At 59.4% G+C, this 114,084-nt stretch carries 104 protein-coding genes, 5 pseudogenes and 1 other annotated feature (2 of these 110 running past the window's edge); of the genes and pseudogenes, 49 read left to right on the forward strand and 60 right to left on the reverse strand.

The features are described from left to right. The 11 genes from ACT2BZ_RS03250 to ehuR form a co-directional block, all read right to left on the reverse strand. Positions 1-1,128: the 5' portion of an MFS transporter gene (locus ACT2BZ_RS03250; RefSeq protein WP_457939246.1), read on the reverse strand. It extends 114 nt beyond the left edge of the window; the window shows 1,128 of its 1,242 coding nt (coding positions 1-1,128); the start codon lies at positions 1,126-1,128; its stop codon lies off the left edge, out of view. A gap of 137 nt (positions 1,129-1,265) precedes the next feature. Further along, on the reverse strand, positions 1,266-2,270 hold the full coding sequence (doeB, locus tag ACT2BZ_RS03255) for a N(2)-acetyl-L-2,4-diaminobutanoate deacetylase DoeB (RefSeq protein ID WP_457939247.1): 1,005 nt from the start codon (positions 2,268-2,270) through the stop codon (positions 1,266-1,268). A gap of 4 nt (positions 2,271-2,274) precedes the next feature. Further along, the gene (doeA, locus tag ACT2BZ_RS03260) at positions 2,275-3,456 is read right to left on the reverse strand and encodes an ectoine hydrolase DoeA (protein ID WP_457939248.1); all 1,182 of its coding nucleotides are present in this window, start codon (positions 3,454-3,456) and stop codon (positions 2,275-2,277) included. 40 nt (positions 3,457-3,496) lie between these two features. Continuing rightward, the gene (eutC, locus tag ACT2BZ_RS03265) at positions 3,497-4,489 is read right to left on the reverse strand and encodes an ectoine utilization protein EutC (protein ID WP_457939249.1); all 993 of its coding nucleotides are present in this window, start codon (positions 4,487-4,489) and stop codon (positions 3,497-3,499) included. Next, positions 4,486-5,478 (reverse strand): hydroxyectoine utilization dehydratase EutB, encoded by a 993-nt coding sequence (eutB, locus tag ACT2BZ_RS03270; RefSeq protein WP_457941207.1) that lies wholly within the window; start codon positions 5,476-5,478, stop codon positions 4,486-4,488. The genes eutC and eutB overlap by 4 nt, the downstream gene beginning before the upstream one ends. Positions 5,479-5,483: 5 nt before the next feature. Next, positions 5,484-6,266, reverse strand: a complete 783-nt coding sequence (gene eutA, locus ACT2BZ_RS03275; protein WP_457939250.1) for an ectoine utilization protein EutA — start codon at positions 6,264-6,266, stop codon at positions 5,484-5,486. 2 nt (positions 6,267-6,268) lie between these two features. Continuing rightward, on the reverse strand, positions 6,269-6,928 hold the full coding sequence (gene ehuD, locus ACT2BZ_RS03280; RefSeq protein WP_457939252.1) for an ectoine/hydroxyectoine ABC transporter permease subunit EhuD: 660 nt from the start codon (positions 6,926-6,928) through the stop codon (positions 6,269-6,271). Continuing rightward, positions 6,928-7,587, reverse strand: coding sequence for an ectoine/hydroxyectoine ABC transporter permease subunit EhuC (ehuC, locus tag ACT2BZ_RS03285; RefSeq protein WP_457939254.1), 660 nt, complete (start codon positions 7,585-7,587; stop codon positions 6,928-6,930). Before ehuC ends, ehuD begins: the two co-directional genes overlap by 1 nt. Positions 7,588-7,717: 130 nt before the next feature. Further along, the gene (gene ehuB, locus ACT2BZ_RS03290) at positions 7,718-8,554 is read right to left on the reverse strand and encodes an ectoine/hydroxyectoine ABC transporter substrate-binding protein EhuB (RefSeq protein ID WP_457939256.1); all 837 of its coding nucleotides are present in this window, start codon (positions 8,552-8,554) and stop codon (positions 7,718-7,720) included. A 65-nt stretch (positions 8,555-8,619) separates the two neighbouring features. Continuing rightward, positions 8,620-9,405: an ectoine/hydroxyectoine ABC transporter ATP-binding protein EhuA gene (gene ehuA / locus ACT2BZ_RS03295; RefSeq protein WP_457939258.1), complete on the reverse strand. Its 786-nt coding sequence runs from the start codon at positions 9,403-9,405 to the stop codon at positions 8,620-8,622. A gap of 339 nt (positions 9,406-9,744) precedes the next feature. Continuing rightward, positions 9,745-11,127 carry a MocR-like ectoine utilization transcription factor EhuR gene (gene ehuR, locus ACT2BZ_RS03300; RefSeq protein WP_457939260.1) on the reverse strand — a complete coding sequence of 461 codons (1,383 nt, stop codon included), beginning with the start codon at positions 11,125-11,127 and terminating at the stop codon, positions 9,745-9,747. 85 nt (positions 11,128-11,212) lie between these two features. On the opposite strand from ehuR, the gene ACT2BZ_RS03305 reads away from it, so the two are divergent. The 3 genes from ACT2BZ_RS03305 (at position 11,213) to ACT2BZ_RS03315 (ending at position 14,723) form a co-directional block, all read left to right on the forward strand. After that, the gene (locus ACT2BZ_RS03305; RefSeq protein WP_457939261.1) at positions 11,213-11,707 is read left to right on the forward strand and encodes an Lrp/AsnC family transcriptional regulator; all 495 of its coding nucleotides are present in this window, start codon (positions 11,213-11,215) and stop codon (positions 11,705-11,707) included. A gap of 128 nt (positions 11,708-11,835) precedes the next feature. Continuing rightward, complete coding sequence (locus ACT2BZ_RS03310) at positions 11,836-13,329, forward strand: NAD-dependent succinate-semialdehyde dehydrogenase (protein ID WP_457939262.1); 1,494 nt, start codon at positions 11,836-11,838, stop codon at positions 13,327-13,329. Between the two features lie 20 nt (positions 13,330-13,349). Then, a complete protein-coding gene (locus tag ACT2BZ_RS03315) occupies positions 13,350-14,723 on the forward strand; it encodes an aminotransferase (protein ID WP_457939263.1) in 1,374 nt (457 codons plus the stop codon). 114 nt (positions 14,724-14,837) lie between these two features. Here the strand turns inward: ACT2BZ_RS03315 and ACT2BZ_RS03320 are convergent, their stop codons facing one another. The 6 genes from ACT2BZ_RS03320 to ACT2BZ_RS03345 form a co-directional block, all read right to left on the reverse strand. Then, positions 14,838-15,335 (reverse strand): Dps family protein, encoded by a 498-nt coding sequence (locus tag ACT2BZ_RS03320; protein WP_457939264.1) that lies wholly within the window; start codon positions 15,333-15,335, stop codon positions 14,838-14,840. After that, positions 15,332-15,538 (reverse strand): hypothetical protein, encoded by a 207-nt coding sequence (locus ACT2BZ_RS03325; protein ID WP_457939265.1) that lies wholly within the window; start codon positions 15,536-15,538, stop codon positions 15,332-15,334. Before ACT2BZ_RS03325 ends, ACT2BZ_RS03320 begins: the two co-directional genes overlap by 4 nt. Positions 15,539-15,672: 134 nt before the next feature. Then, positions 15,673-16,329, reverse strand: a complete 657-nt coding sequence (locus tag ACT2BZ_RS03330) for a response regulator transcription factor (protein ID WP_457939266.1) — start codon at positions 16,327-16,329, stop codon at positions 15,673-15,675. Then, positions 16,326-17,771, reverse strand: a complete 1,446-nt coding sequence (locus ACT2BZ_RS03335; RefSeq protein ID WP_457939268.1) for a two-component system sensor histidine kinase NtrB — start codon at positions 17,769-17,771, stop codon at positions 16,326-16,328. Before ACT2BZ_RS03335 ends, ACT2BZ_RS03330 begins: the two co-directional genes overlap by 4 nt. A 209-nt stretch (positions 17,772-17,980) precedes the next feature. Then, positions 17,981-18,874, reverse strand: coding sequence for a helix-turn-helix domain-containing protein (locus tag ACT2BZ_RS03340; protein WP_457939270.1), 894 nt, complete (start codon positions 18,872-18,874; stop codon positions 17,981-17,983). Between the two features lie 301 nt (positions 18,875-19,175). Continuing rightward, complete coding sequence (locus ACT2BZ_RS03345) at positions 19,176-20,450, reverse strand: AGE family epimerase/isomerase (protein ID WP_457939271.1); 1,275 nt, start codon at positions 20,448-20,450, stop codon at positions 19,176-19,178. 318 nt (positions 20,451-20,768) lie between these two features. Here ACT2BZ_RS03345 and ACT2BZ_RS03350 point away from each other — a divergent pair, with 318 nt between their 5' ends. Next, positions 20,769-22,040, forward strand: coding sequence for a phospholipase D-like domain-containing protein (locus ACT2BZ_RS03350; RefSeq protein WP_457939272.1), 1,272 nt, complete (start codon positions 20,769-20,771; stop codon positions 22,038-22,040). Positions 22,041-22,064: 24 nt separating this feature from the next. On the opposite strand, the gene ACT2BZ_RS03355 is transcribed toward ACT2BZ_RS03350, so the two are convergent. Next, a complete protein-coding gene (locus tag ACT2BZ_RS03355) occupies positions 22,065-22,793 on the reverse strand; it encodes an SDR family oxidoreductase (protein ID WP_457939273.1) in 729 nt (242 codons plus the stop codon). 287 nt (positions 22,794-23,080) lie between these two features. Here ACT2BZ_RS03355 and ACT2BZ_RS03360 point away from each other — a divergent pair, with 287 nt between their 5' ends. Next, positions 23,081-23,917, forward strand: coding sequence for an amidohydrolase family protein (locus ACT2BZ_RS03360; RefSeq protein WP_457939274.1), 837 nt, complete (start codon positions 23,081-23,083; stop codon positions 23,915-23,917). 124 nt (positions 23,918-24,041) lie between these two features. On the opposite strand, the gene rbsK is transcribed toward ACT2BZ_RS03360, so the two are convergent. From rbsK to ACT2BZ_RS03375, 3 genes are read right to left on the reverse strand one after another with little or no spacing between them, the layout of a single operon-like run. Further along, a complete protein-coding gene (gene rbsK / locus ACT2BZ_RS03365; protein WP_457939275.1) occupies positions 24,042-24,974 on the reverse strand; it encodes a ribokinase in 933 nt (310 codons plus the stop codon). Between the two features lie 7 nt (positions 24,975-24,981). After that, complete coding sequence (locus tag ACT2BZ_RS03370) at positions 24,982-25,437, reverse strand: RbsD/FucU family protein (RefSeq protein WP_457939276.1); 456 nt, start codon at positions 25,435-25,437, stop codon at positions 24,982-24,984. A gap of 36 nt (positions 25,438-25,473) precedes the next feature. Further along, entirely contained in the window at positions 25,474-26,523 is a 1,050-nt protein-coding gene (locus ACT2BZ_RS03375) for an ABC transporter ATP-binding protein (RefSeq protein ID WP_457939278.1), read from the reverse strand. A 275-nt stretch (positions 26,524-26,798) separates the two neighbouring features. Between ACT2BZ_RS03375 and ACT2BZ_RS03380 the strand changes: the two genes are divergently transcribed. The 3 genes from ACT2BZ_RS03380 (at position 26,799) to ACT2BZ_RS03390 (ending at position 30,580) form a co-directional block, all read left to right on the forward strand. Further along, complete coding sequence (locus ACT2BZ_RS03380; protein ID WP_457939280.1) at positions 26,799-28,457, forward strand: extracellular solute-binding protein; 1,659 nt, start codon at positions 26,799-26,801, stop codon at positions 28,455-28,457. Between the two features lie 105 nt (positions 28,458-28,562). Further along, positions 28,563-29,666, forward strand: coding sequence for a carbohydrate ABC transporter permease (locus ACT2BZ_RS03385; RefSeq protein WP_457939282.1), 1,104 nt, complete (start codon positions 28,563-28,565; stop codon positions 29,664-29,666). Next, positions 29,663-30,580 carry a carbohydrate ABC transporter permease gene (locus ACT2BZ_RS03390; RefSeq protein ID WP_457939284.1) on the forward strand — a complete coding sequence of 306 codons (918 nt, stop codon included), beginning with the start codon at positions 29,663-29,665 and terminating at the stop codon, positions 30,578-30,580. Before ACT2BZ_RS03385 ends, ACT2BZ_RS03390 begins: the two co-directional genes overlap by 4 nt. 126 nt (positions 30,581-30,706) lie before the next feature. Here the strand turns inward: ACT2BZ_RS03390 and ACT2BZ_RS03395 are convergent, their stop codons facing one another. Continuing rightward, complete coding sequence (locus ACT2BZ_RS03395; protein WP_457939286.1) at positions 30,707-31,273, reverse strand: SIS domain-containing protein; 567 nt, start codon at positions 31,271-31,273, stop codon at positions 30,707-30,709. Between the two features lie 498 nt (positions 31,274-31,771). Between ACT2BZ_RS03395 and ACT2BZ_RS03400 the strand changes: the two genes are divergently transcribed. From ACT2BZ_RS03400 to ACT2BZ_RS03420, 5 genes are all read left to right on the forward strand, one after another. Continuing rightward, positions 31,772-31,945, forward strand: a complete 174-nt coding sequence (locus tag ACT2BZ_RS03400) for a Flp family type IVb pilin (protein WP_457939288.1) — start codon at positions 31,772-31,774, stop codon at positions 31,943-31,945. An 822-nt stretch (positions 31,946-32,767) separates the two neighbouring features. Further along, positions 32,768-34,330 carry a DNA methyltransferase gene (locus ACT2BZ_RS03405; RefSeq protein WP_457939290.1) on the forward strand — a complete coding sequence of 521 codons (1,563 nt, stop codon included), beginning with the start codon at positions 32,768-32,770 and terminating at the stop codon, positions 34,328-34,330. Positions 34,331-34,332: 2 nt separating this feature from the next. Further along, complete coding sequence (locus ACT2BZ_RS03410) at positions 34,333-35,058, forward strand: DUF5681 domain-containing protein (protein WP_457939292.1); 726 nt, start codon at positions 34,333-34,335, stop codon at positions 35,056-35,058. Then, positions 35,055-36,518, forward strand: coding sequence for a phage terminase large subunit (gene terL, locus ACT2BZ_RS03415; protein ID WP_457939294.1), 1,464 nt, complete (start codon positions 35,055-35,057; stop codon positions 36,516-36,518). Before ACT2BZ_RS03410 ends, terL begins: the two co-directional genes overlap by 4 nt. A gap of 246 nt (positions 36,519-36,764) precedes the next feature. Next, positions 36,765-37,415, forward strand: coding sequence for a nuclear transport factor 2 family protein (locus tag ACT2BZ_RS03420; RefSeq protein WP_457939296.1), 651 nt, complete (start codon positions 36,765-36,767; stop codon positions 37,413-37,415). A 197-nt stretch (positions 37,416-37,612) separates the two neighbouring features. On the opposite strand, the gene ACT2BZ_RS03425 is transcribed toward ACT2BZ_RS03420, so the two are convergent. After that, on the reverse strand, positions 37,613-38,626 hold the full coding sequence (locus ACT2BZ_RS03425; RefSeq protein WP_457939298.1) for an AraC family transcriptional regulator: 1,014 nt from the start codon (positions 38,624-38,626) through the stop codon (positions 37,613-37,615). A gap of 161 nt (positions 38,627-38,787) precedes the next feature. Between ACT2BZ_RS03425 and ACT2BZ_RS03430 the strand changes: the two genes are divergently transcribed. Further along, positions 38,788-39,582 (forward strand): class I SAM-dependent methyltransferase, encoded by a 795-nt coding sequence (locus ACT2BZ_RS03430; RefSeq protein ID WP_457939300.1) that lies wholly within the window; start codon positions 38,788-38,790, stop codon positions 39,580-39,582. A gap of 148 nt (positions 39,583-39,730) precedes the next feature. On the opposite strand, the pseudogene ACT2BZ_RS03435 reads toward ACT2BZ_RS03430, so the two are convergent. Then, positions 39,731-40,079, reverse strand: a pseudogene (locus tag ACT2BZ_RS03435) (transposase); the annotation flags it as partial. A gap of 11 nt (positions 40,080-40,090) precedes the next feature. Here ACT2BZ_RS03435 and ACT2BZ_RS03440 point away from each other — a divergent pair. Beyond that, positions 40,091-40,886, forward strand: a pseudogene (locus ACT2BZ_RS03440) (transposase); the annotation flags it as partial. A gap of 210 nt (positions 40,887-41,096) precedes the next feature. Here ACT2BZ_RS03440 and ACT2BZ_RS03445 read toward each other — a convergent pair. Then, complete coding sequence (locus ACT2BZ_RS03445; protein ID WP_457939302.1) at positions 41,097-41,495, reverse strand: hypothetical protein; 399 nt, start codon at positions 41,493-41,495, stop codon at positions 41,097-41,099. A gap of 359 nt (positions 41,496-41,854) precedes the next feature. Beyond that, positions 41,855-42,076, reverse strand: a pseudogene (locus ACT2BZ_RS03450) (IS3 family transposase); the annotation flags it as partial. Between the two features lie 167 nt (positions 42,077-42,243). Between ACT2BZ_RS03450 and ACT2BZ_RS03455 the strand changes: the two are divergent. The 3 genes from ACT2BZ_RS03455 (at position 42,244) to ACT2BZ_RS03465 (ending at position 44,686) form a co-directional block, all read left to right on the forward strand. Then, the gene (locus tag ACT2BZ_RS03455; protein WP_457939304.1) at positions 42,244-42,810 is read left to right on the forward strand and encodes a hypothetical protein; all 567 of its coding nucleotides are present in this window, start codon (positions 42,244-42,246) and stop codon (positions 42,808-42,810) included. Positions 42,811-42,950: 140 nt separating this feature from the next. Beyond that, a complete protein-coding gene (locus ACT2BZ_RS03460; protein ID WP_457939305.1) occupies positions 42,951-43,205 on the forward strand; it encodes a hypothetical protein in 255 nt (84 codons plus the stop codon). A 401-nt stretch (positions 43,206-43,606) separates the two neighbouring features. Next, a complete protein-coding gene (locus ACT2BZ_RS03465; RefSeq protein ID WP_457939307.1) occupies positions 43,607-44,686 on the forward strand; it encodes an endonuclease/exonuclease/phosphatase family protein in 1,080 nt (359 codons plus the stop codon). A gap of 304 nt (positions 44,687-44,990) precedes the next feature. Here ACT2BZ_RS03465 and ACT2BZ_RS03470 read toward each other — a convergent pair whose 3' ends face one another. The 4 genes from ACT2BZ_RS03470 to ACT2BZ_RS03485 form a co-directional block, all read right to left on the reverse strand. Then, positions 44,991-46,301 (reverse strand): mechanosensitive ion channel domain-containing protein, encoded by a 1,311-nt coding sequence (locus ACT2BZ_RS03470; RefSeq protein WP_457939308.1) that lies wholly within the window; start codon positions 46,299-46,301, stop codon positions 44,991-44,993. A 911-nt stretch (positions 46,302-47,212) separates the two neighbouring features. Further along, positions 47,213-47,779, reverse strand: coding sequence for a hypothetical protein (locus ACT2BZ_RS03475; RefSeq protein ID WP_457939310.1), 567 nt, complete (start codon positions 47,777-47,779; stop codon positions 47,213-47,215). 462 nt (positions 47,780-48,241) lie between these two features. After that, complete coding sequence (locus ACT2BZ_RS03480) at positions 48,242-49,165, reverse strand: hypothetical protein (protein WP_457939312.1); 924 nt, start codon at positions 49,163-49,165, stop codon at positions 48,242-48,244. An 877-nt stretch (positions 49,166-50,042) separates the two neighbouring features. Beyond that, entirely contained in the window at positions 50,043-50,282 is a 240-nt protein-coding gene (locus tag ACT2BZ_RS03485) for a hypothetical protein (protein ID WP_457939313.1), read from the reverse strand. A 232-nt stretch (positions 50,283-50,514) separates the two neighbouring features. Between ACT2BZ_RS03485 and ACT2BZ_RS03490 the strand changes: the two genes are divergently transcribed. Further along, positions 50,515-50,667 (forward strand): hypothetical protein, encoded by a 153-nt coding sequence (locus ACT2BZ_RS03490; protein WP_457941458.1) that lies wholly within the window; start codon positions 50,515-50,517, stop codon positions 50,665-50,667. A 639-nt stretch (positions 50,668-51,306) separates the two neighbouring features. Here the strand turns inward: ACT2BZ_RS03490 and ACT2BZ_RS03495 are convergent. After that, the gene (locus ACT2BZ_RS03495) at positions 51,307-51,633 is read right to left on the reverse strand and encodes a hypothetical protein (protein WP_457939314.1); all 327 of its coding nucleotides are present in this window, start codon (positions 51,631-51,633) and stop codon (positions 51,307-51,309) included. Positions 51,634-52,071: 438 nt separating this feature from the next. Between ACT2BZ_RS03495 and ACT2BZ_RS03500 the strand changes: the two genes are divergently transcribed. Then, positions 52,072-52,410 (forward strand): Kazal-type serine protease inhibitor family protein, encoded by a 339-nt coding sequence (locus tag ACT2BZ_RS03500; RefSeq protein WP_457941208.1) that lies wholly within the window; start codon positions 52,072-52,074, stop codon positions 52,408-52,410. Beyond that, on the forward strand, positions 52,410-52,892 hold the full coding sequence (locus ACT2BZ_RS03505; RefSeq protein ID WP_457939316.1) for a hypothetical protein: 483 nt from the start codon (positions 52,410-52,412) through the stop codon (positions 52,890-52,892). Before ACT2BZ_RS03500 ends, ACT2BZ_RS03505 begins: the two co-directional genes overlap by 1 nt. A 47-nt stretch (positions 52,893-52,939) precedes the next feature. Here the strand turns inward: ACT2BZ_RS03505 and ACT2BZ_RS03510 are convergent, their stop codons facing one another. Continuing rightward, positions 52,940-53,800 (reverse strand): ATP-dependent DNA ligase, encoded by an 861-nt coding sequence (locus tag ACT2BZ_RS03510; RefSeq protein WP_457939318.1) that lies wholly within the window; start codon positions 53,798-53,800, stop codon positions 52,940-52,942. Between the two features lie 618 nt (positions 53,801-54,418). Here ACT2BZ_RS03510 and ACT2BZ_RS03515 point away from each other — a divergent pair. From ACT2BZ_RS03515 to ACT2BZ_RS03525, 3 genes are read left to right on the forward strand one after another with little or no spacing between them, the layout of a single operon-like run. Further along, positions 54,419-55,819 (forward strand): MBL fold metallo-hydrolase, encoded by a 1,401-nt coding sequence (locus tag ACT2BZ_RS03515; RefSeq protein ID WP_457939320.1) that lies wholly within the window; start codon positions 54,419-54,421, stop codon positions 55,817-55,819. Next, positions 55,816-56,415 (forward strand): YeeE/YedE thiosulfate transporter family protein, encoded by a 600-nt coding sequence (locus ACT2BZ_RS03520; RefSeq protein ID WP_457939322.1) that lies wholly within the window; start codon positions 55,816-55,818, stop codon positions 56,413-56,415. Before ACT2BZ_RS03515 ends, ACT2BZ_RS03520 begins: the two co-directional genes overlap by 4 nt. 2 nt (positions 56,416-56,417) lie before the next feature. Continuing rightward, the gene (locus ACT2BZ_RS03525) at positions 56,418-57,056 is read left to right on the forward strand and encodes a YeeE/YedE thiosulfate transporter family protein (protein ID WP_457939324.1); all 639 of its coding nucleotides are present in this window, start codon (positions 56,418-56,420) and stop codon (positions 57,054-57,056) included. Between the two features lie 222 nt (positions 57,057-57,278). On the opposite strand, the gene ACT2BZ_RS03530 is transcribed toward ACT2BZ_RS03525, so the two are convergent. Next, the gene (locus ACT2BZ_RS03530; RefSeq protein WP_457939325.1) at positions 57,279-57,824 is read right to left on the reverse strand and encodes a hypothetical protein; all 546 of its coding nucleotides are present in this window, start codon (positions 57,822-57,824) and stop codon (positions 57,279-57,281) included. Between the two features lie 509 nt (positions 57,825-58,333). Between ACT2BZ_RS03530 and ACT2BZ_RS03535 the strand changes: the two genes are divergently transcribed. After that, positions 58,334-58,627: a helix-turn-helix domain-containing protein gene (locus ACT2BZ_RS03535; protein WP_457939326.1), complete on the forward strand. Its 294-nt coding sequence runs from the start codon at positions 58,334-58,336 to the stop codon at positions 58,625-58,627. Positions 58,628-58,722: 95 nt separating this feature from the next. Here the strand turns inward: ACT2BZ_RS03535 and ACT2BZ_RS03540 are convergent, their stop codons facing one another. From ACT2BZ_RS03540 to ACT2BZ_RS03550, 3 genes are all read right to left on the reverse strand, one after another. Further along, positions 58,723-58,950 (reverse strand): hypothetical protein, encoded by a 228-nt coding sequence (locus ACT2BZ_RS03540; RefSeq protein WP_457939327.1) that lies wholly within the window; start codon positions 58,948-58,950, stop codon positions 58,723-58,725. A gap of 985 nt (positions 58,951-59,935) precedes the next feature. Further along, positions 59,936-60,148: a MerR family DNA-binding protein gene (locus ACT2BZ_RS03545; protein ID WP_457939329.1), complete on the reverse strand. Its 213-nt coding sequence runs from the start codon at positions 60,146-60,148 to the stop codon at positions 59,936-59,938. Beyond that, the gene (locus ACT2BZ_RS03550; RefSeq protein WP_457939330.1) at positions 60,149-60,265 is read right to left on the reverse strand and encodes a hypothetical protein; all 117 of its coding nucleotides are present in this window, start codon (positions 60,263-60,265) and stop codon (positions 60,149-60,151) included. A gap of 61 nt (positions 60,266-60,326) precedes the next feature. On the opposite strand from ACT2BZ_RS03550, the gene ACT2BZ_RS03555 reads away from it, so the two are divergent. The 3 genes from ACT2BZ_RS03555 to ACT2BZ_RS03565 all read left to right on the forward strand — a co-directional run bounded on the left by ACT2BZ_RS03555 (position 60,327) and on the right by ACT2BZ_RS03565 (position 63,284). Continuing rightward, a complete protein-coding gene (locus tag ACT2BZ_RS03555; RefSeq protein WP_457939332.1) occupies positions 60,327-61,358 on the forward strand; it encodes a DMT family transporter in 1,032 nt (343 codons plus the stop codon). 11 nt (positions 61,359-61,369) lie between these two features. After that, positions 61,370-62,221, forward strand: coding sequence for an SDR family NAD(P)-dependent oxidoreductase (locus tag ACT2BZ_RS03560; RefSeq protein WP_457939333.1), 852 nt, complete (start codon positions 61,370-61,372; stop codon positions 62,219-62,221). A gap of 808 nt (positions 62,222-63,029) precedes the next feature. Next, positions 63,030-63,284: a DUF982 domain-containing protein gene (locus ACT2BZ_RS03565; RefSeq protein ID WP_457939335.1), complete on the forward strand. Its 255-nt coding sequence runs from the start codon at positions 63,030-63,032 to the stop codon at positions 63,282-63,284. A gap of 416 nt (positions 63,285-63,700) precedes the next feature. Here ACT2BZ_RS03565 and ACT2BZ_RS03570 read toward each other — a convergent pair whose 3' ends face one another. From ACT2BZ_RS03570 to ACT2BZ_RS03580, 3 genes are all read right to left on the reverse strand, one after another. After that, complete coding sequence (locus ACT2BZ_RS03570; protein WP_457939337.1) at positions 63,701-64,165, reverse strand: MucR family transcriptional regulator; 465 nt, start codon at positions 64,163-64,165, stop codon at positions 63,701-63,703. Positions 64,166-64,607: 442 nt separating this feature from the next. Further along, positions 64,608-65,312 carry an HAD family hydrolase gene (locus ACT2BZ_RS03575; protein WP_457939339.1) on the reverse strand — a complete coding sequence of 235 codons (705 nt, stop codon included), beginning with the start codon at positions 65,310-65,312 and terminating at the stop codon, positions 64,608-64,610. Positions 65,313-65,399: 87 nt separating this feature from the next. After that, complete coding sequence (locus ACT2BZ_RS03580) at positions 65,400-66,242, reverse strand: class I SAM-dependent methyltransferase (protein WP_457939341.1); 843 nt, start codon at positions 66,240-66,242, stop codon at positions 65,400-65,402. Positions 66,243-66,512: 270 nt separating this feature from the next. Here ACT2BZ_RS03580 and ACT2BZ_RS03585 point away from each other — a divergent pair, with 270 nt between their 5' ends. Together ACT2BZ_RS03585 and ACT2BZ_RS03590 are read left to right on the forward strand one after the other, a co-directional pair. Next, on the forward strand, positions 66,513-68,702 hold the full coding sequence (locus tag ACT2BZ_RS03585) for a putative bifunctional diguanylate cyclase/phosphodiesterase (RefSeq protein WP_457939343.1): 2,190 nt from the start codon (positions 66,513-66,515) through the stop codon (positions 68,700-68,702). A gap of 73 nt (positions 68,703-68,775) precedes the next feature. Then, entirely contained in the window at positions 68,776-69,108 is a 333-nt protein-coding gene (locus tag ACT2BZ_RS03590) for a dATP/dGTP pyrophosphohydrolase domain-containing protein (RefSeq protein WP_457939344.1), read from the forward strand. A 511-nt stretch (positions 69,109-69,619) separates the two neighbouring features. Here ACT2BZ_RS03590 and ACT2BZ_RS03595 read toward each other — a convergent pair. Continuing rightward, positions 69,620-70,513: a LysR family transcriptional regulator gene (locus ACT2BZ_RS03595; RefSeq protein WP_457939346.1), complete on the reverse strand. Its 894-nt coding sequence runs from the start codon at positions 70,511-70,513 to the stop codon at positions 69,620-69,622. Positions 70,514-70,645: 132 nt separating this feature from the next. On the opposite strand from ACT2BZ_RS03595, the gene ACT2BZ_RS03600 reads away from it, so the two are divergent. The 3 genes from ACT2BZ_RS03600 to ACT2BZ_RS03610 all read left to right on the forward strand — a co-directional run bounded on the left by ACT2BZ_RS03600 (position 70,646) and on the right by ACT2BZ_RS03610 (position 74,517). Continuing rightward, a complete protein-coding gene (locus tag ACT2BZ_RS03600; RefSeq protein WP_457939348.1) occupies positions 70,646-71,854 on the forward strand; it encodes an NAD(P)/FAD-dependent oxidoreductase in 1,209 nt (402 codons plus the stop codon). Between the two features lie 96 nt (positions 71,855-71,950). Beyond that, positions 71,951-72,055, forward strand: a complete 105-nt coding sequence (locus ACT2BZ_RS03605; protein WP_457941209.1) for a hypothetical protein — start codon at positions 71,951-71,953, stop codon at positions 72,053-72,055. A gap of 1,349 nt (positions 72,056-73,404) precedes the next feature. Next, positions 73,405-74,517: a sensor histidine kinase gene (locus tag ACT2BZ_RS03610; RefSeq protein WP_457939350.1), complete on the forward strand. Its 1,113-nt coding sequence runs from the start codon at positions 73,405-73,407 to the stop codon at positions 74,515-74,517. A 45-nt stretch (positions 74,518-74,562) separates the two neighbouring features. Here the strand turns inward: ACT2BZ_RS03610 and ACT2BZ_RS03615 are convergent. The 6 genes and pseudogenes from ACT2BZ_RS03615 to ACT2BZ_RS03640 form a co-directional block, all read right to left on the reverse strand. Beyond that, positions 74,563-75,795, reverse strand: a pseudogene (locus ACT2BZ_RS03615) (IS3 family transposase). Further along, positions 75,394-75,510: a sequence feature (AL1L pseudoknot), on the reverse strand. (Overlaps the previous pseudogene by 117 nt.) Positions 75,796-75,955: 160 nt before the next feature. Next, the gene (locus ACT2BZ_RS03620) at positions 75,956-76,375 is read right to left on the reverse strand and encodes a hypothetical protein (RefSeq protein ID WP_457939352.1); all 420 of its coding nucleotides are present in this window, start codon (positions 76,373-76,375) and stop codon (positions 75,956-75,958) included. Further along, positions 76,368-77,897, reverse strand: coding sequence for a trimethylamine methyltransferase family protein (locus ACT2BZ_RS03625; RefSeq protein WP_457939354.1), 1,530 nt, complete (start codon positions 77,895-77,897; stop codon positions 76,368-76,370). The genes ACT2BZ_RS03620 and ACT2BZ_RS03625 overlap by 8 nt, the downstream gene beginning before the upstream one ends. 4 nt (positions 77,898-77,901) lie before the next feature. Then, positions 77,902-79,242, reverse strand: a complete 1,341-nt coding sequence (locus tag ACT2BZ_RS03630; protein ID WP_457939356.1) for an NAD(P)/FAD-dependent oxidoreductase — start codon at positions 79,240-79,242, stop codon at positions 77,902-77,904. An 8-nt stretch (positions 79,243-79,250) separates the two neighbouring features. Next, a complete protein-coding gene (locus ACT2BZ_RS03635; protein WP_457939358.1) occupies positions 79,251-80,060 on the reverse strand; it encodes an acetoacetate decarboxylase family protein in 810 nt (269 codons plus the stop codon). A 155-nt stretch (positions 80,061-80,215) separates the two neighbouring features. After that, positions 80,216-81,862, reverse strand: coding sequence for an ABC transporter substrate-binding protein (locus tag ACT2BZ_RS03640; protein WP_457939360.1), 1,647 nt, complete (start codon positions 81,860-81,862; stop codon positions 80,216-80,218). A gap of 287 nt (positions 81,863-82,149) precedes the next feature. Between ACT2BZ_RS03640 and ACT2BZ_RS03645 the strand changes: the two are divergent. Both ACT2BZ_RS03645 and ACT2BZ_RS03650 read left to right on the forward strand, forming a co-directional pair. After that, positions 82,150-82,224 (forward strand): annotated as a pseudogene (locus ACT2BZ_RS03645) (LysR family transcriptional regulator); the annotation flags it as partial. A gap of 63 nt (positions 82,225-82,287) precedes the next feature. Then, positions 82,288-82,986, forward strand: coding sequence for a LysR family transcriptional regulator substrate-binding protein (locus tag ACT2BZ_RS03650; protein WP_457941210.1), 699 nt, complete (start codon positions 82,288-82,290; stop codon positions 82,984-82,986). Positions 82,987-83,954: 968 nt separating this feature from the next. On the opposite strand, the gene ACT2BZ_RS03655 is transcribed toward ACT2BZ_RS03650, so the two are convergent. Next, complete coding sequence (locus ACT2BZ_RS03655) at positions 83,955-84,566, reverse strand: tyrosine-type recombinase/integrase (protein ID WP_457939362.1); 612 nt, start codon at positions 84,564-84,566, stop codon at positions 83,955-83,957. A gap of 487 nt (positions 84,567-85,053) precedes the next feature. Here ACT2BZ_RS03655 and ACT2BZ_RS03660 point away from each other — a divergent pair, with 487 nt between their 5' ends. Further along, the gene (locus ACT2BZ_RS03660; protein ID WP_457939364.1) at positions 85,054-86,280 is read left to right on the forward strand and encodes an adenylate/guanylate cyclase domain-containing protein; all 1,227 of its coding nucleotides are present in this window, start codon (positions 85,054-85,056) and stop codon (positions 86,278-86,280) included. A gap of 227 nt (positions 86,281-86,507) precedes the next feature. Here ACT2BZ_RS03660 and ACT2BZ_RS03665 read toward each other — a convergent pair whose 3' ends face one another. After that, positions 86,508-86,882, reverse strand: coding sequence for a VOC family protein (locus ACT2BZ_RS03665; protein ID WP_457939365.1), 375 nt, complete (start codon positions 86,880-86,882; stop codon positions 86,508-86,510). Positions 86,883-87,246: 364 nt separating this feature from the next. Between ACT2BZ_RS03665 and ACT2BZ_RS03670 the strand changes: the two genes are divergently transcribed. Together ACT2BZ_RS03670 and ACT2BZ_RS03675 are read left to right on the forward strand one after the other, a co-directional pair. Continuing rightward, a complete protein-coding gene (locus ACT2BZ_RS03670; RefSeq protein WP_457939366.1) occupies positions 87,247-87,951 on the forward strand; it encodes an IS6 family transposase in 705 nt (234 codons plus the stop codon). A 360-nt stretch (positions 87,952-88,311) separates the two neighbouring features. Further along, positions 88,312-91,605: an adenylate/guanylate cyclase domain-containing protein gene (locus ACT2BZ_RS03675; RefSeq protein ID WP_457939367.1), complete on the forward strand. Its 3,294-nt coding sequence runs from the start codon at positions 88,312-88,314 to the stop codon at positions 91,603-91,605. Positions 91,606-91,901: 296 nt separating this feature from the next. Here ACT2BZ_RS03675 and ACT2BZ_RS03680 read toward each other — a convergent pair whose 3' ends face one another. From ACT2BZ_RS03680 to ACT2BZ_RS03700, 5 genes are all read right to left on the reverse strand, one after another. After that, the gene (locus ACT2BZ_RS03680) at positions 91,902-92,375 is read right to left on the reverse strand and encodes a DUF488 domain-containing protein (protein WP_457941211.1); all 474 of its coding nucleotides are present in this window, start codon (positions 92,373-92,375) and stop codon (positions 91,902-91,904) included. Between the two features lie 56 nt (positions 92,376-92,431). Then, positions 92,432-92,644, reverse strand: coding sequence for a DUF2945 domain-containing protein (locus tag ACT2BZ_RS03685; protein WP_457939368.1), 213 nt, complete (start codon positions 92,642-92,644; stop codon positions 92,432-92,434). Positions 92,645-92,732: 88 nt separating this feature from the next. Then, entirely contained in the window at positions 92,733-93,335 is a 603-nt protein-coding gene (locus ACT2BZ_RS03690; protein WP_457939369.1) for an HdeA/HdeB family chaperone, read from the reverse strand. A 126-nt stretch (positions 93,336-93,461) separates the two neighbouring features. Next, positions 93,462-94,928, reverse strand: coding sequence for a pilus assembly protein TadG-related protein (locus ACT2BZ_RS03695; RefSeq protein ID WP_457939370.1), 1,467 nt, complete (start codon positions 94,926-94,928; stop codon positions 93,462-93,464). Between the two features lie 337 nt (positions 94,929-95,265). Then, positions 95,266-95,529 (reverse strand): DUF4242 domain-containing protein, encoded by a 264-nt coding sequence (locus tag ACT2BZ_RS03700; RefSeq protein ID WP_457939371.1) that lies wholly within the window; start codon positions 95,527-95,529, stop codon positions 95,266-95,268. Positions 95,530-95,679: 150 nt separating this feature from the next. Between ACT2BZ_RS03700 and ACT2BZ_RS03705 the strand changes: the two genes are divergently transcribed. Both ACT2BZ_RS03705 and ACT2BZ_RS03710 read left to right on the forward strand, forming a co-directional pair. Continuing rightward, a complete protein-coding gene (locus ACT2BZ_RS03705) occupies positions 95,680-96,558 on the forward strand; it encodes a LysR family transcriptional regulator (RefSeq protein WP_457939372.1) in 879 nt (292 codons plus the stop codon). Between the two features lie 888 nt (positions 96,559-97,446). Continuing rightward, positions 97,447-97,977 carry a glycine cleavage system protein R gene (locus ACT2BZ_RS03710; RefSeq protein WP_457939374.1) on the forward strand — a complete coding sequence of 177 codons (531 nt, stop codon included), beginning with the start codon at positions 97,447-97,449 and terminating at the stop codon, positions 97,975-97,977. A gap of 62 nt (positions 97,978-98,039) precedes the next feature. Here the strand turns inward: ACT2BZ_RS03710 and ACT2BZ_RS03715 are convergent, their stop codons facing one another. After that, positions 98,040-98,990 carry an SOS response-associated peptidase gene (locus ACT2BZ_RS03715; RefSeq protein ID WP_457939376.1) on the reverse strand — a complete coding sequence of 317 codons (951 nt, stop codon included), beginning with the start codon at positions 98,988-98,990 and terminating at the stop codon, positions 98,040-98,042. 361 nt (positions 98,991-99,351) lie between these two features. On the opposite strand from ACT2BZ_RS03715, the gene ACT2BZ_RS03720 reads away from it, so the two are divergent. From ACT2BZ_RS03720 to ACT2BZ_RS03735, 4 genes are all read left to right on the forward strand, one after another. Next, positions 99,352-99,534, forward strand: a complete 183-nt coding sequence (locus tag ACT2BZ_RS03720) for a CsbD family protein (RefSeq protein ID WP_457939378.1) — start codon at positions 99,352-99,354, stop codon at positions 99,532-99,534. Positions 99,535-99,668: 134 nt separating this feature from the next. Next, positions 99,669-100,268 carry a cold-shock protein gene (locus tag ACT2BZ_RS03725; RefSeq protein WP_457939379.1) on the forward strand — a complete coding sequence of 200 codons (600 nt, stop codon included), beginning with the start codon at positions 99,669-99,671 and terminating at the stop codon, positions 100,266-100,268. Between the two features lie 228 nt (positions 100,269-100,496). After that, positions 100,497-101,285: an alpha/beta fold hydrolase gene (locus ACT2BZ_RS03730; RefSeq protein WP_457939381.1), complete on the forward strand. Its 789-nt coding sequence runs from the start codon at positions 100,497-100,499 to the stop codon at positions 101,283-101,285. Continuing rightward, positions 101,286-102,386: a PAS domain-containing sensor histidine kinase gene (locus ACT2BZ_RS03735; RefSeq protein WP_457939383.1), complete on the forward strand. Its 1,101-nt coding sequence runs from the start codon at positions 101,286-101,288 to the stop codon at positions 102,384-102,386. A gap of 87 nt (positions 102,387-102,473) precedes the next feature. On the opposite strand, the gene ACT2BZ_RS03740 is transcribed toward ACT2BZ_RS03735, so the two are convergent. Continuing rightward, a complete protein-coding gene (locus ACT2BZ_RS03740) occupies positions 102,474-102,869 on the reverse strand; it encodes a response regulator (protein ID WP_457939384.1) in 396 nt (131 codons plus the stop codon). Positions 102,870-103,370: 501 nt separating this feature from the next. Here ACT2BZ_RS03740 and ACT2BZ_RS03745 point away from each other — a divergent pair. Further along, positions 103,371-104,372 carry a flagellin N-terminal helical domain-containing protein gene (locus ACT2BZ_RS03745; RefSeq protein ID WP_457939385.1) on the forward strand — a complete coding sequence of 334 codons (1,002 nt, stop codon included), beginning with the start codon at positions 103,371-103,373 and terminating at the stop codon, positions 104,370-104,372. 106 nt (positions 104,373-104,478) lie between these two features. On the opposite strand, the gene ACT2BZ_RS03750 is transcribed toward ACT2BZ_RS03745, so the two are convergent. Beyond that, positions 104,479-105,183: an endonuclease/exonuclease/phosphatase family protein gene (locus ACT2BZ_RS03750; RefSeq protein ID WP_457939387.1), complete on the reverse strand. Its 705-nt coding sequence runs from the start codon at positions 105,181-105,183 to the stop codon at positions 104,479-104,481. A 115-nt stretch (positions 105,184-105,298) separates the two neighbouring features. Here ACT2BZ_RS03750 and ACT2BZ_RS03755 point away from each other — a divergent pair. Continuing rightward, positions 105,299-106,650, forward strand: a protein-coding gene (locus tag ACT2BZ_RS03755; RefSeq protein ID WP_457936118.1) for an IS3 family transposase whose coding sequence is annotated in 2 segments (ribosomal slippage) — positions 105,299-105,635 and positions 105,635-106,650 — 1,353 coding nt in all. Because the reading frame shifts where the segments join, the coding sequence is not laid out codon by codon here. Positions 106,651-106,684: 34 nt separating this feature from the next. Here ACT2BZ_RS03755 and ACT2BZ_RS03760 read toward each other — a convergent pair. Continuing rightward, a complete protein-coding gene (locus ACT2BZ_RS03760; protein ID WP_457939389.1) occupies positions 106,685-107,404 on the reverse strand; it encodes a tyrosine-type recombinase/integrase in 720 nt (239 codons plus the stop codon). A gap of 250 nt (positions 107,405-107,654) precedes the next feature. On the opposite strand from ACT2BZ_RS03760, the gene ACT2BZ_RS03765 reads away from it, so the two are divergent. Beyond that, positions 107,655-108,197, forward strand: a complete 543-nt coding sequence (locus tag ACT2BZ_RS03765; protein WP_457939391.1) for a DUF6538 domain-containing protein — start codon at positions 107,655-107,657, stop codon at positions 108,195-108,197. 706 nt (positions 108,198-108,903) lie between these two features. Beyond that, the gene (locus ACT2BZ_RS03770; protein ID WP_457939393.1) at positions 108,904-109,158 is read left to right on the forward strand and encodes a DUF982 domain-containing protein; all 255 of its coding nucleotides are present in this window, start codon (positions 108,904-108,906) and stop codon (positions 109,156-109,158) included. 522 nt (positions 109,159-109,680) lie between these two features. On the opposite strand, the gene tmpB is transcribed toward ACT2BZ_RS03770, so the two are convergent. Together tmpB and tmpA are read right to left on the reverse strand one after the other, a co-directional pair. Next, positions 109,681-110,280, reverse strand: a complete 600-nt coding sequence (tmpB, locus tag ACT2BZ_RS03775; RefSeq protein WP_457939395.1) for a (R)-1-hydroxy-2-trimethylaminoethylphosphonate oxygenase — start codon at positions 110,278-110,280, stop codon at positions 109,681-109,683. Continuing rightward, the gene (tmpA, locus tag ACT2BZ_RS03780; protein WP_457939396.1) at positions 110,277-111,428 is read right to left on the reverse strand and encodes a 2-trimethylaminoethylphosphonate dioxygenase; all 1,152 of its coding nucleotides are present in this window, start codon (positions 111,426-111,428) and stop codon (positions 110,277-110,279) included. The genes tmpB and tmpA overlap by 4 nt, the downstream gene beginning before the upstream one ends. Before the next feature lie 96 nt (positions 111,429-111,524). Between tmpA and ACT2BZ_RS03785 the strand changes: the two genes are divergently transcribed. Further along, positions 111,525-112,442 (forward strand): LysR family transcriptional regulator, encoded by a 918-nt coding sequence (locus tag ACT2BZ_RS03785; RefSeq protein ID WP_457939397.1) that lies wholly within the window; start codon positions 111,525-111,527, stop codon positions 112,440-112,442. Between the two features lie 793 nt (positions 112,443-113,235). Here ACT2BZ_RS03785 and ACT2BZ_RS03790 read toward each other — a convergent pair. Next, positions 113,236-114,084: the 3' portion of a hypothetical protein gene (locus ACT2BZ_RS03790; RefSeq protein WP_457939398.1), read on the reverse strand. 357 nt of this gene lie beyond the right edge of the window; 849 of the gene's 1,206 nt are visible here — the last part of the coding sequence; the start codon falls outside the window, past its right edge; the stop codon is at positions 113,236-113,238.

Raw genomic sequence — 114,084 nt, forward strand, 5'->3', positions numbered from 1 at the left:
GCCCGTCATGTCGTAGATTGCACCCGACATCCAGCCTCCCAGCGCCATGCCGACGATCGTCGCCATGATCACGATGCCGACGCGCTGACCCGCCTCGTGCGCCGGCATGTATTCACGCACGATGATGGCGTAGCAGGGCACGATGCCGCCCTGCGACAGGCCGAACACCAGCGACACGATGTATAGCGAAGCCAGCCCGTCGAACGGGATGTAGAAGAGCAGTGACAGGCCCTGCAGAACCGAGCCTATCAGCAGCGTCTTGATGCCGCCGATCTTGTCGGCGAGAAAGCCGGAGGCGAGCCGGCTGACAATGCCCGCCGCCAGCATGATCGACAGCATCTCGCCGCCGCGCGCCACGCCGTAGCCGAGATCGATGCAATAGGCGACGATGTGAACCTGGGGCATCGACATGGCGACGCAGCAGCCGATGCCCGCAACCACCAACAGCGACTGAAGCACCCGCGGCGATACTGAAATGCTTTGCACCGGACGGTAGCCCGCGCTGCCGGCAACCGCGGCAACGGGCGCCCCGCGGCGCAGCATCAGCACCAGCGGAACCATGGTCACGAGGCAGGCAACCCCGATCGCCGCATAGGTGAAGCGCCAACCGCCCGCCTCCATGCCGTAGGGCATGACGATCGGCCAGAAGGCACCGGCGATGTAGTTGCCGGAGGCCGCGGCGGCCACGGCAACGCCACGGCGCAGCATGAACCAGCGTGAGATATCCGCGATCTGCGGTCCGAACGTAACCGCGGCCCCCGAACCGATTAGCAGTCCCTGGACGAGCGTGAACTGCACGATGGATCCGGTTACCGAAGCGAGCAGAAATCCTGCGCCGAGCATCAGCGTCGCAATCAGCGCCGGTTTCCAGAAGCCCAACCGGTCGATAAGCCGCCCGACCACCACATTGCCCAGTGCAAAGCCGATCATCGTCGCCGTATAGGGTAACGACGCGTGTCCGCGGTCTACACCGAACTCGGCCTGCACCGAGGGCAGCACCACCACCACCGCCCACATGCCGGCGCCGCCGATCGCCGACAGCAGGATCGACAGGGCAAGGCGCAGCCAGGCATAGGCGCTGTCGATGCCCGGGGCAGGTTTGTCGTGACGTGTGGCGCTGGCGTCCATGCGGTCCTGGTGCCGGTTTCGGGGCGTTCTTGCTCGCCTGCCGGCGCTGCTTGCGCCAGCACCAGTACCGGTCTTTTGTCGCGCCAGCGCTTTCGCGCGGCAAGTCCGGTCGGGTCAGGCGCCGCCGCGCCGGGCTTTCAGTCCACCAGGACGGCAACCACGGAGGCACAGTCGCCCGGCTTGACGAGACCCGGGAAATGCCGCGCCGCCAGCACGCCGGAAAGCTTGGCGCGAATATCCTGCGGCGGCCTGCCGGTACGGGTGATCGAATGCACCCGCGCAATGATGTCGCCCTTTTCGATCGGATCGCCCAGATCGACCATGGCCTCGTAAAGCCCCTCGTCCTCGGCAAAGGAAAAGCAGTCGACCGACGGCATGTCGAGCCACTGCGTCGGTCTCGATTCGACGGCCCCGCCGACGATGCCGGCATGGCGCAGCACATTCATCAGACCAAGCCTGGCGATCCGCGTCGTCCTGGCGGTCGCCGTGCCGCCGCCGCCGAGTTCCGTGGTCACGAAGACCTTGCCCTGCTCCTCGGCCGCGGTGTCGTACATGCCGACCGCATCGATTTCCAGCATGCGCGCTGAATAGGGTGCCGAGAATGCCTCGACCGCAGCCATGGCTTTCGCCTCGAGCGCCTTGTCGTCGAGGACATGCGCCGCGCAGAATGGCAGGAAGTCGAGCGTGCGGCCGCCTGAATGGAAGTCGAGCACAATGTCTGCCCGCGGCAGCAGGTGGCGCTGGAAGTAGTCGGCGATCTTCTGCGTCACCGTGCCGTCGGGCTTGCCGGGAAACAGCCGGTTCATGTTGCCCTTGTCGACCGGCGAGGTTCGGGTGCCCATCTGGAACGCCGGGTAGTTCATCGCCGGCACGATGATCACCGTGCCGGTCACGTCCTTCGGGGCGAGCGTGCGGGCAAGGTCGTAGAGCGCCAGCGGCCCCTCGTATTCGTCGCCGTGATTGCCGCCCGACAAGAGCGCCACCGGCCCGTCGCCGTTCTTGATGACGCAGATCGGGATCATCACCGATCCCCAGGCGGAATCGTCACGGCTGTAGGGCAGCCGCAACATGCCGTGCTGCACGCCGTCCTTGTCATAGTCGACGGTCGGCGAGATCGGCGATGGGCGCAGCGCGTCGCTCATCGGGCTACTCCTTTACGACGAGCATGCGCGGCACGTTGGCCAGGCACTCGACGCCGGTTTCGGTGATCAGGATGCTCTCGGTGATCTCCAGTCCCATCGTTTCCAGCCACAGGCCGGTCATGAAATGGAAGGTCATGCCGGGCTTGAGCTCGGTCTTGTCGCCGGGCCGCAGGCTCATCGTCCGCTCGCCCCAGTCCGGCGGGTAGGAGAGCCCGATCGGGTAGCCGGTGCGGTTGTCCTTGACGATGCCGTGCTTCTTCAGCACGCCGAAGAAGCCGTTGGCGATGTCCTCGCAGGTATTGCCGGGTCTTGCCGCCGCCAGCCCCGCCTCCATGCCCTCCAGCGTCGCCTTCTCGGCGTCGAGGAAGGCCTGCGTCGGCTTGCCGAGGAACACGGTCCGCGACAGCGGGCAATGGTAGCGGTTGTAGCAGCCGGCGATCTCGAAGAACGTGCCCTCGCCCGCCTTCATCGGCAGATCGTCCCAGGTCAGGTGCGGTGCGGAGGCGTCCGCCCCCGACGGCAGGAGCGGCACGATCGCCGGATAGTCGCCGCCCGCGCCCTCGACGCCGCGCGTGCCCGCATCGTAGATTTCGGCCACCAGGTCGCATTTGCGCATGCCGACCTCGATCTTGTCGACGATCCGCTGGTGCATCGCCTCGACGATGCGCGCCGCCTTGCGCATGTAGTCGATCTCGGTCGGGCTCTTCACCGCGCGCTGCCAGTTGACCAGCGCCGTCGCGTCGACGAAGCGCGCATTCGGCAGGTGCTTCTGCAGCGACGCGAAGGCGGCCGCCGAAAAGTAGTAATTGTCCATCTCGACCCCGGTCCGGAGATTGCCCCAGCCCCGGTCGCCGATCACCTTCGACAGGAAATCCATCGGGTGCCGCTCGGTCGACTGCACGTAGTGGTCGGCGTAGCCGACGATGTTGCCGTGATCTAGATAGGCCGTGCGCTTGGCGCCATTGGCGTCCTGGCCGCGCCCGAACCAGACGGGCTCGCCCGTCGGCGGCACGATCACCGCCTGGTGCACGTAGAACGACCAGCCGTCATAGCCGGTCAGCCAGGCCATGTTGGACGGGTCCGACACGATCAGGAGGTCGATGCCCTTCGCCTCCATGGCCCGCCTCGTCTTGGCCAGCCGTTCGGCAAACTCGTCGCGTGAAAACTTCAGTCGGGCCATGGTCATGTCAGGCGTATCCTCATTTTCTTGGGCCTCGCGGCCATACTCAGCTGTCGAATGGCGTGCCGGCGCCCGCGGCCAGCGCGCGGTCGCGCGCCAGCGTGGCGATGGCCGTGTCCTGCACCCCGGTGCCGGTCAGGTCGGCGATCGTCAGGTCGCCCGGCGAGCCGCGTCCCTTGCGTTGGCCGGCGACGATCTGCCCGAGTTCGGCAAGCTCGGCATCGGCCTTCACCAGCCCGGCTTCGATGGCGTGGTGCAGCTCGCCGAGCCGCCTTGTCTGCTTCAGGCTGTCGGCGACATAGAGCCCGGCCCGCGCCACGATTTCCGGCTCGATCTCGTTCTTGTGCTCGGCGTCGGAGCCCATCGCGGTGATGTGCTGGCCGGGCCACAGCCAGGCCGCCTTCAGCACCGGCTCGCTCGCCGGCGTGGTGGTGACGATGATGTCTGCGCCGGCCACCGCGTGGTCGGGCTCCGGCTCGTAGCGCACCAGTATGCCGAGCCGCTCGCGCAGGTCCGCCGCCGCCGCCTTTGCCTTTTCCGCGTCGCGCGCCCAGATGCGTGCCTCCTTGATCGGCCGCACCAGCATCAGCGCCTCGAGCTGCAGCCGCGCCTGGACGCCGGCGCCGAAGATCGCCGCGATGGAAGAATCCTCGCGCGAAAGATGCCTGGCCGCCACCGCGCCGGCAGCGGCGGTGCGCACGTCTGTCAGGTAGCCATTGTCGAGCAGCAGCGCCTCCACCTGCCCGGTCCGGGACGAAAACAGCACCATCATGCCGCTGGTGCTCGGCAGCCCGATTTTCGGATTGTCGAAGAAGCCGGGGCTGATCTTGATGGCAAAGCCGTCTATGCCGGGCACATAGGCGGTCTTCACGTCGACCTCGCCATGGTGCTCGGGAATGTCGAGCCTCAGGATCGGCGGCATCCCCACCGGCAGCGTCGCCAGCGCCTTGAAGGCATTTTCCACGCAGGCCACGGCGTCGAGATCGAGCTTCACCACGCTGCGCAGGTCGGCCTCGGTGAGAATGGTCATCCGGCTCATGCCGCCTGCTCCCCGCTCGCCGCCCAATAGCCGCAGATGATGCTGCGGTGCAGCCCCATGTCGATGTTGCGGCCCGACAGCAGCGCCACCACCGGCCCGTCCGTCCTGATCCTTTCGGCCAGGAGGGCCGCGATGCCCACCGCGCCGCCGCCCTCGATGATCTCGCGCTCCTGTTCGTAGGCATGGCGAATGCCGGCGGCGATTTCGTCCTCCGACAGCAGGATCAACTCGTCCAGCAGGTCGCGGCACATGGCGAAGGTCAGCTGGTTGTCCAGCCCGACGCCGCCGCCGAGCGAATCCGCCAGTGTCGGCAGTTCCTCCACCAGCACTGGTCTGCCCGCATCGAGGCTGGCCTTCATTGCAGCTCCCCGCGCCATCGAGATGCCGATCACCCTGACGTCGGGGTTCAGCGCCTTGACGGCGGCGGCGATCCCCGCCGCCAGCCCGCCGCCCGACAGGGGCACCAGCACGGTCGCCGCATCCGGCACCGCCTCCATGATCTCCAGGCCAACCGTTCCCTGCCCGGCCACGATTGCCGGATGGTCGAAGGGCGGCAGCATGATCAGCCCGTCCTCGGCGACCAGCCGGTCGACCTCCTCCTGGGCGTCGTCCTGGCTGTTGCCGATGATGCGCACTTCGGCGCCGAGATTGCGGATTTCCGAAAGCTTGTTCTCGGGAACCAGCTTCGACATGCAGATCACCGCGCGCATGCCCTCGAGCTTCGCCGCATGAGCCAGCCCGCGGCCATGATTGCCGGTCGAGGCCGCCGTGACGCCGCGGCTTTTCGCCTCGGCCGACAGCGAGGCGATGGCGTTCGACGCGCCGCGCAGCTTGAAGCTGCCCGTCGTCTGGCGGTGTTCGAGTTTCAGGTAGACCGGCACGCCGGCAAGCCGGCTGAGGGACGGCGACGGCACTGTAGGCGTCTCCACGACCTTGCCTTCGATGCGCTTGCGCGCCCGCCTGATGTCCTTGAGGCTGATGAAATCCATCGACATCAAGCCGCTCCCGCCAGCGGCAGTGACATGAGACGTCCGAGTTCGGGACGAGCCGCCGCGTCGCCGCACAGCCGCAGGCAGTTCCACGCGGTTGCGAGGTTGCTGCTCACCACCGGCCTGCCGAGTGCCCGTTCCATGTCCGGCACAGCCACCGCCGCGCGCAGCGCCGTGCAGGAAACGAACAGCCCCTCGGCGTCCGGCGCCATGGCCTCGCGCGCCAGTTCCACGATCGTTTCCGGCGCGATGCGCGCCATCTCCCGGTCGTCCTCGAGCCCGAGGCAGGTGAAGCTGGCGATGTCGAAGCCGTCGCGCTCGAAATAGGCGGCCATCGGCCGGCTGGTCTCGACCGTGTAGGGCGTCAGGATGCTGATCCTCTTGGCGCCCAGCGCCTTGAGCCCGCGCGTCGCCGCCAGCGGCGGCGTCACCACCGGCACCCCGGGCTTGGCCGTGTTGATCGCCGCGGCAACCTCCGCATCGCCGATCACGGCTGATGCGGCGGTGCAGGAATAGCAGATGGCGTCTAGCTCTTCCCCCGGCAGGATCAGTGCGGCGCCATCCGTCAGCGTCGGCTGCATGCGCCGCAGATTTTCGGGCGTCGTCGGGTTGGCATAGGGTACGCGCGCCACATAGACGCCGATCCGCTCGCTCGCCACCATGCGCGAAAAGTCGGGCTCGGTCGTATGGTCGGTGGCCAGGATCAGCAGGCCGATCCGCTTGGCCAGCGGGCGCGCGTCCAGTGCGGGCCGGGCGTCGCGCAGGCGTATCTCTGTCTTGTCGGTCATGATCAGGTTTCGACGCGTCCGTATCGGCGTTCCAGCCAGCGCAGGGCAAACACCGCTACCAGGCTGATCGCGAGGAAGAATGCACCGACCATGGTGATCGGCTCGATGTAGCGGTAGCTCGAATTGGCGACGCTCTTTGCCTGGTTCATCAGTTCGAGCACGGTGATCGCCGAAAGCAGCGGCGTCTCCTTGAACATGGCGATGAAATAATTGGCCAGCGCCGGGATCATCGGCGGCAGCGCCTGCGGAATGATGATGTGCATCCAGGTCTGGCGTGCCGACAGGTTGCACGCCTTGGCGGCTTCCCACTGGCCGCGCGGCACATTGTCGATGCCGGCTCGGTACACTTCGGCGGTATAGGTGCCGTAGTGAAGGCCAAGGCCGATGACGCCGGCAACAAGCGGCGCCAGCAGAATGCCGATGTCGGGCAACACGTAGAAGATGAAATAGAGCTGCACCAGCAGCGGCGTGCCGCGGATGAACTCGGCGGCAAAGCTGACGCTGCGCGACAGGATGCGGTTCGACGAACGCCGGGCGAGCGCAATGCCGAGACCGACGAAGGCTGCCAGCACCGAACCCAGTAGCGTCGCCAGGATCGTGATCTTCACGCCCTCTACAAGGGTCGGAAAGATCTGCCAGACAAAGGCCCAGTCCCATTCCATCAGACGCGCACTCCATCGAGCCCGCGCGCCATGCGGCGCTCAAGGCTTCGCATGCCCCAGCCGATCAGCGAGGCAAGTGCAAAATAGATGATCAGGATCATCGTGAAGGGTATCAGCGTGTTGCCGGTCTGGGCCCGCACCACCTGCGCCTGGAAGGTCAGATCGGTCAGCGAGATGAGCGACACGACCGCGGTTCCCTTGAGCAACTCGATCGAGTTGTTGCCGAAAGTCGGCAGCATCAGCAGCAATGCCTGCGGCAGGATCACGTGGCGCATGCTTTGCCAGCGACCGAGATTGAGCGCCACGCAGGCCTCATACTGCTCCTTGCCGATCGACTTGATGGCGCCGCGCACCACTTCCGCGCCGTAGGCGCCGACATTCAGCCCCAGCGCAAGCACGCCCGCCTGCAGCGGCGTCAGCGTTATGCCGAGGAAGGGCAGCACGAAATAGGCCCAGAAGAGCTGCACGAAGATCGAGGTGCCGCGAAAGAATTCGATATAGGCCGTGGCCAGCGCCCGCACCGCAAAGAAGCGCGACAGCCGCCCGAGGCCGGCAATGAAAGCCATGACCAGGGCAAGCGCCGACCCCATGACGGTCAGCTGGATGGTCACCAGCGCGCCGTCGAGGATAAGGCCGATATAGCCGGTCCAGTCGATCATGGGGTCCGTGTTTCCCGATAAGTGGTTGAGCGCTGATGCTGGCAGGCGGATGAAGGGCAGGGCAAGCCGTGCCCTTCATCCGGATTGTCGGACACCTCTCCCCGCAACCGGAGAGAAGGAAGAGCCGCGATTACTGCGAGCAGAGCTTCTCGCGCGAGGTCGACATGGCGGCTGCGGCCGAGAAGCCGTAGGGCTCGATGATCTTGGCAAACTCGCCGGATTCCTTCATCTTCGCCAGCTCCACGTCATAGGCGTCGCGCAGGGCTTCGTCGCCCTTCTTGAACGCCGCGCCGTCGCAATAGACCGGCGCGCCAACCACCGGCGCCACGACGGCGAGGTTCGGATCGTTGGCCTTCATCATCAGGTCGTTGATCGACAGCACCGGCAGCGAATAGGCGTCGATGCGGCCATCCTGCACCATCTTCAGGCCGCTCTGGCCGTCCGGCACCACGATCACGCGGTCACGCGGCACGCCGGCGTCGAGCGCCAGCTTTTCCTCGGTGCCGCCGCCCGGCGCGCCAACCGTTGCGCCTTCGGAATTGGCGATGTCGGCGTAGCTCTGGAAGCCCTTCGGGTTGCCCTTCTTCACCAGCAGCGCTTCTGCATCGCACAGCACCGGCTCGGAATAGACGACCGCGGCGCAGCGCTCCGGCTTCATGAACAGGCCCGCGGTAACGACGTCGAAGCGGCCGGCCTGCAGGCCGGGGATCATCGCGCCATATTCGGAGATCGATGCGACGATCTCGTCAATGCCGAGGCGCTTGAAGATTTCGCGCGCCACGTCGGGCGCGGCACCGGAAACCTTGCCGTCGGCGGCAACGGCCGTGAAGGGCGGCTCGTTGGCGATGGCAACCCGCGCGAAGCCCTGCGCCTTCAGGTCTTCGAGCTTGTCGGCCATGGCCGGACCCGAAACCGCGAAGGAAGCCAGCATGGCAAGTCCGGCAGCGCCGGCAATTGTTGTCTTCATTTTCATCGTTCCCAACTCCATTGTTGTTCTTCTCATTCTTGCGGCTGCGTGCCGCGGCATGGCGGTCAGACGCGATGTCCGGCCGCGATGATCTTCTTCAGGAAGCTCTGTGTTCGCTCCTGCTTCGGATTGCTGAAAATGTCGTCGGGCTTGCCCTCTTCGACGATCTTGCCGCCGTCGAAGAACAGCACCCGGTCGGCGAATTCATGGGCGAAGCCCATCTCGTGCGTCACCAGAAGCATGGTCATGTCGGTTTCGGCGGCGAGCCGCTTCATCACGTTCATCACCTCCTCGACCAGTTCGGGGTCGAGCGCCGAGGTCACCTCGTCGAACAGCATGATCTTGGGCGACAGCGCCAATGCGCGGGCAATCGCCACGCGCTGCTTCTGGCCGCCGGAAAGCTGAGCCGGCATTGCCTTGGCCTTTTCGGCCAGGCCCACCATGTCGAGCAGTTCCATGGCGCGCTTTTCCGCCTCCGATCGCGGCGTGCCCTTGGTCAGCATCGGCGCCAGCGTCACATTGTCGATCACCGACTTGTGCGGGAACAGGTTGAACAGCTGGAACACCATGCCGATCTTCTGGCGCATCCGCGTCAGGTGTCGTTCGTCGGCCGGCACGAGCCCGCCGTTCTTTTCCATGTGGTAGAGTTGTTCGCCGTCGATCTCGATGTGCCCGCCATCGATCCGCTCCAGGGTCATCAGGATGCGCAGGATCGTCGTCTTGCCGGATCCGGACGGGCCGATCAGCGCCAGCTTCTCGGCCGGCTTCACTTCCATCGACAAGCCGTCCAGCACCTTGAAGCTGCCGAAACTCTTGGCAATGGCGTCGATCTTGATGATAGGCGCGACCATGTGGTTCCCCGTGGCTTTGAAGCCTTCTTCCTCTAACGATGCGGAAGTAATGAAATCATGTCAATTGGCAAAATAAAATCAGTACAATTTGACCGGATGGCAAAGTTCGCCGCGTTTGTCTGGGGCTCGATCGCGTCGCATGTTGTGCTGTCAGGCGCCCCAGCGGGGCGGTTCTGGCCGGATTTTCCCGCTAGACGGTCCGCTGTGTATGGATTTCGGGCCGCCCATTGCGCCCTTTGCCGGCAAGTGGTTGACCAGACTGAATTTTTCCCGGTGAAAATGACGGGAAGCGGCAGATTTATCCCCGCCGTTGCTCGCTCCGGACAGGGCTGTGACCGTCTAGATGGCGAGCAGCAGGTGCTCGGGATCTCCCAGCAGCAGCCTTGCCACCGTGCCAAGCCCGATGCGCAGTTCTTCCCCGGTGGTCGAGCCGAGCGAGATCCGGACGGCCGGGCTCCACGGCGCATCCGACGTCCTGAAGGAAGTGCCGGGCGCAATGGCAACCCCCTGCAGGCGGGCCTGCGCGACGAAGCTCTGTTCGCTGCGGTCGCCGAGGGACAACCACACATGCAGGCTTTCGCTGTGCGAAGAATAGGGAAGTCCGTCGAACACTTCGGCGACGATCTTGTGGCGGCCGCGCAGCGCCTCCCGCTGCCAGTTCACCAGCTCGAGTGCCGTCCCGTCGGCGACCCACTTGGAGGCGATCTCGGCGACCATCGGCGTGGCCATCCAGTTCGAGACGAGATGCCGGTTGGCGACTGCGGCGACATATCTGTCGGGCGCGCTGAGATAGCCGATGCGCAGTCCCGGCACCACGCTCTTGGTAAAGCTGGTGACATAGAGCGTGCGCTCCGGCGCCAGTGCCGCGATCGGCGGCGGCCGGTTCTCGATCAGCGGGCCGAGCACGTCGTTCTCGATGATGGCCAGGTCGTGCTTGCGCGCAACCTCCACGATTGCCTGCCTTCGCGCCTCGCTCATCAAGGTAGCGGTCGGGTTGATCACCGAGGGCTGGACGAACACGGCGCGGATGTCGGAATGCTTGCAGGCTTCGTCCAGCGCCTCCGGCACCAGCCCGTCATCGTCGATCGCCAGGCCCTCGAGCTTGAAGCCTAGATAGGTCGACAGCGGCACCAGCGTGTGATGGCAGATCGCCTCGGCGGCGACCGTCGAGCCCGGCGGTGCGACGCTCATCAGCGCGACCGTCATGCCGGCCGTCGCGCCGTTGGTGACACTGACATTCTGCGGCGCCACCGTGAGCCCGCAGCGTTTCAGCCACTCCACGGCGACTGCCCTGTGGCGCGGAAACACCATGTTCGGTCGGAACGACAGCGCCGAGCTGGCCGGCAGGTTTTCCGACAGCCAGCCGAGCGCCTTCTTCAGCCGGTCGAGATGCATCTTCTCGCTGACCGGCTTGAGGATCGACAGGTCGATCACCTCGCCCGGGCGTTCCGGCAGGTAGGGCGGCGCCGGTTCGCTGCGCTGCGTCTGCACGAAGGAGCCGCGGCCGATCTCGCCCGACACCAGCCCGCGCCGGATCAGTTCCTCGTAGGCGCGGCTGACCGTCTGCACCGACAGGTCGAGATCCTCCGCCATCTTGCGATGCGTCGGCAGCCTCGCGCCGTTTTCCAGCCGTCCGTCATGAATCGCCCGCGCAATCTGCTCCGCCAGCGACAGATACGCAGGTCGACGCACAAGAGCAGGATCGGGACGCCAAAGTGTCATGATTTCATTGAAAGCGAAATCAGTGCAATTGACAATCCAAATCTTGAGACATCATGCTGACCCACCGACAATTTCCGGATATCCAATGGCAGGCATCAAACTCGACCCGACCGATCTCAGGATCCTCGACGCAGTCCAGCGCGACGGGCGGATCACCAAGCTCAGGCTGGCCGAGGAGGTCGGGCTTTCGCCGACGCCCTGCTGGGTGCGGCTGCGTAGACTGGAGAAGGCCGGTGTGGTCAGCGGCTATCACGCGACAATCGACATGCGCACCGTCGCCCCGGTCGCGGTCGTGCTGATGGAGGTGACGCTCAGGAGCCACCGCCAGGCCGACTTCGATCGTTTCGAGCGGGCGGTGCGCGATTGCGAGGAAATCATCACCTGCTGGTCGGTCGGCGGCGGCGTCGACTATCTGCTCAAGGTGATGGCGCGCGACATCGACGCCTACCAGCGGCTTGTCGACGGCCTGCTCGAGCGCGAGATCGGCATCGACCGCTACTTCACCTACATCGTCACCAAGACGGTAAAGGACGAGGCCGCGGTGCCGATCGCCAACCTGCTCCCGGCGTCGACGTCCTGACAGCCCAAACGTACTGCCCAGCCGCCGAAATTAGAGAGACTCTCTCCTGCCGGCCATCCAAACAGCCTCTTTCTCTCCCCCGCCCGCTCTAGATTCTAAGCATCACCCCGCACCGGAGACCTGAAGCGATGTCTGCGCATTTCGCCCGCCCCACACGCCACGATGCACTCGACCGGCTCGTCGACCGCCGGCTCTTCCGCGAGCTTGCCTATGTCGACGGTCAGTGGACCGCGAGCGGCGCGGGAAACAGTTTCGAGGTTGCTGACCCTGGCAGCGGCGTCAGCGTCGCCTGGGTCGCATCGCTCGATGCCGGCCAGACCTCAGTGGCCATCGATGCGGCATCCCGCGCCTTCCCGAAATGGCGCTCGCTGCTGCCGCAGGAGCGCTCGAAAATCCTGCGGAGATGGTTCGATCTGATCGTCGCCGCGAAGCAGGACCTCGCGTTGCTGATGACGCTCGAGCAGGGCAAGCCGCTGCCGGAATCACTCGGCGAGATCGACTACGCCGCCTCCTTCGTCGAATGGTATGCCGAGGAGGCAAAGCGTCTCAACGCCGAGAATGTGACCAGCCACCTGCCCGACGCCGAAATGCTGGTGCGCCGCGAGGCGCTCGGTGTCGTCGGTGTCGTGACACCGTGGAATTTTCCCTGTGCAATGCTGACCCGCAAGGCGGCCGCTGCACTGGCTGCCGGCTGCACCATCGTCGCTCATCCGTCTTCCGAGACGCCGCTGTCGGCGCTGGCGCTGGCCGAGCTCGGCGAGCGGGCCGGCCTGCCTGCCGGCGTCTTCAACGTCGTCACCGGCGACGCCGCAACCATTGTCGGCGCCCTGTGCGACGACGCCCGCGTGCGCGCCATGAGCTTCACCGGTTCGACCGAGATCGGTCGCCTGATCGCCGGCAAATGCGCCGCCACCATGAAGCGCCTGGTCATGGAGCTCGGCGGCCACGCCCCGCTGATCGTCTTCGACGACGCCGACATCGACCGCGCCGTGTCGATCGCTGTCGACGCGAAGTTCGCAACGTCAGGGCAGGACTGCCTGGCGGCTAACCGCATCTACGTGCAGCGTGCCGTCTATGATCGTTTCTGCAGCGCCTTCGCCGAGCGGATCAAAACCCTGACTGTAGCGCACGGACTGACCGAAGGCTCTGACATCGGGCCCCTGATGCACGATCGGGCTGTTGCCAAGGTCGAGGAGCATGTTGCCGACGCAATGAAGCATGGCGCACGCTGCCTTGCCGGCGGTAAGCGACATAAGGCCGGCAAGCTCTTTTTCGAGCCGACCCTGCTTGCCGATGTTTCGGACGATGCGCTGATCATGCGCGAAGAGACCTTCGGTCCGGTGGCGGCGATCACCCCGTTCGATTCCGAGGACGAGGTGGTTGCCCGCGCCAACGACACCGAATACGGACTGGTGGCCTATGTCGTGACGGAAAACGGTGCGCGGCAACTCCGCATGGGGCGCAGGCTCGACTACGGCATGGTCGCCATCAACCGGGTAAAGATCACCGGCGCGCCCGTCCCCTTCGGTGGCGTCAAGCAATCCGGCATCGGCCGCGAGGGCTCGCGCCACGGCATCGAAGCCTTCACCGACCTCAAATATCTATGCCTCGACGCAGCCTGACAAGAACAAGGAAAAGCACCATGCTCGATCAGTCCAACGAACTCGCCGCCTGGGACCGCGACCACTTCTTCCACCCGTCGACCCACATGGGCACGCATGCGCGCGGCGAAAGCCCGACCCGCATCGTCACGGGCGGCGAAGGCGTCTACATCACCGATTCAACCGGCAAGACCAGCCTCGACGCCTTTGCCGGCCTCTACTGCGTCAATGTCGGCTACGGCCGCCAGAAGATTTCGGACGCCATCGCCGAGCAGGCGAAGAACCTCGCCTATTACCATGCCTATGTCGGCCACGGCACCGAGGCCTCGATCACGCTCGCCAAGATGATCATCGACCGCGCGCCGAAGGGCATGAGCCGCGTCTATTTCGGCCTGTCGGGCTCCGACGCCAACGAGACCAACATCAAGCTGATCTGGTACTACAACAACGTGCTTGGCCGGCCCGAGAAGAAGAAGATCATCTCGCGCTGGCGCGGCTATCACGGCTCGGGCGTCATGACCGGCTCTCTGACCGGGCTGGACCTGTTCCACAATGCCTTCGACCTGCCGCGCGCGCCGATCCTGCACACCGAGGCGCCCTATTATTTCCGCCGCGAAGACCGTTCGATGTCCGAGGAGCAGTTCTCGCAGCATTGCGCCGACAAGCTCGAGGAGATGATCCTGGCCGAAGGTCCGGACACCGTCGCCGCCTTCATCGGCGAGCCGATCCTCGGTACCGGTGGCATCGTGCCGCCGCCCGCGGGCTACTGGCAGAAGATCCAGGCGGTACTCAAGAAGTATGACGTCCTTCTCGTCGCCGACGAGGTCGTCACCGGTTTCGGTCGCCTCGGCACCATGTTCGGCTCCGACCACTATGGCATGCAGCCCGACCTGATCACCATCGCCAAGGGGCTGACCTCGGCCTATGCGCCGCTGTCAGGCGTCATCGTCGGCGAAAAGATGTGGGCCGGCCTCGTCGAAGGGTCCGACAAGCTCGGCTCACTGGGTCACGGCTGGACATACTCGGCACATCCGATCTGCGTAGCCGCCGGTGTCGCCAACCTCGAACTCATCGACGAGCTCGACCTGGTGACCAATGCCGGCGATACCGGCGCCTATTTCCGCGCCGAGCTCGCCAAGGCAGTGGGCGGGCACAAGAATGTGGGCGACGTTCGCGGCGACGGGCTGATGGCGGCTGTGGAGTTCGTCAAGGATCGCGACGACCGCGTCTTCTTCGACGCGTCCGAGAAGATCGGCCCTCAGGTCGCGACCGCGCTCGCCGCCAGCGGCGTCATCGGCCGCGCCATGCCGCAGGGCGATATTCTCGGCTTCGCACCGCCACTCTGCCTGACGCGGGAAGAGGCCGACATCGTCGTCGCCCGCACCGCCGAAGCGATCAAGTCCGTGCTTGGCTGATCCGCACTGTCCAGCAGTCATTTCGCTAGCCGGCAAGAAAGAGGCAGCCCCACAGATCGTGGGGCTGCCTCTTTTCACTCCAGGTTCGGATGATTTCCGGCCCGGCACGCACGTCTAGTGCCGGCGCCCAATCTCGAAAAGAAACCAGGCGCGGCGTTCGGTCTCGTCGATCCACACTTCGATGAGGCTGGTCGTGGCGACGTCATTGTGCTCCTCGGCAACGGCATGCGTTGCGCGCAGGTAGCCGGCCATCTGCCGATTGTCGCCTGCAAGTTCCGCGATCATGTCCTCGGGCGTGACGAATTCCGCATCATTGTCGAGCAGCCGCTGGGTGCGGGCAATGTGGCCGACCGAACGCAGCGTGGTTCCGCCGACCTTGCGCGCCCGTTCGGCGATGGCATCGGTCATCGCGAAAATCTGGTCGCCCTGTTCATCGAGCAGCAGGTGATAATCGCGGAAATGCGGCCCCGACATGTGCCAGTGGAAGTTCTTGGTTTTGAGGTAGAGCGCAAATGTGTCGGCCAGGAGCCCGGTCAGGGCGGCCGAGATATCCGTGGTGGCATTCTGCCCGAGGTCGTTGGGAGTTCTAAGGGCAGCGGCGCGGGTGCTCATTGAAGTATCCTTCTGGCGTTGGGGTTGGGAAGCAGGACTCGATCGGACAGGATGGCCTTGTCAGCGGGCAGGAACAGCGCCGGGTCGAATTCGGTCAGGGCCTGGCCGGCCTCAGCGCCTGGGTACTGGCGCCGGCGATAGGCCACGGCCTGTTCCCGCCAGCGCCAGCCCAGTGCACGCGGTGATTTGGGTCTTATGATCATTCGGGCGCTCATCGTTCGGCGTCGACGACCGAACCTATTGCGCCGGCGCTGGCCCCCATATCGGATGCTGGTTTCGTCGACCCATACTTCAGTATGGCCGTGGCCTGGTCGAACGGAACGGCGCCGCGAAACCGTTAGTCCGGCGTGCTTCCGATCTCCAGGCGCTCGGCTGCGCGCACCAGGTCGGCAACCGAGCGAACCGCCATCTTGCGCATGACGTTGCCGCGGTGGATCTTGACGGTGATCTCGCTCAGGCCGAGTTCCCCGGCGATCTGCTTGTTCATCAGCCCCCGTGTCACGAGTTGCATGACCTCGCGCTCGCGCTTGGTCAGGCTGTCGTAGAGTTCGTTGAGACCGGCGACATCCGCATCGGCCTGGCGCCGTTTCCTGTCCACCTCGATGGCGGAATAGACCGCATCCAGCATGTCCTGGTCGCGGAATGGCTTGGTCAGAAAGTCGATGGCGCCGGCCTTCATTGCGCGCACCGACATCGGAACGTCGGCGTGCCCGGTCATGAAGACAATCGGCATCCCGATTCCTGCCCGGATGAGCTGGGTCTGGAAATCGAGGCCGCTCACGCCTGGCAGCCGGATATCCAGAACGAGGCAGCTCGGAACCTCTGCCAGTTGCGATTCCATGAATTCGGTGGCCGAACCGAAGACGCCGACCGGAAGTCCGACAGAGCGGAACAGGTTGCTCAGCGCATCGCGCAGATCAGCGTCGTCATCGACAATATAGACGATCACCTCCGGTGAGGCGCTGTCCTGTGAGGCCTTCGGGTTCCTGATCACGTCTCTGCCTCGTTGCGGATGGGAATGCGGATGGAGAAAGATGCGCCTTGCTCTCTTGCAGGTCCGGCAAAGATCTCGCCGCCGTGCGCCTCCACGATTGAACGGCAGATCGACAGCCCCATGCCCATGCCGTCGTTCTTGGTCGTGAAGAAGGGTTTGAACAACTCGTTTGCGACTTCGACATCGATCCCGACACCGTTGTCCGCCACCTCCAATAGCACGGCTGGCGTACTGTCCGCATCGTCGTTGCGCGTGCGGATCGTCAGGGTGCGTGAACGATCCTCGACATTCGACATCGACTGCACTGCATTCATGACGAGATTGATGAAAACCTGCTGCATCTGCACCCGGTCCCCCAGGCAGGAAAGCGGCCGGAGTTCGAGCTCCAGAACGACCTTCACACAGTGTCGAAACACTTCCCGTTCCAGCAGCGGCAACACGTCTTCGACGATCTCGTTCATGGTGAATTCGGAGCGCGACGGGCGATCCTTTCGCGCCAGTGCCCGCAGCCGCTTGACTACCTCGCTCGCCCGCTGGCCGTTGCCGATCATGCGCTCCACCGAAAGCCTGACCTCCTTGAGGTCGGGAACATCGCGCGCCAGCCACCGAAGGCAGGCGTCGCCATTGGCAACAACCGCGGCAAGCGGCTGGTTGATCTCATGGGCGATCGACGCGGTGAGTTCTCCGAGCGTGCTGACGCGCGCCACATGGGCGAGCTCGGAGCGCAGTTCGCTCAGCGCGTCCTCGGAAGCCTTCTGCTCGGTGATGTCGTTGTTGGTGGAAATCGTCGCCACCGGCCTGCCCTGCTTGTCGCGGTGCAGCGACCAGCGGCTGGCCACCACAACGCGCGTCCCGTCGCGCCTTGTGTGCAGCAATTCGCCCTGCCAGCGACTGGTCTGCTGCAATTGGTCAAGTATGCTCTCAAGACTCGTGGGCAGCGTCGTCTCCAGCAGTTCGGCCATGCGCAGGCCAACCGCTTCCTCGCTCTTCCAGCCATAGAGCTCTTCGGCGCCGGCGTTCCAGTAGGTAATGACGCCATCCATATCCCGGGCAACGATGGCGTCATGAGTCAGGTCAAGCAACGACGCCTGATATGCCAGGTTCTGGGTTGCCTCCTGGTTCTTCAACGCCAGAAAGGTGGTGATGCTGATCGCGCACAGGCTGATCAGGCCGCGTATCAACGGTCCCGAATGCGTGGTGCCACCATGGACGATCAGGTAGCTCATGACCGTCATCAGCATGCAGGCGCCGCTTACGATGAGGATGCCGCGGCGGTTGAGGAAGCTCGCCGAGACCATCACCACGACCGCATAGAGTACTGCTATCGCGGTCTCCAGTGACGTGAACGTATCGACGAGGAAGATCGCAATGGCCGCCAGGAAGGTGATCGACTGGTAGGCCCAGCCGAAGGTCTGCAGCTTGGCCAGCGACTCGGACTGCATTGCAAGTGCTCTCATCTCTGACACTGTGCGGATGCCGGCGACGCCACCTTTGGCCGCCGGCACCACCGAAGTATCGCATGCTGTGACGCACAGACAACAGCCGGGTAGAGGCTGGCCAGAGGTTCAGGCCGAGTGGAGGAAGCTCGGCAACCGCCACTGCGGGTTCGCAAGACGAGATGCACTATGCGGCAGCCCCCATTCGCCGTGATTCAGTTGCGCATCTTCACCGCGCAACGCCAGCGATAGGGAGTCTCGCCAACGAAGCGCTTGAAGACGGTGGTGAAATGCGCCTGGGTCTGGAAGCCGACCGACAGGGCAACCTCGATGATCGAGGTCCGCGTCTCGCTCAGCAGCTGCTGGGCGTATTCGATCCGTCGGCGCAGCACGAATTCGTGCGGGCGCATGCCCGTAGCAAGGCGAAACTGCGCGGCGAAATGCATCTTGCTGAGGCCAGCGGCACTGGCCATGGCGGCGAGGCTGATCTGTTGTCCGAGGTTCTCCGAGACATATTCAAGCACGCGCTTCATGCGCCATTTCGGCAGCTCGTGCCGGACCCGCCTTCTGGTCGTTTGGTTGTCGGCATCGCGGTCGCCGCGCAGGCTGAGCAGCCGCGCAACCATGGCAAACTTCACGGCATCGGCATAAACCCCGGCAAAGTCGCCGCCACTGGCTTCTGTGGCGGCCAAGGCCCGGGAGAGCCGCTCGACGACCGGGTCGCTCGGCAGGGCAACGGAGATGTCGGATACCGCGCCCGCAGTCCGCAGCCTTCCAAGCGAGCCAGCGCTTGCTGCCCCTACCCGCAGCTCGATGACATTGCTGTCGGACGAAGCACGGCCGCGAACGGAGCTGACGGGGCCGATTTCCGCAGCTTCCGATCCAGCCCACCGCGGCGACGCCGGCGAGACCGCAAGGACGGCGCCCATGGCGCTGAGCGGGATCGAGATCGCTGCCTGTCGGCTGTCGTCGCCTGTACCGGCGAGCGTGGCACCGTCGCTGGTTGACCGACCATGGCTGCGAACATCGTTGACAGCCAGCCCCGACCGCGGCGGGTTCGCCAGAGGCCGGACAGGCTGGCGGGAGACCTGTGATGCTTCGAGTGACATCGTCCATACTCCTGAGCAGTTTCTCTGGCTCGGAGCCGGCAGGCTGGACGAAGGAGCGGCCAGACGTCTATTTCGTCCGGTGCCCGTCCGTCCCGACCCAATGGTCGGCTTCGATGGACTGAAGATATCCATCCCACCGCCGCGTTCCATTGAACGAAGGGGTTCGCGACTATAACTTTCGGTGCGTCATCTCATACTTCGGTATGTATGGCACCGAGCGCTTCGGCGTGCCAGCCGGCAGGCAAGACCCGCAATCCGGGTCGATCCAGTCTGCCGGCGTAGGCCCCCGGACTTCGGATGACTAGAGCTTCAGGCCGCCCTGCAGGCCGCGGGTGATGCTGCCGCTCGACGGCAGGAGGGGGATCAGGCAGGCCTGCAGCGCGTGATAGAGATCCGGCTTGCCCGAAAACACGCGGCTCACGGGCTTGAGGTCGGGGCCGAGTTCCGGGAACCATCCACCGTTCGCGTGATCGATCAGGTGATTTTCGGTGAAGCCGAGAATTCGGCGATACCATTCCTCGAAGCGCGGGTCCGGATCCACCGAGCCTATCACCGCGGCGGCCGCGATGCCTTCGGCGCAGGGCCACCAGAAGCGGTCGGCCTGATCGGGCCGATCGTTCCAGTCGAGCGTGTAGTAGAAGCCACCCTGGTCATTGTCCCAGCCGATTTTCACCGTGTTGAGGAACAGCCCCTTGGCGGCCTCCGGCATCCAGTCCTGCCTGCGCCCGCCAAGTTCCCAGAGCTGGATCAGGAGCCGACTCCATTCCAGCGCGTGGCCCGGCGTCGTGCCGGCCGGACGGAACATCGGGTCTCCGGCATAGGCGCGGTCGACCTCCCAGCCGAGCGTGAAGTGTTCCGCCACCCGCCACCCCTGCTGGCGTGCATGGCGGTCTATGATCAACGACGCGATGCTCTCGCCCATCTCGAGATAGGCCCGCTCGCCGGTCGCCTCGAAGGCCGCCATAACGGCCTCTGTCAGGTGCATGTTCGAGTTCTGGCCGCGGTAGTCGCTGATTGTCTGCCAGTCAGCGGTGTATTCCTCGCTGGTCGCGCCGTGCTCCGGCTCCCAGAAGCGCTCCCGCAGGACCCCGCCGACGTCGCCGAGCAGCCGGTCGGCATCGGGGTGGCCGACGAGCTTGGCCGACGAGGCCGCCAAGAGCACGAAGGCGTGGCCATAGGCCTGCTTCCTGGGATCGGTGGCCGTTTCGTCGTCGACGCCCCAGAAATAGCCGCCATTCTGGCTGTCGCGGTGACGCCGCCAGATGAATTCCATGCCGTGGTCGATCATGCGCTCGGCGCCCGGCGTCCCGAGCAGCTGCGCAACCGAGAAGCAGTGCACCATGCGGGTCGTCTCGTGCAGCTGGCGTTCGACGCCGGCCTGACCCGCCTTTGGCGGCACCGGGCGACCGGCTTCGTCCAGCTGGAAAAATCCGCCCGCCGGGTTGAAGGCATTCTGCTGGAACAGCGCAATTAGGCGCTGCGCTTCGCCATGCAGCCAGTGCCGGTGTGCCGTGCGCTCGACGAGACGCGGTCCGGTTGCGCCGATCCAATTCGGGCGGTCCTGAGGGCCTGGCATCGCGTTCTCCTTCGTGCATGTCACCCGTGGCCGGCGATGCATGATGCGGCACACATCCGACCGTTCGTCGATCGGGCCTACAAGGGCACAGGCCGGATTGTCCATCCTGCCGGGATTGGTCGCCAGTCTTTTTCTTGCCGCCCTGGAAGGGCAGCGGAGCACCCGAACCGCAAGCCTCTGAACCAAACGGGCTGTCGTGCGTTTCGTCGAGTGCAGGTGATCCGGGTCATTTCCGGCTACGCCCATTGGGCGGACACCTGATGATTGCCATGTCCGGGCCGCGGCCTAGCGACTTGTGTGGCGAGAGGGGAGATGGTCATGTGGCGTTGGCTGCTAATCTGCGCTGCGGCGGCAGCGGGCGTGGTGCTCGTGCTAGTCATCCAGAATCTCATCCCTGCCAACAAGATGCTGCAACACCCCGTGCCTTCCCAGATGCAATCCTCCGATCCCGCCTTCGCCAGAACCATGAGTGCCCAGTCGAACGGCGCGGCGCTCGGTGCCAACAGCATCGACACGCTGGTCAATGGCGACGAGATTTTCTCCGCCATGCTCGAAGCGATTACGGCCGCGCGCAGCACCATCAATTTCGAGACATACATCTATTGGTCTGGCGAGATCGGGCTGACATTCGCCGAAGCCCTGGCCGAGAGGTCCCGCTCCGGCGTCGAGGTCAGACTGCTTGTCGACTGGGCCGGCAGCATCCCGTTCGACCAGAAGCTGATCGACCTGATGACCGGTGCTGGCGTCTCTTTCCATCGCTACCGGCCGATCCGCTGGTACACGATTGATCGCGTCAACAACCGCACGCACCGCAAGCTGCTGATCGTGGACGGGAAGGTCGGCTTCACCGGCGGCGTCGGCATCGCCGACAAGTGGCGCGGCAATGCGCGCAACACGGACGAATGGCGCGACACGCATTACCGCATCGCCGGTCCGGTTGTCGCCTCCCTGCAGTCGGCCTTCAGCGAGAACTGGCTGGAGACGACAGGCGAGGTGATCCAGGGCCAGAAATTCTTCCCCGACCCCGAGCCTGCAGGCGACGTTCCGGCGCAGGTCGTTCTGTCGTCGCAGCCGGAAGGATCGAGGGCGCTGCACCAGTTGATGCTGCTCGCCATCTCGGCCGCCGAAAGCCACATCCGCATCGGCATGGCCTACTTCGTGCCCGACGATGTCATGCTGCTGCAGCTGATCGAGGCGCGCAAGCGCGGCGTGGAGATCGACATCGTCGTCCCGAACGGCAATACGGACGTACCGATGGTCCGGCACAGCTCCCGCTATTTCTGGGGCGACCTCCTGGCAGCCGGTATCCGTATCCACGAATTCCAGCCAACCATGTACCACCCGAAGCTGCTGATCGTCGATCGCGCCTGGGTGTGCTTCGGTTCGGCCAACATGGACGAGCGGTCGCTACGGCTGAACGACGAGGCAAACCTCAACGTCTATCACGAAGGCTTCGCAGACCGGCAGATCGAGGTCTTCGAGGATGACCTGAAGCGCGCGCGTCAGATCAGCCTGGAGGAATGGCGATCGCGTCCGATCAGCCAGAAACTCGGCGACTGGTTCGCCAGCCTCTTCCGCTCGCAGCTCTGACCCCGGCGTCCCGGGATTCCCGGCTCAGATCGTCCAGCCGCCGTCGATGGCGTAGGCCTGGCCTGTCGTGTAGGTCGCGTTCGCAAGGTGGACCGCCAGGTCGGCGATCTCCTCCGGCGTGCCGAGGCGGCCGAGCGGCTGGCGCGCAATGAAGGCCGCCCTCGCCTTGTCGTAGTCGCCCTGCGCGCGCATCCGGTCCTGCAGCGACGGGCTCTCGACGGTGCCGGGACATATGGCGTTGCAGCGGATGCCCTGGCCGACATAGTCGGCCGCGACGGCCTTGGTGAGGCCGACGACGGCCGCCTTGGTTGTGCCGTAGGCGAAGCGGTTCGGCACGCCCTTTATCGAGCCGGCTACCGACGCCATGTTGACGATCGCGCCACCGCCGCGCTCTAGCATGCCCGGCAGCACTGCGCGGATCGTGCGGATCATCGAACGAACGTTGAGGTCGACCGCGAAATCGAAGTCCCCGTCCTTCATCTCGAGAATCGACCCCGAATGGACGAAGCCCGCGCCGTTGAACAGCACGTCCACGCTTCCGGCTTCCGCCACCGCCCTGCCGACATCGTCGGTATCGAGCACATCGAGCCGCCGCGTCACGATGCCGTCGCCAAGGTCGCCCAGCGCCACCTCGTTGATGTCGGTCGCAAAAACCCGTGCGCCCGCCGCCGAAAAGGCCAGCGCCGTGGCGCGGCCGATTCCCTGCGCCGCCGCCGTAACCAGAACCGTCTTGCCCTTGACCCAGTCTGCCATTCTGTCTCCGTTCATGCCCGCTGAAGCGGACCGTTTTCCTGCATTTGACGCTGTGGCTATCGTCCGCGGACAGCCACATCGCCGCGGGTATGGATTGTATCGCCCATAAAGACCGGCTTCACGAAGCGCAACCTATCGCAGCGACCGGATAAGGCCAGCAGGTTCATGGCGCTGAGGCGTCGTCGTCGCCTCTGGCCCGAGGACAGGCGTCGCAACTTCTTATTTGAACATGCTATTTCCCTGTGGGACTATCGGGCGCCGGCATTCGGCTGCGAGGAGGAAGCTGCATGATCGTGGACACCCACCTGCACGTCATTGACCAGTCGGTTCTGGAGTATCCATGGCTCGCAGGCGTCCCGGCGCTCGATCGCCCCTGGTCCTACGAGACCTACGCGCTGGAAGCCCGCCGCGCCGGCATCTCGCAGACGCTGCATATGGAGGTCGACGTCGCCCCCGCGCTGATCGAAGACGAGACAGCCTTTGTCGGCAGGCTCGCCGACCTGCCCGGCGGTCTGGTGGTCGGCGCCATCGCCTCCTGCCGGCCGGAAGACCAGGGTTTCGCGTCCTACCTGGAACGCCAACGCCAGAACCCGCTCGTCAAAGGCTTTCGCCGCGTGCTGCATGTGATGCCCGACGAGCTGTCCGAACAGCCGCTGTTTCGGGAAAATATCGCCCGCATGGCCGGCAGCGGCCTGACCTTCGATCTCTGCGTCCTGCCGCGCCAGATGAAGCAGGCGATGGCCCTCGTCGATCTCGCGCCCGATGTGCACTTTATCCTCGATCATTGCGGCGTGCCCGACATCAAGGGCGACGCCCGACAGCCCTGGCACGACGGTGTTGCGGAGCTGGCGAAGCGTCCGAACGTGACGGCGAAAATCTCAGGCGTCGTCGCTTATGCCGATCCGGACAGCTGGATTGCCGACACGCTGCGACCGTGGGTCGAGCACACCATCGCCTGCTTCGGCTGGGACCGTGTCGTCTGGGGCAGCGACTGGCCCGTCTGCATGTTGGGCGGCGGCCTCATGCCGTGGATCGCGGCCACGCACGCGCTGCTCGACGGCGCGAGCGAGGACGAGAAGCGCAAGCTGCTGTCGGAAAACGCCATCCGAATCTGGCGCCTTTAGAGGGCCGAAGCCCCCGCGAAAAGGGGAGCCGTGTCGTCAACGACGGACCCTGCCATTCTCGCGCGCGACGAGCCCCTGATCGCGCCGCTGCGGTAGCGTGCAGCGGCTGGACCCGCCGGCACCCTCAGCTGTTGCGACCCAAAAGCGCCTCGACTTCAGCGAGCGTCGGCATCGAAGGCGCGGTGCCGGGTCGCGTCACCGAGATGCCGGCGACGGCACAGGCGAAGCGGACCGCGTCGGCCGGTGCCATGCCCCGCGAAAGGGCCGCGGCAAGTCCGCCATTGAAGGCATCGCCGGCCCCTGTGGTCTCGACCACCGGGCCCGCAGCGACTGGGGGCACATGTTCGGATTGCCCCTTGCCATGCAGTAGCGCACCCTTCTCTCCAAGGGTGATGATTGCCGTGCCCACGCCCATTTCGATCAGCCGGTCGGCCGCGCGACGGGCGTCATCCACAGTCTCCACGGCAATTCCCGTCAGTTCGGCTGCCTCGGTCTCGTTGGGCGTGATGTAATCGCAGAGCGTAAACATCGCATCCGGCAGCTTCGCCGCCGGGGCCGGATTGAGAATCGTCGTCATCCCGGCCTGCCGTGCGATCTCGAGCGCACGTAGGGCGGCATCGATTGGCTGCTCCAGCTGCGTGACGAAGACGCCGGCGGAACGGATCAGCTCCGCACTCTCTTCGATATCGGCCGGCGAAATCTGCGAGGCAGCACCCGGGCACACGATGATCGCGTTGTTGCCGGTCGTCTCCTCGACGAAGATATAGGCAGCACCCGTGTAGCTGTCCGGCGTCTCGATGGCGGCCGCCTTCACGCCGGCTTGCTTCCAGGTTGCGCGCGCCATGTCGGCAAACGGGTCGCGCCCGAGCCGCGTCATGAAAGTGACGTCGGCGCCGAGCCTGCCTGCGGCGACAGCCTGGTTGGAGCCCTTGCCTCCCGGCCCCAGCTTGAAGTCCGACCCGAGGATTGTCTCGCCCATGCGAGGCGCGCGCGCGGCGCGATAAGCCGTGTCGGCAACAAACACGCCGAGGATGACGATTGGCTTCTGTTCCGGCATCGTCGTATCAGCCCGCATCCGGCGGGATCACGCCCTTCCGGAAAGCGAAACACCCGTAGAAGCGCCGCTCGCCGGTCTGGATCACGCAGTAGGCCTGCTTGGCGCGCTCGTAGAAGGCATAGCGTTCGACCGAAATCATCGGCCAGGACTTGCCCTCGGCCTTGTCGATGACCTTCTGCACTTCTTTCTGGACCGGCGGGACTTCCTTCGGCTTGCCGACGATTTCCATGCGTGCGGCGGCGTCGTCGACGAAACTGTCGAGCGGGTAAACCGAAAGGATCGCCGCCGCGGCCTCTGCTGACGTCGTGTTGTCCATCCTGAGCAGCTTGCCGAGCCTCGTTTGCCTCGCGACCGAATCCGATGGGAAGTTGGTGTCGGCGATGATCAGGTCATCGCCATGCCCCATGGCGCGCAGAGCATGCAGCACCTCGGCGTTCAGAAGCGGGTGGATACCTTTCAGCATCAGTGTACTCCTCCGGGAGTTGGGGATGGCGGCGCGTCAGAGCCGCTGACCGTCCTTCGGGTCGAAGAGATGAACCAGTTCCTTGCGGGGCCTCAGGAGAAGCGTCTCGCCAGGCTTGAAATCGTGCCGCTCGCGGAAGAGTGCGACGATCTCGCTGCCGCCGAAGCGCAGCACCACCGTGGTCTCGGAGCCGGTAGGCTCGACGACGGAGATGCGTGCCGGCAGCCCTTCATCGGCGATCTCGAAATGCTCTGGCCGCACGCCATAGACGACCTCCTGCCCCGCCGAAACCTGCTGGTCTCCCGAAAGGGGCAGCAAGGCGCTGCCGACCCGCACGCCGTCGGCCTCGACGCTGCCCTTGAGCATGTTCATCGCCGGCGAGCCGATGAAGCCCGCCACGAAGGTGTTGGCTGGCCGGTCGAAGAGTTCCAACGGTGCGCCGACCTGCTCGATGCGGCCAGCTTGCATCACCACGATCTTGTCCGCCATCGTCATCGCCTCCACCTGGTCGTGGGTGACGTAGATGGTCGTCGTCTTGAGGCGCTGGTGCAGTTCCTTGATCTCGGCCCGCATCTGCACCCGCAGCTTGGCGTCGAGGTTCGAGAGCGGCTCGTCGAACAGGAACACCTTGGGGTTTCGCACGATGGCGCGGCCCATGGCGACGCGCTGGCGCTGTCCGCCCGAGAGCTGGCGCGGGTAGCGGCCCAGATACGGCGTCAGATCGAGGATTTCGGCCGCGGTGCGCACCCGCTCGTCGATCTGCGCCCGCTCGACGCCGCGCATCTTCAGCGCAAAACCCATGTTCTGCGCCACCGTCTTGTGCGGGTAGAGCGCATAGTTCTGGAACACCATGGCGATGTCGCGCTCGCTGGGCGGCAGATGGTTCACGATGCGGTCGCCGATGGCGACCGTGCCGCCCGTGACGGCTTCCAGGCCTGCGATCATCCGCAGCAGGGTGGACTTGCCGCAGCCCGACGGGCCGACCAGCGCCACGAACTCACCATCGGCGATGTCGACATCGATTCCGTGCAGAACCTGCACCGACCCGAATGCCTTCGACACGTTCCGGATTGCGACCTGCGCCATCGTCCCCCCAATGCAATTCGGCACGAAGCTAGCCAAGAGGGGTGGCCAAGTCCACTGCGCGATTGCACCCCGCCACCGACATCGCTGATCGCGTTGACTCCAACGGGTCTTGCTCCATAGTGTCGAGCGCTTTCAGTCGTCTTGGCGTCTCTCGTAAGCCTTCGCAGGCATCGGACGAGACAGCCAAATCGATCAGTCGGGCCGGTTTGAGGGACGGAGGTGAACCGGTTCGTGAGTGCAAGGACAATCCGAGTAACGCTTTGGGAGGAACGTGTATGAAAACCGGTATCTACGAACTATTGGTAAGCGCGGGAGCTACTCGCCGCGAACTGCTCAAGGGCGCCGCAAGCATGGCAGCTGTGGCCGCGGCCTCGACGGGCCCACTTGCCGCGCTGACGCGTCAGGCATCCGCACAGGACGATGTGCGCGCACAGATCCTGCAGATTCCCGGCGTCGGCAAGGGCTCGCCCACCGATGCCGACTGGCAGAAGGTTGGCGAGTTGTGCCTGGGCGCAACCAAGGCCAGCGTCGCTGAGGGCGAATTCGCCGGCGTCGAACTGACCTTCATGGGTCTCAACAACCAGAACCTGCATAACTTCCTGTTCCGCGGCTTCCTGAAGCCGTGGGAGGCCTATACCGGCGCCAAGATCAGCTGGATCGACCTCGCCCAGGCCGACTACAACGCGCGCCTGCAGCAGTCGATTGCAACCGGCACGGTCGATTTCGACATCATCGAGATGGGCGCGCCCTTCGAGGGCGACACGGCGAGCAAGGGTCTGCTCGACGAGATGCCAGACTGGGTTGCCGCCCAGATCGACGCCGATGACCTGGTCGGCTACCTGAAGGCGCCGGTCGGCACCTGGGACGGCAAGACCTACCGCATCACCATCGACGGCGACTGCCACACCTTCTCCTACCGCAAGGACTATTTCGCCGACGCGGCGATCTCCGGCGCGACCGGCATGACCGAGGCTCCGACCACCTGGCAGCAGGTCAACGAGTTCTCCACCAAGGTGAAGGGCCAGAAGGACCCGCTGACCGGGCTCGATGCCTACGGCTTCCTCGACCCGCTCAAGGGCTGGGGCGGCTTCGGCTTCTACTTCCTCGAGGATCGCGCTTCGGCCTACGCCAAGCACCCCGACGACAAGGCCTGGCTGTTCGATGCCGACACGATGAAGCCGCGCGTCAACAACCCGGCATGGGTCCAGGCCATCCAGGACGTCATGGACCTGATCGAGGCCGGCGCCTATCCGACCGACCAGATCAACGCCGACCCCGGCACGACCGCCTTCCAGCAGTTCCTCGCCGGCACCGGCGGTGGCGTCTGCTGGTGGGGCGACGTCGGCTCGAGCGCCCGCACCTCCGACACTTCGGTGGTGGGCGACGTTGTCGGCTTCTCGATCAACCCCGGCTCCGACAAGGTCTACAATTCCGCGACCGGCGAATGGGAGACGCCCGAGGGCGGCAACTTCGCCCCCAACATGGCCTATATCGGCTGGGGCATTTACGTCACCAGCCGCGTCTCCGGCGACGAGAAGAAGCGCAAGGCGGCCTGGTCCGCCGCCGCGCATCTGGGCGGCAAGGACCTCAGCCTGTGGACGTCGGCATATCCGTCGGGCTTCCAGCCATACCGCCAGTCGCACTTCAACTACGAGGAGTGGGAAAAGGCAGGCTACGACCGCGCCTATATCGAGGACTATCTCGGCTCGAACCTCGACAGCTACAACCACCCGAATGCCGCGATCGAGCCGCGCATCCCCGGCATCTTCCAGTACTACTCCGTCGCCGAGGACGAGCTGGCGAAGGGCTTCGCCGGCCAGTACAAGTCGGCGCAGGAGACGGCGGATGCCATCGCCGCCGCCTGGGAGAAGATCACCGACCAGATCGGACGCGAGAGCCAGATCAAGCTCTATAAGGCCTCGCTCGGCATGTGATACTTCGGGGCGCGCGTCATTGCGCGCGCCCCGAACCATTCTACTTCGACCGGACCGGCGCACAGAGCCTCTTCCGGAACTGTATGATCTGAGTGTCGGGGGCGCATGAGCCAGGGAGATCTACTTCACGTCGTTACGGCAGACGACATCTCCGACAGTCGAAAGTTGTTCGGGCGGGCTATCGTTTGGGGTTCGGCCCTCGTCGTCGCTCTCGTCGCGGCCGCCCAGACGGCCCAGCATGCCGGCCTCATGGAATTCGGCTTCAGCAACTGGCGGCCGACCCTCTTCGCCTACATCCTCTGGTCCATCTGCCTCTGCTGGAGCCAGGTCCTGATCCGCGGCGAGCACGGCAAGCGCACGCTGTTCGTGCTGCCTGCGGCCCTCTTTGTCGTGTCGCTGACCGTCTTCCCCATCCTGTTCGGGCTGATCATCGCCTTTTCGAGCTGGAACCTCGCGTCCCCGCTCGGCCGCCAGTTCAACGGGCTCGACAATGTCCGCCAGATGTGGAGCGACCCGTTCTACTGGAACGCGCTGCGCAACATGGTCTGGTACAGCCTCGCCATCCTGGTTGAATACGCGGTCGCCTTCGGACTTGCCCTTCTGCTCAATGCCGAGATCCGAGCCCGGAAGTTCTTCCGGATAGCCTTTCTTCTGCCGCTGATGCTGTCCCCGGTGGCGGTGAGCTGGATGATCGGCAAGTCGATGCTGGAAATCCGCTTCGGCCCGATCGCGCGCTTTGCCCGTTGGATCGGTTGGGACAGTCCCTCCTTCTTCGGTTCGCCGGAGATCGCGCGCGCCACCATCATGCTGCTCGATGCCTGGACCTTCATCCCCTTCATGATGATCATGATCCTTGCCGGCCTGCAGGCCATTCCCAAGGAACTGACCGAGGCTGCACGCGTCGACGGCGCCGGGCCGTGGAAGACCTTCTGGGAGATCACCTTCCCACTGATGCTGCCGGTCTCCATTACCGCGATCCTGATCCGCATCATCTTCAAACTGAAGCTGGCCGACATCGTGATCAACCTCACCGCGGGCGGGCCGGGCGGCGCCACCGACACCGTCACCTCGTTCATCTTCCGAGAGTACCGCGACCGCTCCAACGTCGGCTACGGCACTTTGCTGGCGATGGTCTATCTGGTCATCATCATCATCACGATGACCATATTGATGAAGGTCGCCGACCGCTTTGCGAGGCCACGGACATGAGCGAAGCGATCTTCCGTGACAGCGAGGCCGACCTGGCCTTCCGCACCCGGCGGCTTGCCGGCAAGGCCGTCATCTACATCCTGCTGATTGCCTGGGCGATCGTCTGCCTGTTTCCGATCTACTGGACCGCGACGACCAGCTTCAAGATCGCGCCCAACGTCATGCAGGGCGCCCTGATCCCCTGGGTCGACTACACGCCGGCCTGGCTGGGCTGGCGGTCGCTCGGCATGTCGCCGGACACCATCGGCGCCGAAAGCACGGTGCGCGACGAGTTCGTGAAGCGGTTCTTCAACTCCGCAATCACCGCCGTCGCATCCTCTTCCATCGCCGTGGTACTTGGCTCGCTCGCCGCCTACGGCCTGTCGCGCTTTTCCTACAAGTTCGGCTTCATGCGCAATTCCGACATTTCCTTCTTCTTCCTGTCGCAGCTCATCCTGCCGCCGGTCGTACTCGCCCTGCCCTTCCTCGTCCTCTACAAGCAGCTCGCCCTGCTCGACACGCGGGTCGGCCTGATCCTGCTCTATACGCTGACAGTGCTCCCGATCGTCATCTGGATCATGCGCGACCAGTTCGAGTCGATCCCGACGGAGCTGGAAGAGGCGGCCCTCGTCGACGGACTGTCGATCTGGGGCGCCTTCTTCGCCATCATCCTGCCGATCGCGCTGCCGGGAATGATTGCGGCCTTCATCCTCAGCCTCGTGCTGACCTGGAACGAGTATTTCTTCGCCGCGCTGCTTACTTCCACCCACGCCAATACCCTGCCGGTGATGGTCGCCTCGCAGACCGGCAGCCAGGGCATCAACTGGTGGGCGATGGCCGCTCTTTCCTTCGCCGCCATCCTGCCGCTGATCGTGATCGGCGTGGTGCTGGAGCGCTACCTGATCAAGGGAATGACCGCCGGCGCCGTGAAATAGGCTTTCGACCACTTCTTCAGCAGCAGGCCGCCCAGGCGCTCCGCTACGCCGAGCGGCAGGACGAACGGCCGCTGCTCCCCCTCGCCGTGCGGATATGGCCTGGGAACATGCGTTCGTAGCGCGCAGCTATTCCATGTTCGTGTGTCGGGCCCGCATCGCCTCGGCCGATATGTCGAGCGTGGTCTTGAGCCTGAGCACCATCACTTCAAAGAGCAGGAAGAGCGCGCCTTCGAAGACCGAGCCCATCGGAAGCACGGAGGTCTTGCGGGCGCCCTGGTCGTCAGCCATGGTCTGGGCAGGGATGGTCAGCGTGAAGTCGGCCAGTGCGGCTGCGCTCGCACCGGGCTGCGCGGTGACCAGCAGGTTTTTCGCCCCGGCGGCCTGCGCGACCTTCATCAGCGTAAGCACCGTTCCCGTTTCGCCCGGACCCGAACTGGCAAGGAACACGTCGCCCTGACCGAGCGGCGGCATGGTCATGTCGCCGACGACAGAGACCGGCAGGCCGAGATGGAAGAGCCGCATGGCAAACCCGTTGATTTGCAGGGCTTCACGGCCACAACCATAGACGCCGATCCGCCGGGCAGCGGCGAGCATCCGGCAAGCATCTTCGACCGCCCGCCCATCGACGCGGTCCAGCACGGCACCTAGTTCCCCGAGCGCCTGGCCGAAGAGATCGCCTGTGGTATCCGCCATGCTTCAACTCATCCTTGGGCCTGCGCAATTCCGTCGGGCCACGCGCATGCACTGATCGAAAGGGGCTGCCAATTTCACGATGCTAGCAACCGTCAAATTGCCTGTCCAACGCTCCGCAGGCGCAACGGCAGATTGCCCGTCGCAGCTGATCGCGATGCGTCATCGTGCAGCAACTTCCGGAACGTCGGCAGAACTGCTTGGATCACACGGCAAGGTCAGGTGCGCCGTATCTCGGCACTACAAGCCCTCGAATGTTCTCTCGTTGTCGTTCACTGCCTGCGGCTTCCTAGCGTCCATGCGCGTGATGACTGGCCGCTGCGGCCGGTCCGAGCCGAAACGTGGACAGATATTTTGTGCGAATCTTCCGCAAGTCGAACAGCATTCAGTAAGAGCTTTTGTTAAGTCGAGAGAAAGCGCTTTTTCCTAGATTGCCGGTTCCGATCAACCAGTCACAGAAGTTGACGGAAGTGCTGTAACACGTGGATTAGGAGTTTCCACATGACTGACATTATTGCACATTTCGTTAAGGATGAATCCGGCGCGACAGCTATCGAATACGGTCTGATCGCTGCTCTTATCGCTCTGGCCATCATGGTCGGCGGTGGCGCCGTCGGCAACTCGCTCAACGCCAAATTCAGTTCCATCGCCACAAAGCTGAACGCGACCAACTAACCGCTGTCGGGCATATCCGGCAACGACCAGAATGGGGCCTCTCCAACCGGAGTGGCCCCTATTTTTGTCTGGGGTTCTAAAATGCCCTCCAGGCGGAGTGCGATGTTCCACCGGGTTGATCGACAGAAATCAACTGCCGGCTCATCGTTGTTGCAGCTTCCGCCGTGGCCGAGTACCGACCGCTGCGTTCAGCTTTTCCGTATCCCAGCGAAATGAACTTGGCGCCCATGGATCGTCGGTCCGGATCAGCCAGCGCTGTCCTGGAGGGCAAAGAGCCGTGGCCGAAAAGTCCCCTGGTGGTGGAGCCAGTTTGAAGCGAACCCGTCTCCGGTCCGATTTCCCGGTTAACCCGACAAAAACCGGGAAATCTGCGAAAGATAATCGATATCGAAGGAAGTTGAAGCGAAAATGCCAGTCAATTCATGCCTTTAGCATTCAATTCGCGTTGATGCCTAACCGGGAATTGTCTCAACGAAAACCGGGAAATTTCTTGGGGAAACCGGATAGTGTAAGCTGATTGCAGATCCAACCTGAAGCTCGGACGATAGTTCTGTTGACCGCTCGATATGGCAATCGTCTAGCCCCTAAATGTAGACGTATTGACATCCCACCGCGGCGCAGTTAGTGGCAGAAATGCGGGCGCGAACTGAAGTTCGTTGTAAGTCTGCTTGAAGACCGAAAGTGGTCACTTAGAACCCTGAGTGGTTCGTTTGTCTTACGGCTCACCACTGGTAGTGAGTCCTGCGCCACAGGGGCGGCAAAAATCCTGAGACATAGCCCATCCTTTCGCGGTGGGCGCTTTCTCCGATCTTGAAAAAGTAGATGTACGCATTCGCGAGTCGAATGCCGGGTCTTCTCGTCAAGACCAAACCATCAATGTTCCGCGGCGCTGTGCGCGCGGACAACCGCCGAAGGCATGCCATGAAAGCTCCCGAAAACGACCAGGTCACTCCTCACGTAAGAGTAAGAACGAGGCAAGTGCCGCCGAGAGTCGATACCGCAGAAATGCCGAAGCTGGCCTCCGTGATTGAGCAGATTGCTGTCGGACTTCTCGTTCCCTATGCTGGCAATGCCCGTAAACACGATCAGCGCCAGATCACAAAACTTGCTGGAATAATCCGGAAAGTCGGGATGCAGGTCCCGCTCCTGATTGATGAGAAAAACGAGATCATCTCCGGACACGGGCGATTGCTCGCGGCCAAGCAGATCGGGATGAGCCATGTCCCGGTCATTCGAGTCAGTCATCTCTCGCCAGATCAGATCAAAGCCTTCCGGATAGCGGACAATCGCTTGGCGGAACTGAGCACTTGGGACGACAAAGCGCTTGCACTGGAGTTCCAGCACCTCGTGCTTTCCCTCGACGATCCAGAAATCTTGGAAATGACCAGCTTCGAGATTGGCGAGATCGACGCCCGGCTCGAGATTCTCGACGAGGTTCCCAAACAAGATCCTGCCGATGAGATCATTGGGCCCGCCGAAGGTTCACCGGTCTCGAAATTGGGCGACGTCTGGGTATTGGGAAACCATCGACTGCTGTGCGGTTCATCGCTCGATGAGGCGAGCTACATAGCCTTGCTTCAAGGCGAGAAAGTCCGCGCTGTATGGAGCGACCCTCCCTATAATGTCAAAATCCAAGGTCATGTCAGTGGTCTGGGCAAATCCCAGCACCGTGAATTCGAAATGGCATCTGGCGAGATGAGCCACGCCGACTTCACCGCGTTTCTTGCCCGATACCTCGACCTGACTAAATCCCACTCCGTACCAGGGTCCCTGCACTACTCGTGCATGGACGCCATGCACACCCACGAACTGTTGACTGCGGCGCGGCAGGCTGGCTTGCGTCTCAAAACTACCTGCACCTGGGCCAAGACCAACGCCGGGATGGGTAGCCTGTACCGGCAGCAAACAGAATTCGTGCACGTGTTCAAGAACGGCGAGGATTCCGTTCCCCACATCCACAACATACAGCTTGGCCGCCACGGCCGTTACCGCACGACGCTTTGGACCTATGCGGGCGTAAACTCGTTCCGACGCGGCCGGAACGAAGACCTAAATGACCATCCCACGGTCAAACCCTGGGCGATGGTCGCCGATGCGATCAAGGATTGCACCGGCCATGGCGAAACCGTTCTCGACGCGTTCTGCGGTTCGGGAACCACCATCATTGCCGCTGAAAAGGTTGGACGGAAAGCGTACGGGATCGAGCTTGATCCGCTCTATGTCGACGTCTCCATTCGTCGTTGGGAAAAGCTGACCAAACGCCGGGCAGTCCATGCAGAAACGGGCCTGACTTTCGCTGAAACCGAAGACCGTCTGCATGAAACGAGCGCCTCGAACGGAGCCCCAGAGACGGCAAATACAATCAACGCAACACTGGAGTCGTAGTCATGACTAGTCGTAAAACGTCAATCTTGTCTGCGGTGCTGGCCCCGGAAGTCCGCATCCCCGGGCACGAGCTGCCGGCTCTTATGCAGTCGGCCACACAACTGAAAGACACCGCGAGTCCGTCCGTCGATATGCCGACTGTTCGTGTGCGATACAGGACTCGACCGGCTCCGGTCGGCGAAGCCGGACATCGGCCTGCGTCACCGGTAGAGGATGCAAGGGACGCCAACCAGTCCCCTCGCCCGATAGAAAGCGTCAAGCAAGCTGAATACGTCGTAGGTTACTGCCGGCCGCCCAAGGTCACCCAATTCAAGCCTGGCAACAACGCCAATCCACGCGGACGCCCGAAAGGATCCAAAAATCACCGGACGATCCTGTCCGAGGAGTTAAATGTAAAGGTGTCGGTGCGAGAAAACGGCCGCACGAAAAAGATGTCCCTGTATCAGATCGGAATGCGCAAACGCGCGCGCCACTTTGCCGATTCCGTCGACCCAAAATATCTGTTGGTGTTCGACAAGATACTAGGCTCTACAGCTTCCACCTCCGCAGCATATTCCGATCCTTCACCGTTGGCCCCAGCCAGCAAAGTCGCAATGCTGGATTGGTATTTCGCAAAACGCATGAGCGAAGCGAACGGTCCGGGCACAGATGAGCCCGAAGACGACAGTCATACCGAAGATGAAAACAATGCCATCGATGCTGACGATACCGACGATAACGGCAAATGACCCAAAGCCCCGAACTGTTTCGAGAACTCCAACGCCACGAGTTCTTCGCTTTCTATTGGACAATGTTCGAGTATCTGCATCCCGGACAACGGTTCCTGTCGGCCTGGCATGCCGAAGCAATCTGCTACGCGCTGTCAAACGTCGCTGCAGGTAAGACAAAAAGGCTCGCCATCACCGTCCCTCCTCGTCACGGAAAGTCCCTTTGTACTTCCGTGGCCCTGCCAGCGTGGATGCTAGGACATGACCCTTCGCTCAAGATCATGGTCTCCAGCTATGGCGGCGATCTTGCCTCAAAACACGCACAGGGCTTTCGCGAGGTTCTGACCTCGGACTGGTACAAAGCGCTGTTTCCCAGCACGCGTCTGGCAATTGGTGGAAACAGGATGGAAGAACAGATCACCACGCGGCAGGGTGGTCGAAAGGCAATCTCTCTGGGAGGCGCTGCAACAGGCTTCGGCGCCGATTTGATCATCGTCGATGACCTCATGAAGGCCGACGATGCCAATTCCCCAGCCGAGCTTCAGCGCGTCAGAAATCACTATGAGCAAACACTCGTATCGCGATTGAATGACAAGACGGACGGTCGCATCATCGTCATTCAGCAGCGACTCCATGAAGACGATCTTCCCGGTTATCTCATGGCAACGAACCGCTTTCAGCAACTCAATCTTCCAGCAATCAGCATCCGGGACGAACTGATAGCGATCGGACCCAACCGCAGTAAGAAGCGTCTCAAGGGCGAGCCCCTATGGCCTGAGCGTGAGCCCCTTGAGACGCTCAACGCGATACGCATCGAAATGGGCAACGCCGCCTTTTCGGCGCAGTACCAGCAGGATCCGACACCTCCCGGCGGAAATCGGATCCGCTGGGAGTGGTTTGGTACGCATTCCTTTGGCCATGGCGACCGTGCCGATTTCCAGCACATCGCTCAGAGTTGGGATACTGGCGGAACAGCCGAGCCCAGTAGCGACTTTTCGGTCGGCACCACTTGGGGATACCATGATCAGAAGTGGCATTTGCTCGATCTTGTCCGCCAGCGCTTTGACTTCCCCGAATTGAAGCGTCGCGTGCTCTTGGAAGCTAATCGATGGAGGGCAGACATGATCCTGATTGAACAGGCTGGCTCAGGAATCTCGCTCATTCAGCAACTACGACACGACGATCCTCGGCAAAGATACTCCGGCATCACACCACGCGTCGGCAAAGATGCTCGTGTAGAAGCGGAGACCGCGCGACTTGAAACAGGGAATTATCTCGTCCCAACGGAAGCACCGTGGCTCGATACCCTGCGTCAGGAGCTACAGGCGTTTCCAAACGGCCGTTACGACGATCAGGTGGATAGCGTAATTCAATTCGTAAGCTGGTCTGCCTCTCGACGAGGAGAAGTCTTCGAACGTGATCCACGTACTGGGCGTAGATTGCGTATCAACAGACCAAAGTTCACACATCGCCGAGAATAGGCCCAACAAGATAGCCCTGAGCCGAATAGCCGGACTAATGTTGGTGGCGGGCATCCGACTGGTCGGCCCAATACGTCCAGCAGTGATCACATGGCGCGCCCCGGCAGACCCAGGTCATTGCGAGAACCGAAAGCACAATCGCGTCGCATCAACCTGAGTAGAGCGCGTCAACTCGAATCGAACGGAGAATGTGGAGAACCGATGTGCTTAAGAAGTGACCAGTCGACGGGAAATCTCGACCGGCTGATGGCCATCTTCGTCAACGGTGGAGCCATTTCGCTCATCGGAACGGGCGCTGATGAGCTTTGCTCCGACCGGGCTGCCGTCGCTTCGGTCTTCAAACGCAATTTCCGGGATGCGACGGCTTCTCGCTTCGAATGGGGCTGGAAGGACGTCGCTATTTATGGCGACACGGCGGCTGTCGCGATCGCTCTCGTAATTCATCTGACCGTCGATAACGAGGCCATCAAGGTGCCGGTCCGCTGGACTGTGTCACTCGTCCGAACGAGTGAAGGCTGGCGATGGATCGTCGACATGCGTCTGTCGCCGCCATCTCCCAAGACGAGGGCTATGCCTATCCAGCCTGAGAAAGGTAGCTGGTCGGCCGGATTATCCGCTCAGCTCTTAACCGGCCCATCCTCGCAGATATCACGTCACCGCCAGAAGCCGGACATCGGAATTGTGAGTACACGTCTCAATATGTCGTCAGATCGGTGGGAAGACGACATTCATGAGTGCTTAAGTTTTGCTATACCACTTAGAGAAAGACATAATGCTGGCGGCCTCGTTTTCTGCCGACTATCTAGGGTCGCCCGGGACCTCGGACCCACCTGTTCTCCCATCACCGTGACGATTCTTCGCCGCTCCGGGTCATCGGGCTCATGCGAGCGGCCATAGAGCTGTCTACGACCCCCCCCCAGGCCGGAACTGCGCAGGCCTTCTGGAGGAGATGATGTCAGCAGTGCTCGCCGCCTCTGCGAGATCCTGCTTGCGTCGCTGCCCGACCGCGGCGGACCCGAAGGGTTGTATATAATCAACGAAGTCTGGCCAATATAACTGGTGCCGAGGGATGGTGGATGACTAGGGACAAACCGCTAGTCAGTCCCAACAACAGTGCCGCGCCATACGGCAGGGGGCACACCAACAACCTTCTTAAATGCCCGGCTGAAGGCCGCTTCCGATGCATAGCCGATCTCGCGTCCCACCGCTGCAACCTTAGATGAGCTGTCGGCGAGTAACCGAGCAGCGATCTGCATACGCCAGAGCGTTAGGTACTGGATCGGTGCATAACCGATAAGATGCGTGAAGCGAGCAGCCAACGCCGCGCGCGACATGCCAGCGCGGCTTGCCAGTTCCTTCAGAGTCCACGGATATGCGGGCTGCTCATGGAGCATTACCAGAACCTTACTGATCGACGCGTCTCGCAGTCCCGAGAGCCAACCGGTCGCTTGGGCGGGTAAGGCCTCAATATGGCGGCGCATTACTTCCACGAAGACCAACTCGCTCAGTCGAAGCCGAATGATCTCGCCGCCGACGCGCGGCCTGCGCGCTTCGACAAGGGTGAGATCGATGAGGTGGCTGAGCAGGTCGTCATTTCCGGTCTCCGATCGCCTGATGAGAAGAAGGTGCGGCAAGGTCGAAAGTACGGGATTGAAAGGCTGCATGTCGCAACCGAGAAAGCCGCATACGAATTCGCTGCGCGGCTCTCCGCCACCGCCTTCTTTGTTCACAAAGGGTAGCCTGCCTGCCGCCATCTCGCGGAAATAGGCCATGGTTGCATCGGCATCGAACTCGGGCAGCTGGTTTGGCTCACTGAGCATTAGATAGGGGTCGCCGTGCGGAAAGACCAGAACGTCGCCCGCTTCGAACCAGGTAGAAGCGACACCGGGCACGGTAGCCCATCCCGCTCCCGTAAGAATGATATGATAGGAAACCACATGCTGCGCACGCGGCAGGATAACGGGGGCGAAGGCCCGGGCGCGTGGCACCTCCATGCCCCAAGGAAACGACGCGTCGACTAAAAAGAACAGCGCTCCGGTCAGTTTTACCGTGCGTAGCACGTCCGAGAGCGGGTCGGTGCCCCGGCATGAAGCCGGTTCTTCCGCCATAGATGCGTCGCCTGAACCCGCCGCATCCGGTGCTATGGACGATGCGGCAAGCAAGAAAGACTTATAGTCATGGGCCTGCGGCATGCCGCAAGGATAACCTGCGCGCACCGCCGTATCCAGCGGTTATGTCCGTTGACCGTACTGCGCGGAGGAAAGAATACATGGCTCCACTCGATGAAGTACGCGATCCTGCCGAAATTTACGATACCCGTTTCGTACCGGCGCTGTTCGCCCAGTGGGCACCGGTCGTCGCCGCCGAAGCGGACGTGCGCAAGGGCGACCGCGTGCTCGATGTGGCCTGCGGCACCGGCGCGCTGACGCTCGCAGTGGCCAAGATCGTCGGCACGAACGGTCATGTCGTCGGGCTGGACGCCAATCCGCAGATGCTGGCGGTAGCGCGGCGCAAGTCCATAAAGATCGAATGGTTGGAAGGCATGGCCGAAGCCTTGCCACTGCCGGACAAGAGCTTCGACGTTGTTGTCAGCCAATTCGGGTTGATGTTCTTCGACAACAAGTCGCAGGCGCTCCGTGAAATGATGCGGGTACTGAAACCGAGTGGGAGGCTATCGGTTGCCGTGTGCGATTCCGTCGAGAACTCTCCAGGCTACGGCACATTCGCGCTGTTGCTCGACCGGCTGTTCGGACGTCAGGTGGGTGACGCCTTCCGCGCCCCGTTTAGCCTCGGCGATACAGGGCGGTTGCATGAAATCTGCCGCGAAGCCGGTATCGAGGATGCCGAGATCGTACAGCGGAACGAAAAGGTACGCTTTGAGTCAGTTGACGCGATGGTATCGACTGAGCGAGCTTGCGTGTGGACGCTCGGGGGTGTGCTCACGGACGATCAGTTCGAGCGACTTCTTTTGGAGTCGGAAAGGGCCCTCGGACCATTCACCACCGATAGTCGCGCCATCGAATTCGACATGCCGTCGCTTATCATCAGAGTAAAGAAGCGCTAGGGTCAAGACCTATAAAGGGATTCCTTGAATTGGCCTGATGTGATTCACCTTCTCCGAAAGGAGGCGAGTAATGGATCGGGCCCATTTCTGGCTGACAGACATGCAGTTCGCGAAGCTAAGTGTCTGAATCAGAATGACCGCCGCTTTTTCAGGTCCTTGCGAGCCTTCGGGTGAGCATGCGGATGTTCGCGATGAAGACCCAGGCCTGTGCGGATTCGGTGGATCCTCGAAGTCCTTTGCAAGCCTTCGGCATCTGCCGAGCCATGCGAAGGTCCGCTCAACGATCCAGCGGCGCGGCAGGACCTCGAAGCCCTTTGCGCTGTCCGACCGCTTGATGATTTCCATCGTGAACATGCCGACCCTTTGTAAGGCGCCCCGCAGTTCGGCCCGGCATAGCCGCCATCGGCGAAGACGTGGCGCAGCCACGGCCAGCGCTTGAGGATGGCCTTCAGGACGGCTGGCGCGCCGTCACGGTCCTGGATGTCGGCGGCGTGAACGTACACCCACCATTCCCGACGAGGTGCGGGAGCGGATTGTCGAACTCGCCCTGAACAGGCCCGAGCTCAGCCCACGGGAACTGGCGACCACGTTCACCGACACGCAAGGCTATTTTGTCTCGGAACCGTCCGTCTATCGCCTGCTCAAGGCGAATGACCCGATCACCAGCCCGGCCTTCATTGTGATCAAGGCCGCAGATGAGTTCCAGGACAAGACGACGGCGCCCAACCAGCTCTGGCAGACCGACTTCACCTATCTGAAGGTCATCGGCTGGGGCGTGCTGACGCACCCACCTGTCGACCATCCTTGACGACTTTTCCCGCTACGTCATCGCCTGGAAGCTGTGCACCACCATGAAGGCCGAGGACGTCACCGACACTCTGAACCTTGCGCTTGTCGCATCAGGCTGCGATCGGGCAACGGTGCGTCAGAGGCCACGCCTGCTATCGGACAATGGACCTTGCTACATCGCCGGCGAACTGGCCGACTGGCTGCAGGATCGGGACATCGATCACACCCGTGGGGCTCCCAACCATCCCCAGACCCAAGGCAAGATCGAACGTTGGCACCAGACGCTAAAGAACCGCATCCTGCTCGAGAACTACTTCCTGCCAGGGGACCTCGAATCGCAGATTGGCAGCTTCATCGAGAACTACAATCACCGGCGCTACCACGAGAGCCTCGACAATCTTACCCCGGCCGACGTCTACTTTGGACGCGGCCAGAGCATCCTGTTGCAACGAGAAAGGATCAAGCGAAAGACACTCGAACTGCGGCGCTTGCAGCATCGCAAAGCCGCTGCCTAAAATGCCAACCCAGATGAGCCAGAGCCTCCACTAAGTCAGGCCGCCAGACGTCTCAATTCATCTGATGACGGACACCATTCTTGTCTGCCGACACGCCTTTCTCCGCGGCGCCTTGCCACTTAACCCCCTATCGGCGGCTCTCGACACCGTCTTCTTCTCGACATCGCTGGCCTCTGCCAGATACTCGTCCTGAAGACGAGGGGGTGTCGCTCAACCGTCGAGCCAATATGCGCGAAAGCAGCCGAACTTGCGCGGTAACGCGAGCCGCCGCGCGGCATCAAAAGCGATTTGCGAATGCGTAGCGATGACGTGCGGCAAAGAGTCCTCTGCGCTGACGGTCGGGATGAAAGTGTACCCACTGCTGTGGGCACTCAGCCGCAATTCCTCGTAATGTCTCTCGAAGCCATTCGAGATACCGCTCCTGGTGTAACGCCATCCGTTTAGGCATGAGCTGCGCAGAATCTTCGAATACATCTGGGCGCTGGCGGTTCTCATGGTCGCTTCGGAAATCGGCTTGTACGGCATCGGCATATGTTCCGACATGCAGCGCCCTACTGATAGGCCCGACATCAGCACCGCGGCCAACAGGCCTGTCAAAAACTTCCTCATCTGTGCCCCCTATGGACGATGATACGCACAGAGCGACACATTAGCCACAGCCAAAGCCGCCATGAAGCGCGCATACGCGAGGCGACCGTCGACTTTGCGCTTCAAGGCGGTCGTTCACCACCCTGCGGACGTCCTGTTTTCGCGGTTTGACACCTTGCGGCAGCACATGTGATCGAAACCATCGGAGATGCCTATATGGTCGCGACAGGTCTGCAGGGCAGCGTCGCGGACCACGCGAGAAATTAACCGACCTTGCGTTGCGGAGGTAGCACGCGTTCGGCGAATCCCGGCAGGTCACAAATGCGGATCTAAAGATGCGGATAGGCGTGCATGTCGGCTGGGCGCCCCTTCCGCCAGAAGATCTTGCCCTGGGTCTGCGGATGAGGCGGAGCGCCGCGGACATGGCTCATGCCGTTGGCGTCGATCCATTCGGCGAGCTAACTGGCAATGTAGGATGGCCCGTTGTCGCTGAGCAGTTTTGGCTTGTGCAGCATCCTGGCGCTGTGACAGTCTGAAGCCGTAAGCGCCAGTTCCAGCGTATCGGTGACGTCCCCTGCGCGCATGGTCGTGCACAGCCTCCAGGTTCCCCTCAAGACGGCGAAGCGCATGCAAGCGATGATCGCCTGCCTTGGAGCAATCCGAGGCGACGCTGATGTGGCTGCCCCGCCTCGGTCAATGGATCGTGACCTCTTTGTGGATCGTCAGATGCTATAGTCGGGCATTCAGCAAACGATCCTGGGAGGATACCATGGCCTATAGGCGTAACTTGGTTCGAATCGGGCAAGGGCTGTCCGTAGCCGGTGCAATTTTGTTGGCGGTCGCACAGGCGGCGTTCGCCCAGGACGCTCCCTTTGGCAACCCGCAAGACACAGATGACGCCAAGGCGCTGTGGGCCGCATTGGAAGAAGCGCGCCTTGTCGGCGATGAGGCCATTCGGGTCGTACCGTTTGAAGGCAACGAGCCGCACGGTGCCGTTCAGGAAGTGCTCGCCACGACTGCGACAGTCGGTGGCCATACGGGCAGACTTCTCCTCAAGCGCAACCACGGAGGCAAGGAAGAGCTGACCGTCCAGGAGGTTTACGACAACCCCACGCAATACCTCGCTGCAATCACCGTGATGTTCAAGAGGGAAGCAGGCTACGATCCGGAGAACAAGGACTGGTTCTGGGCCAAGTATCTGCCTGACGGAGTTCTCGACAAGAATCCAAACGGCGTCGAGCTTGCCGGTCGAGTGGCAAAAGGGATGGATCAAGGCTGTATCGCTTGCCACACGAGCGTCGGTGGTGAGGATCTCGAGACCCTGACATCGCAATAGCTGCTATAAACTCGTCGTCTCAAGAAAGGCGGGGGCACATAGGCGGTCGCGGCTGCTCCTCAACCTGACGGTCGAGACTACGCTGACCTGTGTCAACGAAAGAGCAAATCGAATCCAGCCGGAGTACATGGGAGGTAAGAATGACCTGGCGCGAAGAAGCCATCGCTCAATACAGACATATGATAACGAGACTTTCGCATCGCGTCGAATGGATGCGACCCGGCACATTCAATATCCTCGAGGATGACCACGGCAGGCAGGTTGTCACAAATCATGGTGACATCCTTCAGGGAGAGAAGACGATCGCAAATGTAGACGAGATCATGGCTCGCGCCGAGGCCGAGACGCCAAAGCGGACGCATCCTGACGAGCGTTCTGCCTTGACCAAACACTGAGCAACAGCACAGTCCCCGAAGCGGTACGCGTTAGGATGCGTGATCGAAGTCGCCGACCTTGGCTGGCGTTCGGTAAAGGCGGTCTCAAGCAAACTTGACTGGCTCGCGACCGTCGAAAGCCCCACGATGCGGGATGAGTATTCGGTTCGTCATAATCGCCTGGCTTCTCGCGCTAGGGATGGCCGCGCCGGCCAGCGCCGAACCTGCCTTCTGGCGGGCAGCCGGTTGGAAGAATCCCTTATGGGTCTGGACCCTAACGGTTGCTCCGGTTGACGCCGGCTGACACTGATTGCAAGTCATACCCAAACGGCGGAAAATTTCGGGCCTGACACCGGTCCTTCGACGTGGAGCCCAGATGGGATGATCGCGCCGATCGCGCACTGATGAACGGAGAGCGGACTATGCTGACGATAGCCTACTCCATCATGGTCACTGTGCTGACGATCGCATTGGCAACTGTCACGATCCTACCGGCTTCTGACCTGCAGGAATGGTGGGTCCGAGCAATGGATTTCCCGCGCATCCATTTTCTCATAGCGGCTGCAGTCGTTGCAGTCCTTTGCCTGTTCCTGCCTGGTAGGCTTCAGGCGCCTACATTGGCAGTTGCACTCGCCTGTACGGGTGTCCAAGCGTGGAAGGTCTTTCCCTATACGCCGCTTGCTTCAAAAGAAATCAGACTTGCGCCTGAGGGTGACGATCAGATGCGATTCTTGGCTGCCAATGTCCTGATGGAGAACCGGGAGCATCAAGCCGTCCTCGACTTAATCCGGCGAGAGATGCCTGAAACGATTTTCCTGATGGAGACAGATCAAACCTGGGTTGACGCACTTGAGCCCGTGCTTGACGGTTACAGTACCGTGATCGCGCGGCCGCAAGGCAACCACTACGGGCTAGTCTTCGCCACCAATCTCGAGGTGATCGAGTCGCATTTGCTTGATTTAGGTGACGCCGACAAGCCCACCCTTTTTGCCGAGCTTAAGGACGGTCGAGGTCGAGTATTTCGGTTCCTCGGCCTCCACCCGCCACCCCCATTGCCGGGGCAGGATACCCACGTCCGAGACGCCAAGATCGCTTATACGGCACGTTTCGCCCGGAAAGCCGAGGTTCCTCTATTGATCATGGGCGACTTCAACCAACCAGCATGGTCACACATGGCGCAGCGGTTCAAACGAATAGGCGGCTATCTCGACCCGCGAATTGGACGTGGACCCCTACCAAGCTTTGACGCCACGCAGCCCCTCCTGCGCTTTCCAATCGACCAACTCTATATCACGCCCAACTTAGCTCTCGTCGATTTCGCGCGCGGCAGACGGGTTGGTTCGGACCATTTCCCAATGCTTGCGACCGTCCGCATTGCCCCTGAGCTTGGCAAGCAGTTCAACGCCGCTCCAAATGTTCTGGACCCCGACGAGGAGGCCGGAGTGCAGCAGTTGGTAGACGGGTACGGCGCGACGCTTGAAGTGGATATCCGCAGTCAGTAGCCACCACGGCCCAGGCTCGTAGTGCTTGAACCTAAACGCTTGGGTGGCCTGACCGACGGGAGCTCTGATCCAGTCGGCAAGAAACGGCCACTCGCGCAGAACAGTCACTGCGGCTACCTCTGGCAAACTTTGCGGACAAATAGCGGTCCGCGGCGCCGGCATTTAGGAGATCGGTGAACTCGGCCGATACTAATCCGGACATTGGATAAACAATCTAAACGATAGCTTCACACCGCCATTTCGACGACATGCTATGTTCTGGTCGACAGCAGCATTGGTCGTGGTCCAAGCCCGAAATCGGGAGTCAGCTTTGCGTTGCATTCCGCTTTTCTGTGGAGAGCAAGTTTTCGCCTGTCTCGGATAGATCAGCAGCGTCGGCTTGACGCTCCAGTTCTTCCCTTTCAGAAACAAGTTCACCTTCTCCCGTCGTTGCAATTGCTTCATCCGGCCCTTTGAATGAGGGGCGTTGGGGCTCAAGCTCATTGTCGAGTTCACCGACCAAGGCCTGGCGGACCGGTACACCGTTAGGGAATATGATCTCGCGAGCCGAGTCGGGCATCGAAATGCCAGCATCCTGAAGCGATCGCTTGACCTGGCGCATGAGTGCCGAACGGACCTTGAATATAGAGTATGACCTGCCGTCGAACCAAAACTGCACTCGAATGCCGACTGTCGAAGAACCGAGTTCGTCCACCAGCGCGGCTGGCTCCGGATCATTGAGCACAGCTGGATGCGCACGGAGCGATTTCATAATAACTTCCTGTGCTTCCAGCACTGAATCGTCATACCCGATGCCGACTGTGAACTCTGTCCGCCGATTTGGATTGGTGGAGAAGTTTTTGATGATGCTTTTGAAAATCAACGCATTCGGAATCTGCACGTGATTTCCGTCAAGCGTAAGTAAGACGGTGGTTCGCATGTTGAGGTTTTGGACAATCCCTTGGTGATCGCCAACTTGAATCCAGTCGCCTGCCCGAAAAGGGTTTCGGACGCTGAGAAGGATACTGGCGAGGGAGTTTTCGGCGATCTCTCGAAAGGCTAGGCCTAGCACGATGCCGAGGAGTCCTGTGCCACCCAAGACTGTCAAAGCGAGCCGAGTGAGGCCTGCGACCTGAAGCACAAGATATACGCCGATCAAGACCACGGGGATCGAAAATGAACGCGCCACAATTCCCAGGAGCAGCGGCGACTCAATTCGTCGGCGCAGCCAATAGCGCGCCAGGCCAGCAACTCCGCGCGAAATAATCCACGCGAACAGAAGTATGAGCAATGAGATAACTGAGAGCGGTGCAATCCGCTGAGCGTGATCGACCAACCTCTGTATTTCGCGCCAGGTTGGTGTCAGGTCCCAGCTTATTTGTGGCTTGACTTCAATTCGATTGACGACTGCCACCACATCCTCAGTTCTAAGCGCCAACTGGCGCGCCCACTCCTTTCGCTCTTCGGTTTCGGTTTGACCGTTAAGAAAGACGATCCCCTCGCGAACCGAGACATTCAGGGGGCTAAACCACTCGCTGGCGACCAGAATGCGGCCCAAACGATCGGCGATCTCGAAGTCCCGAGCATCGGGCGCAACAGCGACGTCCTTCTGCGTATCGTCTGCGGCTGAATCCAAGATATTCGGCGACGTCTGCGCTGGGACAGGGCAACTTGAAAGCATGAGAGCAAGCGCACACAGAGTTGTCCGGTTGCTGACAAAACTCAGAAGAGAGCTATCGCGTAGGGCGTCGTTTGGCGTCACCTGTTCGCCTTGCCTTTAGTAAGCACTCCACAAGCTCCTGTTTAAACGCCAGCTCATCATCGAAGCAGCCCATATGCACATGTTGTAATCAGATCCTGAGAGCGGCTGCCATCGCTGGTCGACTCTAAGCGTCGGCGAGCGAGACACAAGACACTCCGCGGCGTTGAACGACATCTGATCAGAGAGTCGCAACTCTGCGCTAAGAGGAGTGACACCGGACCCTCCCCCGCGCATGCCGTTCGCCTATCCGCACCTTTCGGCCGCGGCGCAGCTAAGAAGGTACGGGACCTTCCCCCCTTTAGCCCAGCCGGTTCGGGTGCAGTGACTTTCTAACGCCGTTACACCGCGAGCGGCTGCAGCCATCGTGAGCCACTAGATGTTCAAAATGGGCACGCATACCGCTCGCCGCCTGGCGGTGCGCACGCACGCGTCCGTGACATTCCACGCAGCGCATTATTGAAAGACGATGAAACTGCAGCGCTTCCCCAATCTCGATTTCCTCCCATCGCTTGCCACGCTTGACTTGGCATGTTGTCGCCTTGAGCATCCCGACCCTCCACCCCTGACTGAGTGGGCCAATATGTATGATGAAAGCCTAACGCGCATCCCATCAGACGAGATGGACTTTTGGGGGTCCGGCGCGGGCAACTTGAAATCTTCAGCCACGTCTTGGCTCGGCGTTCAGCGGGCGAGGCGTGCCTCGCCTGCCGCTGCAATCATCGGTCGGACCAGGCAGAAGCCGGCGCCCAACACGCCGGCTTTCGCGCCTGGCTGACCTTGCCGGATCAGTTCGGGTTTTCCACGATGACGGGAGGTTCCTCAAGGAACGTATACGGTCCGTCAGGGCACCTTACGTCGGGGTTGACCGGGCTGAACATACCTTTTGGGTTGTCCTTAAATATCCAGGCATGCAGATCATAATGGTGAAGGCTTGCCGGTAGCAGCGGCTCATGGCCTTCCATCGGTCCATCAAACGGATGCCCAAATAGCGAGGGCTTTTCCTTGATCCCCGTCGCCAGCGGTATCAGCCATTCCACCGCCACCAACTCCAGCTTGTCCCCAGTGGGCTCGTAAACGAGCAGAACGGGTTTCAAAGGGTCGGGTACCGGGCTAATCAGATCCTTGTTGAGGAAATGCACGCCCATGGTGCCGGACTCGTACGTCACGCATCCAAGCGTCGAGTGATAACCGTCTCGAACCGCGACCACCGGGTCCTTGTACTTTTCCATCGCGGCCCGGAGCTCATTGATACCTGCTGGCACCTCGTCGCTGGCACTTGCCTCAGTATGGGATAGCAGCGAAACACCCGCAGTCAGTATTGCAGTCGTTATCACAGTCAAAAGCGAAGTCATGACATTCTCCTATGACTGCCCAAGAGGGGCACGGACCTCAGACTACGTCTGGAACAGGCCTTTCGCCATCCCAATCAGCGATCCCATGTGAATGCACGCTGTAGTCCTCAACCCGGACGTGATCGAAGCGACTGGGCGACGACACGACTGAAGGACAACCATACTATCGATCGAGCGCGGTCATGGTCGAAAACAGTCAGCTGGAACCTCCTCCGCGCCGCATCGGGCCGCCCTTGTCTAAGTTCCGCCAAGACCGCTCGACGTAACGCCGATCATTGAAACACCGATATGGGCCGAAACGGAGATCGGCGGCTCCTAGGCCGGAATCATCAGAAGCGGATCTTCAGACCGACGTGAAGCAGAGCTGACCTTTTGCTAATCGGGACTAGCGACCCGTCGGAAATGACGGTCCGGCCGCAGGATATGCGGCCGGACCGATACCTCGTCATACTTAGAGACTGGTCAACAGCGACCTGCCGCCTTGTCCTCTTCCGAGCACTGGTCGGCTTTTGGCTGCTGTTCCTTTCCGGCTGACGCATCCGGTTCTGCGGGCACCTGGTCGGTCGCCTCACCGGTTTCCGGTGCTTGGTCAGCTGGCTGCTCTGTCGGGGCCGTTGCAGCAGGAGCCTGCCCTGCCGCATCGGGCGCCTCCTCTGCTGGTTTGGCTGCCTCGGCCGGCTCCGTGGTTTCGGCCTCGCTCGGGGTAGGATCCACCGGCTGCGTGCTGTCGCTGCCTTCAGTCGTGTCAGAGGTCTCGCCTTCGGTTGGGGCCTGGTCTGTAGGCTGCGAACCTTCCGTAGCTTCCGCGGGCTGATCCGTTGCACTGCCGGACGACTCCTCCGCCGGCTTGGCCGCGTCAGTAGCGGTGGCCGGATTCTCCTCGGTTGGCTCGGCCTGAGGCTTCTGGCCTGTTTCACCCGATGTGTCGGAAGGAGCGTCGCTCGCTTCGCCCGCCGGAGGTTCGGTAGTCTCTCCGTCCGCCGTAGCTTCAACCTCTTGCTCGGCAGTGGGGGATTTTACCTCAGTCCGCTCTTTGCCCTCAGGCGGAGCCTCGGACGCGGATGGCTCACCAACCTGCCCCTCAACCGCGACTACGGCGCTGCCGTCTGCCGTCTTCGCATCACGGGGGTCGTTGACCACCTTGGCTTCGACCACTTCGACTTCCTCGTCGCTGTTGTCACGCACGAAATTGATGTTGATGACATTGTTGATGACGATGTTGTTCTCGATGGTCACCGGTCCGTAATACTCGGTGTGCTCGTAGACGCTGTTGTCGTTCACAACCACGACGCTGAGATCGCGGGAAGCAAACTTTCGAACCGGCACGAAATGATCAATTTCCGGCAGGAATTGCTCCTGACACTGCGCCGTTTCTCGTTTCGGCATACGAAAAGGGCGGCAAGATTGCCGCCCTTTCCGCTACGCCGTCCCTTCCCTACTGCATATCGAAAATCGCCTCCTAACAGTCTCCAGATTTCTTAAGCTGGCCAGGGGCGGTTGCCTTCGCCTCACCCTGCTGCTGTCCTGGAGCTGCCGCCTTTGCATCTCCCGTCTGGCCGGGAGCGCAATTTTTTGCGGAATTTGGATTGCCCGTGGAACTGGTTGTCGTCTCGTCGTTGTTGGCTGACCACCGTCGGCGGTCTCTTCCGTCGGAGTGCCGTTGTCAGCGCCTGCAGTTTCGTCGGTAGCGGCTCCACCGTCCGTGCCCGCGGTCTCGTCCGTCGGGTTGTCGTTGCCGCCACCCGCCGTATCGTCTGTTCCTCCTGCCGATCCACCAGCTGACATCTCCTGCTGGACGACCTGGGTCAGTTCCTGCGAGCCCGTTACTGCCGTGCAATTCGCATCCCCAGTGTCAAGCTGGGCAGAGAGGACATTGACGTCAACGCCACATACGTTTGCAGCCACCGATATCGGCACCTGCAGGGTTATCGGAATATTGGTATCTTCGATGTTGAGATCGAGGGCAATGTCCTTCAAAACGTCCTGAATGTTAACGTTGACAAGCCCGTCGAGGTCGGGAGCAGTCTGAACCGATGCTAGCCCAGCAGTTAAAGTCAGTGCGGCGCAAGGCCAAATCAGCGACGAAAAAAGGGCGCTGAAGGGAGCAAGAAGGTTCCCCGAAGTACGAAAGTCGAAGCGTCAGATTTTCCGGCGGTCGCTCCGACTTTCGCTCTCTCTCGCGGTGACGATTAGCCTGGCCATGGGCAGCAGTCCGGCCCTAGCCGAGATCCTCGACTTACTATTTCTTACGTTCGGACTTCCATCACAGCAACGTCATCGCCGCACTCATCGGAGTGAGTAGCTGACCTTTGATCAGATCTTCATACGCGTCTGCCACATGAAGCAGGGCTACGAAGATCGCGAGCGGCACATCGTTCGCGAGTTCGGCAACCGTGGCGTTTCTGTCCACTTCTAACTTGACCACGATATTCCCGATCTGGACCCGGTAGAGGTTGCGGCCGCCCCGATGAGGCCAGGCGAGTATTCCATCGCCCAGAAGCATATCGGCGTCTGGAGGACCTTCCTTGCTCAGACAAGTCCTATTGCTTGGTATTCGATCGCTTAGGGCCCGGCATCACGGTAGAACTGATCCGAAAGACTCCGATGACTGAAAAAGGGTATCGGCCGTATCGCTTGCACCAGTGGCTCTCGGAAGACATCGGTGACCCCATGTTGGCCACCCATATGCACTCCATCTTGATGTTTCAGAGGCTTGCCATAGCCAATGGCTACGGGTGGAAGCCCGCTTCCTTCACAAGGTCGACCAGGTGTTGCCGTACGAGCAAGGCGCCCACCACCTCAGCCAAGAGGAAATCGAGGAGGTAAGCCAGGTCGTGCGTCGCTGGGAGGAGGCCGAACAGGCTGTCATCGCCGACATATTCGATTGATTACTCGTGGTCGCGCCTTGGGCATCGAAGTCGCTGCTAGTCCGCCACGCGACGAGCACAATTGCCGCACCCGCGGCTTGCCGTCAGCCATGATCACGTGATGCCGCATGGGGCGATGCAGACGTAATCCCCGGAGCGGGCAATTCTTGTTGATCGAATGCATCGCACTATGTGCGAGCACCCTACCTAAGGCTAGGTTCTGGTCGTGGTGGCCTTGATGGGGAAAGACCGCCAGGGTCGTCGCCCCATGTTCCCTCCCAAGCGGGGTACCAGTAAATCGCTGAGCTGAATTTCTTGATACTCTGACCTAGAATATTACCGGGTGCTGCTGTCTGATCCGCGGAAGCCCTCACTGAAATGGATCAAGGGCTGCACATGGACTGTTCGCCCCACCTCATTGCTGCGGCGGGCCTCTTTCTGACCCACACCATGGGCCAGCCCCTGGCTGAAATTCCGCAGGCAGCCATTCCTTCGGGAAGTGGTGAAGGTCGGCACCGTCCCGCAGCTATTCCCGAAGAGCGAAAGGACGTGCGCGTCGTGGGGACGCGCAATGTTCGTGGTCGACCATGGACTTGGCGATGCGATCGTACGCCACCATGTCAGCGCGGGTGAGGGCCTTGGGCTCCCCTGGAAGGAGGTTCAATTCTCTGGATTCTTATGATTTCCTCGGAGTTCGCAGTAAAAATCGCATATCAGATCGGCAATTTTTTCCGCCTCAAAATCAGTCATATGCGCGGCTGTCTCTTCCGCTACCGTCTCCATATCATCCGCATCGATCGCCAAAAGATCAAGGATTCTTGCAAATTTGATCTTGAGCTCCCTGTCACCTTCAAACTCGTCGATCGTGACCTCAAGGAGGCTCCCCATCGCGGAGATCAGGCGGGTCTGAATGGGATCAGCCGATGTGGCAAGTGCCCGAATCGCTGTGAAGAATTGTTCGCGTATGCTGATATATTTTTCGTCCATGTGGGTACTTTCTTCGCTGCCATGCACTTCTCGGACGTGAGGCGTGAGGCGACATAACGAGTTCAAGAATTACAGACGGTAAGCCCGGTAAGTCGGCGAATGCTATTTCTTGGTTTAGACCATGGAGTCAAAGGCCACCACTCGTTTATTGCGAACGGGCTCAGATGCATGACCTCCAATATTGCGTGGGGCGCCGCAAATTCCCTGCTTGGAGAGACACGAACGGAGCCTCTCAGCAGGTCCGGGTCATAGTCTAGAAAAGCGGAACAGTCAGCCGAGGTCCGACGTTCACTGCTCTGCAGTAGACGGGGGTGCCCATGCGCGGTGCGCCCAAACCTATCGGAAGGAGCGACCATGTTCGCGAACATTGCCCTGAGTAGGATCAACATCGGCGTGGGCCCCTGCTTGGCATCCTTTGTCAGCCTAGGGTTAATTCTGATGCCTGAGGTGGCTACGGCCCAGGAACCGTGCGGTGGACTCCAGGGCCTCCAGTGTCCTAGCAGCGCCTATTGCAAGTATGAACCCGATGCGCAGTGCGGCGCCGCGGATCAGACTGGCGTATGCCAACCCCGACCTGAGGTCTGTACCGACCAGTATGATCCTGTGTGTGGATGCGACGGGCAAACCTATTCAAACGCCTGCTATGCAGCCCGGGAGGGCGTCTCTGTGGCATCGACCGGCGAGTGCGCACCCGCGCAACCTCCTGTCGAGAAACCCAAGAAAGACAAGAAAGAGAAGAAGCAAAAGGGGAAGCCTGCCAAGGAAGATCCTGCTTGATGTCGTGGCGGTGGACCATCCTCTCAACTGCAATAGCGCTGTTCTTTGCACCAATCCAAGCAGGTTCGCAGGAGTGGCAACGGTTCGGTGTTCGCGCTTTGGGATTCACCTTCGAGGTGCCGCCTGGTTTCATATTGAAAGAGACAACAGACAACGGAACGAGGGCCACATTCGAGGCAGCAAACGAGGCGCTCCTGACTGTGTGGGGAGGAGTTTATGATGGTCTCCCTTTCGAGGCGATGGTCCGGGATAGACTAGAAGCCGACAAGCGCGCCGGCTGGGACGTAACCTACCGGCGGATCACATCCACTTGGGCAAGTTATTCGGGAATCAAAGGCGGCAGGATTGCGTACGTACGGGCAATTAAGCTCTGCGACGATCAGTTTGCGATCTTCAAATTGTCGTACGCCACGGAAGAAAAGCTTCCATACGATCCGATCGTTGTGAGAATGGTGAAGTCACTGACTGCGGATCGCTGCTGACCAAGTTATCCAGTTTAGAGCCGCTTCGATCGTCGACAAATCAGACGTTATCCCTTCCGAAAGTCCTTCAGCGTCGCGTGCCGTAGTTTGTCTTCTCCTTTGAGATGGCGAACCCGCCCCACAAGTCCGGGGGTCAACCACTCGGCAGCATTTTTCTTTACGCCTTTCGGAGCCGGCCCCGACCCTTCCTTGACCCGCTTCCAGAGTTGCTCACGCATCTTGCTATTCAGAGCAACAATGGCGCTGCCGACGTAGGTCGGGTTACCGTCCAGCGTCGTCATTATGGCCAGCGGAGCGCTGCCGCGCTGCCGCAGGACACCAGCAATCTCATAGTCGGTCTCAGTGTAACATTTGACCTTGAACCAGTTCCGGCTCCGCCCGCTTCGGTACTGACTGTCCGGCCGCTTCGACACCATTCCTTCAAGATGCAAACTGTCGATTGCACGATAGAAGGCCGCGCCCCCACCCGATACGTGGTGACTGAACTGGATATACCCGTTGGCCGGCTCAACAAGTCTCGCCAAGCTTTCCCGTCGCTCGATCAGCGGCCTATATCGCAGATCGGCACCATCGAGGTGTAGGAGATCAAACGCGACAAATGCAAGGCTTTCCGGCCGGGCCTTGATCGCAGATCTCAGTCCATGAAAGTCAGATGCTCCGGCATGGTTCGGAAGGATTACCTCGCCGTCGATGATTGCGGAGACGCAGCGCAGCATGGCGGCCTGCCTGACGATATAGGGATACTTAAGGCTCCAGTCGTATCCATTGCGGGTGAAAGCCCTGGCTGTTCCGTTCTCGACAATGATCTGGGTTCGGTATCCGTCATACTTGACCTCGTGAATCCAGTCGCCCGCCTCGGGTGGTTCATCCACCAGCGTCGGCATCATCGGGGCGATGAAGTTAAGCATTCTCACGCACGTCACTCGTATGAATGCGAGTCAATCCTTGCCAATTTGATTCGTTCCGGACAATTGGAGACTAGGTTTGCACTCAATCCCGTTCCCTGTCCGTTTCCGTGGACACAGCGGCTTCCCACGCCTGTTCAGCCCTTCATGACCAATGGTTTGATGCAACGCGAAGAGACCGAAGCACGGGACCTGCGCTGGCCTCAGAGGCGCATAGCGGTATGACCGGTTCAGCGACCCAACACGGTTGGTCTTTCAAAACAAGCTTCTCAGTTAGCTGCCGTGACCGTGTTCCGTGGAGTGAAAGCTGCTCCCCTCGAGTTGAGTACAACGAGCCCCATGAATGGTAGCCAGCTCCGAAGTTTGTGCGCGCGCAAGAAACCAAACACCGGGAGGCGCGTTGCTGTTGCAGAATCATTCCTCGTTTTCTCGGCATTCTCCCATGGGCACCTCTCTCCACAACGGATTTGAGAACACGCCTGGCCAGTCGTTTGCCTCTTTTAGACACCGTACAATAGTTCAATGCGATGACCGGCGGACTCGCTTATCGGACCACAAGCAGTCCCGCATCCCCCCCTATGACAAAGTTCCAATCAGAAATAGCGCTAGGAACCCGGTCTCATGCCACTGATTTTCGAACGGATCCACACCGAAGGTATCGCCGAGCTTTCCTATTTGTTGGGGGACGATGGAGAAGGAGTCGCAGCGGTATTCGATCCGACGCCCGACGTCGAAAAGTATGTCGAACTTGCCCGATCCAAGAACCTGTCAATCACCCACATTTTCGAGACGCATATCCACGCTGACTTGGTGAGTGGCGCGCGAGAACTGTGCGATCGCCTGGGCTCAGCGAAGATTTATGCGAGCCATGAGGGTGGCGCGCGTTACGGATTTGAACCTGAAAAGCTAAAGGACGGTGATCAGTTCACCATCGGAAAAACTGTGCTCGCCGTAAAACATACGCCGGGTCATACGCCAGAGCATGTGTCCTACCTGATTGCTGAGAAGAAGCACGCTGACACCCCTTGGGGCGTAATTACGGGGGATTCGCTGTTTGTGAATTCGGCGGGTCGCCCGGATCTGCTTGGCTCCAGCGAAACCAAAAAGTTGGCGGCGCAACAGTTTCACACGCTCCGAGACTTCTATCTGAACCTGCCGGATAGCGTCATCATTTATCCTGCCCACGGTCACGGGTCACCATGTGGCGCAGACATCGGGGATCGCCTCGAAAGTACGATCGGCTACGAGCGACGGTTCAATCCATTTCTGCAATTTCAGGATGTTGAGTCGTTCACTGACTATGCCCTGGGGACGGCTCCGCCTGTGCCCAAGTACTATCCATTGATGAAGAAGCTGAACGCTAAGGGACCGAAAATCCTTGGTAACCTACCGCGTGTGCGAGGTCTCCCACCCAAAATATTCAAACAGGCTATCGAGGAGAAGGGTGCGGCTCTCATCGACACACGCAACATGCTCGCCTTTGGCGGAGGGCACATTGCCGGTGCGCTAAATATCGGTGGAACACCGATGCTCTCAATTTGGGCGGGTTGGCTGCTCGAACCAAACAAGCCAATTCTTCTGGTGCTGGATAGCGACGACGAAATCGAGAAAGTCGTGAGGCTTTTCCTGCGCACTGGCTATACAAAGTTCGCTGGATATCTGGTGGGTGGCATGAAAGCTTGGGACAACGCCGGATTCGAATTAACAGACATTGATCAAAAAACTGTCCACGAGGTTCACGAGGCCAATAGTACGCTTCAGGTTATCGATGTACGTGCTCCGAGTGAATGGAAGTCCGGGCATGTGCCTGGAGCGATTCACATGTTCTTGCCAGAACTGCGAGAAAAGGCCGACCAAATAGATCGTCAGAGCCCGGTCGCGGCATACTGCGACAGCGGATATCGAGCCAGCATCGCCAGCAGCATTCTGAAGCAGGAGGGGTTTACGGATGTCAGCAACGTTCCGGGGAGTTGGCAGGCCTGGAAGAAGGCTGGACTGCCGATCGATGGGAGGATCGAATGAGTGCCCGCCTTTCCGGCATTCTTGTCATCACTGCTGGAGTGCTTTTAACAGAACCTGCGATCGCGATTGAACCATCCCTCGATGCTCTCAATTACCCGGGGGCGGCATGGTCTCCATATTTGGTCGGTGCGGGAATCGGTATCCTTTCCTGGATGACATTTTACGTCTCAGACAAGCCGATCGGAGCTTCATCCTTTTACGCTACGGTAGCAGGTTTCATCGGCAAAGCCGTCGCTAAGAAACGAACTGAGCGCCTTGAATATTTCAAGTCCAACCCACCGACGATCAATTGGGAATTTGCATTCGTCTTGGCGGCAGTCGTCGGAGCAGCGGTCGCCGCTACGACCGGCGGGACGCTTGCAAATGAATGGGTGCCCGCCATGTGGGCTGCCAGATTCGGGGACGATCTACTTTTGCGAGCGGCGTTTGCTTTCGGAGGAGGCGTCTTGATGGCATTTGGGGCGCGAATGGCAGGTGGGTGCACGAGTGGGCACGGTATTAGCGGGACACTTCAGCTAAACGTAGCGTCCTGGGTAGCCGTGATCTGCTTCTTCATCGGCGGCGCAGCCGTTGCCAATCTGATGTTCAGGATCTGACTATGCTGGACGCAGGCAAACTCGTGAAGAAATCGAAGATCTCGGAGCAAGCTTCCGTTGCCCCTTCCACGCGCTTGCTTGCAGGAGCCGCGTTTGGTCTTGTCTTCGGCTTTCTCCTGCAGAAGGGGGGCGTCGGCACCTACCACATTCTGATTGGACAGCTCCTCTTCCAGGATTGGACTGTGGTCAAAATCATGCTGACGGCGATTGTCGTGGGTATGGTGGGGATCTTTCCGCTCCACTATTTTGCGAAAGTCAATCTCCATACCAAGCCGACGAAACTTGCCTCTAACATCGCAGGTGGGCTGCTCTTTGGGGCCGGCTTTGCGCTAATCGGCTATTGTCCTGGTACCGCCGCGGCGGCACTCGGGCAAGGTAGTTGGGACGCTTCATTCGGCATGGCGGGCCTGATAGCCGGTTCATGGATTTATGCCGAGATGTCCGGAACACTTGCAAGAACGATCGACAAATTGGGAGACTTTGGGAAATTGACCTTCTACGGCCTCGCATCGTCGAAGGGCCCGATCGTTATTTTGGTGGCGATTCTTCTGACAGGCTTTCTGGTGGTTCTCGAACGCCTCAGTCCTTCGGCGCAATCCCCTGCAGAGATTCTAGGCAGTTGGTCGTACCCTTGGGTGTGATACCTCCCTTGCGGATGTTGATGACAAGCCCTCAGCCTAGGCATTCCTGAGCAACAGGACTTTTGCACCTTTCTCCCAGTTGAACCCACCAGTCGACCCATCGACAATCGTCCGCTTCCGCCTATCGGGCGACGCTGATCCCTCGGCAACTGCGCTAAGCCCAACAAAGAAAAGCGGGCCTTGGCCCGCTCTTCCTCTTGTTCGCCTATCCGGGCAGGTAGCCTATCTCACGGGGGGGACCTGCAGAGAAGATGCACGCTGGCGCTCGTCAAGCCAAGGCTCGCCGTTCTCATCGAAACGATTCCACCCCGAACTCCTATATTCCTCGCGCCGACTGCCTAGGTCCAGGGAGCCGGACTGGTTCAGTATGGCTGCGGCCGCGTCCACCTGAGCGTCTTCCACACGGGCGGTCACCAGGGTGTTGCCCCTCCTAATGCCCTCTGCGTAGACGTGGGCATCGTCCTCGTCGATGCCTGCATCAGCCAAGGCTCCAATCAAGCCCCCTGCTGCTGCACCGGTAAGTGCTGCTGCAAGCCATCCTGCACCGACTACGGGACCTATGCCAGGGATAGCGAACGCTGCCAGAGCGCCAAGCACACCGCCTACCGTTGCGCCTACGGCTGCGCCTTCGAGTCCGTCGTCATCATCATCTTCGTGGCCGGGCCGGACCAGACTGATGTTCTCGCTGCCTATCCCTGCTTCGCCCAGTGCATCCACGGCTGCTTCAGCTTGTTCCCGAGTATCAAACAGACCTGATATTGTACGCATGCTTCTGACTCCTTGCTGCGAGACATGAATGCCAGACAGACCCCCATTGTTCCCCCAGGATGTGCCAAACTTTGTGCAGAGCGTTTGTTTGAAGCGCATCTTGTTCCATCGGGCGGGCCCCTTGGCATCGGGGCGCTGTTCCGTTGTTCTCGATCGCATTTGCCCGGGCTCGGCAAAAAGCGTTGAGGGCTTTCCTGGCAAGAGCGAAACATTGGCAATGATTGCGCCTCTGACCACCTTGCCGTTGGACCGAAATTAAACACCTGGGTTGAGGCATAGAGACGAGCAACCGTTTCGTCCCGAGACAGTTATCCACTCAGACAATCCTAGGACGGAGCGAGCAAGAGCAGGCTTCAAGTCATAGGCGAGTGGTGCTGCAAGGTTGTTCCATTGGTCCCTCGACTACCGGAACAGGCGTGTTCAGCATGGCGCGATCACTTTATACCAGGGATAGAATGTCCCTGCTACGTCGCAGGTCTGCGCGAACAGATACAAGGTTAGGTGTTCGAATGTCTCTCTCGGCAGCACAATGTAGAGCCGCCCGTGCGCTGGTCGGCTGGTCCCAGGATCGACTGGCCGCAAAGTCCAACGTAGCCAAGGCAACAATCGCGAACTTCGAACTCGGCAACCGGTCGCCTTTGGGGTCAACACTCCTGCGTCTGCAGGAGGCACTGACGGTCGCGGGCGTCGAGTTCATTCCTGAGAATGGCGGCGGCGCTGGTGTGAGGTTGCGGAGGTCGACTGATGAGCCCGCGCGGCCGACCGAAGGCGAGGCTGGAATCATCAAGAATAGTGATATGTAGCCATGACGGATTCGGATTGGCTGACGTCGAACGCTTCTTCTTTGGCCGGTGCTAATCTTAGGCCCAGCGGGCGCCGTAGCGCTCTACGTGCTCGCTTAAACGCGCGAACCCGAGCTCTGTCGGTCACGTGACTGTTCATCACGAAGCGCCTGCCTCAACTCGTCGAAGCCCGTGACGCCGCTGCTGAACAGGATAAAGATGCGAGCGGACAGAGTTGCTTTCGCATCGTCGTCACCTTCAATTCGATATTCAAGGCAATAGTCGTCGAGTACCCGACGCAACATTGCCAATTCGACTGGATTTGCAGTGCCTGCAGAACGCATCGCCCTTCCCCCATGTAAGGCGAAAGCGTGATGTACTCTTCCAAGCGCTCGAATGCCTTGAAAGATCGAACGACGGGGCACCCTACAATTTCTCAGGACCGTTGCCAGTAACGTTGACGTGTCGCAACCGGCAAAGTTGCGATCGGCCTGACCTGATGTCCTAGGATGCGGGCGCCCTGGTTCTCGGCCAATACAGCAGGCTTATTCTTCCCGCCGCACTTCGAGCATCCCAGTCTGGTGACCAGATCCCCGGCCATCGCAGGCGCACGCGGGCCGAACCATACAACCAGCTTCTGAAGATCGACCTTCTCTTTGTGATGCAGTCTAAGGTAGTGATCGTCATGTCATCGGAGATCAGCTCGGCAAGGGTCCAGACCATGCCGGCAACATAGGTCGATTTCGCTGGATGTGCAGGTGGCCCGTCGCTCTTGGATTTGGGGATTCTCTAAGCGACGGGCCTGCAGCGGTGAGAAAGAGGGCCGCCAATCCAAAATCTGCTCTCGCGCCGTGAATAATCAATTAAAGGCGTGCGACGGGCACCCGGCAAGGAGAAATCTATTGCTCAAACCCATGCACCGATCGGTCGGCGCGAGTGATAGCTTATTCAGGGTCGAGGTCGACGTAGAGCGCCAGGACCCGGCTAGGGCAAGATTCAGGAGCGCCTTTGCCATGTCGTGCTCCGACCGGCCACATTGCTCAGCTGCGGTCGCCAGAGCGTCAAATCCGGGCTCAAGCTCGCACTCGATGTCGGTCGCTTCGCTTGGTTCCCGCATGTGTACCTTCGCTTTTACGGATGGCCTCTGTTCACTCCAGCCAATGACGCAGAGGGAACCAGGGAACTAGATGGCACCACCTCGAATTCAATGAAATGACGCCGCAAGCTAGTTCACGTGGATTGAGGAGTTCGATTATGGCGCGCCGGAAATTGCGCTCACACTGCCTCAAGTATCGCGACCGGTTGAGGCAAATGGAACTTGACGCAGACCTAGGCTTTTCGCAGGCGTTGCAGGCGACGATGACCGCCCTGAATTCTGTACCCACTGCGGCTGGAATCGCGGATCCCGATACGCGTCGTGAGGCCATCGTGCCAGACTTTCGCGAACGCTGCCCAATCAGCCGTGTCGGGAACCCGGTCCATCGGGAGCTGTGACAGCGCGTCGGCGATCTCGGCAAGCGTGATGCCGGCCCGCTGCGCCACCTAATGCCCGTCATCCCGGTGCAACAGCTCGCGCCGGGGGGTTCGATGATTAACGCTGTTGCGCTCGGCGGCGATTGATCCCTTGCGCTCATAGAAATGTAGGGTCGAAATAGGCACGCCGCTGCGCTGATTGATCTGCCAATCGTGAAATATGTCTCCGGAAATGCGCGTCTTTCAAGTGTTTCTTGACCTCAACTATGGTTTAGGTCGTATCAAGATCTGTCAATTTACCGAAGCGACTAACCAGGGCACCAATGTCGCCTTGATGAGAGTGGGAAAAGATATGGCGGTGAAAACGGGACTTCTCATTCTACTCGGATTGCTGTGGAGCGTGCGACTCTCGGCCATCAAGGCGGCCGGCTTGGCTGGTATCCCGGTTCACGTGGTCGTCGCCGTCGCGGCATTCGGCATCGCGGCATTCTTTACAATGCGCGCGATGTGGACGCGGGATTGGCCACCGGTCAATCGCGAAGTCATCGTCTTCTACGTGCTCAGCGGAACGCTCGGCTTTCTCGCGCCCTTCGTGCTCGAGAGCGCGGTCGCGCCGAACCTGCCGGTCTTCTTGTTCGTGGTCATCATCGCAACCATGCCCCTCGTCACGCTGGCCCTGTCGGTCCTAGTTAGCAGCGAGCGGATGCGAACTGGGCCCATATTGGCGGTATCCTTGGGATTCGCAGGCGCATTTGCGATCCTATGGGATACGGCGCGCGCTGATCCTTCAGGGCAATCGAGCGCATGTTGGGTTGCTGCCGCATTCGGAGTGCCGCTTCTCTATGCTCTCAACACAGTTTTCATCGCCACACGCTGGCCGTCTAGTGCAGGACCCTTTCACGTCGCCCATGCCCAAGCTCTGATCGTGGCAGTTGCTGCCCTCCTCGGTAGTTTAGGCGCGGGGGTGATTGTGGACTGGCGGCTTGCTGGGCTTGACTTGCCCGCAATGGGATTAATCGTTTTCGGTGAAGGGCTGGCCCTGCTCGTCTATCTGCGGATCGCGCGTGACTATGGCGCGACCTACGTCTCCTTCGCGAACTACGTCTCGATAATCTTTGCCGGCTTTCTTGGGGCGGTCTGGTTCGGCGATCAACTGACATGGCTCTCCGTTGGTGCGTCTGTTGTCATCGTCGCGTCCGTCACCCTCTATCAGCGATACGGGCGGAAACCGGAGCCAGGCGATAAGGTGGCCGCGCTGGCGGAAGGCAAGCAAGGATAAAGCACGACCGATTGGCCGCGTTCAAGGAGGAAGGAGTAGATATGCTTTCAGGAAAGGTTGCACTTGTTACTGGGACCTCTGCGCCGAATGGCATCGGTCGCGCGATCGCCCTGAAGCTCGCTAGGAACGGCGCACATGTCGTCGTCACGGATATTGACGGCACGATCCCGGTAGAGGGCGGCACCCGCGCGACGTCGGAATTGCTGGAGGAGCTTGTCTCCGAGATTGGAACTCTTGGCGCTCAAGCCATCGCGGTGAAACTGGATGTGACGCGCCAAGCCGATATCGAGACTGCAGTTACGCAGACAATCAAAGCCTTCGGACGGCTCGACATCCTCGTGAACAATGCCGGTTCGCTGGTCGGAGCTGATAATTTTCTGGCGACGACACCTGAACAATGGGAGACTAGTTTCCGCGTTAACGTCTTGGGGCCAATGATGATGGCGCAGGCCGTCATCCCTCAAATGAAGCGGAACGGAGGCGGGCGCATTGTCAACATCGGATCGACAGGAAGCCTTGGTGCGGAGCCAGGCTTCGGGGCCTATACCGCAATGAAGCACGCCCTAGTTGGCCTGTCCAAGACAATAGCGGCGGAGTTTGGCTCTGCCGGTATTCTCTGCAATACGGTCTGTCCGGGTTTCATCGCGACGGACATGCATCAATCCGCCAACGAGCGGCTCGCCGCAGAAAGCGGATTGGCTTTGGACGACATGAAGGCGCGTCGCTACGCCAACGTCGCGCTGCGCGAGGCGGGCCTTCCGAGCGACGTCGCCGATGCGGTCGCCTACCTAGCGGGTCCTGAAGCAAGGTACGTTACCGGAATCAACCTGCCTGTTGCAGGTGGCGTGCCTATCGGCATCTGATGACTGAAACGCCCATTCGATCCGGCGCCGCGAAGGTCCACTTCGTCCGCGAAGCCGACAGGCAAACTTTGGCTGAAAGGGGGCCGGCAGCAGACAGTCTGCTTCGAGTTCTCGCTCTTCACAATGCAGTCGTTCTGCCCCTGCCCATGGCAGCCGCATTCATTCTTGCCGTCGTTCCGCGCAACCGTACTCAAGCCTTCGATGCTTGGAGCAATTCATTGCGTCGACTACAGACGTGCGATCGGGAATGTTGTCGACAAAAAGCGGGCACTGCGGTCCACCAACAGCGATTGCCTAGGAAGGCATCGCCTTCGTCGAGACGACGCGGCGCCCGAAGCGATTTCATTCGCCTGAATTGATGCTGTATGCACCGATACGCCCATCACTAGTCAGAATATGTCGCGTCTCAGTCTGCGATCTAGTCCCGGTGACGCTAACAACTGCACGGAATGTTCCGATTTCCGAGTCCTCATCGGGGTGTAGAACGATCACGCGACCCTCGGCTCCCACTGCGTTAAGTTCGTCGACCGAAACTGTGGCGGCAATCTCCTGATTGCGGGCATCGAAACCTATTGTCACCCATTGGAGGAACAACGTGTGGTTCACATTCTCTGTCCCTTCCTCAACGACGATTGCGCGCAGGAAGCCTTCGCGATCGCCTTCCGACCAGTATCCACCGTCAACGACGGCGGCCTCATGATCAGTTCAAGGAACGATACGCGGTCTTCGAATTGTCCACCATCATGGTCAGCCCCCGCTTGCTGAGGCACTGTTTCCATGATCAACTCATGGTGCTTGGGGAAGCATCATGAGAATGAAATCAGACGGCGCAAAACGCTTCGCACGGCCGGTCATCATACGGGCGGGTGGAAGCGACCGCATTGTCATTGATGTCAGCGCGGCGGCCAAGATACTCCTGAAGGAGTTCCCCCGCGAAACTGCAAAGCGCAAGCAAGCAATGATTGCCTGCTTGGGAGCAATCCGAGGCGACGCCCATACTCCCTTCGCAAGGCGGGCTTTCGTAGCAGCCGCGCTCGAGGTCGGAATCTTGGCTGGCGACTAACGATCTTGCTTCAAGTGCTTCGACGCGAGTCAGTACGGCCTTCAGATTATCACAAGTGTTCCACTGCGACTTTCGCCCCCCGCACGTCCAAAATCGCCGCTTGCGCCTCGCGCTTGGGGCGATGGCCATCCTTGTGCGCGCTCGACTTCGTGCGAAGGTCTCGACTGCATGATCGCTATCGCTGTGCAAATGGGAAAGCCGGAAGCACCTCACGGTCGCTCCCGGCTCTCAACCAGTGTCCCTGCTTGTCGCGCCAAGGACTACTAACTTCTTCAACTCGCAAACGCTAAACGAGCTCCATAAGCAACTAGCCAACACAGCGGTGAGATGGCAGCCGCCACAGTATCGGTTGACCTTTCGGGTCGACAGCATCCGCGCTGGGTTCAGAAAGGGCCCCGCGGGATGCGGAGTTCCCGTTAGGCCGCCTTCTTCCGGGCGGGCCTCGCTTTCGGCTGGGTCGTTTTCGCCTTGGGCTGAGGCTTTCGTCCCAAACCCAAGTTCTTGGCCAACTGCGACCTTTCCTCAGAGTAGTTGGGTGCCACCATCGGGTAGTCGGATGGCAGATTCCACTTTTCCCGATACTCGGCCGGCGTCATCCCGTACTTGGTCTGAAGGTGCCGCTTGAGCGACTTGAACTTCTTACCGTCTTCCAACGAAATGACGAAATCCGGTGTGACCGATTTCTTGATCGGCACCGCCGGCTTCTGAGGCTCTGCACTCGATGCGGTTGCTTCGTTTCTTGCAAGTGCCACCAGCGAAGTGTGCACCGAAGCAATCAAGTCGGTGAGTTCCGCACTTGGAAGTGGATTGTTTGATACGTATGCCATCACCACCTCTGCAGTGAGCGACAATAGTGCATCGTCCCGTTTCTCGAATTCCATCTTCTAATATCCTGTTCTTGCCCCCGCGATGCGACATAAGCAATCGTGAGCGATAATCAAGATACTAAGCGGGCCCCTCCCTGCAGGATTAGCGCATTCGTATGGCAAAGCGTCCAGCAATTGTTCGTCGTCCTCGGGTCGCCAGGAAAGGAACTAACGGTTTCACATGCATGCCAGACCACGTGGCGGAGACAGGAGAAAGTGGGCGTGTCGTTCGTCGGCACGGCACCAAAGCCACGCTTCCGTTATTGATCTGTCACCCGATAGCCGTTCAAGTATCTAGCCGCGCAGGTTGTACACACGGTCGAGGTACGTTTGAAATTATCGTGATGATAGTAACGACGTAGAGTGAAAGAGACTACTGTGATCAACTCACTCAGATTATGTTGCTGGTGTCGTTTCAATCAGGTGCGGCATGAAAGCTCAGATGCGTCTGTACTTTTCACATCCCCGGCCAAAGGCCTATTACCTCCATCCAACACGGTAACTCGCCTAGCGCTCCTAGTTCCTTGAACCGAGGATGACGGAGCGGAGCATCAGCGGTTTCGTGGTTCCAAACGAGAGGATAGGGAACGAGAGCAGCAAAGCTGCCTGCCGCAAGCGCTGGTAGGATATCGGAGCGGATCGAATTTCCTGCCATTACAGAATACTCTGGACGAGCGCCGTACCGCCTGAATATTTGCCGATATGTATCCGGAGACTTCTCGCTGACAATCTCTACACCGGAGAAGAACTGACCCAAGCCAGATCCAGCTAGCTTGGCCTCCTGATGGATCAGATCCCCTTTTGTAATCAAAACCAGGATGTTCCCTGCTGAGAGAATACGCAGCGCTTCCAACACTCCAGGCAGCGGCTCTACTGGTTGGAGGAGCAATTCACGCCCGGCTTCAAGAAGTTCCCGAACGACGTCGGTCGAGACTTGAGAATGGCTAATATCAAGCGCAGTCTCGATCAGCGAAAGTGTGAAACCCTTTGCGCCATACCCATAGACGGAAATGTTGGCCCGCTCAATCTCAGATAGGCGCCGCTCAAGTACATCTGAATCGGCGAATTCGGCCAATAATTCTACAAAACGCCGCTGTGTTAAGCGAAAAAGATGCTCATTGTGCCAAAGAGTATCATCAGCATCAATTCCGACGAAGGCCACCCGCGTAGCAGTCAGGCTACGGCCATATTAGAAGCTTGCTTCTGGGGCGAGCAATCGAGGGGCTATTCTGCTTTCTGGACGTCATGACTATGCGGAAGCTTTGAGCGAGAATGATAGTGGCACCCATTGTTTGTTCGGCCACCCGTACAAGCCGCCGGGAAGAGGTACCAAGCCCGCAAACATTCGCCATGGAATCTCTGGGTGTTCGTGGAACCACTCTAGACGGAGGCCTGCCTGGGTAATGCTAGTTAGTATGCTGGAAAGCGAGTGCATCCACTCGTGCGTAACTGCATTCTGCAGTCGGGCGTCCGGGTTGGCGTAGTCTGTGGGATCAAACTCCACATGGGGGCCTGTCGCGAAATAAGGAAGATGAAGCGCAGGTAGGCGTCTGCCGTTTGGCTCTACATCTTCTAAGACCATCGCAGCGGGATGGGCGTCAGCAAGGTAAAGGTAGCCTCCTGGCTTAAGGAAATGCGTGACGACATCGGCCCATTTTTGGACATCTGGTAACCAGCATAGGCTTCCCCAAGTTACAAATACGATGTCAAAAAGAGCCCGCCCCTCCAAGGCAGAAGGTGCTTCGTACACATTGGCCTCAACGAAATGAGCCCGGGTCGACAGGTTTAGGTCCAGAGCTAACTTCCGTGCCGCTTGCACTGCCGCAGGCGAAAAATCCAAACCTACAACCTCAGCTCCCTGCTGCGCCAAGGCGAGGGTGTCCCTTCCGAAGTGGCACTGCAAATGGAGGATCCGTTTGCCTTGAACGTTCCCAAGCTCTCTCGCCTCAATCGGATGTAGCTTGCCACTCCCCTCCCGAAGCTCTTGAAGAGAGTAGCTGGGTGCCTCGAGGTGATACTCGACGCGCTCGTCCCAGTTGGCCCGGTTTGCAGTGAGCCAATCCAGTCCTTCATTTGTCGCGATGATGCTCATGCCCTCCCCGCAAGTGACCAGTACCATTAACGAATATTTAACCTAAGATTTCTGAAATGCCAACATGCCCAACACTCTGTCCGTCAGGCAAATCACCGATATTCGACGGGCTGCTGATTGCTGTCTGTGGGGAGACTATGTCCGAGCCAGACGACCAACGCGCGTTCAGAAAAAGTTATGATCCACCTAGTATCATGGCTCAGGGCCGCTACCTCAAAAGACGGTCCAAAACTTGATGGAAAATGCTGCCTCCAGATGGCGAAACGCTGAATGTCCGTTAGAAGCGCTGCGAGAGATCTCTTAGGCTATGGCAATAGCCATGGAGCCGAACTGGCCCCCCTCGATCAGCATTCCTCTCAGCAGGAGCTAAGAGAGCGTGAAGAGCTACTCAGGCTCGCGGTGGAAGCGACAGGCATTGGCATCTGGGACATGGAACTCCCCTCGGCCAGAACTGAATGGTCGATGAAGCTACGGGCGCTCGCCGGCCTCACGCCGGATGCGCCGGTCGATGATGAACTGTTTTACTCCCTAGTTCACCCGGATGATCGGGACCATGTGGCTACTGCACTCGAAACTGCAATCAGCTTTGCAGATTGCCAGCCTTATAGCATCAACTATCGGATTCACCGGAAAGATACGGGGGAAGAACGTTGGTGGCAGGAGTGGAGCCGCCTTGTCCCGGACGCTTCAGGAAAACCTGCACGTGTAGTCGGAACCATAGAGGACGTGACCGAACGAAAGCGAGCCGAACTTGAGCGCCAATGTAGCGAGAAAAGGTGGAGTCTGGGGTTATCGGCGGCCAGAATGGTGGCGTGGGAGCACGATCCCGATTCAGAAACGACAAAGCTGTGGGATAATGGATTTGATCTATTGGGATTCACTGGTGGTGATACCCCGACGTTCCTAGAGCGAGTACATACTGACGACCGCGCAAAACTTGCCGAGCTGCTGTCTAGCGCGTCACGAGAGTCGACCACCTCTGTTGAGTTCCGGTTTCGTGGTGGAGATGGGATATACTTGTGGTTGCGAACGTCCTTAACCTCTGTATCCGATGGTCAATCTGGGAGAATCGTCGGAGTTATATCTGACATAACAGAACGCAAAGCAGCGGAAGAAAAACTTTTTTACCAAGCTACACACGACGCCATGACTGGATTGCTCAATCGCGCTGCACTTCAATCCGCATTGGATCGTGCGATCGCAGCAGCCACCGAAAGAAAAGGGCACGTTACCCTTGCGATCATCGATATCGATCATTTCAAAGAAATCAATGATACCCTCGGGCACGACGCCGGCGATTGCCTCCTCCGATTTGCGGCCAATGTTTTGCGGGATGTAGCTGGCTCGAACGGAGTCGTTGGAAGGCTTGGCGGCGACGAATTTGCGATCCTGGTCGAGGATTTGCCAGCACAAGCATTCCAAGAAACCTGGGCCTTATCCATTCAGGAGCGGCTGCGCGAGGGATTCGTTTATCTAGAAAAGGCCCGAAGGGTAGCGGCCAGCTTGGGCCTGGCTACGTTCCCGGAACACGCGTCGTTTTCTTCGGATATTCTGAAAGCGGCAGACCTCGCACTCTATGCCGCCAAGCGTAGCGGGCGTGCTCGGCTGAAAGTCTTCACCCCCGAGTTGCTGGTGCAAACTCAACAGCGTTCGGCTGTGCTGTCAGATGTCCAGCGAGCATTGCTGCAGCGTGAGTTCGTGGCGTTCTACCAGCCCAAGGTGGATCTGGTGACGGGGGCGGTGATCGGCTTTGAGGCACTCGCTCGCTGGAGACACCCAACCAAAGGACTCCTCACGCCGACTTCGTTTGGTGTGGCATTTGAAGACAGCGAGCTAGCTACAGAGATCGATCGCGCAATGGTCGCGTGCATTGTGAACGATATGCAGAGATGGCACGCGCTCGGTTTAAGGCCGGGTCGCATCTCGCTTAATCTTTCGTCTTATGATTTCGCGGACGGCGGTCTCGCAGACACCTTACTTGATCACCTAGCGAACGGAGGGATTGGAACCGACGAATTCGAAGTAGAGGTTACCGAAACGGTGCTCCTCGAAAGTCCGCAGAAGCGGGTTGCACAGACGCTAGAAGCCCTACGCAATTCGGGGGTGAAAGTCTCGTTAGACGACTTTGGGACAGGATTCTCATCCCTCGTACATCTGAAGCGCTTTACGGTAGACGAGATAAAAATCGATAAGAGCTTTATCTCCAACGTGGTGAGTGACGAAAACGATTTCGCTATCGTTGAGGGCGTGATCGGCCTCGCGAATGCACTGAAATTGACTGTCGTCGCGGAAGGTATTGAAACTCGCGACCAGTTGGGCAGGCTTGCTTCAATCGGTTGTGGATTCGGACAAGGCTACCTCTTCGCCAAACCAATGCTCGCCAGCCGCGTGCCTTGGTTTACCAACCAGCCGTGCAATACTTGGTTTGATAATCGCAAGAGAATGTCCCAACGCGGTTGATCTAGCCCTCTGAACACGCATCTGTTCCACTTCCCTTGCAAGACCGTGTTACAGTCCGCGAAAGGAGCGTTGCGTGAGCCCGTTTGAAATCTTCGTCGAAAAGCATCGGAACTGGTCCTACGCGACGTTCGGGAGCGGACGACAAACCACTGGCCTAATACGGCATATCCAGAAGGAGCTCGAGGAGATTCGCCAGTCTCCCGACGACTTGTCGGAATGGGTCGACGTCATGCTCCTAGCGCTCGACGGCTATCTCCGACACGGAGGGACTGTCGAAAACGCCCTCAGAGACATGCAGGCGAAGCAAGACAAGAATCTTGCCCGCCGCTGGGTTGCGGCAACGGACGAGAGCACCCCAGTTGAGCACAACCGATCGATAGGAGATCAAGCGCCCGACCAATCGTAATGCCGCCACATTACCGGCTTCCCAACGCCGGTCATATTCAGCTGAGAAGGGAAATTAGTAGGCGGTTCCGGGAAAGGGCGGGTGTGTCGTTTGTCGGAACGGCACCAATCAGAGGTTTCACGTTGAACGCTCAGGAGCGCAATCGGGCCCGCACCTTGCCACACGAATTACCCGACTATCGAGGAGGCTTGCTGGCGCGCGGGGATTGAGTTGGATCCCTCGTTTGGTCAGTACTGTGCGCCGTTTCATCGAGAGCCTTCGAGGTCCGTTAGAGGCCTGTATCGGACAAGAGATGGCCGGATAGAGGTCGACTACGGTCATAGAATGGGTGCTGTTCCCCGCGATCTTTACGAACGGAGAGGCTATAAGCCGGCCGTTGCAGAACTGCTTATCAACGTGGAACACGCAAAGAGAAGACACGAGTTGCGCGATCCTTCTATTTCGGTGCCCGCCAGGTAGCGTCTCACGGCCGCGGCTATTTCATGTAGCCGGCTACATGTGCGCGTAGGTATTACTCAAAACCAAGCGTCAGTCTTCGCGCGAGAAAATCGACAAAGGTGCGAACCTTTACGGCAATGTGCTTATTGTCTGGATACACCGCAAGAACAGGCACCTCGACCACTTGCCAGTCAGGTAGAATACGGACCAGGCGCCCCTGGCGTAGGTCGTCCAAAATGTTGCATTCACTGATCTGAGCGACGCCTACCGCCCTGCAAGCGAGCTGCTGCAGGACTACTGGGCAGTTGGTTACCGTCACGGGGTCGACCACGAAGTCATATTCTTCGTTCTCACGCTCTAGTCTCCAGACGTCCCGATCGGGATACGAGGCATTCACGATGACTGGCACGTTGGCGAGTTCGGATGGATGCGTGGGCAGCTTAAGGGAAGAGAAGAAGTCAGGCGACGCGACCAAAATGATACGCGACGCGCCAAGCCTCCTTACGACAAGGCTGGGCGCATTGTTCGGACACAAGCGGATTGCCAAGTCAAAACCGCCACTTACAAGGTCAACAACTTCAGGGGTCACTTGAAGATCAATCCGAATATCGGGATGGTGGGCAAAGAATTCTGGCAATATCGGAGCAATGTGGACTGAGGCGAACGGCGCGGGTGCACTCAAACGCAATACGCCCTTCGGTTGTGTAGCCTCTGCTTGAGCGGCGCGCTGCGCCGACTGTACGCGATCCATCAAATCGTCGAGTTTGCTCAGATATGCGCGACCGGCGTCTGTCAGGGTCACAGCACGCGTCGAGCGGTGCATTAGACGTGCACCTACGCGCCGCTCGAGTTTCGTCATTTGATGGCTGATTGTGGACTTCGAACATTTCAGATGTTCGGCAGCAGCCGAGAAGCTGCCATGCCGCGACACTGCGATGAAAACTGCTACGCCTTCCAGCGGGTCCATGGCACATATCCAAGGAATTGCGCTTCCTATCACTGTTCGATTTTTCGAACAATTGGTTCGAGCGCGCAGCCTTCTCTGCGATTTCCACCCATGAAACCATCGGGCACGATTTTGCCTGATGGAGATCATTAGATGCATGACGTCATAATCATCGGCGCGCGCTGCGCCGGTTCTGCTCTTGCTTTGTTGTTAGCCCGTGCAGGGATGAAGGTACTGGTCGTTGAACGGAAGTCATTTCCGAGCGACACCATGTCCGGCCACTACATCCATCCAGCTGGCATTTCGTTCCTGCGACGGCACAATCTTCTCGATCGCTTGATTGCTACTAGGACGCCCCCGCAGCACACCGTCCGTGTCGATTTTGGACCAATCGCGCTGTCGGGCACTCCTGCGCCAGCAGCAGATGGTACGACCGATGGGTACGCACCGCGCCGCTACATATTCGATACGATGCTGGCAGAAGCGGCAGGTGATGCCGGAGCCGAAACTTGGCATGAGACGAACTTCATCGCTCCAATCCATGAAAACGGTCGGGTGGTTGGCATTAGGGGCACTACACGTGACGGCCGGGAAGTTGAAGCCCGCGCAACGATTGTAGTTGGTGCTGACGGAAAGCGCTCGAAATTCGCGGCAGCTGTTAAGTCGAAGCTTTACAATGCGAATCCATCAACAGGTTGCACATACTACACCTACTGGAGTGGGTTCGATGCTCCGCATACCCACCTCTTTGTCCGGGAGGGCCAGTTCTATGTCATCGCGCCTACAAATGACGGTTTGACGTTCATGGGTATCGTTTGGCCGATAGAGGAGTTTGACAGGGTTCGCTCTGATCTCACTGCTGCCTATCGGTCGGCAGCTGCGAAAGTCGATTGGATCGCCGATCGGTTGGCCACAGCAAGGCAAGCCGAGCGCTTCATCGGAACGAGTGATTTGGGCGGCTTCTTTCGCCAACCCCATGGCCCGGGGTGGGCGTTAGTCGGTGATGCGGGATACCACAAGGATCCCATCACTGCTCAGGGCATGACCGACGCACTGCTGCACTCCGAGCTCCTTGCAGGAGCCATACTGTGTGGTCTCGAGACGGGACGGTCGCTAGAAGGCGCACTATCCTCGTATCACCGTTTGCGAGATAAGGCTGTCGCTCCAATGTACTCGATAACTAACGAAATGGCCCGGTTAGCTGCACCGCCGCCCGAGGTTGCCGCCCTAGTCGCTAGCATCAGAGATAACCCTGCCGAGACGCGACGATACCTTGGCTTGATCTCTGGTACAGTGGATATCGAGGACTACTTCCAACCAGAGAACTTGAATGAGTTGCTTGGTGGGAAGCGGGCAGCCTGAGCGCATTGGAGCGCAAATCTTTGGTCCTACGTTCCTGAGCACCGGACGGTTCGCGTGTTGCTACCAGATCTTCGCTGGGACATATCTACGGAAGCGATGATCGCCTGCCGTGGTGCGATCCGAGGTAGCGCCCATACAGCCTTCGCGAGGCGGGCGCTTGTAGCTGCCGCGTTCGAGGTCGGAATCTTAGCAGGCGACTGAAGACCTTGTTCAAGCGCTTCAGAGCGGATCGATCACCGGCCTGAAGAATCGCACGTGTTCAGATTGTCGTATTTTGGAACAAATCTATCCTGGCAGATCGAAGGTGGCCGAAAGCACCTTGCGCTTGCAGATATGGTCGTCCGCCTGCCGCTCGACTTCTTGCGATGCTCTCGACAGCTCGCTAGCTGTTGAAACGCAAATGGGAAAGCCGGAAGCACCTGACGGTCGCTCCCGGCTCTATACCAGTGTCCCTGCTTGTCGCCAAGGACCACTATCCTTTCCAACTTGCACTACCGAAACTAGTGTTCCATCAGCGACCAGCCGACACACCGAGGAGATCGCGACCGCCAATCGTGGTCGAAAACAGTTAGCTGGCAACCTTCTCCGCGCTGCTTCCGACTGCCCTTGTCTGAGTTCCGCCACGACCGCTCGACGTAACGGCGATCATTGAACATCCAAGATTGAGCGGGAAGTTGACGTTCTGCTTCGAGTAGCGGCTCGTCAAAAGCAGTCATCTGCTTCCGCACCCTAATGGGTGCAACGCCGAATCCTGAACTGGCTACGCGGCTCTCTCGCGCAGCTTAACCCTGCGTGGGTTTGCGGATGAGCAGTGGACTGGTAGTCTCATCAGTTCTTGGCGCAGGTTCAGGGTCTGCACCGAGTAGCCCTGCAGGCGGCGTTGGAAGAAGGGTGTCCCTTTGTGCTTTCTGGCGTCACTTGCAGGGCTGAACGTATCCGACATGCAGACTTCGAATGAGCGGATGCGAGAGAGCAGACAAGTTTCTTCGCGCGATGCCCGAACCAAACTTGCCAGGGCAAATCCCGATCCTGACAACTCGAAGCGATCGAGGCGACAGGAAGCCCCCCTTGCGCTTATTTGCAAGTCTGCCGCCCGGCAACGACCGGTAATGGCTTGAGAGCACTGTGGCGGGTTTGGTAGGCACCTCGGGAACGCGAAACGTGACGTTACCGAGATCGTCCGCGAAGTCGGGCAGCGCAGCGCGCAGACGGCGTTCCCAGGGTCCCTTCCCGGAACAATCCGATTGAAGACGAAGCTTGCCGAGCTTCCTAAACGAGTGGATCGTCCATTGGGTCAATTCAGTCCAAGATATCTAGACGAGAGACAACACACGAAAGCCGGAAATCGGCCGTAACTCAATTCTCCCCAGACTGCAGGTGCCCAGGTCGGCGCGATCAGTTGCTAAGGCCGTCAACGAATTGAGAGAAATCGGGAGTGCTCGAACCCGGCCGATGGCGCTAGGCTTATGACAAACGGCAGCTGATCTTCACTTTGACTCCGACCGCACCGTGACCTAACTCATGGCACGAATAGGACTAACATCCGAGACATGAACCAGATCCAAAACATAATCCCGATTGACGAAGAGGCGCGTCTTGCCGCTATCCGGCGGTACGACATCCTCGACACGCCCCCCGATGGGGCGTTCGATCGGATAACCGCTCTGGCGGCTCGCCGCTTCGACGTTCCAATATCGATCATCAGTGTCGTGGATGAAGATCGCATATGGTTCAAATCTCACCATGGTCTGCCACAGGTCAGCCAGATCGACCGTGAGGCTGGGCTCTGTGCTTCGGCGATCCTCTCGCTAGAGCCCCACGTCCTGCCAGACGCCAAATTAGACCCCCGTTCTCTTGCAAATCCGCTGGTGGCCGGCGAATTTGGGCTGCGCTTTTACGCAGGGATTCCGCTGCAGACAAGTGACGGCTTTGGACTCGGCACATTGTGTGTGATTGACAAAGCACCCCGAGAAGTAAATGCGCAAGAAATCGACGACCTAAGAGATTTGGCTTCATTGGTCGTTGATCAGCTTGAGTTGCGTTTGGCTGCTCGGCAAGCCATTTCCAGAGCCGAGATCCTAGCCCGGGAAATTGATCATCGGGTCATGAATAGCCTGCAATTCGTAGCAAGCATGCTTAAGATGCAGAGCCGCATTCCTAACCTGACTGATCCGGCCTCGGAGTTGAAGATGGCCGCAAGCCGGGTTTCTGCGGTTGCGCGGGTGCACCGGCATTTCTACACCGATGAGCCAGGCGAGACGGCCTCCTGCACCGAGTTCCTGGAGAGACTCTGCGCTGACCTCGAAGATATTCTCGGCAAGCAAATCAGCGTGACCGGCGATAGCGACAAAGTGCCAAGGTCGCAAATCCAGTCCATCGGACTGATCGTGAATGAGCTCGTGACAAATGCGGCGAAGCACGGACAAGGTAAAATCGAGGTCTCTTATCGAAGCTCGGATTGCGCCCACGAGATCAGTGTTTGCGATGAAGGCTCCGGACGCCCGGTGGGACATCACTATCAGGAGCATGAAGGCCTCGGTAGCAAACTGGTTCGAACGCTCTCACTTCAGCTAGGTGGCCACGTTACCGCTGGCAACATACCCGGCAGGCGCGGGACGTGCGTTGTAGTGAAGTTCCCGGCTCACTCAGTTCCCAACCAATAACCGGAATGAACCGCGCCGAGTTTTCCGGAGGCCGTTTCGTTTGAGTCACGCGGCCATGGCTGGGTCATTCAGCATGGCGTAATAGCGTTCCTCGGCTTCGGCCGGCGGGATGTTGCCGATGGGCTCCAGCAGCCGGCGATTGTTGAACCAGTCGACCCATTCCAGCGTCGCGAAGTCGACGGCCTCGAAGCTCCGCCACGGCCCGCGTCGATGGATCACCTCGGCCTTGTAGAGACTGTTGATCGTTTCGGCGAGTGCGTTGTCGTAGCTATCGCCAACGCTGCCCACCGAAGGCTCGACGCCGACCTCCGCCAGGCGCTCGGTGTATATGATCGAGACGTATTGGCTGCCTCGGTCGCTTTGGTGGACGAGCCCACCACGGTGAACGGGCCGCCGATCATGGAGAGCCTGTTCCAGAGCATCGAGAACGAAGCTGGCATGCGCCTTCCGGCTCACCCGCCAGCCGACGATCCTTCGAGCGTAGGTGTCGATGACGAAAGCCACGTAGACGAAGCCGGTCCAGGTCGCGACGTAGGTGAAGTCGGAGACCCACAGCATGTTCGGCGCCGGAGCATGGAACTGGCGATTGACATGGTCGAGGGGGCATGGTGCGGCCTTGTCGCTCACCGTTGTGCGGATCGGCTTGCCGCGGATGATGCCCTCAAGGCCCATGGCCCTCATCAGGCGGGCAACGGTGCAGCGGGCGACATCGAAGCCCTCGCGCTGCAGCTGCCGCCAGACCTTGCGAACGCCGTAGACGCGGAAGTTCGCCTCGAACACACGCTGGACCTCGTCCTTCAAGGCTGCATCCCGTCTCACCAGAGCCGACCGCCGGGAGGGATCGACGCGCTTGGCGATATGGTCGTGATAGGTCGAAGGGGCGATCGGCAGCACCTTGCAGATCGGCTCGACCCCATGCGCCTCACGGTGATCGTCGATGAACGCGATCATCGTTTGAATGGGCGGTCGAGCTCCGCCTGGGCAAAATACGCGGAAGCCTTGCGGAGGATCTCATTGGCCTGTCGAAGCTCGCGGTTCTCGCGTTCCAGAGTCTTCAGTTTCGTCGCAACATCCGTGGGAACTCCGGCGCGCACGCCGCTGTCACGCTCGGCTTTCTTCACCCACTCATGCAGCGTCTGCGCCGTGCAGCCGACCGAGGGCGGCGATCGATGAAACCCCCGCCCACCGCGACGTATGCTCGCGTTCGTGATCCAAAACCAGCCGAACCGCGCGGGTCCGGACCTCGGGAGAGAACTTGTTGGTTGTCTTGCTTGTCATGGCTCCACCTTCTCAGGAGTTGGAGCCTCCGATCAACCCAGCGCGGTTCATTCAGTATCCAAAGCTACAGTCGCAACCAATCAACGTGATCTGTGCATCCGCAGCTTGATCGACGCCGGGTATAGAAGCTGTTGCAGCCGCGCCTCCCGAGGTGATCCATTTAGCACGGCGCGGTCGTCTTGTCCCCGACAGCAAGGGGCGCTCCTTCAGGGTAGCGTTTTGGATCTTTGGTCGAAATCGAATTCGTGGCCGGACACACGGCATAGAAAAAGGTCGTCCGAACCGAGGACTCGTAAACAATGGCGGTACCCTCCGGGATCCAGACGGTATCGCCACTGCAGGCTACATAGGTCATATCACCCACGCGTAGCCTCAGCATCCCATCCAATATGAACAGCACCTCGTCATAGTCTGGCGTCCAGGGAACACTGCAGCCGTCGAAGACGCCTACACCAGCGCCCAGATGGCGACTGAACCCGGTATTGATGAGGCCATGGGCGGCGATACCATTCGGGCCGGCCGCAAACAGCGACGGATCATTGCGAAACAATTTCACCGCATTATCAGCATCGTCACTCACAGCGGACACCCAACCTGATTTCCTGTTCACGTTTCTTTTGAAAAGCCTTGAGTTCGCCAAGGATATCCGGGTTCAGTTCGGGCTGTTCGTAACTTTCCAGTAGTTGCTTCCAGACACGATTGGCCCGCTGGGTAGCGTCAAGCGCGCCATCGTCGGCCCAGGCGCCATAGTTGCGCCAGTCTGAAACAAGAGGTGTGTAAAAGGCTTTCTCGTAGCGTTCCAGAGTATGCCCGGTACCGAAGAAATGTCCCCCGGGGCCGACTTCCTTGAACACGTTCTGCGCCAGCTCCGTCTCATTGACTTCTATAGGGCGCAGTACCTCAGTCATCATTTGAAGCATCTCCGCATCGAGGATCAGCTTTTCAAACGATGCCGTGAGACCGCCTTCAAGCCAGCCACCGCCATGGATGATAAAGTTGCAGTGGCTCATTACCGTCGACCAGATCGACATCTCGGATTCATAGGCGGCCTGCGCGTCCACCACGTTGGAGACGCAAGCGTTCGACGAACGCCATGGCAGATTATAGCGTCGGGCAAGCTGGCCGGACGCAAGCGTGGCCTTCGCGTACTCGGGGGTTCCAAAGCAGGGAGAGCCGGTGCGCATGTCGACGTTTGAGGTAAAGGACCCATAGACGCACGGCGTACCTGGATAAGCCGCCTGGAGGAAAGCGATAACCCCCAGAGCCTCGGCGTTTTGGCCGACCAATGCGCCAGCGAGTGTTATGGGCGCCATGGCACCTGCAAGCGTGAATGGCGTAACGACAACTGCCTGGCCACATTCGGCAAAGGCAGTCGCACCAGCCGTCATCTGGATATCGAGACGGAGTGGTGAATTGGTGTTGATATTGCCGATGCAGGCAGGATTTCGCTTCAGGTCGTCGCGCGTAACACCAAGCGTCATGCAAGTCATGTCGATCGAGTCCTCGGCGCGAAATCGTCCAAGAAGCCAAGAGCCCCAGCATTTGTCCGACAGCTCGATACTGTTGATATAGCCCTGCAGATGGCGAACCTCAGGCGCCAGATCCATCGCTTCAAAAGGTGTCCCGTAAAGTAGGTGAATGGAATTGAGCGAGTGCAGCAGGCGGACGTATTCGCGGACTTCTTCTGACGTCCCAGCACGCCGACCCCGGTCAAGATCGCTGCAGTAAGCCGGCCCGATGACGGACACGTAGTTGACGTTTGATCCGCCAAGATCAAGGTTGCGGTTGGTGTTCCTCGCGCGAAGGGAAAACTGTGACGGAGCCTTCGCGATGTGCTCCTCCACGAATGCCGGATCGAACCGCACGCGCATCGTGGCATCATCGACATCGCATCCTTGCCTCGCCATGAAGCGACGGGCATCGGGGTCCATAAACTCCATCCCTGTCTCGGCTAGCACCCGCAGCGAAGTTTGGTGAATGTGCTCGACCTGGTCCGCACTCAGTACCTCCACGGGGCTGATCGGGTTGATCAGTTGTTTCCAGGGCAGCTGCGGATTGCCGATCTTCAGGCGCTCGGCGCGCTGTGTGTTTCGTCTGCTCATTGACTTATTCCTGGCGCCCGGTGATACGCAGAGACGCTAGCCTAGCCGCGACTCCCCAACCCAGAAACGGCTCTGGCGGAAGCTTGGAGGGGGTTCCATAGGAGAGCACGTCGTCGATCAGAGGCGAGGTCCCCCCGGAAGCCCATTCGGCCATCAGGGCCCCATGAATTGTGCCTTTCGCAATGCCAATGGCGTTCTGACATGCGACAGCAAAAAGATTGGGCTCGACCCGGGCAAAGAACGGTTCATTGTTCTGGGAGAAGCTCAAGCCACCGGAATAAGCATGCGCGATACGGACATCGCCAAGCTGGGGGAAGCGTCGGTGGAAGGATGCCGTCACCTTCGCGCGATAGTGTTGCAACTGGCCATCGCTGCAGGTCATGTGCCGCGAATAACGAAAAGCCGTGCGGTACCAGATGCGCTCGTCTTGAGTACGTCGGATCGTTGCTCCTGCCCTGCCGACCGGATGAACTCCCCAGTCGCGGGTCCCGCCAAGGCGTTCCTGCTGCAATGCGTTTAGGGGCTCTGTCAGCACAGCAAAAGAGATGATGTTGATGATGCGGCCACTAAGGATGCCGAACGCCGGCGTAAACCCGTCAGTGGCGAGAATTGCGCGCTTGGCGCGGACCGTTCCCCTCGGTGTCTCTGCCTTGATCGTCGAGCCGGTCGTCAAAGACGTAACCGGCGATTTCTCGAACAGCACCACATTGGGCGGCAAGCTGCCTGCAAGGCCGCGCGTCAAGGCTGCCGGGTTCATCAGATGGGTCCCGGACGTGTAGATCGCTGCCTGATAGCTTGCCGTACCGAGGTCTCTCTGCAGAGTGGATCCATCGACCAGGTCGAACTGAATGCCAAGCTCCGACAGCAGACTTGCCGTGTGATCGAGCGCGAGGCGCGCCTTGTCGCCGACAGCGACTTGATACTTGCCGCGCCCGCTCCATTGACAATCGATCAAGTGGGTCTTGACCTGTCGATCGAGCATCTCGATGCCCGCCTTGTGCAGGCGATGGATTCTATGGGCTCTTTCGAGGCTGCCATTGGTTTCCGACAGGAAGGGGTGATCGATCGCCATGCCTGCATTTCTGCCGGCAGTGGCCCTGCCCACGCGATCCGCCTCAACAATGGCGATACGTGCCTCGGGGTGGAGCTCAGCCAGTCGACGCGCTGCCGACAAGCCGGCGTACCCAGCCCCGATGATAAGCCAGTCAGCCCGGACATCGCCAACAAGCTCCTGAGCGGCAGTCTGTACCGGCAGGATGTTGTACCATCCGTTGCCGTTGTCATAACGCGGCAGGTAGGAGACCAAACGTCTGCCGGCTTCGAGGGGCTTTGAGATCTGGTTCACAGACGCGCTCATACCCAGGAATGCAGAACGGTGCCGCCGGTGATTGTGGCACCGTTTTCGAAATAGCAGGCACCAACGACTTCCCGAACGGCAAGGTCCGTATGTTCTTCAAGGCTGCTTTCAAACAGCTTTATCCTGCCTGTGCCGGCGAATGCACTGCCAAAGCGGAAGTTTGTCGCGTCGAGTTGGAGCAATTCGCAGACCGAAGGAGGGCCACCAGGAAGCATCGATGGGAAGTAGCGGAGGTTGACCTGCCCCCAGTTCATCATGGCCGGTAATTCGTCCCGGCCAATTGTCTTCTCAATTGCCAGTTCTCCTTCCAGCAGGCGTTCGCCATGTGCACTTACGAAGCCTGCCATTTTCGTGCCCGGCCCCGGTGCCACCATTCCCGGGTTCATAGGGTGATAGGTCGTCTTGACCGTTTCGCCGAATTTCTTGTTGAACCCCATCACGTAGCCACGGATCAGGCTGAAGTCGCGATTCACCCAGGTCTGGACACAGAAGCGCGCATCCTTGCCCTTGTATGAGCAGCCGATCCAGATGACCGTCTCATCATACCAAGTGCGCTCGGGATTCCTGACCGGCATTTCGAGGTCGTCCCACAGGCAGTACCACTTGCCGAAATCGACAATCACCATGTCTGGCGTGCTGCTCGGCTTGAGCGGTTCCGGAAGATAGGCAGCTATGGCATCGGGGTCACTGCGATACGCAATGCACAGATGTTCGGTGCCGAAGTGCCATGGTAGGTCGCCGACAACCGATGAGACACCACGCGGCGAGGGATAGGCGAAGCCCTTGAGATCGTTGATATTCGTCATGTACTCATCCGTTGTGAGCGATGGGAAGAAGTCATTCTTCGCCGGAACAAAGGTTGAATAAATTGCAATGTTTTATCTATTTATTTGAGAAATATTCAATATTCAGGAAGTAGAAACGGGCAGCCACAACGGCCACCCACTCCCAGAAGAGCTGGTTAGAGGTCTAGCCAGACCTTTTCATAGTTCACCTCAAGCGCCTGGTGAGCAGGGTTGTCCTTCACCGCGGGCACCGAGTGATTGTACAATGAACGCCAGTATGGCTGGATCAGGATCCCGGAACTCTGGAGAATTCGCTCGATGTCCTGCATCAGTTCGCGGCGCTTTTCGACGTCGGGTTCCGCCAGAGCCTGCGTCAACTTCGCATCAAAGTCCGGATCGGAGAAGGCACTTTCGTTCCATGCCTCGCCGCTTCGATAGGCGATGGCAAGAACCTGGACGCCAAGCGGCCGCATGCCCCAGGTAGTCATCGAGAAGGGATATTTCGTCCAGTCGTTCCAGAATGTTGAGCCCGGAAGCACTGTACGCTTTATCTTGAAGCCAGCTTCGCGAATCTGAGCCGCAATCGCGTCGCCGGTGTTCTTCTGGTAGTCCTCGTCGACGGTAATCAGTTCATGCTCGAAATCCGCCTGGCCCGTCTCGGCCATCAGCTTTGCGGCTCCGTCGATATCTCTTACCTGTTCTGGTAGCGCAAAATACTCGGGGTGGATCGGAGAGACATGGTGGTTCTCGGCAGCACTGCCTCTGCCGGCATATCCGAGCTTCAAGATCGTGTCGTTGTCCGTTGCCATCTGGATGGCTTGGCGCACCCGCTGATCATCATAGGGCTTTTGCGAAACATTCATTCTCGCGACAATGGTCTGGGCTGTCGCGACTTCAGACTTGACCAAGTCCAGTTGGTCGAGGATGTCGACGTAATCGGCTGTCGTTTCCAGGTTGGTGTGAATTTCACCGGATTCGAACGCGCTGACCATCGCCGAAGGATCCGCGCCGTAGTCTATGAACTCGATGCCGTCGAGATATGCCTCACCACCCCACCATTTGCCATTTTCGCGGCGCTTTAGAACAGCTGTCGTTCCCGTATCGAAGGACACCAGCTCGAAAGCCCCGGTGCCAACGGGAAACTTGATGGGGTCCGCACCGTTCTGGTCAAAGTCGCGATGCACGATCAATGCGGTGTAATCGGCCATCGTGGGTATGATCGTGATGTCTGACGTCGAGAGCTTCAGCACCACGGTGTGATCGTCACTCTTGACGATCGCGCCTTCCCTCGCCGTGCCGGTTGCTTCGTCCATCAATGCTGTCAGCCTGCCGGCCATCGAATTTCCTTCGGCCGCCTTGTCGCACCAGCGATGCAAGTTATAGATGACGTCGTCGGCGGTGAACTCATCACCATTGTTCCATGTTGCTCCCTTGCGGACATGCAATGTGTACTCGGTGGCGTCTTCATTGATATCCCAGCTCTCTAGAAGCATAGGCTTGAATGTGAAATCGTGCCCGTACTTGATCAGCGGCTCCATGTACTGACGCGTTACGTTCGCCATTTCTGGCCAGTCGTATGTGCGCGGATCCTTCTGATCCTTGACGAACATTGCCACCTTCAGGATGCCGCCCTTCTTGGGTTCTGCTGCGTACGCCTTGGTTGGCAATGTCATGCCCACCATCGCGTATGCGGCTGCTGCAGACGCGCCGAAGGCACTAGCAATCGCCAAGAATTCACGCCGGTCCATTCGACCATGCCTCACTTCTTTGGCCATATCTGTGATCATTTTGTCGATGGGGCTTCCGGACGCTTCAGTCATCATTACCCTCATGAATGGATGTGATATGAGCAATTCTGCAATGGCCAAGGGCGAACCGCAAACCGGAACGACGCGGGCCATGTCGGAGGGCGCTGCCAGGCAAAATCACTCATTGGCTGCAACATGTTCTCACCGTCGAACCGCCACCCGATGCTGGATATTGCCGACGCTGAATGTAAAAAGACAATTGCAATGTTTTCGGTTATTCGTTGAAAATGGCGCAATCGCAAGCTCCCAAGTTGGACGCCCGGCACTACATACTCCTCCAGGCCGTAAGTCGCCTGGGAAGCATGTCGGCCGCTGCTGATTATCTTGGGATCACTCCCTCGGCAGTGACACATCGCATCAGGGAAGCCGAAAGGCGCCTTGGCATCCCCCTTACGGCTCGAGTTGGATCGCAGGTTCAGCTTACACTGTCAGGACAGCGATTGGCGCAATCTGCAGAGCGGGCTCTGGATGAACTGTTCCGAGCCGAGCTCGATGCGGTGCGCATAGGCAGAGGCGCCGGATCGATTGTCAGGCTCTGTATGGGGACGTACAGCTTCTTCCACTGGCTTCCTGTGTTCCTCACCCATCTCGCGGCCATCGATCCAACGCTTCAGGTCGAGATCATCGGAGAGGCGCCTCGGGAGCCAGTGCGTCTGCTGCACGATGAGGCCGTCGACATAGCCCTCTTGCCGGGAAAGCTGCGCGAAGAGAAGCACCTGACATTTCTGCCCATGCGCAGTGATGAACTGATTTGCATTACTGCTGCATCACACCCTTTGGCATCGAAACCGTTCATCGAAGCAGACGACCTGACCGCAGAGACACATCTCACGTATAGTTCCGTCATCACCGATGGGTTCGAGTACGAACGGTTTTTCCGTCCCGCAGGCCGTTATCCCGCTCGGCTTGTCCCACTTGCTGTCCCCGAGGCCGTGCAAGAACTGGTGGCCGCCAACCTCGGCATTTCGATACTCTCAAGGTGGGCAGCACTGCCTCGTCTGCAGCGAAAAGAAATCGCCGGCATAAAATTGACCAAGGATGGTCTGGACCTGGATTGGCACGTCGCACTACGGCAATCCGACACGGCATCCGGCCCGGCAGCGGCATGCGCGGCTGCGCTCGAGCTGCTGCCCGCCTGAGCGGCCCTATCAAGACAAACCGCTCGAGCGATCAGGGCCGCCGGCGACAACGTGTCGACGGCGGCTAGGCTGTCAAGCATGCGTCGACGCACGTTGCAGCGTGTTCTCAGGCGGCACAAGAAGTCGGTTAATTCATCAGGCTGCGATGGGCGCGATCTCGCCTCACAAAGGAGATCCATCGGCGTGTGACGTTCACGGCGCTGATACAACTGCCATTGATGCTTCACGCGAGGGCGACGGGGGGGGGGCGATTGCGTCAGGTGTCCCTGAACGATAGTGACCTCTTCTCGGAAGTCGCTCCTAACCCGGCACTTCGTGGTTACCATGCGGCTGCACGATGGTCCCCTGCCGACCCAGGCAAGGGCCTGATGACCGATTACCCCTAGTCCTTGGAGACTGATTATCTTCGTAGGACTTAGACCATCGGACCATCGAGCCCAGGCCCAGGCTCGGGGCAGCACCGAGGCGCAGTCAATCGGTTCGGCGGTTCAGTGTATTGACGTCGGCACCGCCAGCACGGCCGCACCGTTCGCCGCAGACGACAAGCACATCACTCTCGTCCTCAAAGCCCCAATCACGGGAACGATACCATCGACCGTGATGACATCATTCTAGTTTCCACAATGCGGACTCCGACAGGTCCGTCGAAATGAAGCTCAGACACCGTTGGCGCCGATCGACACCGAGCCCGAAGTCCTGCACGGCGACGATCCTCGCCGTGTACGCTTCCCTACCGGCGTGAACGCGAAACTCAGCGTGACCGCCGGCAAGGTCTGCTCTTAGGAAGAAGCAAAGCAGATCTATCCGTCCGATTTGAGGCGCAAAGCAGTCGATCGAACACGACGGCGGGAACGACTGCCATGGGCCGGATGTGCCAGGGCGACAAGTCAAGCCGAAGGTCTCGGAAGGGCTCCTAGGCGTCGTTCGCTACACTGCCGAAGGGCCGGTGTTGCCACCAGCCCTTGCTCTCAGATCTCAACGCTTTCGGAAATTGTTAGAGCGTCTTCGAGATCCACGCCGAGATATCGGACGGTGCTGTCCATTTTCGTGTGACCAAGGAGAAGCTGTACTGCGCGGAGGTTACCGGTCTTCTTGTAGATTTGGGCGACCTTCGTCCGTCGCATAGAATGCGTGCCGTAGGCGCTCGGCTCCAAGCCGATCGAGCGAACCCAATCCTTCAGCAAACGGGCGTATTGTCGCGTCGATATGTGCGATCGGTCATGGAAGCGACCAGGCCAAAGATACTCGTGCCCGATCATTGCCGGATCTTGGATCCAATCCGCAAGCGCCTTTCGGGTGCCGTCAGTGATCTCGAACCGCGCCGGCGATTTGGTCTTGCTTTGCAGGATTGAGGTACGCTCCTTGGCGGCGCCGGCGGCGAAGACGTCGGCAACTTTTAGCAAGACGAGGTCGCAACCGCGCAGTTTACTGTCCACCGCCATATTGAACAGCGCCAGATCACGGACAGCCCCGGCGAGTTCGAGGCGGACCCGAATTGCCCAAACATGTTTTGGAAGAAGCGGTCGTTTCTGACCGATGACGCGACCGTGGTTCCACGCTCTTTTGGCGGGCATTACCATTGGCAAGTTGAGAGCAGAGATTGTGGTTCCTCCAAACCACTCCTACCCACCGCAACACTCACGACATTCGAGCACGCAATAATACCCTAATCTCAGCAAGCCGGCATCGGCAGCTTCGAGCCCATACCTTCCGTTCAACCCGCAGTCAGATGCTGCAGTGCAGTAACCGAAAGCGGTCATTCAATACGGATTGGCGGATTTTCCACCTCAATGGCCGCTGTGCGGACAAATCGGCCTTAGCATACCATTACCAGCACTCTTGATCGACATAGGTGTCAGTGGCGAAAATGCCAATTCCGGCCGCTTGTGATGTTGCATTTAAAATATCGCTTGGAGACAATCGCGTTCCCTCTGTCCCTGTTGTATTATAAAATTCGAACGCAAGCTCATTAAACATCATCACCCCCGATGGATAAATTATGGTCAATAACAACTATAAAAGTGCCCTAGGATGATGCATTGGATTAATATGTGGAGTTACATCAATATGTGTAAATTGACGTCCCTTTTGAGTGCTCCTGATAATTTCTCACCAGATTTTGCACGTTTCTTTGTGTTGGGCCAAATAGCATATCCGCTTGGGCTGATCGTACATATCGGCTATTTCTTTTTGTTTTGGTTCCTTGAATTGGAACTATTGGCTGCATTTAATATTTTGAGTATATTTATATTTCTGTTCGCTGCTTGGCAGCATAATAACGGAAAGATGTTTTTGCCATTGTATGCAGGGATTGTATTTGAAGCGCCTACTCATGCTGTGCTGGCAACCGTCTATCTGGGTTTGATTTCGGGTTATTGGCTAACCATCTTTGTTGTAATCACAATAATTGCCCTCGCACCCTTCGTTGACAGAAAAATTCGAATAATTATTGTCATAATGATGACCACCGTCATGTCGACACTGGGGATTTATGGAATATACTACGAGCCGATCAGCCTCCTTTCAAACTTGATCAACACCCTTTTTCTGGTTTCGAACATCGTCGTCGTGGCAACCATAATAATTGCGGCTATATCGTCCTATGATGTTGCGGTTTATCGCGCTGAAGCGGCTGTCAAAATAGAGTTTGATAGGGCAGAATCACTTTTGTTAAACATTCTGCCGCTTCAAATCGCCACAAGACTGAAAGCGCAGGAGGAGCCACTAGCGGACAACCATGAAAGTGTATCTGTATTGTTCGCGGATCTCGCCGGCTTTACCGACATCTCCAGAAAAATGTCTGCCGATGAACTCGTAAACCTGCTTAACGACCTGTTTTCACGATTCGACAAACTTGCAACGGTGTACGGCGCTGAAAAGATCAAAACTATTGGCGACGCCTACATGGTAGCTACCGGTCTGCAAGGCAGTGTCGGTAATCATGCTGAAAGGATTGCTGATCTAGCGCTGGGAATGCAAAAAGCGTTTGTCGAATTTCGTAAAGATAACAATGTTGATCTGAAACTGCGAATCGGCGTGCATTCGGGGCCGGTGATTGCAGGCGTGATCGGTAAGCAGAAGTTTTCCTACGACCTTTGGGGTAACACCGTGAACATTGCCAGTAGGATGGAATCCGAAGGGGTTGCTGATCAAATCCAGATTTCGGCAGAGACATGGAAATTGCTGTCCAAGCGCTACCAAACATCCCCACGCGGCGAAATTAAAATCAAGGGGCACAGACCCAGACCAACCTACCTACTCGAAGGCAACGGGTTGGCAACCGAGGCTATATAAACCGAACTTTACTTCTTCCTTTGCTGTTTACGTCGCAATTCCGGTCCCAGTCGCCGCAGTCAAGGCCCTTTGCGGAACTTAGTGCAGGCGGCAGCGAATGTCGTTTTCTGGTCCAATCTTTCCGGTGACGATGCCACGCGGTAATCCAAGATGCCTACCCACCGGAGGTCTTAAGAGAGCTCATTGCTGACTTTAACTGCGACGAGCGCCAGGTCATCTGGGCGGACTCAGCTGCCCTCCACTTGCCGGGCGAGGAACCATTGCGTTTCATCCGGTGCGCGCACGCCACCTCGGCGGTCGCCGTCGCCTTTCTCCGTCATGGGCTGGATCACCTCAGCGCCGTTTGCGACTGCGCGATCGAAAGCGGCGTCTGGATCATCAAGATAAAGGTGGAGCATTGTGGCGGGGCCATCAGCCTCGCCCATCATAACCACACTGTCACCGATCCGGCACTCGGCGTGCATGATGCCTCCGCCTTCGCGGGGTACCACCCGAAGACGAGTTGCGCCGAATACAATTTCACAGAAAGTTAAAACGGCCTCCGCGTCTTTTACAAGCAAGTAAGGACTGAGGTCGGGATAGTCAGCAGGTTTCCAAGACATGGTTACGAAATACCACCGCAACGGGTCCTGTCAAGTAAACCGACTTGAGCCGGGTAGGCCCATCCCGCAGGTTCAAGCCATGACCAAACGAAGTCCATTCCGGTACTTTCGAGCCAGCCCAGAAATCATCCGCTTGGCTGTAATGATGTACGTTCGCTTTCCGCTCTCGTTTCGAAATGTGAAGGACCTGCTTCACGAGAGCGGCATCGATGTTGCTACGAGACAATTCGCTTGTGGTGGAACAGGTTCGGTCCGATGTTTGCTGCTGAGATCCGCAAGAAGCGCGCCGAGCAGCAGCGTTCCTGCCGGCTCTGTCAAAGAAAACAGGCTTGAGGCGGGGTAGTAGCCCGCCTACCCTGCCCAAATGACAAAACGCAGTCCCTTCCGCTATTTCAAGACGAGCCCAGAGATCATTCGCCTGGCCGTGATGATGTATATCCGGTTTCCGCTGTCGCTTCGGAACGTTGAGGACCTGCTGCACGAGCGAGGCATCGATATCTGCCACGAGACGGTGCGGTTCTGGTGGTACAGGTTCGGGCCAATGTTTGCCGCCGAAATCCGAAAGCGGCGGGTCCACGGGGTTCATTCGAGCAAGTGGCGGTGGCACCTCGACGAGGTGTTTGTGAAGATCACCGGCGAGCGGCACTACCTTTGGCGGGCAGTCGATCTCGAAGGCGAAGTGCTCGAAAGCTTCGTGACGAAGACGCGAGACAAGCGGGCGGCGTTGAAATTCCTGAAGAAGACGATGAAACGGCACGGCACCGCTGATGAGATCGTCACGGACCGTCTGCGATCTTATGGGGCGGCGCTGCGTGACCTCGGCGTCGGCGACAAGCAGGAAGCCGGTCGCTGGGCGAACAATCGCGCGGAGAATTCGCACCAGCCATTTCGAAGACGGGAGCGGGCGATGCTCCGCTTCCGGCGGACGCGAACGTTACAAATGTTCGCATCCGTTCACGCCTCGGTTTTCAACCACTTCAATCAAGAACGCCACCTCTACAGCCGACAGAACTTCAAGGCCAACCGGATCGCCGCTCTCACCGAATGGCGTCAACTTTGTGTAGCATGACGACGGTCGGGGCTCGGAAAACTGAGACCACTTTCGTTTCTCTGACAGCACCCAAATTTTGCATAAACGTCTGAAATGAGGGCGCTAAGCCGACAGGCAAGCTTCGTCTGAAAGTGGGCCGAAAGTTGACGGTCTGTTTTGGTACAGACTGGTCAGAATGCAGCCGTTCCACCTCTAAGCCACTACCCGCCGAAATTGCAGCTCCGTCAGTCTGCAACCCCTACTCACGGAACAACTTCAAAAGGCCTCGGTTCTGTCGCTGCACAGATTTCTGAATGCTCGACTGGAACATGCTAACCTGCCGCTCGACGATCCCCGCTGAAGTTATGCGGGCATTCCTGACGAGTTGGGAATCTGGCGATGGATGTTGCGGCCTGGCTGCGCGATCTGGGACTTGAGGCTCATGCTGAGGCTTTCGCCGAAAACGGTGTCGATGCCGGACTGCTCAGTCAACTTACCAATGAGGACCTGAAGGATCTTGGCGTCGCCAGGCTGGCGGATCGAAAGAGGCTGCTCAGCGCCATTGCCGACCTTGCGGCGGGCAATCCGATGCGGGACACGCGGCCAAGACAGCCGACGAACGCTGCGGGCGAACACAGACAGGTCACGGTTCTGTTTGCCGATATTGCGGGCTTCACCAAGCTCACGACGGAACTGGGTGCGGAGAACATCCATTCACTACTCAATCGCTTTTTCGAAGCCGTGGACGCCATCGTTGCCAGCTATGGAGGCACAGTCGACAAGCACATGGGTGACAATGTCATGGCCGTCTTTGGCGCTCCAGTTGCCCATGACGACGATCCGATACGGGCGGTGCGCGCCGCACTCGAGATTCACCGGCAAGTTGGGCAGTTGCATGATGGCAGAGGCGGCAAGTTGCAGGTGCATATCGGCATCGCCAGCGGCCAGGTAGTCGCTAGTGGCACAGGCAGCGACGAGCATCGGGAATATACCGTCACGGGCGCGTCGGTGAACTTGGCCGCAAGGCTGCAATCTACGGCACAGTCGGGCGAAACGCTCATATCGGACGCACTGAGTCGTGCGGTAGCGCATATTGTCGATTGCGAGAGTCTCGGGGAGGTCAACGTCAAGGGCATTGATCGGCCCGTCGCAGTCTGGAAGGTAACCTCGCAACGGATCGCCGATGGACGAGCGCCGCGGATGGCTTTCGTCGGCCGCGAGGTGGAACTGGCGCAGCTTGTCGGCGTCATCGAGACCTGCCGGGAGAGCGGGCGGGGACGCGCACTCGTCATGCGCGGTGAGGCTGGCATTGGCAAGACCCGTTTAGTGGAAGAATTTACCCGCATCGCGCTAGCGAATGGGTTCAAAGTGCACAGAGGGCTCGTGCTGGATTTCGGTGTTGGCGAGGGACGTGACGCCATCCGAGCGGTGGTACAAAGCCTGCTCGACATACCGAGTGGCAGCGATACAGCGACTCGGCAGACAGCCGCAAGAGAGGCAATAGAAAGCGGGACCCTAGCCGAGGATCGTTCGGTCTTTCTCTATGACCTGCTGGACCTCGCACAGTCGGAGGAAGGACGCGCCGTTTATGATGCGATGACCAACACGACGCGGAATGAGGGTAAGCGGACCGTGCTAGCCGACCTTTTGCGGGCACACAGTGCGAAGCAGCCGCTCGCCGTTGTCATCGAGGATATTCATTGGGCGGGACCATTGATCCTAGCTCATCTGGCAAGGATGGCGGCCACGATAGCGGAGTGCCGTGGTGTGCTTGTGATGACGTCTCGCGTCGAGGGATATCCACTCACTCAGGCATGGCGAAGCAGTACTGGCGGCTGTCCATTCATGACGCTGGACCTTGCCCCCTTGCGGACAGAGGACTCCTTAAGGCTGGCTGGTTCTTTCATTGAAACTGTCAACCAGACGGCGCTCGACTGTATCCAGCGTGCGGAGGGAAACCCGCTTTTCCTGGAACAGCTTCTGCGCAACGTCGATGAGCATGGCGCCGGCGACATCCCGGCTTCGATCCAAAGCCTGGTTCTCGCGCGAGTCGACCGTCTGGCGACCGCCGACAAGCAGGCCCTGCAAGCGGCCTCAGTCCTTGGTCAACGGTTTGATCTGGAGGCGTTGCGCCATCTGATTGGGAATCCCGACTATGATTGCCAGGGGCTAATCGAGCGGTCCCTCATCCGACCCGAAGGTGACGGCTATCTTTTCGATCACGCACTCGTCCAAGAAGGAGTCTTTAGCTCGCTTCTTAAAACACGGCGCGCTGAACTGCATCGCAAGGCGGCGGCTTATTATTCTGAGAGCGAACCGACCCTGCGTGCTGAGCACCTCGACCGTGCTGGCGATGTGACTGCTGCGACCGCCTATTTAGAGGCTGCGACCCTCCAGGCAGCGACACTCCGCTTTGACACAGCGCTGAAGCTCGCGAACCGAGGTCTTGAACTGGTCGACAATCCCGCCATTGAGTGTGCGCTTGCCTGCTTACGTGGCGATGCTTTGCGAAATACCGGCGCAACTGATGACTCTATCACAGCGTTCGAGGCGGCCCTTTCTGCCGCTCCCGACGCTGAAAGTCGCTGTCTCGCGCTGATAGGACTTGCTGAAGGGTTGCGCATTGCCGACCGACAACAACGAACGTTGGAGGCGCTGGAGGGTGCCGAGGCGGCGGCCACCGAGGCCGGGCTTCTGTCGGAGCAGGCCCGCATCCACTATCTTCGGGGTAACACGTACTTCCCGCTCGGACGAATTGATGAATGTCGTGAGGAACACGAAAAGGCTCTTGTTTTTGCGCAGAAAGGCGGGTCGATCGAGGGCGAAGCACTGGCGCTAAGCGGCCTCGGTGACGCTTATTATCTCAGCGGCAAGATGCGGACCGCTTGTGAGCAATTCCGGGCTTGCGTGAAGCTTTGCCAGGAACATTCATTGCGGCGAGTGGAAGTAGCTAACCGTCACATGATCGGCTGGTCAAGAATCCACTTGATGGAGTTCGCAGAAGCGGAAATAGACGCTTTGGCAGCAATAAAGATGGCGTCCGAGGTAAGCCATCTGCGGGCTGAACTGCTGGGGCTTATGTTGTCAGGTGCCGTCAACTCGGAAATGGGACAGTTCGATAAAGCCGACAATGTACTGGAGCGTGCACTTGAGCTTGCTCAATCAATGCGCTCGAACAATTTTGCCGCTAACAGCCTGAAGTACCTTGCCGAGAGTAGTTTGGCACAGGGGCACATCGCAAAATCTCATGCTTATGCATCACAAGGCTTGGAGATCGTCCGCAAGGTTGGCATGACCTTCATCGGACCTGCGATCCTGGCGAGCATGGCTGCATCGACTGACGACGAGACCATGGCAAGAGCGCTACTGGAGGAAGCCGAAACTGTTCTCGACACAGGATGCGTCGCCCACAATCACATTTGGTTTGCCCGTACCGCGATTGGCTACGCCCTCAATCGCCGTGCATGGGACCTTGTCGAGCGGTATGCGACGCGACTCGAAACCTATACGCGCAACGAGCCCTTACCTTGGTCTGACTTCATCATCGCAGAGGGTCGGGCGCTTTCTTGCTGGGAGCGCGGACAAAGAAGCGACGCACTTCTGAACAAACTGCAGCGCCTCTTGGGGATAGCCGTGGAACGCGGTCTGTTGCTCGATGTAGCTTTACTGAACAAGGCATTGGCATCGGCTTGATTTCTGAACGGGGCCCAACGTCGCATGGCGGATTTGGGGCCGTCTTCAGACAGCCCGCTTTTGGTTGGCGAAGCTAAAAAGCGGACCAACGGACCGCTCGAAGCGGTGAGTAGCGGGTCACATCCTCTGAATTGAGCCGAGGTATAGCCGGTCTTGGACGCACCACGTCACGTGCTCTTGGCCTATCCAAACATCGACTTCAAATCATCCCGACTGATCACCGCAAGACTCGATGCCGACGAGTGGAAATGACCTAGTGTACGTCCCGACGTGAGCCGCGAGTCCCCGCCGATTTGCTACTGCGCTGGGTAGACGATTATGCCGTCGAGTCGTCTTATCGACCCTGGTGTCGGCTTGGCTTCCTCCATCCTGCCGGGCGCCATGAGATGGACTACTGGGTGTCCCTCATGAAGCAGGTAATCCGCAATGATGCGACGGTGGCATCGCCACCAGACTGCTTCGGAACACATCATGGCAACGGATTTTTCTGATCCCAGGCGAAGCAAACTCTGGAATGCTCGCTGGAAATCAGGCGACATTGCATAGTCAGCGTAATTGTGAAAACTCTGAACGCGCCAGAGCGCGTTTACTGAGGGCTCCACCTGGCTCTGCTTGGGCCGGCGCCCACCCAAGTCCGGCATGTGGCGATACTGAATCTGTATCCGGGAAAGCTGCTCGGCAAAAATGTCGATGTTGTACGCCGGATTGCTCCGCGAGCGGGGGAAGGATCGGACATCAACGACCTGAGCGATGCCTGCCTCGCGGAGCATATCAAGCACGACCTCCGTTGGTCGGTTCGAATGCCCGATGCTCGCAAACCCCACTGTCATTCTTTCAGCTTGGTGAGCGCGTCTTTCTTGTGCGCCGCAATATGGTCCGTCTTGTCGCTCTTGATTTCGTATTGCGGGCTTTCCTCCGACGCGCGACGAGGATGGCCCTTATATTCGAAATCGTTCTCATGGACCCCAATTATGTGACCGCTGACACGCCCCGCCTCAGAGTTCCAGCTGACGTGGTCGCCCTTTTTGAATTTGGCCATAATATTGCTGCTCCGTTGATCAGAGGCTTGGCCTTTGACAGGCCAAGAGGAGTCGGCTCGGCATGAGCCGAGCCGACAGCAGTGGTGCCTACTTTGAAGCATCCTTTTGCTTGTTGATGACATCGGACGCAAGGCTATCAGGCATCTGTCCGCAAGCAACCAGGGTCTGCTCGACTGGGATGTCGAAAAAGCCTCTGACTACTGAAATCTGGACATTGCCGGAAACACCATTTCCTGCATCATCTGATGCACTCGAGTTAGCTGCGGTATTTGTCGAGGCAGTAATGCTGGTGTCCGTCGAAGATGCATTGTCGGAAGCTGTAGCATTCGGATCCGCGGCATCGTCGGCTGTCGCGGCACTTGCATCGGGCTTCGGAAGGTCGGCATCCGCCGCCGTAACAGTAGAGGTCTCATTCGACCCACTTGCAGCTGTAGTTTTGTCGCTCTCGGTCTTGGACTCTTGGCCGGCCGAGTAGCCGCTGATGAAATACAGCACACCCGGGACGGTGGCCCGGTCCATCGCTGTCAATTCACGGCAGGTAATTTCCCGGGCGTCGCGCTCACTGGGGATGCTAGAAGAGGCGCTCTGTTCAGTGGGCTTGGCGCCGGTCTCAGATTGTGCATGAGCCACGCCCAGAGAACCGGCAGCCAACAGTGCGGCGAGCGAGGTGGCGGTTAACAAATTTCGCATGGTTTCTCCTTTCTTTGCTCTTCACAGCGTCCCAGCCAGCGTGAATTGGCAAGCGGCCCAATTCGAGCGAGACGCTGAGCAAAGAAACAAGCGGGCCCCGGCAATGTTCCCACTTGCGATTGCTCGCTATCTCGCCAGTCGGACCTGAGCCAGCGACTGTGCAATTCCGGAGAAGGCGGCGAGAAGCTTTGCTGGGTCCGACGCGTCAAAATAATGCGCCGAATCTGTTGCGCAGTCTTCCAGAAGCTTCTTGGCATCAGGGTTGGTGACCATGAAGGCGACGGTATAAAGCTCGATCTCGTGCGATTTCATGTAATCACAGATCGCCTTGGTGTCCTCGTCGGTCTTCTTGAGCTCGCCCTTCGCCGTCGTCGCATTGGAACTTGGCAGCACGTGACGTCCGTCACTGTTGCGGAAGCGCAGCGTGTTCTCCCCGTCGGTCATCAGTACCGCCACTTTGCGCGGCTTCTTGTTGCTCGGATCATAAGCCGCACCCTGGCTGAATGGTTCAGCGGGTGAGAGCAGGTTCTGCCCCCATATCAATCCGGCCGGGATATAGGTGTAGGGCTTGTACGAGCCAATGTTGATGATCATCCCATTGATGCCGGCAAGCAGCGCTTTCAGATCATCGGTAAGTGGAACGATCGGGTTGAGACACTTTTGGCTCGTCTCCACGTAACCCGGGTATCTGTCCGCAGGCTTCTCGTCATGAAGACGCGAATTACTGTTCTTTCGTGATCCGACACAACCATACCACTTGTAGGTCTGCTTGCTGCTGCCGCCGGAGCAGGACTGATAGGGTGGCACAGTTTGGGTCACTGACTTCGTACAGCCGCCACCGCAAGTGGCCGGCTCCACCACTCCATCAACGGTCTTCGTGCAGGCATAGGTCGGCGCTGTCTGGACGCAGACGCTTTTTGTCGTGGAGGTTGTGCACGTCTGAGCCGTCGCCGGAATAGTGTAATCGTCCGGGATATCGAGCCAGCTGGCGTTTCGGTACTTGGTTCCGACGTTGACATAGTCGGCATAGGGGACCAACCCAATCCGCACAGAGGCGTCCTTGTTAAGGAGCAGTTCCGTGGCGAGGGAAGCAGCCGCTGTCTTGAGTGTCGTAATCTTGGGCAATCCCGTTGAACCCGGAGCCGACATCGACCAGGTGTTGTCCAGCACCAGCACAACCTCGACGCTGCCCGTTACCGCCCGCTCTGCCAATGCCGAAGCTCTGACGTCTACGTGCTTGATGCCGGCCAGTCCCATGAAGTTAGTCGCGATCTGACCTTTCAGCAGAATATCGATCGATTTGTCGGAGGTCTTCAGGTCGGCTATCGAAACGGTATCGACACGGCTCTGCGACTGATTGGAGGGAACGAACTTCTCAGCCAGTTCCTTAAGCTTCTGGTGTTCCTTTTCTCCAGAAGCAGCCAAGGCTAGCGCCGTGGCATCGGCCAGTTCCTGCAGGTGGGATCTGGCCGAAACCCCTCGAGCGTAGTCACTTGCAAGGCCGATCGAGAGCAGCAATGGGAGGGCGAGGATTCCCATGAGAACGCCAACATTCCCCGCCGGGTCCTGCAGGAAACGACCGAAGATGCGCATTGAGATGACTCCACATTAGCCAACTCAATAAGCCTCTCGATTGATTGCTAGTTCCTTGCCGAGCGAGTCAGTTGTGAAGGAGGGTAAATAACTGATTTCGGGATCCCGACCATCTTCCTTTGACGACTGGACCGATATTTCCGCGGCCAAATGCCACTCCTTATGCGGTATCCGAACTACAGCGCCCCGTGTCGGAAGCTTGTCTGCTGTTGATCCTGGGCAACTGCTTGAGCGTCAAGATCCCCGGGCGACTTCAGAACCAACATCATGATCCAGGGATCGCCATCATGTGTCATGTGGGCGACCGGCAATAGACCAGCCGCCCAGGCGGGTGGCTTCACGGTGCCAGATCAAGAGCCGGAACAATCCGGCTGTAGGGCAACCCGGCGTCATCGTTAAGCCGCTTTACGTCAGCTTCGGAACTTGCATCAAATAGGCACATGCAACGCCCGTCCTGCGGAGCGAAGGTGGAACGGAGGTAACGTACATCGCTGCCGGCAGATTGCATTTCGGCAGCCTGTTCGATCGCAGCCTTCTGGGCTCCCGCGAGAGCATCCATGCTGATACCTTTAAGATCACGTTCAACCATGAAAACCGACATGTCTCATCTCCTTGTGTTTCGACACGACGGGCCGATCCTATGCAAGAAAGATCGTGCTGCTGAGGCATCTGGCGGCTATGGAACCATAACCAGCATCTATGAAGGCAAATGATAGTCTCAGACTGCTGAACGCAGTGATGGAGGTGAGCAATGGAACTTGCCCAGGTTCGCTATGTGGTGGCGGCCGCACGACTGTTGAATTTCACGAAAGCAGCTGCAGAATGCAACGTGTCTCAGCCGGCTCTTACCAAATCCATCCGAACGCTTGAGGATGACCTGGGCGCGCCCCTCTTCCATCGAGAAAGCAAGCGCATCGTCCTGAGTGATTTTGGCCGTTCTCTATTGCCTCATTTCACGCAGATGGTCGAAGAAGCGGCCGCGACCCGGACCTTGGCTGACAACTTCAGATTGCTGCACAAGGTACCCGTCAGGCTTGGCGTCATGTCGACAATTGGCCCGGTGCGTCTGTCCCGCTTTCTCGGTCGATTTCAAAAGGGACTTAATGGCGTTGAGGTGGCAGTGAGCGAGGCTACCTTGGGCGAACTCAAGGACCGCCTTGAGAAGGGTGAACTCGATCTAGCCGTGATGAATACCCTCGGTAGTCTGCGGGAGGACTTTCATGTCCACCCGCTCTATGAAGAGCGCTACGTCGTCATTTTCCCGCCGGATCATCGATTAGCCCGCCTTAACGCCGTGAAACTGTCGGATCTCTCAAACGAGCCCTACGTTGATCGGCTTTCATGCGAAATGCGCGAGGTCGTGCTGGAGATCTGTCGCGACAACCAAGTGAACCTTTATGCGAGGTTTCGGTCAGAACGGGAGGATTGGGTTCAGGCTATGGTTTTGGCAAAGATTGGCTTTGCTTTCATGCCAGAATGCTCTGTGACGATCTCGGAGATATTGCAACGCCCGCTCGTTGAGCCAGAGGTGACCCGTACGATATCCTTGGTCAGCATGGCCGGTCGTCCATACAGTCCCGCCACCGCAGCCATGGTCAGGGCAGCAAAAAGTTTCGACTGGCCCGGATAACAATTAGGTGAGAGGCTGAAGAAATTATCGAGCGGTCGCCGATTCTTGATGATCGGAGAGCTGTCGGTTTATGGCCGAGTACTCCGCCTCCATGGGCAATTTGGCAAGCGCTGGCCGGTAACTTCTTTGCTCGTATAGATCACGTGGAACAGCACCCGTCCTGTGACCGTAGTCAACCTCTACCCAGCCGTCTCTTGTTCGAAAAAGCCCGGTAGCACGACGCGTTGGCTCACGATTGCGCTCCACTCGCTGACCCGTGCCCAACTCGATCCCCGCTCGCCGGCACGCTTCTTCGATCGAACGATACGATGGTACGCCTACAGGAGCTAGCGCGGCTGTTCTGCTCAGCGCAAACAGGGTGCTGCCATCAACGCGTTTCGACCACACGTGAAAATTGACGGATCGGTATGGAACGACGCGAACATGCTCCCACTCCATGCAACCCACCACTTTGATCGACGCAACAAGTTTGTAGCGTCAGCTCCTTCCAGATGAGCGTCAATGCACCGGCGACAGTTTTGCGACCGAAATCAACAGTTCATTTGTGGCTGGGTCGGAGCTGGTCGCCTTTTGCAGGTCAGTACAGATTGATTTCCCTGCCGTCGATGCGACGTAGGCAAATGTCCTGCTACTCAACGATCTTCAACGGCGAGCTGGATGTGTGATTCTACCGTAGAACTTGCCTACGTCGGACCGGGCTCCAAGCTTTTCTCGGATCCGGGTAAACCTCAGCCTGAGAATCTGGCAATGCAAGCCGAGGCAGCGATGACAGCGTAGAGATCGCTCGGAGTCGACCTCTCTGTGGAATCCCTGTGCGTTGTCCATCGAGACAATGGGTTCCTCGTCACAGCATTCAGCAATAAGGTGAGCGGGCATGGGGATGGTGCAATGGCCGCGCAATATATTCTGAGTTTCATCGCTGATGATCGACCGGGGCTGGTCGATAGCTTGGCTCAGGTCGTCGCGGAACTGGATGGCAATTGGCTGGAAAGCCGGATGGCCAACATGGCAGAGAAGTTCGCTGGCATCGCCCGCGTCGAGCTGCCCAATCCGGACAAGGCGGAAGCACTGAAGACCCGCCTGAGAGCGCTGGAAACCGACGGATTTCGCATCTTGCTTGCCGAGGCGCGACAGGCCACAGAACGATTGGGGGCGGCACTTGTGATTGATCTGGTGGGGCCGGATCATCCGGGCATTGTTCGCGATGTCACTCATTGTCTCGCCGTGCACCGGGTAAGCGTAGAGTCTATGGAGACCCATACCGAGGATGCACCGATGGGTGGCGGTGCGCTATTCCATGCCCATGTGGAAGCGCGCCTTCCAGCAGACGTGACGGAAGAGAAGTTGCTTCGCGAGCTGGAGCAACTGGCTTCCACACTTGTTGTGGATCTCCATTTCCGCAAGAACGGCGCTGATTGATCCACGTCTGCGCTAGCTAAGTCGCCATTGTACAGGTAGCTGAGCGACTGATTCTGCCTGGCTCACTGATCCGCTTTGGCAAGACGATCCACCACGACAAGACAATCGTCTGGCAATGGTCGCTGTAGTGCCATGGCCTCATGCCAAGGTGCTGTGAGCCAGGTCTCTGTTGCGGCTTGGGTTGTGAGCAGGACTGGCATGGCTTTCTGATGAACCGGGGCCACGACTGCATTCGGTTCAGTTGTCAGAAATGCAAAAAGGTCCAGCGTCACGAGCCCGTCCTTGACCTTGCGGACGCTTTCCCAAGCCGGCACCCAGACCCCAGCAAAGAACATAAGCGGGCGCGTCTCATCGCGCGCGAACCACGCGTTCGGCGTTCGACCGCCTTCTGGCTTGTTGGCCGGATCCGGTTCGGCAAAGCTTGTGACCGGGACGAAGCAGCGATTCTCGACGCCTAACCAGCGTGTCCAGTGCTTGCTTGCCGTGTTGCGGATGTTGGTCGTCCCACCGTCGGGCTCCATCTTCAGTAGATGGTTAAAGTCAGTCACAGCGCCCTTGGCCTGAAGCCTTTCGGCCCGCTTCTTCGTTGCCATGAAAAGTGCCTGTTTCGAACTCGGAAGGCCCCAGCGTACCCGCGCGAGCTCCCGCTGCCCGTCCAACCCGTTCCGGACGATTGGCGCCATCTGATCGGGATAAACATCAATCGACGGTTCGAGATTGCCCGAAACGTCCCGCAAGGCACGCGACCATTCGATGATGGCCTGCTGCGTCGTTGTCACGTTGTAGAGGTTGCACATGGCCGAGAACGATGTCGAAGTTTCTTGAGGCTTGCAAGGCAGACCCTGTTGCAATCCCCACTCGGAATCAGGAATATATACCTCGTGCGGCGTACCTGAAGCCATGGACGAGAAGGAAGCAAAATGCCGCACCGTCGAAGATGCGATACGATTTCCGAATACCACCTGCAGGCCATCGAGCGTCAAGTAGGGCATCTGCAGGCCGAACTTGCTCAAGCGAGCCTGTCGCTCACCCCATTCAGACCGCACTACGGTGCTTTGAGGGAGCTAATCGCGGCGACCGACCGAGCGCTCAATCTGCTCCATGGCCGACCAGGCGACTATCAGAAACCCCATGCGTCATTGATGTCAGAGGCATCAGACTGGTCGAGCGAGAGGGGTTAGATGAATGATGGAGCAGCAAATGCCGCAACCGCGGAAGGGAAGCTCAATAGCGGCCTCGAAGCGCCCGGACTTAGCGCGGATGTACCGGCAGAGCTCCGATTCGATTCCTCGACCAAATTTCTCCTGTTCAAGGAACTTGGGGCCGCAGAGCGAGTTGCTTCTGACGAGCCGATCGGGCTCGAGGAGACGTTAAATGGGAAGCACTAAAGATAAGGCCGCAGGTATGGCCAATGCCGCCGCCGGCAACGTGAAACAGGGCGTTGGAAAGGCCGTCGGAAACAAGAAACTCCAAGGCGAGGGCAAGGCGCAGGAGCGCAAGGGTGAAAGCCAGCAAGCTCTCGGCAAGGCAAAATCAGCGACGAAAAACGGCCTCTGAGGGGACTCAGCAGACTCCCTCAAGGAAGTCGGAGCGTCAGGTCTTCCACGTCAGGCCGACGCTTCGACATCGGTCTTTCAACTTGACGCTTCTCCCTCGCATACGCAGCGGTCTTTATCGTCGGTACTAAACGAATGGGCAAATATCGAGATCATCGCCAGCCGCGTGGCTTGCGTTTCGAGAAGATAGAGACGGCCGATGCCGAGCCCAGCTATTTCCGGCAAAGATCATCATCCCAACAGCAAACAGCGCCTTCCCAGAACGCGATGCAAGGCGGCGAAGACGTCACGCTGCTGTGGTTCAATGCTGACAAAGGCTTTGGATTTGTAAAAAGCAGGGACGGATCGACCGCCTTCCTTCACGGCACAAAATTGCGCGCGGCGGGATATAACGATCTTCCCAGCGGTGCTGTTCTTAATGTCCGCATAGAGTCGGGCCACAAAGGTATGCAGGTGATTGAAGTTTTGCGCAGCGCGAAGCCCCCTGCTCGTCCGATCGACGGTCACAAAACTAGGCCCCAGGATGCTGAGGAGCGAGAAGGCACTGGTGTCGTGAAACGCTATGATGCGATCAAGGGGTTTGGCTTTGTCACGTTGGAGGAGGGAGACGCGTTTGTGCATTCGACTACCTTGACCCTCTGTGGCATCGCCACGCTAGAGTCTGGACAAAGTGTTTTCGTAAGCTATGGCCAAGGCCGAAAAGGCCTCGAAGTCCGAAGAATCCGACTTAACTGAGCAGCCGGATCGCAAGTTCCGGGGCGTCAGAAACCGTTGGGAGCGGTGCCGAGGTTATGAGGCTTTGGCAACGGGCTGGGGGATCCGGTCGCGCGCACTATCCTTTAACACTGGCTGAAGGTGCTGCAGGTGGAGCAGCACGCTATGAGCACCCCGGGGGTTCTAAAACTATGGGTTTCCTATAACTGTTCAACGCTTGGAACGCGTGAACGCATAGCAGAGGTATCCGTGTCAGTTTTGTGGCGCAACAATGTCAAACTCGGCGGTGCCGGCCAGCAGCCCATGATGTTTGCACATGGCTTCGGATGCGATCAGAACATGTGGCGCTTTGTGGCTCCCGCGTTCGAAGCCGACTACAGGGTCGTTCTGTTCGATCATGTCGGCGCGGGCCGTTCGGATTTGTCGGCTTACGACCCTCAGAAGTACGCCACTCTGCAGGGCTACGCTGATGACGTGGTCGAGATCTGCCGCGAACTCGGGTTGTCCAGGGTGATCTTCGTCGGCCATTCCGTCAGCGCAATGATCGGCGCCTTGGCTTCGATCAAGGCGCCGGAGGTTTTCGAAAGCCTCGTGATGGTAGGGCCTTCTCCCCGCTACATCGACGACACAGGATATAAGGGCGGCTTCACCGCCGATCAGATCGACGAATTGCTTAATTCGCTAGCCGACAACCACATGGGATGGTCGGCTGCGATGGCCCCTGCGATCATGGGCAATGCGGATCGCCCCGAACTCGCGGAAGAACTCACCGACAGTTTCTGCCGAACCGACCCGGACATTGCGAAAGCCTTCGCTCGCGTGACCTTCACCTCGGACAACCGCGCCGACCTACCTAGGGTCACGGCGCGGACGCTGGTCCTGCAGTGCAGCAATGACATCATCGCCGCGGAAAAGGTCGGTGAGTATGTCCACGCGCATGTACCCGACAGCAAGCTGGTCTATCTGGAGGCGAGCGGCCACTGCCCCAATCTGAGCGCGCCGGACGAGGTGATCGCGGCTATCCGCGATTTCGCCTAGATGATTCATCCGGGCGAGGGCAGGGCTGAGCAGGTCGAAGACCTTAACGACCTCTATGAGAATGCTCCGTGCGGGTACCTGTCGCTGAACCCGCAGGGACTCATCGTGAAGTCCAACGCCACCCTGTCGTCGTGGCTCGGCTTTCCCGCAGATCAACTCGTCGGCAAGCGCTTGCGTGATCTCTTGAATGTTGCCGGCAGTATTTTCTACGAGACGCACTTTGCGCCCTTGCTGAGGATGCAGGGGTTCTTCAACGAGGTAGCGCTCGACTTGGTCACTGCCGATGGAGGGCTGCTTCCGGTCCTCGCCAATGCCGTCGAGAAGCGCGATGCGGCCGGCGCGCTGGTCTTTACGCGAGTGACGCTTTTCCAGGCGACCAAACGCCGACGCTACGAACGCGAACTCGTCGACGCGCAAGAAGCCGAGCGAAAGCTCGGGAAACTGCGGGACCAGTTCATTGCCGTCCTCGGGCACGATCTGCGCAATCCGGTAGCCGCCTTGAATGCAGGGGTCCAAATGCTGCTGAAGGAGCCTCAGAGCGAACGATCCCTGCATGTCATCGGTTTGATGCAGGGCAGCCTCGCACGCGTTTCCGAGCTGATCGACAACGTGATGGACCTTGCACGCAGTCAGTCAGGCGGCGGGATAAGACTGTCGCGTGACGCGAGCACGCCGCTCGGGCCGGTCCTTCACCAGGTCATCGAAGAACTGGAAGCAGCACATCCGCAACGAAGCATCGAAGCCGAGATCAATCTGACCGAACCGGTCGACTGTGATCGACGGCGGATTGCCCAACTCGTTTCGAACCTCCTCAGCAACGCGATCACCCATGGTGCCTCCGACCGACCCGTTCGCCTCCATGCCGAAACGACCGGACAGGAGTTGGTGCTGGCGATCGCCAACCACGGCGAACCGATTCCCGAAGAGGTGATGTCTCATCTGTTCCAGCCCTTTTTTCGTGGAAGCACGAGTTCCAGCCAGCAGGGGCTGGGCCTCGGGCTGCACATAGCCTCCGAGATCGCCCGCGCGCACGCCGGCTCGCTCAACGTCCAGTCGCACGAGGACGAAGTGCGCTTCATATTCAGGATGCCGTTGGCATAGATGCTAGGCTAGACGATTGGGCCCTGGTCAAGGGCTGCCGCTAAGCCGTCGTAGGCCGGGTGGTAGAGTCTTGCAGCTGCTGATCGCTCAAAGTGTCAATGGATCGTCGGGGCCATCGCCCGCATTGAGGAGCTGAGAAACGGCCGTGATTATCTGAGCCGGTACGTACGGCTTGCGGATAAGAATACTCTCCGGCACTCCTTCTGAAGCCCACTCTGTTTTCGCTGAGCTGGTCACGTACACGACGGGGAGCTCCGGCATCAGTTCGCGGGCTCGACGGGCCACGTCCCAGCCGGTCTTCGGTCCGCCTAGGTTCACGTCGGTGATCACTGCCCGAATTTGCGGATCGGACTCCAGCTTCCCAATTGCTGCTTCACCAGTGGTCTCGCTGCAAGTCTGGAAACCGCCTTCTCGCAGCGTCTCCTCCAATTCCATCTGGATGAGCAACTCGTCTTCGACGACCAGCACGAGCAATTGTTCCATAGTTCCCCCAATCCGGTTCCAAATCCCCCACGACCGATTTGGTTCCCTCAGGTCAAAGACACCCGACAATTAGGGCGAGCGCTCAGGTCAATACAGCCTGTACCTCCCTCAGAAAAAGATGCAGTCCAGCCGCGGTCGAGTTGGGAGGAGTGGGGCAAATGAGCCCGTCGCTCGGGGGGTCATTAGTGAGCGACGGGCCTGTTGCTTGTTGCGGTACTGTTTACGAAGCCGCACTTATAGGTTGCACTGCCTTGGTGAACAATCGGTAAACCGGCTACCGATCCGCGAAGAAATTCAGACTGGGAACGGATGCAGAAATTATCGTTCAGAAAAGATTTTGTTAACCACGTTTGTTAGCCAACTGTCAGCACCCGGACCCCATAGTCGAACCGTTAACCATGACGGGTGGCCCAAGATTTCGCGGTCACGGGCATGATGCCTCTCCGTCATACCGGTCGAGCCGGTATGCAAATTTTCCCCTGAGTACCGGGTACCTGTAACATGGCGAGTATAATGACCAACGCTTCGGCGTTGACGGCTCTTCAGAGCCTGAACTCCACCAACAAGAACCTCGAAGTCACGCAGTCGCGGATTTCCACGGGCTACCGCGTGGCCGAGGCTAGCGACAACGCCGCCTACTGGTCTATCGCCACCACCATGCGGTCGGACCACAAGGCAATGTCAACCGTGCAGGATTCGCTCGGACTCGGCGCTTCAAGACTCGACACGGCTTACAACGGCATGAACAAGGCGATCGAGACCGTCAATGAGCTGAAGGTCAAGCTCGTCGCCGCCGTCGGCGCCTCCGATGCCGACAAGGCCAAGATACAGACCGAGATCAAGTCGCTCCAGGGTCAGTTAAAGAGCTACGCCGACTCGTCGACCTTCTCCGGCGTCAATTGGCTGTCAGTGGACACGACCGCCGGCCATACGACCCAAGGTGTCTTCAATGATGTGAAGATCGTCTCGTCTTTCAGCCGCGATCCCTCCGGCTCAGTTTCGCTTGGCAGCATCGACATCAAAGTTCAGGACATCAAGCTCTATGAGGGTTTCGCCACCGCCACGGCAGCACAGGAAGGCATTCTTGACGCGACGCGCCTCGGGACAACCGGTGCACGCAGCGCATCGGCCTCCGTCACGCTTGGCACCGACGCTGGTACTGACACGTTCTCCGTCGCTGCCTTGCAAGTCACCGATGGGACGCTGTTTGCAACCGATGCGCAGATTACAAAGATGCTGACAGTTACGGAAGCCGCCCTCAAGGAGATGACCACTGCCGCGACCAACCTTGGCTCCGCCAAAAGCCGCATCGAGCTGCAGAAGACTTTTACCTCCAGCCTGATGGACTCGGTCGAGCGCGGTGTCGGTCAGTTGGTCGACGCCGACATGAACAAGGAATCGACCCGTCTCCAGGCCCTGCAAGTTCAGCAGCAACTCGGCATTCAGGCGTTGTCAATCGCCAACGGCAACTCGCAGTCAATCCTGTCGCTGTTCAGAGGCTAAACTCCGTTAGCCGAAATGTGAAACGGGCCCTGCTATGACGGGGCCCATTCCGTTCCAGGCCACCCAAGCGTTTAGGTTCAAGCACTACGAGCCTGGGCCGTGGTGGCTACTGACTGCGGATATCCACTTCAAGCGTCGCGCCGTACCCGTCTACCAACTGCTGCACTCCGGCCTCCTCGTCGGGGTCCAGAACATTTGGAGCGGCGTTGAACTGCTTGCCAAGCTCAGGGGCAATGCGGACGGTCGCAAGCATTGGGAAATGGTCCGAACCAACCCGTCTGCCGCGCGCGAAATCGACGAGAGCTAAGTTGGGCGTGATATAGAGTTGGTCGATTGGAAAGCGCAGGAGGGGCTGCGTGGCGTCAAAGCTTGGTAGGGGTCCACGTCCAATTCGCGGGTCGAGATAGCCGCCTATTCGTTTGAACCGCTGCGCCATGTGTGACCATGCTGGTTGGTTGAAGTCGCCCATGATCAATAGAGGAACCTCGGCTTTCCGGGCGAAACGTGCCGTATAAGCGATCTTGGCGTCTCGGACGTGGGTATCCTGCCCCGGCAATGGGGGTGGCGGGTGGAGGCCGAGGAACCGAAATACTCGACCTCGACCGTCCTTAAGCTCGGCAAAAAGGGTGGGCTTGTCGGCGTCACCTAAATCAAGCAAATGCGACTCGATCACCTCGAGATTGGTGGCGAAGACTAGCCCGTAGTGGTTGCCTTGCGGCCGCGCGATCACGGTACTGTAACCGTCAAGCACGGGCTCAAGTGCGTCAACCCAGGTTTGATCTGTCTCCATCAGGAAAATCGTTTCAGGCATCTCTCGCCGGATTAAGTCGAGGACGGCTTGTGTTTCCCGTCAGCACCTATGGCCCAGATTTGAGGTTGTGACTTAAGGAGAGTTTTGGTCTCGTCGCATTGACGAAGGAATGACGATGCCACCCAAAACGACGAATGCGAAGAGACCTGCAGAGCAGGTAGTGAAGGATATCCGCCGGGCAACTCGGCGGCATTTCTCAGCGGAAGACAAGATCCGGATCGTGCTGGATGGCCTACGCGGTGACGACAGCATAGCCGAGCTGTGCCGCAAGGAGGGCATCGCTCAGAGCCTGTATTACACTTGGTCGAAAGAGTTCATGGAGGCTGGCAAGCGGCGCTTGGCGGGCGATACCGCCCGTGCCGCCACCACCGACGAAGTGAAGGATCTGCGCCGAGAGGCCGGTGCGCTGAAGGAATGCGTTGCCGACCTGACGCTCGAGAACCGTCTGCTTAAAAAAAGCATGATCGCGGATGGGGGCGACGACGAATGAGATACCCCGCATCCGAGAAGCTCGAGATCATCCGGATTGTCGAGCAGTCACACCTGCCAGCTCGTCGCACACTTGAGCATCTGGGCATCCCACGCCGGACTTTCTGCCGCTGGTATGATCGTTACCTTGTTGGCGGCCCGGAAGCGCTGGAAGACCGCTCATCGGCGCCGAGCCGAGTGTGGAACCGGATACCGGCTGAGATTCATGATCAGATCATCGAACTGGCGTTGGATCAGTCGGAGCTCTCGCCGCGCGAACTGGCCGTGCGGTTCACCGACGAGAAGCACTACTTCGTATCGGAGGCCACGGTTTACCGCCTGCTCAAGGCCCATGATCTGATCACCAGCCCGGCCTATGTGGTGATCAAGGCCGCTGATGCGTTCCACACCAAGACCACTCGCCCGAACGAGATGTGGCAGACCGACTTCACCTACTTCAAGATCATCGGCTGGGGCTGGATGTATCTGTCCACGGTGCTCGACGACTACTCCCGCTACATCATCAGTTGGAAGCTGTGCAGCACCATGCGGGCCGAGGACGTCACCGACACCTTGGATATGGCGCTGGCCGCTTCAGGTTGCGACCAGGCTCATGTCCGGCACAAGCCGCGCCTGCTCAGCGACAATGGCCCGAGTTACATCGCCAGTGATCTGGCAGACTATATCGAGGCGCAGCGCATGAGCCATGTGCGTGGCGCTCCGTTCCATCCCCAGACGCAGGGCAAGATCGAGCGCTGGCACCAGACCCTCAAGAACCGCATCTTGCTCGAGAACTACTTCCTGCCCGGAGACCTCGAACGCCAGATCGAGGCGTTCGTCGAATATTACAACCACCAGCGCTACCACGAGAGCCTGGGCAACGTGACGCCCGCCGACGCCTACTTCGGCAGAGCGGAGGCAATCATCCAACAACGAGAAAGGATCAAACGTCAGACCATCGAACAGCGGCGCTTGCAGCACCGCAAGCTAGCCGCATAACATCAACACCGAGACGAGGCCGAAACTCCTCTAATCAAAGCTGCAGTCTGTGCCACGCCAAATGTTCTGACGACGGACACACAAAGGCCGGGAGGTCTCCATAGCGCATTGCCGGGTGATGGCCGCGTGTCAGCTTCTGACGCGTCGGCAGAATGGACTTCAGATGGCCGCGCCACAGCGCCGGGTTCTCTCCGCTTCGCCAGCCGCGCGCCTTGGCATAGTCAAGCACTCGCTCGATGCGTCCGCGAAGCCGAGAGGCCGTCTCTGCCTTGTCCCGCCAGATTGGCGACAGCACCCTCAAGACGTCGTCGGTGCCGATGGCAGAGACACGCATGGGACGAAGCACCCCGGCATAACCCTCAAGCGTCGACCGCCACTGCGCCCGATGCTTCTCGTTGCGCCATTGGCTTTCCATGGAAGCGAGAAACAAGTCGGCGCATTCGCCGAATGTCGGCTCAACGTCCTTCTTGCGCTCTTCTAGTGGATTGCGCCCTTCCGCAATGGCCACTCGGCACTCGGAAGCCAGAAGACGGGCCTTGGACAGCTTCACGACCGGATAGCTTCCCAGTCCCATTTCAGTGCGCTTCGTCTTTGCGTTGCCGCCATGGTCGACGGTCTGTTTCCAGACATAAACCCAGGACTTCGACCCGGACGGCTTCACGTTGAGATAGAGCCCGCCACCATCGCCATGCAGTCCCGACTTGGATGCAGCCTTGCATTCGATGTCGGTCAGCTTGTTGAAAGCCCTCGCCATCTTTGTCCCTACCTTTGTCCCTAACCTGAGTTAGGGATAGTAGCGAACTATGGCGGATGGCGAAAGACGGAAAGAGGTTGAAAGGCCTGTATTACAGGGGCATACACGCACATGAGCGGACGTCAGAAACCGCTAGTTTGTCGGACACCCTCTCCGCCATCGGGAATCCACTCTTCCCCAATTGTTCCGCAAGCGGCTGATTTCCTGAGCTTATTGCCGCGCCGGGACCCCGGATAAGGGTGTTCCGTCCATGGAAGTATCGTCGAAAGTATCGCCCGGTGTATCGCGCGAAGTATCGCCTGATCCGCGCCCGACCAGCACCCGACCTGGCAGCAATAAACTGCCACGGCGCGCGCGGCCGGGCCGCTATCTCGTGCGCTCAGGATCCGTTTACATCTTCCAGATTAGGGTGCCGAAGGACCTTTGTGCCCAGGCTCAGCGCCCGGTCCGCCTGAGTCTCGGCGCATTGACGGCCAGGCAGGCCCGAATTCGTGCAGACTTGATGGCGGCACATGCTCGCCATTGCTTTGACAGGATCAGGACAAGGCGATTGGCGAAGGAACAGGACGACGAAACGCGCAGCGTCGAGGCCAGCCAAGGTGCCCCCCAATTTTCCGGCGAGACACCGGGCGAGGTGGTAAGCGAGGTCCGAGGCTACCTCAAGGCAATGACGTCGATAGTCTCGCGGGAACCTCCTCCCCCCTCGCCTCACCTGGAGCCCGGGCTGGAGGGCATGCGCGACTGGTTGGCATTGCGCGGGAGCTCGCCAAGGGTCCCTCAGCCAATCGCGTGATCGTCGACAATGTCGAGCTTCTCAAGACCCGCTATGTCGAGTTGCTCTCGGGGGCAACCACGCCCCCGGCAACTCCATCGGCCTCGCAAGAAGCGTCCCCACTCGCGGGTTCTCGCGAGGCATCGATGGCGGAACGCCGTCTGGCCGATCCGATCGTCCAACACTCGCGGCCGACGCCTAAGCCTGCAACGACCGTACCTGCATTTGAGCTCGACCGCCGTTACGTGGAGCGTCCCGCGAGCCCGCGAGATGGCTCGAGCTCCACTCATGGAGGGGGTGGACTACTCCAGGTTCAAAGGTTTGGATTTTGACCGGCTTGCAAGAGGTCGGCGCGTGTCTGGACGCCGCGGGCAAAACTGAAGGGACTGACAGGGCCGTCGCTACCCCGGCCCCAATAAAGCCGAGACGGCCGAATTCTCATTCGATAGATAAGTGTGGCAACCGATCCATCGTGCGCAGTTACAGAGATCGCAGTAGCAGGAGTGCGACCAAGCAATTGCTCGACCGGGTACTGGAAGGCCCACGGATCAGGTTCAGCCCCAACTGCTCTTGGCCTTGGAACCAGCCAAGGCATCAAGCTGCCCTGCATACTCCTCCCGACGTCTTCCGGTGAGATTTCGTTTCAGAATTGTCCACAGTCATGGATGGAGGACTGCTTGTTGGGTCCCCGTTTCCATGCTCAGTTGGCGATGCTTGGGGAAGCATCATGAGTGGGCTGATTGACAAGTCGAAACGCTTCGCGCGGCCGGTCATAATTCGATCAGGCGGGAACGACCGGATAGTCGTCGATGTCAGCGCTGCGGCTAGGATTCTTCTTAGGGAGTTTCCCCGCGAGACAGCCAAGCGCAAGGAAGCCATGGTTGCATGCTTGGGAGCGATCCAAGGCAGTGCGCATACTCCCTTCGCGAGGCGCGCGTTTGTCGTTGCCGCGCTCGAAGTTGGCATCTTGGCTGGCGACTGAAGCATCCAGACGAAGACGTCGCTATGAATTTCCTGCGTCGGGATCCGGGCAAAGTTTGCCTGAGTGAAGTTTTTCGGGCGCGCAGCGGCACGGGAGCTATGGGGCCGCAACCGGACTGGCAGCTATTGGCTTGAGGAGTTGAGAAGCGGACATTGGACCACAGCGGGTCATTGTCGTCATGGAGGACAATGGCCACCTACACCAAGTCGCCGGAGATGACTGGTCGAGGTTCGCTCGAACTCTCGACAGATGAGGCAAAAGTTCATCAGATAAGAAGCGACCTGTGCATACCGAGGAGGGCAACCTGGTTGGCCAGCCCTGACAATCGATCAACCGGGTTTGACACTAAAGTTCGATTGATGACGACTTTCGAGGGACCTTGCTGCGTCGGCTGGGCGACGAATGCAGCGATGGCGGCGTAACCCTTCACAGACGGGCTCAGCATTGCGCATCGCTGCAGAGGCCCTCGTAGATCTCCGGCAATTCATCAGACAGGCGCGCCGGTTGCTAGTGTCGCCTACATCAGACGGGAGTTCCGCAATGTGCGTCCACCACTCGCTGCACCATTGGGGCGTAATGGGCGAAGCTAGGCGTTGTCATGTTGGCGATCTTTCCTGCATCGTCCAGGCGCCGGACGCGGACGATCTCACGGATGTTGGGATATTTCTCAAACTCCGCGACTTCTTCATCCATCATGGGCCCGCCCTGAAGGTTGAGGGAATGGATTGAGGCCGTTGACAATTGCCGCAAATAGCCAGGATCGGTAGCGCAGATGTAGCGCTTCGCCGCGACGTGGTATCGCACGCAATCGACGACCAGGCTCGGGAAGAAGCGCTCCAGCACGGCGGCGCCGGCTTCTTCATGATGCTTGTCGTGCGTGTCATCCATCGAGAAGGTGCCGAACTCGCTGGTAAAGTGGCCGATGTCGTGCAGCAGTGCGGCCACGATAATGATTTCCGGCTCACCTTGCTGTTCGGCGAGATAGGCTCCCTGCAACATGTGCTCGGCCATGGTCACCGGTTCCCCGAGATACTCTTCCCCGCCGCGGCGTTCAAAGATGTCAGCCAGGAACGGAACGATCGTGGAAGGGGTGAGGTTTGCGGAATCATGCCTAGTCATCATGCGGCCCTCCGATCCTGACGCTCGATTGCCGCAAGCGTAGAGTGCAATCCGTCCTTGTCAGCATAGCATCCCTGCAGCCAGCGTGAGCCGGCTCCGGAATACCCTTTGCGCGCGTGCAACACCCGGGTGTTGTCAACAATGAAACTGTCGCCGGGAGACAGCTTGAAGGTGACCTCCATCGAGGTGTCGTCTATCAGTTCGCCCAGCCGACGATAGGCGGCATAGTATTCGGCCATGTCGTCAAACGGCACGTCGGTAATTGCGGCGGCCGACCGATTATTGAAGCGGATGGCGACCAGCTCACCGTCTGGTGCGAGCTCGATCATCGGCCGGCGCGAGCGCAAGCACACTCCCGAACTACCCGCATACTCGAAGCGCGCGCAATAACGCGACAGGAGGTCGAAGCCGCGCGGGCTTTCCTCGCGCATTCGTTCTGCCGCGCGGAATCCGTCAACCACCATATTCTCGCCGCCCTCGGCCGAGTTTTCCAGACAGTAGAGGATCTGCAATGTTGGCACGGGATCACGGTAGGGGTTGTCAGTGTGCGCCTGCAGCCCAAGGCCCGTATATGCGAGGTTCGAGGGATTAACCTCGGTGCGTACCTCGAAGTGACGGCCGTAGTTTGTTTCGCGAACATAGCCGAACAAGTCAGCCACCTGAAACAGGGCACCACTCTCGACTGGTCCGCCGGTGAGTTTTCCGAATCCGTAGCGGCGGACGCCTTTGAGCCAATCGGCAAGTGCGCTTGGATCGCTGCTCACGTCGCTGAAGTCGCCGACGGGGACGCGCGGTCCAAGGGTTGCATCCCAGGTCTCTACATCCGGTGCGATCCACCCGGCGGAGTGTTCATGCGGAGAGTCATAAGAGTGCTCTGCAAGCCAAACCAGATCGTAAGCAATGCTCCGGGCCTCTGGTTGGAACGTCACATGTAGTTGCCCGGCCTCTGCATGTGCGGAGACAACTCGCGTGTCGGCGGGGATGTCGCCAAGCGTGATCAGCCGCTGTCCGTTGCCAGGGGCACGAGTGGTCTCGTCCCAGGCATTGTCGCGCAGCCAGATTGCGTGGAAACGCCTTCGCCCCTTGCCCGGCAGGTCGAGAGCGAGCGCTGCGCCGCCATCCAAGATTTCGATTTCGACAAAGTCGGACATGGTCGGCTCCTCAGCGGTTCAAGTTGAGCCATACTTGACACACGTTGCCGCATAATCACAAATAACCGCTTCTGATGTTATGACCTCGAATCCCTTATGGCTAAAGACGTCCAAGGCCTGCCTTCGCTCGAATGGATACGCGTTTTCGAAGCGGCAGCGCGGCTGGGCAGCTTTACTGCCGCGGCAAACGAACTTGGACTGACACAGGCGGCGGTCAGCCAGCGTATCAAGAACCTTGAACTGCGCTTGGGCGCACAACTCTTCAAACGCCAGGCCCGCGGGGTAATCCTATCAACGGAGGGTGAATCCTGGCTGCCGCATGTGCAGTCCGCCCTGACGCAACTGCTGCACAGCGCGGCTAACCTGTTCGAGCAGCCGCGGAGAAAAATTACCATTGCCGCATCCAATTCGGTGATCGAACTCTGGATTGTCCCGCGTCTTGGCGATATCGGCCGCCGGCTGCCCCATGTGCAGCTATCGTTCGCAACGATACAGCAGCAGCCGGACTACGAACGCTTGGACGCGGATTTCGAGATCCGCTTCGGGACGGGCCATTGGGCGGATCGCGATGCAAGGAAACTCTTCGTCGAGGAACTGGTACCGGCGGCAGCACCGACGATGCTGGGAGATGGGCAGAATGGTTGGCGCGAATTGTCGCGAATTGCGACCTCGGGACCGAGGATCGGCTGGCGCGACTGGTCGAATGCCATGGGTGAACCGCCCCCACCGGTATCTGTGCTTCGTTTCGATACTTTCGTGCAATCACTGAGAGCGGCGGAGGCGGGTGCAGGGGTTCTGTTGGCCTCGCTCGCTTTAAGCAGTGAGGCGATCGAATCTGGCAGACTCAAACAGTTGACCGACCAGACACTACCGATGGAAGCGGGCTATTGGATTACCTGGCCACGTAATCAACCAGCCTTTTCTGAGCTGCCACTCTTGATCGATTGCCTCACCGCAGGCGTTCGCAGTCGATCCACTCAAACTGGTAGCAAAGTCTACGCATCGGATACGTAAAACATCGTTCGATCTTGGCGCAATAAGCGATGGTTGGCATGGACTTGTTGACTTGGCTCAAGGGAGCGACCTCGCCGACCTCAACGGGGCCGGAAGTCGACGGTCTGCTTTGAGTGGCAGCTGGTCAAAAGCAGCCCTCTGCTTCTGCCGAGCTAGGGCAAATCCCTGTCGAAGCGATCGAGGCCACAGGAAGACCACCAGCGCTTATGCAAAAAATCTGCCGCCCGGCAACGGTCGGCGGTGGCATGGGAGCGCTGTGGCAGGTTTAGTGGGCACTCGGGAACACGAAACTCAAAGCGCGCTCTAGTGAGTCTCTGACGCGCTAGCACTCGACGGCCGATCGCTGCCGAGCTCAACAACGGTCACGTTGACCGAAGGACAGAGAATGTGATGTAGTTGAAAGTCATGTCATGGGAAAAAATAATACAGTCGGAGGACCAAAATGAGCGACCCAGACAGGAATGACGAGATCAAGGCTACAAAACGTGGCTGGATGTTCGTAGCTTCAGTTATGCTGGGGTTCCTTGCTCTCAGTCATGCAATCGAGACGTGAACTTGCTTTTCGACGGCCGCTACGTGCTGTACGTCCACTCCCCCGACGATACGGCGTGTGCGTCCTTCGGTGTCATCCATTGCAAACCCTCAGCTTGACCGTCGTCGAACGGCCTCGACAGATCGTCGCACGGATGCATGCCACGAAGGGTTGCTGAACCATTGCCCGGACAGTCGCTAGGACGGCGGCGCAGCCGTTGGATGTCTAGGCAAGACTTTTCGCCAGCGTTGAAAGGACGAGCTATTTGTCCTCACTGGTGGCCAGCCAGCGGTTTGGCTTGCTGTCGCCTTGTGTGATGGACCAGGCGTCGTCGTTGACCGTGCGATAGGCTTCAATTGCTTTGGGATCATTCGCCCCAGCGTTCTCATTCGTGTCGAGCGGAGAGAACAGGGCTTCGAGGTAGCCCACAGGCAGGCCTCCTCGGGCCAACCTGTCGAGCAGGTTGAGAGCGCCGAGGCCACCCGCCTGACCTGTATCCACGAGCCCGACGAGCTTCGTCACGCCGGCCAGTTCCTGCGAGATAGTTCCCGTCTTGACGCGTTCCATGCCAGTTACGACAAGCTGCTCGCCGATCTTAACATGTTCTGTGCCGAGAATTACATCGCGCTCACCAGTCTTGACGCGCTCGGTGCCGACGACGACGCTCTCTTTACCCACGACCACGTCCTCGGTGCCGATCTGAGCCCATTCGGTGCCGATGACCTGTGCCTGAGTGGTTCCGGCCTCAAAGCCGAGCTTGTCGAGCGGGCTACGCGAGAAATCGAGAAAACCGTTAGCGACGTCCGCAAGGGACAGCGACATCTGACCGGCGACCTTCAAGTTGAGCTTGCCACTACTGTCGAGCGAGGCGTGGAGGCCAGCGACGCTGTCGAGCACGGCGACCAGCGCATTGCCCAGCGATCCTTTGGTGTTGTCGTAAGTGAAATTCTGCGTGGCGCCACCCTGCGTCACGCTGATGCGCGACGACGAAGCGAAGGTCAAAACGACCTTGGCGCCGTCCCCTACGGTGACGGAGAAATCAGCTCCGATATCGATCTTTGCGTCGCTAAGGCCCTTCTTGTCGTCGAGCCGCTTGTCGCCCTGCACCTC

This window comes from Mesorhizobium sp. 10J20-29 (assembly GCF_054130485.1).

Coding starts and splice junctions, on each gene's coding strand:
- ACT2BZ_RS03670 (WP_457939366.1), top strand. CDS start 87,247: ATGACAAAACGCAGTCCCTTCCGCTATTTCAAGACGAGCCCAGAGATC.
- tmpA (WP_457939396.1), bottom strand. CDS start 111,428: ATGTCCGACTTTGTCGAAATCGAAATCTTGGATGGCGGCGCAGCGCTC.
- ACT2BZ_RS03745 (WP_457939385.1), top strand. CDS start 103,371: ATGGCGAGTATAATGACCAACGCTTCGGCGTTGACGGCTCTTCAGAGC.
- ACT2BZ_RS03725 (WP_457939379.1), top strand. CDS start 99,669: ATGGGCAAATATCGAGATCATCGCCAGCCGCGTGGCTTGCGTTTCGAG.
- ACT2BZ_RS03675 (WP_457939367.1), top strand. CDS start 88,312: ATGGATGTTGCGGCCTGGCTGCGCGATCTGGGACTTGAGGCTCATGCT.
- ACT2BZ_RS03540 (WP_457939327.1), bottom strand. CDS start 58,950: ATGCGTTCTGCAGGCACTGCAAATCCAGTCGAATTGGCAATGTTGCGT.
- ACT2BZ_RS03655 (WP_457939362.1), bottom strand. CDS start 84,566: ATGGTAATGCCCGCCAAAAGAGCGTGGAACCACGGTCGCGTCATCGGT.
- ACT2BZ_RS03410 (WP_457939292.1), top strand. CDS start 34,333: ATGACTAGTCGTAAAACGTCAATCTTGTCTGCGGTGCTGGCCCCGGAA.
- ACT2BZ_RS03475 (WP_457939310.1), bottom strand. CDS start 47,779: ATGACTTCGCTTTTGACTGTGATAACGACTGCAATACTGACTGCGGGT.
- ACT2BZ_RS03750 (WP_457939387.1), bottom strand. CDS start 105,183: ATGCCTGAAACGATTTTCCTGATGGAGACAGATCAAACCTGGGTTGAC.
- doeA (WP_457939248.1), bottom strand. CDS start 3,456: ATGACCATGGCCCGACTGAAGTTTTCACGCGACGAGTTTGCCGAACGG.
- ACT2BZ_RS03700 (WP_457939371.1), bottom strand. CDS start 95,529: ATGTCGGTTTTCATGGTTGAACGTGATCTTAAAGGTATCAGCATGGAT.
- ACT2BZ_RS03505 (WP_457939316.1), top strand. CDS start 52,410: ATGTCGTGGCGGTGGACCATCCTCTCAACTGCAATAGCGCTGTTCTTT.
- ehuB (WP_457939256.1), bottom strand. CDS start 8,554: ATGAAGACAACAATTGCCGGCGCTGCCGGACTTGCCATGCTGGCTTCC.
- eutA (WP_457939250.1), bottom strand. CDS start 6,266: ATGACCGACAAGACAGAGATACGCCTGCGCGACGCCCGGCCCGCACTG.
- ACT2BZ_RS03570 (WP_457939337.1), bottom strand. CDS start 64,165: ATGGAATTCGAGAAACGGGACGATGCACTATTGTCGCTCACTGCAGAG.
- ehuC (WP_457939254.1), bottom strand. CDS start 7,587: ATGATCGACTGGACCGGCTATATCGGCCTTATCCTCGACGGCGCGCTG.
- ACT2BZ_RS03765 (WP_457939391.1), top strand. CDS start 107,655: ATGGAAGTATCGTCGAAAGTATCGCCCGGTGTATCGCGCGAAGTATCG.
- ACT2BZ_RS03430 (WP_457939300.1), top strand. CDS start 38,788: ATGGCTCCACTCGATGAAGTACGCGATCCTGCCGAAATTTACGATACC.
- ACT2BZ_RS03420 (WP_457939296.1), top strand. CDS start 36,765: ATGGCCATCTTCGTCAACGGTGGAGCCATTTCGCTCATCGGAACGGGC.
- rbsK (WP_457939275.1), bottom strand. CDS start 24,974: ATGCCGGAACAGAAGCCAATCGTCATCCTCGGCGTGTTTGTTGCCGAC.
- ACT2BZ_RS03625 (WP_457939354.1), bottom strand. CDS start 77,897: ATGAGCAGACGAAACACACAGCGCGCCGAGCGCCTGAAGATCGGCAAT.
- ACT2BZ_RS03350 (WP_457939272.1), top strand. CDS start 20,769: ATGTGGCGTTGGCTGCTAATCTGCGCTGCGGCGGCAGCGGGCGTGGTG.
- ACT2BZ_RS03735 (WP_457939383.1), top strand. CDS start 101,286: ATGATTCATCCGGGCGAGGGCAGGGCTGAGCAGGTCGAAGACCTTAAC.
- eutC (WP_457939249.1), bottom strand. CDS start 4,489: ATGAGCCGGATGACCATTCTCACCGAGGCCGACCTGCGCAGCGTGGTG.
- ACT2BZ_RS03460 (WP_457939305.1), top strand. CDS start 42,951: ATGACCTGGCGCGAAGAAGCCATCGCTCAATACAGACATATGATAACG.
- tmpB (WP_457939395.1), bottom strand. CDS start 110,280: ATGATGACTAGGCATGATTCCGCAAACCTCACCCCTTCCACGATCGTT.
- ACT2BZ_RS03375 (WP_457939278.1), bottom strand. CDS start 26,523: ATGGCGCAGGTCGCAATCCGGAACGTGTCGAAGGCATTCGGGTCGGTG.
- ACT2BZ_RS03455 (WP_457939304.1), top strand. CDS start 42,244: ATGGCCTATAGGCGTAACTTGGTTCGAATCGGGCAAGGGCTGTCCGTA.
- ACT2BZ_RS03710 (WP_457939374.1), top strand. CDS start 97,447: ATGGCCGCGCAATATATTCTGAGTTTCATCGCTGATGATCGACCGGGG.
- ACT2BZ_RS03535 (WP_457939326.1), top strand. CDS start 58,334: ATGTCTCTCTCGGCAGCACAATGTAGAGCCGCCCGTGCGCTGGTCGGC.
- ACT2BZ_RS03720 (WP_457939378.1), top strand. CDS start 99,352: ATGGGAAGCACTAAAGATAAGGCCGCAGGTATGGCCAATGCCGCCGCC.
- ACT2BZ_RS03445 (WP_457939302.1), bottom strand. CDS start 41,495: ATGAGGAAGTTTTTGACAGGCCTGTTGGCCGCGGTGCTGATGTCGGGC.
- ACT2BZ_RS03370 (WP_457939276.1), bottom strand. CDS start 25,437: ATGCTGAAAGGTATCCACCCGCTTCTGAACGCCGAGGTGCTGCATGCT.
- eutB (WP_457941207.1), bottom strand. CDS start 5,478: ATGGATTTCATCAGCCTCAAGGACATCAGGCGGGCGCGCAAGCGCATC.
- ACT2BZ_RS03335 (WP_457939268.1), bottom strand. CDS start 17,771: ATGCAGTCCGAGTCGCTGGCCAAGCTGCAGACCTTCGGCTGGGCCTAC.
- ACT2BZ_RS03690 (WP_457939369.1), bottom strand. CDS start 93,335: ATGCGAAATTTGTTAACCGCCACCTCGCTCGCCGCACTGTTGGCTGCC.
- ACT2BZ_RS03595 (WP_457939346.1), bottom strand. CDS start 70,513: ATGGACCCGCTGGAAGGCGTAGCAGTTTTCATCGCAGTGTCGCGGCAT.
- ACT2BZ_RS03385 (WP_457939282.1), top strand. CDS start 28,563: ATGAGCCAGGGAGATCTACTTCACGTCGTTACGGCAGACGACATCTCC.
- ACT2BZ_RS03740 (WP_457939384.1), bottom strand. CDS start 102,869: ATGGAACAATTGCTCGTGCTGGTCGTCGAAGACGAGTTGCTCATCCAG.
- terL (WP_457939294.1), top strand. CDS start 35,055: ATGACCCAAAGCCCCGAACTGTTTCGAGAACTCCAACGCCACGAGTTC.
- ACT2BZ_RS03325 (WP_457939265.1), bottom strand. CDS start 15,538: ATGATCATAAGACCCAAATCACCGCGTGCACTGGGCTGGCGCTGGCGG.
- ACT2BZ_RS03485 (WP_457939313.1), bottom strand. CDS start 50,282: ATGCTTCTGGGCGATGGAATACTCGCCTGGCCTCATCGGGGCGGCCGC.
- ACT2BZ_RS03580 (WP_457939341.1), bottom strand. CDS start 66,242: ATGAGCATCATCGCGACAAATGAAGGACTGGATTGGCTCACTGCAAAC.
- ACT2BZ_RS03320 (WP_457939264.1), bottom strand. CDS start 15,335: ATGAGCACCCGCGCCGCTGCCCTTAGAACTCCCAACGACCTCGGGCAG.
- ACT2BZ_RS03395 (WP_457939286.1), bottom strand. CDS start 31,273: ATGGCGGATACCACAGGCGATCTCTTCGGCCAGGCGCTCGGGGAACTA.
- ACT2BZ_RS03310 (WP_457939262.1), top strand. CDS start 11,836: ATGTCTGCGCATTTCGCCCGCCCCACACGCCACGATGCACTCGACCGG.
- ACT2BZ_RS03520 (WP_457939322.1), top strand. CDS start 55,816: ATGAGTGCCCGCCTTTCCGGCATTCTTGTCATCACTGCTGGAGTGCTT.
- ACT2BZ_RS03515 (WP_457939320.1), top strand. CDS start 54,419: ATGCCACTGATTTTCGAACGGATCCACACCGAAGGTATCGCCGAGCTT.
- ACT2BZ_RS03465 (WP_457939307.1), top strand. CDS start 43,607: ATGCTGACGATAGCCTACTCCATCATGGTCACTGTGCTGACGATCGCA.
- ACT2BZ_RS03360 (WP_457939274.1), top strand. CDS start 23,081: ATGATCGTGGACACCCACCTGCACGTCATTGACCAGTCGGTTCTGGAG.
- ACT2BZ_RS03760 (WP_457939389.1), bottom strand. CDS start 107,404: ATGGCGAGGGCTTTCAACAAGCTGACCGACATCGAATGCAAGGCTGCA.
- ACT2BZ_RS03680 (WP_457941211.1), bottom strand. CDS start 92,375: ATGCTCCGCGAGGCAGGCATCGCTCAGGTCGTTGATGTCCGATCCTTC.
- ACT2BZ_RS03695 (WP_457939370.1), bottom strand. CDS start 94,928: ATGCGCATCTTCGGTCGTTTCCTGCAGGACCCGGCGGGGAATGTTGGC.
- ACT2BZ_RS03405 (WP_457939290.1), top strand. CDS start 32,768: ATGTACGCATTCGCGAGTCGAATGCCGGGTCTTCTCGTCAAGACCAAA.
- ACT2BZ_RS03305 (WP_457939261.1), top strand. CDS start 11,213: ATGGCAGGCATCAAACTCGACCCGACCGATCTCAGGATCCTCGACGCA.
- ACT2BZ_RS03635 (WP_457939358.1), bottom strand. CDS start 80,060: ATGACGAATATCAACGATCTCAAGGGCTTCGCCTATCCCTCGCCGCGT.
- ACT2BZ_RS03585 (WP_457939343.1), top strand. CDS start 66,513: ATGTCCGTTAGAAGCGCTGCGAGAGATCTCTTAGGCTATGGCAATAGC.
- ACT2BZ_RS03340 (WP_457939270.1), bottom strand. CDS start 18,874: ATGTCACTCGAAGCATCACAGGTCTCCCGCCAGCCTGTCCGGCCTCTG.
- ACT2BZ_RS03660 (WP_457939364.1), top strand. CDS start 85,054: ATGTGTAAATTGACGTCCCTTTTGAGTGCTCCTGATAATTTCTCACCA.
- ACT2BZ_RS03480 (WP_457939312.1), bottom strand. CDS start 49,165: ATGCCGAAACGAGAAACGGCGCAGTGTCAGGAGCAATTCCTGCCGGAA.
- ACT2BZ_RS03565 (WP_457939335.1), top strand. CDS start 63,030: ATGAGAATGAAATCAGACGGCGCAAAACGCTTCGCACGGCCGGTCATC.
- ACT2BZ_RS03530 (WP_457939325.1), bottom strand. CDS start 57,824: ATGCGTACAATATCAGGTCTGTTTGATACTCGGGAACAAGCTGAAGCA.
- ACT2BZ_RS03315 (WP_457939263.1), top strand. CDS start 13,350: ATGCTCGATCAGTCCAACGAACTCGCCGCCTGGGACCGCGACCACTTC.
- ACT2BZ_RS03380 (WP_457939280.1), top strand. CDS start 26,799: ATGAAAACCGGTATCTACGAACTATTGGTAAGCGCGGGAGCTACTCGC.
- ACT2BZ_RS03685 (WP_457939368.1), bottom strand. CDS start 92,644: ATGGCCAAATTCAAAAAGGGCGACCACGTCAGCTGGAACTCTGAGGCG.
- ACT2BZ_RS03640 (WP_457939360.1), bottom strand. CDS start 81,862: ATGATGACTGAAGCGTCCGGAAGCCCCATCGACAAAATGATCACAGAT.
- ACT2BZ_RS03600 (WP_457939348.1), top strand. CDS start 70,646: ATGCATGACGTCATAATCATCGGCGCGCGCTGCGCCGGTTCTGCTCTT.
- ACT2BZ_RS03345 (WP_457939271.1), bottom strand. CDS start 20,450: ATGCCAGGCCCTCAGGACCGCCCGAATTGGATCGGCGCAACCGGACCG.
- ACT2BZ_RS03785 (WP_457939397.1), top strand. CDS start 111,525: ATGGCTAAAGACGTCCAAGGCCTGCCTTCGCTCGAATGGATACGCGTT.
- ACT2BZ_RS03400 (WP_457939288.1), top strand. CDS start 31,772: ATGACTGACATTATTGCACATTTCGTTAAGGATGAATCCGGCGCGACA.
- ACT2BZ_RS03390 (WP_457939284.1), top strand. CDS start 29,663: ATGAGCGAAGCGATCTTCCGTGACAGCGAGGCCGACCTGGCCTTCCGC.
- ehuA (WP_457939258.1), bottom strand. CDS start 9,405: ATGGTCGCGCCTATCATCAAGATCGACGCCATTGCCAAGAGTTTCGGC.
- ACT2BZ_RS03525 (WP_457939324.1), top strand. CDS start 56,418: ATGCTGGACGCAGGCAAACTCGTGAAGAAATCGAAGATCTCGGAGCAA.
- ACT2BZ_RS03425 (WP_457939298.1), bottom strand. CDS start 38,626: ATGGCGGAAGAACCGGCTTCATGCCGGGGCACCGACCCGCTCTCGGAC.
- ACT2BZ_RS03770 (WP_457939393.1), top strand. CDS start 108,904: ATGAGTGGGCTGATTGACAAGTCGAAACGCTTCGCGCGGCCGGTCATA.
- ACT2BZ_RS03705 (WP_457939372.1), top strand. CDS start 95,680: ATGGAACTTGCCCAGGTTCGCTATGTGGTGGCGGCCGCACGACTGTTG.
- ACT2BZ_RS03500 (WP_457941208.1), top strand. CDS start 52,072: ATGCCTGAGGTGGCTACGGCCCAGGAACCGTGCGGTGGACTCCAGGGC.
- ACT2BZ_RS03495 (WP_457939314.1), bottom strand. CDS start 51,633: ATGGACGAAAAATATATCAGCATACGCGAACAATTCTTCACAGCGATT.
- ehuD (WP_457939252.1), bottom strand. CDS start 6,928: ATGGAATGGGACTGGGCCTTTGTCTGGCAGATCTTTCCGACCCTTGTA.
- ACT2BZ_RS03355 (WP_457939273.1), bottom strand. CDS start 22,793: ATGGCAGACTGGGTCAAGGGCAAGACGGTTCTGGTTACGGCGGCGGCG.
- ehuR (WP_457939260.1), bottom strand. CDS start 11,127: ATGACACTTTGGCGTCCCGATCCTGCTCTTGTGCGTCGACCTGCGTAT.
- ACT2BZ_RS03665 (WP_457939365.1), bottom strand. CDS start 86,882: ATGTCTTGGAAACCTGCTGACTATCCCGACCTCAGTCCTTACTTGCTT.
- ACT2BZ_RS03610 (WP_457939350.1), top strand. CDS start 73,405: ATGAACCAGATCCAAAACATAATCCCGATTGACGAAGAGGCGCGTCTT.
- doeB (WP_457939247.1), bottom strand. CDS start 2,270: ATGAGCGACGCGCTGCGCCCATCGCCGATCTCGCCGACCGTCGACTAT.
- ACT2BZ_RS03605 (WP_457941209.1), top strand. CDS start 71,951: ATGATCGCCTGCCGTGGTGCGATCCGAGGTAGCGCCCATACAGCCTTC.
- ACT2BZ_RS03510 (WP_457939318.1), bottom strand. CDS start 53,800: ATGCTTAACTTCATCGCCCCGATGATGCCGACGCTGGTGGATGAACCA.